Annotated in this window: 128 protein-coding genes, 2 tRNA genes and 4 pseudogenes (1 of these 134 cut by a window edge); 52 read left to right on the top strand and 82 right to left on the bottom strand. The window is 42.7% G+C overall.

The genetic code is table 11. The features are described 5' to 3' along the window. The 15 genes and pseudogenes from ADA42_RS09215 to ADA42_RS09150 all read left to right on the top strand — a co-directional run. A protein-coding gene (locus tag ADA42_RS09215; protein WP_048764820.1) for a DUF3102 domain-containing protein crosses the window boundary here: on the top strand, positions 1 to 752 show its 3' portion. Its footprint begins 136 nt before the window's first position; the window shows 752 of its 888 coding nt (coding positions 137-888); its start codon lies off the left edge, out of view; its stop codon occupies positions 750 to 752. Positions 753 to 754: 2 nt separating this feature from the next. Beyond that, positions 755 to 2497, top strand: coding sequence for a DDE-type integrase/transposase/recombinase (locus ADA42_RS09210; RefSeq protein WP_048764818.1), 1743 nt, complete (start codon positions 755 to 757; stop codon positions 2495 to 2497). A gap of 3 nt (positions 2498 to 2500) precedes the next feature. Next, a pseudogene (locus ADA42_RS09205) lies at positions 2501 to 3685 on the top strand (ExeA family protein). 85 nt (positions 3686 to 3770) lie between these two features. Then, positions 3771 to 3983: a TraR/DksA C4-type zinc finger protein gene (locus tag ADA42_RS09200; RefSeq protein ID WP_048764817.1), complete on the top strand. Its 213-nt coding sequence runs from the start codon at positions 3771 to 3773 to the stop codon at positions 3981 to 3983. Between the two features lie 4 nt (positions 3984 to 3987). After that, complete coding sequence (locus ADA42_RS09195; RefSeq protein WP_048764814.1) at positions 3988 to 4218, top strand: hypothetical protein; 231 nt, start codon at positions 3988 to 3990, stop codon at positions 4216 to 4218. Beyond that, positions 4208 to 4894: a hypothetical protein gene (locus ADA42_RS09190; protein WP_048764813.1), complete on the top strand. Its 687-nt coding sequence runs from the start codon at positions 4208 to 4210 to the stop codon at positions 4892 to 4894. The genes ADA42_RS09195 and ADA42_RS09190 overlap by 11 nt, the downstream gene beginning before the upstream one ends. Then, positions 4891 to 5508, top strand: coding sequence for a DUF3164 family protein (locus tag ADA42_RS09185; protein ID WP_048764811.1), 618 nt, complete (start codon positions 4891 to 4893; stop codon positions 5506 to 5508). The genes ADA42_RS09190 and ADA42_RS09185 overlap by 4 nt, the downstream gene beginning before the upstream one ends. Positions 5509 to 5526: 18 nt before the next feature. Beyond that, positions 5527 to 5799, top strand: a complete 273-nt coding sequence (locus tag ADA42_RS09180; RefSeq protein WP_048764810.1) for an HU family DNA-binding protein — start codon at positions 5527 to 5529, stop codon at positions 5797 to 5799. Then, positions 5800 to 6009, top strand: a complete 210-nt coding sequence (locus ADA42_RS09175; RefSeq protein WP_048764807.1) for a hypothetical protein — start codon at positions 5800 to 5802, stop codon at positions 6007 to 6009. A gap of 86 nt (positions 6010 to 6095) precedes the next feature. Next, positions 6096 to 6296 carry a hypothetical protein gene (locus ADA42_RS18025; protein WP_068534989.1) on the top strand — a complete coding sequence of 67 codons (201 nt, stop codon included), beginning with the start codon at positions 6096 to 6098 and terminating at the stop codon, positions 6294 to 6296. A 2-nt stretch (positions 6297 to 6298) separates the two neighbouring features. Continuing rightward, positions 6299 to 6670 carry a hypothetical protein gene (locus tag ADA42_RS09170; RefSeq protein WP_152682183.1) on the top strand — a complete coding sequence of 124 codons (372 nt, stop codon included), beginning with the start codon at positions 6299 to 6301 and terminating at the stop codon, positions 6668 to 6670. Between the two features lie 51 nt (positions 6671 to 6721). After that, entirely contained in the window at positions 6722 to 7033 is a 312-nt protein-coding gene (locus ADA42_RS09165; protein ID WP_048764802.1) for a DUF7352 domain-containing protein, read from the top strand. Continuing rightward, positions 7030 to 7230 carry a hypothetical protein gene (locus ADA42_RS09160; protein WP_048764799.1) on the top strand — a complete coding sequence of 67 codons (201 nt, stop codon included), beginning with the start codon at positions 7030 to 7032 and terminating at the stop codon, positions 7228 to 7230. Before ADA42_RS09165 ends, ADA42_RS09160 begins: the two co-directional genes overlap by 4 nt. 1 nt (position 7231) lies before the next feature. Then, entirely contained in the window at positions 7232 to 7669 is a 438-nt protein-coding gene (locus tag ADA42_RS09155) for a gp16 family protein (protein ID WP_048764797.1), read from the top strand. Between the two features lie 125 nt (positions 7670 to 7794). Beyond that, positions 7795 to 8247 carry a Mor transcription activator family protein gene (locus ADA42_RS09150; protein ID WP_048764795.1) on the top strand — a complete coding sequence of 151 codons (453 nt, stop codon included), beginning with the start codon at positions 7795 to 7797 and terminating at the stop codon, positions 8245 to 8247. A gap of 132 nt (positions 8248 to 8379) precedes the next feature. On the opposite strand, the pseudogene ADA42_RS09145 reads toward ADA42_RS09150, so the two are convergent. From ADA42_RS09145 to ADA42_RS09115, 7 genes and pseudogenes are all read right to left on the bottom strand, one after another. Continuing rightward, positions 8380 to 9234: pseudogene (locus ADA42_RS09145) on the bottom strand (hypothetical protein); the annotation flags it as partial. Positions 9235 to 9260: 26 nt separating this feature from the next. Continuing rightward, on the bottom strand, positions 9261 to 10664 hold the full coding sequence (locus ADA42_RS09140) for a purine-cytosine permease family protein (RefSeq protein ID WP_025094937.1): 1404 nt from the start codon (positions 10662 to 10664) through the stop codon (positions 9261 to 9263). A 366-nt stretch (positions 10665 to 11030) separates the two neighbouring features. Beyond that, the gene (gene tgnC / locus ADA42_RS09135; RefSeq protein WP_004948560.1) at positions 11031 to 12497 is read right to left on the bottom strand and encodes a (Z)-2-((N-methylformamido)methylene)-5-hydroxybutyrolactone dehydrogenase; all 1467 of its coding nucleotides are present in this window, start codon (positions 12495 to 12497) and stop codon (positions 11031 to 11033) included. After that, complete coding sequence (tgnB, locus tag ADA42_RS09130) at positions 12472 to 13554, bottom strand: flavin-dependent trigonelline monooxygenase oxygenase component (protein WP_004939152.1); 1083 nt, start codon at positions 13552 to 13554, stop codon at positions 12472 to 12474. Before tgnB ends, tgnC begins: the two co-directional genes overlap by 26 nt. 2 nt (positions 13555 to 13556) lie before the next feature. After that, positions 13557 to 14489 (bottom strand): flavin-dependent trigonelline monooxygenase reductase component, encoded by a 933-nt coding sequence (tgnA, locus tag ADA42_RS09125; protein WP_004939155.1) that lies wholly within the window; start codon positions 14487 to 14489, stop codon positions 13557 to 13559. Positions 14490 to 14518: 29 nt separating this feature from the next. Continuing rightward, positions 14519 to 15310 carry a (E)-2-((N-methylformamido)methylene)succinate hydrolase gene (gene tgnD, locus ADA42_RS09120; RefSeq protein ID WP_004939158.1) on the bottom strand — a complete coding sequence of 264 codons (792 nt, stop codon included), beginning with the start codon at positions 15308 to 15310 and terminating at the stop codon, positions 14519 to 14521. After that, positions 15279 to 15881, bottom strand: coding sequence for an amino acid synthesis family protein (locus ADA42_RS09115; RefSeq protein WP_004939161.1), 603 nt, complete (start codon positions 15879 to 15881; stop codon positions 15279 to 15281). The genes tgnD and ADA42_RS09115 overlap by 32 nt, the downstream gene beginning before the upstream one ends. 151 nt (positions 15882 to 16032) lie before the next feature. Between ADA42_RS09115 and ADA42_RS09110 the strand changes: the two genes are divergently transcribed. Together ADA42_RS09110 and ADA42_RS09105 are read left to right on the top strand one after the other, a co-directional pair. After that, entirely contained in the window at positions 16033 to 16707 is a 675-nt protein-coding gene (locus ADA42_RS09110; protein ID WP_228137575.1) for a GntR family transcriptional regulator, read from the top strand. Positions 16708 to 16723: 16 nt separating this feature from the next. Continuing rightward, on the top strand, positions 16724 to 17017 hold the full coding sequence (locus tag ADA42_RS09105; protein WP_048764790.1) for a DUF1330 domain-containing protein: 294 nt from the start codon (positions 16724 to 16726) through the stop codon (positions 17015 to 17017). 125 nt (positions 17018 to 17142) lie between these two features. Here the strand turns inward: ADA42_RS09105 and ADA42_RS09100 are convergent, their stop codons facing one another. The 7 genes from ADA42_RS09100 to ADA42_RS09070 form a co-directional block, all read right to left on the bottom strand. Next, the gene (locus ADA42_RS09100; protein WP_048764788.1) at positions 17143 to 17814 is read right to left on the bottom strand and encodes a sarcosine oxidase subunit gamma; all 672 of its coding nucleotides are present in this window, start codon (positions 17812 to 17814) and stop codon (positions 17143 to 17145) included. 2 nt (positions 17815 to 17816) lie between these two features. After that, entirely contained in the window at positions 17817 to 20738 is a 2922-nt protein-coding gene (locus ADA42_RS18885) for an FAD-dependent oxidoreductase (protein ID WP_048764787.1), read from the bottom strand. Next, entirely contained in the window at positions 20735 to 21061 is a 327-nt protein-coding gene (locus ADA42_RS09090; RefSeq protein ID WP_048764785.1) for a sarcosine oxidase subunit delta, read from the bottom strand. Before ADA42_RS09090 ends, ADA42_RS18885 begins: the two co-directional genes overlap by 4 nt. 12 nt (positions 21062 to 21073) lie before the next feature. Next, the gene (locus tag ADA42_RS09085) at positions 21074 to 22312 is read right to left on the bottom strand and encodes an FAD-dependent oxidoreductase (RefSeq protein WP_004939175.1); all 1239 of its coding nucleotides are present in this window, start codon (positions 22310 to 22312) and stop codon (positions 21074 to 21076) included. A 41-nt stretch (positions 22313 to 22353) separates the two neighbouring features. Next, complete coding sequence (gene folD, locus ADA42_RS09080; RefSeq protein WP_048764784.1) at positions 22354 to 23247, bottom strand: bifunctional methylenetetrahydrofolate dehydrogenase/methenyltetrahydrofolate cyclohydrolase FolD; 894 nt, start codon at positions 23245 to 23247, stop codon at positions 22354 to 22356. Next, on the bottom strand, positions 23244 to 24110 hold the full coding sequence (gene purU / locus ADA42_RS09075) for a formyltetrahydrofolate deformylase (RefSeq protein WP_004939180.1): 867 nt from the start codon (positions 24108 to 24110) through the stop codon (positions 23244 to 23246). Before purU ends, folD begins: the two co-directional genes overlap by 4 nt. 258 nt (positions 24111 to 24368) lie before the next feature. Beyond that, complete coding sequence (locus ADA42_RS09070) at positions 24369 to 24602, bottom strand: hypothetical protein (protein WP_048764781.1); 234 nt, start codon at positions 24600 to 24602, stop codon at positions 24369 to 24371. Positions 24603 to 24962: 360 nt separating this feature from the next. Between ADA42_RS09070 and ADA42_RS09065 the strand changes: the two are divergent. Both ADA42_RS09065 and ADA42_RS09060 read left to right on the top strand, forming a co-directional pair. Continuing rightward, a pseudogene (locus ADA42_RS09065) lies at positions 24963 to 26008 on the top strand (NAD(P)H-dependent flavin oxidoreductase). A 229-nt stretch (positions 26009 to 26237) separates the two neighbouring features. Next, complete coding sequence (locus ADA42_RS09060) at positions 26238 to 27308, top strand: iron-containing redox enzyme family protein (RefSeq protein WP_004948585.1); 1071 nt, start codon at positions 26238 to 26240, stop codon at positions 27306 to 27308. Here ADA42_RS09060 and ADA42_RS09055 read toward each other — a convergent pair. Further along, positions 27292 to 27852: a TetR/AcrR family transcriptional regulator gene (locus ADA42_RS09055; protein WP_004948588.1), complete on the bottom strand. Its 561-nt coding sequence runs from the start codon at positions 27850 to 27852 to the stop codon at positions 27292 to 27294. The two genes, ADA42_RS09060 and ADA42_RS09055, sit on opposite strands and share 17 nt — an antisense overlap. A 274-nt stretch (positions 27853 to 28126) precedes the next feature. Continuing rightward, positions 28127 to 29152 (bottom strand): tRNA dihydrouridine synthase DusB, encoded by a 1026-nt coding sequence (dusB, locus tag ADA42_RS09050; protein ID WP_004939192.1) that lies wholly within the window; start codon positions 29150 to 29152, stop codon positions 28127 to 28129. 81 nt (positions 29153 to 29233) lie between these two features. Between dusB and ADA42_RS09045 the strand changes: the two genes are divergently transcribed. Next, positions 29234 to 30445 carry a DUF1615 domain-containing protein gene (locus ADA42_RS09045; RefSeq protein WP_004939195.1) on the top strand — a complete coding sequence of 404 codons (1212 nt, stop codon included), beginning with the start codon at positions 29234 to 29236 and terminating at the stop codon, positions 30443 to 30445. Next, on the top strand, positions 30412 to 31065 hold the full coding sequence (locus tag ADA42_RS09040; RefSeq protein ID WP_048764777.1) for an HAD family hydrolase: 654 nt from the start codon (positions 30412 to 30414) through the stop codon (positions 31063 to 31065). The genes ADA42_RS09045 and ADA42_RS09040 overlap by 34 nt, the downstream gene beginning before the upstream one ends. 131 nt (positions 31066 to 31196) lie before the next feature. Here ADA42_RS09040 and ADA42_RS09035 read toward each other — a convergent pair whose 3' ends face one another. From ADA42_RS09035 to ADA42_RS08990, 10 genes are all read right to left on the bottom strand, one after another. Further along, a complete protein-coding gene (locus ADA42_RS09035) occupies positions 31197 to 32039 on the bottom strand; it encodes a transporter substrate-binding domain-containing protein (protein ID WP_228137574.1) in 843 nt (280 codons plus the stop codon). Positions 32040 to 32219: 180 nt separating this feature from the next. Continuing rightward, positions 32220 to 33353 (bottom strand): glutamate 5-kinase, encoded by a 1134-nt coding sequence (proB, locus tag ADA42_RS09030; protein ID WP_004939200.1) that lies wholly within the window; start codon positions 33351 to 33353, stop codon positions 32220 to 32222. 18 nt (positions 33354 to 33371) lie between these two features. After that, positions 33372 to 34574 carry an Obg family GTPase CgtA gene (gene cgtA, locus ADA42_RS09025; protein ID WP_004939203.1) on the bottom strand — a complete coding sequence of 401 codons (1203 nt, stop codon included), beginning with the start codon at positions 34572 to 34574 and terminating at the stop codon, positions 33372 to 33374. Positions 34575 to 34722: 148 nt separating this feature from the next. Next, the gene (locus ADA42_RS09020; protein ID WP_048764775.1) at positions 34723 to 35403 is read right to left on the bottom strand and encodes a hypothetical protein; all 681 of its coding nucleotides are present in this window, start codon (positions 35401 to 35403) and stop codon (positions 34723 to 34725) included. Positions 35404 to 35412: 9 nt separating this feature from the next. Then, positions 35413 to 36141 (bottom strand): hypothetical protein, encoded by a 729-nt coding sequence (locus ADA42_RS09015; protein WP_004939207.1) that lies wholly within the window; start codon positions 36139 to 36141, stop codon positions 35413 to 35415. A gap of 151 nt (positions 36142 to 36292) precedes the next feature. Next, on the bottom strand, positions 36293 to 37750 hold the full coding sequence (locus tag ADA42_RS09010; protein ID WP_004939208.1) for a glyceraldehyde-3-phosphate dehydrogenase: 1458 nt from the start codon (positions 37748 to 37750) through the stop codon (positions 36293 to 36295). Between the two features lie 247 nt (positions 37751 to 37997). Continuing rightward, positions 37998 to 38930: an EamA family transporter RarD gene (gene rarD / locus ADA42_RS09005; protein ID WP_048764772.1), complete on the bottom strand. Its 933-nt coding sequence runs from the start codon at positions 38928 to 38930 to the stop codon at positions 37998 to 38000. Positions 38931 to 39043: 113 nt separating this feature from the next. Next, complete coding sequence (locus ADA42_RS09000; RefSeq protein WP_004948608.1) at positions 39044 to 39634, bottom strand: lipocalin family protein; 591 nt, start codon at positions 39632 to 39634, stop codon at positions 39044 to 39046. Between the two features lie 119 nt (positions 39635 to 39753). Next, complete coding sequence (gene uvrB / locus ADA42_RS08995; protein ID WP_004948610.1) at positions 39754 to 41775, bottom strand: excinuclease ABC subunit UvrB; 2022 nt, start codon at positions 41773 to 41775, stop codon at positions 39754 to 39756. 74 nt (positions 41776 to 41849) lie between these two features. Further along, the gene (locus ADA42_RS08990) at positions 41850 to 42542 is read right to left on the bottom strand and encodes an SDR family NAD(P)-dependent oxidoreductase (RefSeq protein ID WP_048764767.1); all 693 of its coding nucleotides are present in this window, start codon (positions 42540 to 42542) and stop codon (positions 41850 to 41852) included. Between the two features lie 216 nt (positions 42543 to 42758). On the opposite strand from ADA42_RS08990, the gene ADA42_RS08985 reads away from it, so the two are divergent. Further along, a complete protein-coding gene (locus tag ADA42_RS08985) occupies positions 42759 to 43574 on the top strand; it encodes an A1S_2505 family phage non-structural protein (protein WP_048764915.1) in 816 nt (271 codons plus the stop codon). Positions 43575 to 43704: 130 nt separating this feature from the next. Beyond that, positions 43705 to 45132: a sensor domain-containing diguanylate cyclase gene (locus ADA42_RS08980; RefSeq protein WP_048764765.1), complete on the top strand. Its 1428-nt coding sequence runs from the start codon at positions 43705 to 43707 to the stop codon at positions 45130 to 45132. A gap of 69 nt (positions 45133 to 45201) precedes the next feature. Here ADA42_RS08980 and ADA42_RS08975 read toward each other — a convergent pair whose 3' ends face one another. Next, complete coding sequence (locus ADA42_RS08975) at positions 45202 to 45384, bottom strand: hypothetical protein (RefSeq protein WP_004939225.1); 183 nt, start codon at positions 45382 to 45384, stop codon at positions 45202 to 45204. A gap of 210 nt (positions 45385 to 45594) precedes the next feature. On the opposite strand from ADA42_RS08975, the gene ADA42_RS08970 reads away from it, so the two are divergent. Continuing rightward, a complete protein-coding gene (locus tag ADA42_RS08970) occupies positions 45595 to 46827 on the top strand; it encodes a pyridoxal phosphate-dependent aminotransferase (protein WP_048764762.1) in 1233 nt (410 codons plus the stop codon). Between the two features lie 166 nt (positions 46828 to 46993). Here ADA42_RS08970 and ADA42_RS08965 read toward each other — a convergent pair whose 3' ends face one another. Next, positions 46994 to 47419 (bottom strand): hypothetical protein, encoded by a 426-nt coding sequence (locus ADA42_RS08965; protein ID WP_004939231.1) that lies wholly within the window; start codon positions 47417 to 47419, stop codon positions 46994 to 46996. Positions 47420 to 47655: 236 nt separating this feature from the next. Here ADA42_RS08965 and ADA42_RS08960 point away from each other — a divergent pair. Then, positions 47656 to 47731, top strand: a tRNA-Asn gene (locus ADA42_RS08960). Positions 47732 to 47738: 7 nt separating this feature from the next. Beyond that, positions 47739 to 47814: transfer RNA gene (locus tag ADA42_RS08955), tRNA-Asn, on the top strand. A 90-nt stretch (positions 47815 to 47904) separates the two neighbouring features. Here the strand turns inward: ADA42_RS08955 and ADA42_RS08950 are convergent. From ADA42_RS08950 to lepA, 9 genes are read right to left on the bottom strand one after another with little or no spacing between them, the layout of a single operon-like run. Continuing rightward, complete coding sequence (locus ADA42_RS08950) at positions 47905 to 48561, bottom strand: tRNA-(ms[2]io[6]A)-hydroxylase (RefSeq protein ID WP_004939234.1); 657 nt, start codon at positions 48559 to 48561, stop codon at positions 47905 to 47907. Between the two features lie 10 nt (positions 48562 to 48571). Beyond that, entirely contained in the window at positions 48572 to 49297 is a 726-nt protein-coding gene (gene pdxJ / locus ADA42_RS08945) for a pyridoxine 5'-phosphate synthase (RefSeq protein ID WP_048764761.1), read from the bottom strand. A 13-nt stretch (positions 49298 to 49310) separates the two neighbouring features. After that, positions 49311 to 50021, bottom strand: coding sequence for a DNA repair protein RecO (recO, locus tag ADA42_RS08940; protein WP_048764759.1), 711 nt, complete (start codon positions 50019 to 50021; stop codon positions 49311 to 49313). 11 nt (positions 50022 to 50032) lie between these two features. After that, complete coding sequence (locus ADA42_RS08935; RefSeq protein WP_004939242.1) at positions 50033 to 50227, bottom strand: NF038104 family lipoprotein; 195 nt, start codon at positions 50225 to 50227, stop codon at positions 50033 to 50035. Between the two features lie 15 nt (positions 50228 to 50242). Then, positions 50243 to 51271, bottom strand: a complete 1029-nt coding sequence (gene era, locus ADA42_RS08930; protein ID WP_171249929.1) for a GTPase Era — start codon at positions 51269 to 51271, stop codon at positions 50243 to 50245. Positions 51272 to 51282: 11 nt separating this feature from the next. Continuing rightward, entirely contained in the window at positions 51283 to 51975 is a 693-nt protein-coding gene (gene rnc, locus ADA42_RS08925) for a ribonuclease III (RefSeq protein WP_004939248.1), read from the bottom strand. Then, positions 51947 to 52321 (bottom strand): DUF4845 domain-containing protein, encoded by a 375-nt coding sequence (locus ADA42_RS08920; RefSeq protein ID WP_004948629.1) that lies wholly within the window; start codon positions 52319 to 52321, stop codon positions 51947 to 51949. The genes rnc and ADA42_RS08920 overlap by 29 nt, the downstream gene beginning before the upstream one ends. 24 nt (positions 52322 to 52345) lie before the next feature. Next, positions 52346 to 53173: a signal peptidase I gene (gene lepB, locus ADA42_RS08915; protein WP_004939254.1), complete on the bottom strand. Its 828-nt coding sequence runs from the start codon at positions 53171 to 53173 to the stop codon at positions 52346 to 52348. A gap of 16 nt (positions 53174 to 53189) precedes the next feature. Then, positions 53190 to 55007, bottom strand: coding sequence for a translation elongation factor 4 (gene lepA, locus ADA42_RS08910; protein ID WP_048764754.1), 1818 nt, complete (start codon positions 55005 to 55007; stop codon positions 53190 to 53192). A gap of 128 nt (positions 55008 to 55135) precedes the next feature. Here lepA and ADA42_RS08905 point away from each other — a divergent pair, with 128 nt between their 5' ends. Beyond that, positions 55136 to 55357, top strand: a complete 222-nt coding sequence (locus ADA42_RS08905; protein WP_048764753.1) for a hypothetical protein — start codon at positions 55136 to 55138, stop codon at positions 55355 to 55357. Positions 55358 to 55378: 21 nt separating this feature from the next. On the opposite strand, the gene ADA42_RS08900 is transcribed toward ADA42_RS08905, so the two are convergent. The 7 genes from ADA42_RS08900 to ADA42_RS08870 all read right to left on the bottom strand — a co-directional run bounded on the left by ADA42_RS08900 (position 55379) and on the right by ADA42_RS08870 (position 62054). Then, on the bottom strand, positions 55379 to 55894 hold the full coding sequence (locus tag ADA42_RS08900) for a glycoside hydrolase family 108 protein (protein ID WP_048764751.1): 516 nt from the start codon (positions 55892 to 55894) through the stop codon (positions 55379 to 55381). Further along, positions 55891 to 56103: a hypothetical protein gene (locus ADA42_RS08895; protein WP_048764750.1), complete on the bottom strand. Its 213-nt coding sequence runs from the start codon at positions 56101 to 56103 to the stop codon at positions 55891 to 55893. The genes ADA42_RS08900 and ADA42_RS08895 overlap by 4 nt, the downstream gene beginning before the upstream one ends. Then, positions 56100 to 56501 carry a hypothetical protein gene (locus ADA42_RS08890; RefSeq protein ID WP_048764749.1) on the bottom strand — a complete coding sequence of 134 codons (402 nt, stop codon included), beginning with the start codon at positions 56499 to 56501 and terminating at the stop codon, positions 56100 to 56102. Before ADA42_RS08890 ends, ADA42_RS08895 begins: the two co-directional genes overlap by 4 nt. Positions 56502 to 56573: 72 nt before the next feature. Then, entirely contained in the window at positions 56574 to 58085 is a 1512-nt protein-coding gene (locus ADA42_RS08885; protein ID WP_048764748.1) for a hypothetical protein, read from the bottom strand. Between the two features lie 2 nt (positions 58086 to 58087). Further along, positions 58088 to 60055 (bottom strand): hypothetical protein, encoded by a 1968-nt coding sequence (locus tag ADA42_RS08880; protein ID WP_048764746.1) that lies wholly within the window; start codon positions 60053 to 60055, stop codon positions 58088 to 58090. An 8-nt stretch (positions 60056 to 60063) separates the two neighbouring features. Next, positions 60064 to 61716 (bottom strand): phage terminase large subunit, encoded by a 1653-nt coding sequence (gene terL, locus ADA42_RS08875; RefSeq protein ID WP_048764745.1) that lies wholly within the window; start codon positions 61714 to 61716, stop codon positions 60064 to 60066. 2 nt (positions 61717 to 61718) lie between these two features. Then, positions 61719 to 62054 carry a hypothetical protein gene (locus ADA42_RS08870; protein WP_048764743.1) on the bottom strand — a complete coding sequence of 112 codons (336 nt, stop codon included), beginning with the start codon at positions 62052 to 62054 and terminating at the stop codon, positions 61719 to 61721. Positions 62055 to 62177: 123 nt separating this feature from the next. Between ADA42_RS08870 and ADA42_RS18580 the strand changes: the two genes are divergently transcribed. Further along, positions 62178 to 62321 (top strand): hypothetical protein, encoded by a 144-nt coding sequence (locus tag ADA42_RS18580; protein ID WP_171249928.1) that lies wholly within the window; start codon positions 62178 to 62180, stop codon positions 62319 to 62321. A gap of 26 nt (positions 62322 to 62347) precedes the next feature. Here ADA42_RS18580 and ADA42_RS08860 read toward each other — a convergent pair whose 3' ends face one another. The 28 genes from ADA42_RS08860 to ADA42_RS08725 form a co-directional block, all read right to left on the bottom strand. Next, positions 62348 to 64891, bottom strand: a complete 2544-nt coding sequence (locus tag ADA42_RS08860; RefSeq protein ID WP_048764914.1) for a phage-like protein — start codon at positions 64889 to 64891, stop codon at positions 62348 to 62350. Between the two features lie 121 nt (positions 64892 to 65012). Beyond that, entirely contained in the window at positions 65013 to 65369 is a 357-nt protein-coding gene (locus ADA42_RS08855) for a hypothetical protein (protein ID WP_048764740.1), read from the bottom strand. 92 nt (positions 65370 to 65461) lie between these two features. Beyond that, entirely contained in the window at positions 65462 to 68350 is a 2889-nt protein-coding gene (locus ADA42_RS08850) for a lytic transglycosylase domain-containing protein (RefSeq protein WP_048764739.1), read from the bottom strand. Beyond that, the gene (locus ADA42_RS08845) at positions 68347 to 70416 is read right to left on the bottom strand and encodes a hypothetical protein (protein WP_048764738.1); all 2070 of its coding nucleotides are present in this window, start codon (positions 70414 to 70416) and stop codon (positions 68347 to 68349) included. The genes ADA42_RS08850 and ADA42_RS08845 overlap by 4 nt, the downstream gene beginning before the upstream one ends. Further along, on the bottom strand, positions 70416 to 70862 hold the full coding sequence (locus tag ADA42_RS08840; protein ID WP_048764735.1) for a hypothetical protein: 447 nt from the start codon (positions 70860 to 70862) through the stop codon (positions 70416 to 70418). The genes ADA42_RS08845 and ADA42_RS08840 overlap by 1 nt, the downstream gene beginning before the upstream one ends. A 2-nt stretch (positions 70863 to 70864) precedes the next feature. Beyond that, on the bottom strand, positions 70865 to 71314 hold the full coding sequence (locus ADA42_RS08835; RefSeq protein WP_048764734.1) for a GNAT family N-acetyltransferase: 450 nt from the start codon (positions 71312 to 71314) through the stop codon (positions 70865 to 70867). 2 nt (positions 71315 to 71316) lie between these two features. Further along, the gene (locus ADA42_RS08830) at positions 71317 to 73386 is read right to left on the bottom strand and encodes a carbohydrate-binding protein (protein ID WP_048764732.1); all 2070 of its coding nucleotides are present in this window, start codon (positions 73384 to 73386) and stop codon (positions 71317 to 71319) included. Further along, positions 73386 to 73949, bottom strand: a complete 564-nt coding sequence (locus ADA42_RS08825) for a hypothetical protein (RefSeq protein ID WP_048764731.1) — start codon at positions 73947 to 73949, stop codon at positions 73386 to 73388. Before ADA42_RS08825 ends, ADA42_RS08830 begins: the two co-directional genes overlap by 1 nt. A gap of 61 nt (positions 73950 to 74010) precedes the next feature. Then, positions 74011 to 74280 carry a hypothetical protein gene (locus ADA42_RS08820; protein ID WP_048764729.1) on the bottom strand — a complete coding sequence of 90 codons (270 nt, stop codon included), beginning with the start codon at positions 74278 to 74280 and terminating at the stop codon, positions 74011 to 74013. Further along, positions 74273 to 75298, bottom strand: a complete 1026-nt coding sequence (locus tag ADA42_RS08815) for a phage head spike fiber domain-containing protein (RefSeq protein WP_048764728.1) — start codon at positions 75296 to 75298, stop codon at positions 74273 to 74275. The genes ADA42_RS08820 and ADA42_RS08815 overlap by 8 nt, the downstream gene beginning before the upstream one ends. Next, positions 75299 to 75526 carry a hypothetical protein gene (locus ADA42_RS08810; protein ID WP_048764726.1) on the bottom strand — a complete coding sequence of 76 codons (228 nt, stop codon included), beginning with the start codon at positions 75524 to 75526 and terminating at the stop codon, positions 75299 to 75301. It abuts the gene before it with no gap. A gap of 60 nt (positions 75527 to 75586) precedes the next feature. Next, on the bottom strand, positions 75587 to 76042 hold the full coding sequence (locus ADA42_RS08805) for a Gp49 family protein (protein ID WP_048764724.1): 456 nt from the start codon (positions 76040 to 76042) through the stop codon (positions 75587 to 75589). Positions 76043 to 76103: 61 nt separating this feature from the next. After that, a complete protein-coding gene (locus tag ADA42_RS08800) occupies positions 76104 to 77009 on the bottom strand; it encodes a phage capsid protein (RefSeq protein WP_048764912.1) in 906 nt (301 codons plus the stop codon). Between the two features lie 21 nt (positions 77010 to 77030). Continuing rightward, the gene (locus ADA42_RS08795; protein WP_048764722.1) at positions 77031 to 77717 is read right to left on the bottom strand and encodes a hypothetical protein; all 687 of its coding nucleotides are present in this window, start codon (positions 77715 to 77717) and stop codon (positions 77031 to 77033) included. After that, positions 77710 to 78039 carry a hypothetical protein gene (locus tag ADA42_RS18370; RefSeq protein ID WP_152682182.1) on the bottom strand — a complete coding sequence of 110 codons (330 nt, stop codon included), beginning with the start codon at positions 78037 to 78039 and terminating at the stop codon, positions 77710 to 77712. Before ADA42_RS18370 ends, ADA42_RS08795 begins: the two co-directional genes overlap by 8 nt. Positions 78040 to 78221: 182 nt before the next feature. Next, positions 78222 to 79856 (bottom strand): portal protein, encoded by a 1635-nt coding sequence (locus tag ADA42_RS08785; RefSeq protein WP_048764719.1) that lies wholly within the window; start codon positions 79854 to 79856, stop codon positions 78222 to 78224. After that, a complete protein-coding gene (locus ADA42_RS08780) occupies positions 79856 to 80044 on the bottom strand; it encodes a hypothetical protein (RefSeq protein WP_048764717.1) in 189 nt (62 codons plus the stop codon). The genes ADA42_RS08785 and ADA42_RS08780 overlap by 1 nt, the downstream gene beginning before the upstream one ends. A gap of 2 nt (positions 80045 to 80046) precedes the next feature. Beyond that, positions 80047 to 80394: a hypothetical protein gene (locus ADA42_RS08775; RefSeq protein ID WP_048764715.1), complete on the bottom strand. Its 348-nt coding sequence runs from the start codon at positions 80392 to 80394 to the stop codon at positions 80047 to 80049. A gap of 66 nt (positions 80395 to 80460) precedes the next feature. Continuing rightward, positions 80461 to 81090, bottom strand: coding sequence for a hypothetical protein (locus ADA42_RS08770; protein WP_048764714.1), 630 nt, complete (start codon positions 81088 to 81090; stop codon positions 80461 to 80463). Between the two features lie 65 nt (positions 81091 to 81155). Further along, positions 81156 to 81563 carry a hypothetical protein gene (locus tag ADA42_RS08765; RefSeq protein WP_048764712.1) on the bottom strand — a complete coding sequence of 136 codons (408 nt, stop codon included), beginning with the start codon at positions 81561 to 81563 and terminating at the stop codon, positions 81156 to 81158. A 175-nt stretch (positions 81564 to 81738) separates the two neighbouring features. Further along, the gene (locus tag ADA42_RS08755) at positions 81739 to 81951 is read right to left on the bottom strand and encodes a hypothetical protein (RefSeq protein WP_048764706.1); all 213 of its coding nucleotides are present in this window, start codon (positions 81949 to 81951) and stop codon (positions 81739 to 81741) included. 8 nt (positions 81952 to 81959) lie between these two features. Further along, on the bottom strand, positions 81960 to 82469 hold the full coding sequence (locus tag ADA42_RS08750; protein WP_048764704.1) for a RusA family crossover junction endodeoxyribonuclease: 510 nt from the start codon (positions 82467 to 82469) through the stop codon (positions 81960 to 81962). Next, positions 82466 to 82633 carry a hypothetical protein gene (locus tag ADA42_RS18575; protein ID WP_171249927.1) on the bottom strand — a complete coding sequence of 56 codons (168 nt, stop codon included), beginning with the start codon at positions 82631 to 82633 and terminating at the stop codon, positions 82466 to 82468. The genes ADA42_RS08750 and ADA42_RS18575 overlap by 4 nt, the downstream gene beginning before the upstream one ends. Further along, positions 82630 to 83685, bottom strand: a complete 1056-nt coding sequence (locus tag ADA42_RS08745; RefSeq protein WP_048764702.1) for a hypothetical protein — start codon at positions 83683 to 83685, stop codon at positions 82630 to 82632. The genes ADA42_RS18575 and ADA42_RS08745 overlap by 4 nt, the downstream gene beginning before the upstream one ends. Positions 83686 to 83698: 13 nt before the next feature. Continuing rightward, positions 83699 to 84406, bottom strand: a complete 708-nt coding sequence (locus ADA42_RS08740) for an adenylosuccinate synthase (protein WP_048764700.1) — start codon at positions 84404 to 84406, stop codon at positions 83699 to 83701. Next, a complete protein-coding gene (locus ADA42_RS08735; RefSeq protein ID WP_048764699.1) occupies positions 84403 to 84669 on the bottom strand; it encodes a hypothetical protein in 267 nt (88 codons plus the stop codon). Before ADA42_RS08735 ends, ADA42_RS08740 begins: the two co-directional genes overlap by 4 nt. A gap of 13 nt (positions 84670 to 84682) precedes the next feature. After that, on the bottom strand, positions 84683 to 85015 hold the full coding sequence (locus ADA42_RS08730) for a hypothetical protein (RefSeq protein ID WP_048764697.1): 333 nt from the start codon (positions 85013 to 85015) through the stop codon (positions 84683 to 84685). A gap of 9 nt (positions 85016 to 85024) precedes the next feature. After that, positions 85025 to 85210, bottom strand: a complete 186-nt coding sequence (locus ADA42_RS08725) for a hypothetical protein (protein WP_048764695.1) — start codon at positions 85208 to 85210, stop codon at positions 85025 to 85027. 102 nt (positions 85211 to 85312) lie between these two features. Here ADA42_RS08725 and ADA42_RS08720 point away from each other — a divergent pair, with 102 nt between their 5' ends. The 9 genes from ADA42_RS08720 (at position 85313) to ADA42_RS08680 (ending at position 90654) form a co-directional block, all read left to right on the top strand. After that, positions 85313 to 85999: a S24 family peptidase gene (locus ADA42_RS08720; protein ID WP_048764692.1), complete on the top strand. Its 687-nt coding sequence runs from the start codon at positions 85313 to 85315 to the stop codon at positions 85997 to 85999. 3 nt (positions 86000 to 86002) lie between these two features. Next, entirely contained in the window at positions 86003 to 86338 is a 336-nt protein-coding gene (locus ADA42_RS08715; RefSeq protein ID WP_048764691.1) for a hypothetical protein, read from the top strand. A 207-nt stretch (positions 86339 to 86545) separates the two neighbouring features. After that, positions 86546 to 86743 (top strand): hypothetical protein, encoded by a 198-nt coding sequence (locus ADA42_RS08710; RefSeq protein WP_048764689.1) that lies wholly within the window; start codon positions 86546 to 86548, stop codon positions 86741 to 86743. A gap of 2 nt (positions 86744 to 86745) precedes the next feature. Further along, a complete protein-coding gene (locus ADA42_RS08705; RefSeq protein ID WP_048764687.1) occupies positions 86746 to 87186 on the top strand; it encodes a hypothetical protein in 441 nt (146 codons plus the stop codon). Beyond that, positions 87183 to 88061 (top strand): PD-(D/E)XK nuclease-like domain-containing protein, encoded by an 879-nt coding sequence (locus ADA42_RS08700; protein WP_048764682.1) that lies wholly within the window; start codon positions 87183 to 87185, stop codon positions 88059 to 88061. The genes ADA42_RS08705 and ADA42_RS08700 overlap by 4 nt, the downstream gene beginning before the upstream one ends. Before the next feature lie 11 nt (positions 88062 to 88072). Further along, complete coding sequence (locus tag ADA42_RS17830; protein WP_053086585.1) at positions 88073 to 89518, top strand: recombinase RecT; 1446 nt, start codon at positions 88073 to 88075, stop codon at positions 89516 to 89518. Positions 89519 to 89592: 74 nt separating this feature from the next. Continuing rightward, positions 89593 to 89844: a hypothetical protein gene (locus tag ADA42_RS08690; protein WP_048764680.1), complete on the top strand. Its 252-nt coding sequence runs from the start codon at positions 89593 to 89595 to the stop codon at positions 89842 to 89844. Further along, entirely contained in the window at positions 89844 to 90389 is a 546-nt protein-coding gene (locus ADA42_RS08685) for a hypothetical protein (RefSeq protein WP_048764677.1), read from the top strand. Before ADA42_RS08690 ends, ADA42_RS08685 begins: the two co-directional genes overlap by 1 nt. Positions 90390 to 90402: 13 nt before the next feature. Beyond that, entirely contained in the window at positions 90403 to 90654 is a 252-nt protein-coding gene (locus ADA42_RS08680) for a hypothetical protein (RefSeq protein WP_048764676.1), read from the top strand. Here the strand turns inward: ADA42_RS08680 and ADA42_RS08675 are convergent. The 3 genes and pseudogenes from ADA42_RS08675 to ADA42_RS08670 form a co-directional block, all read right to left on the bottom strand. Then, positions 90649 to 91866 carry a tyrosine-type recombinase/integrase gene (locus ADA42_RS08675; RefSeq protein ID WP_048764674.1) on the bottom strand — a complete coding sequence of 406 codons (1218 nt, stop codon included), beginning with the start codon at positions 91864 to 91866 and terminating at the stop codon, positions 90649 to 90651. The genes ADA42_RS08680 and ADA42_RS08675 overlap by 6 nt on opposite strands. 205 nt (positions 91867 to 92071) lie before the next feature. After that, positions 92072 to 92143 (bottom strand): annotated as a pseudogene (locus tag ADA42_RS18970) (hypothetical protein); the annotation flags it as partial. A gap of 262 nt (positions 92144 to 92405) precedes the next feature. Then, complete coding sequence (locus ADA42_RS08670) at positions 92406 to 92870, bottom strand: acyl-CoA thioesterase (protein WP_004948632.1); 465 nt, start codon at positions 92868 to 92870, stop codon at positions 92406 to 92408. 124 nt (positions 92871 to 92994) lie between these two features. Between ADA42_RS08670 and ADA42_RS08665 the strand changes: the two genes are divergently transcribed. Next, positions 92995 to 94401 (top strand): glutamine synthetase family protein, encoded by a 1407-nt coding sequence (locus ADA42_RS08665; protein ID WP_414629813.1) that lies wholly within the window; start codon positions 92995 to 92997, stop codon positions 94399 to 94401. Between the two features lie 83 nt (positions 94402 to 94484). Here the strand turns inward: ADA42_RS08665 and ADA42_RS08660 are convergent, their stop codons facing one another. Continuing rightward, positions 94485 to 95867, bottom strand: a complete 1383-nt coding sequence (locus ADA42_RS08660; protein WP_004939266.1) for a Do family serine endopeptidase — start codon at positions 95865 to 95867, stop codon at positions 94485 to 94487. Positions 95868 to 96090: 223 nt separating this feature from the next. On the opposite strand from ADA42_RS08660, the gene nadB reads away from it, so the two are divergent. Next, positions 96091 to 97731: an L-aspartate oxidase gene (nadB, locus tag ADA42_RS08655; protein WP_151752620.1), complete on the top strand. Its 1641-nt coding sequence runs from the start codon at positions 96091 to 96093 to the stop codon at positions 97729 to 97731. A gap of 21 nt (positions 97732 to 97752) precedes the next feature. Here nadB and tmk read toward each other — a convergent pair whose 3' ends face one another. From tmk to pabC, 3 genes are read right to left on the bottom strand one after another with little or no spacing between them, the layout of a single operon-like run. After that, entirely contained in the window at positions 97753 to 98361 is a 609-nt protein-coding gene (tmk, locus tag ADA42_RS08650; protein ID WP_025094968.1) for a dTMP kinase, read from the bottom strand. A gap of 9 nt (positions 98362 to 98370) precedes the next feature. Beyond that, entirely contained in the window at positions 98371 to 99435 is a 1065-nt protein-coding gene (gene mltG / locus ADA42_RS08645) for an endolytic transglycosylase MltG (protein WP_004948639.1), read from the bottom strand. A 1-nt stretch (position 99436) separates the two neighbouring features. Next, on the bottom strand, positions 99437 to 100249 hold the full coding sequence (gene pabC / locus ADA42_RS08640; protein ID WP_004948640.1) for an aminodeoxychorismate lyase: 813 nt from the start codon (positions 100247 to 100249) through the stop codon (positions 99437 to 99439). A 172-nt stretch (positions 100250 to 100421) separates the two neighbouring features. Between pabC and ADA42_RS08635 the strand changes: the two genes are divergently transcribed. The 6 genes from ADA42_RS08635 to ADA42_RS08610 all read left to right on the top strand — a co-directional run bounded on the left by ADA42_RS08635 (position 100422) and on the right by ADA42_RS08610 (position 105894). Beyond that, entirely contained in the window at positions 100422 to 101423 is a 1002-nt protein-coding gene (locus ADA42_RS08635; RefSeq protein ID WP_004948643.1) for a sulfate ABC transporter substrate-binding protein, read from the top strand. A 22-nt stretch (positions 101424 to 101445) separates the two neighbouring features. After that, positions 101446 to 102051, top strand: coding sequence for an alpha/beta hydrolase (locus ADA42_RS08630; protein WP_004948646.1), 606 nt, complete (start codon positions 101446 to 101448; stop codon positions 102049 to 102051). Between the two features lie 74 nt (positions 102052 to 102125). Beyond that, entirely contained in the window at positions 102126 to 102959 is an 834-nt protein-coding gene (cysT, locus tag ADA42_RS08625) for a sulfate ABC transporter permease subunit CysT (protein ID WP_004948650.1), read from the top strand. Next, on the top strand, positions 102956 to 103846 hold the full coding sequence (gene cysW, locus ADA42_RS08620; RefSeq protein ID WP_004948654.1) for a sulfate ABC transporter permease subunit CysW: 891 nt from the start codon (positions 102956 to 102958) through the stop codon (positions 103844 to 103846). The genes cysT and cysW overlap by 4 nt, the downstream gene beginning before the upstream one ends. A 10-nt stretch (positions 103847 to 103856) precedes the next feature. Then, positions 103857 to 104918, top strand: coding sequence for a sulfate/molybdate ABC transporter ATP-binding protein (locus tag ADA42_RS08615; protein WP_004939291.1), 1062 nt, complete (start codon positions 103857 to 103859; stop codon positions 104916 to 104918). A 52-nt stretch (positions 104919 to 104970) separates the two neighbouring features. Continuing rightward, complete coding sequence (locus tag ADA42_RS08610; protein WP_004948656.1) at positions 104971 to 105894, top strand: CysB family HTH-type transcriptional regulator; 924 nt, start codon at positions 104971 to 104973, stop codon at positions 105892 to 105894. Between the two features lie 55 nt (positions 105895 to 105949). Here the strand turns inward: ADA42_RS08610 and carO are convergent, their stop codons facing one another. Then, complete coding sequence (gene carO, locus ADA42_RS08605) at positions 105950 to 106681, bottom strand: ornithine uptake porin CarO (RefSeq protein ID WP_025094973.1); 732 nt, start codon at positions 106679 to 106681, stop codon at positions 105950 to 105952. 302 nt (positions 106682 to 106983) lie between these two features. Between carO and dapD the strand changes: the two genes are divergently transcribed. The 5 genes from dapD (at position 106984) to ADA42_RS08580 (ending at position 110273) form a co-directional block, all read left to right on the top strand. Continuing rightward, positions 106984 to 107805 (top strand): 2,3,4,5-tetrahydropyridine-2,6-dicarboxylate N-succinyltransferase, encoded by an 822-nt coding sequence (dapD, locus tag ADA42_RS08600; protein WP_004939296.1) that lies wholly within the window; start codon positions 106984 to 106986, stop codon positions 107803 to 107805. Between the two features lie 112 nt (positions 107806 to 107917). After that, positions 107918 to 108628 carry a 7-carboxy-7-deazaguanine synthase QueE gene (queE, locus tag ADA42_RS08595; RefSeq protein ID WP_004948660.1) on the top strand — a complete coding sequence of 237 codons (711 nt, stop codon included), beginning with the start codon at positions 107918 to 107920 and terminating at the stop codon, positions 108626 to 108628. A 24-nt stretch (positions 108629 to 108652) separates the two neighbouring features. Beyond that, positions 108653 to 109324, top strand: a complete 672-nt coding sequence (gene queC / locus ADA42_RS08590; protein WP_004939302.1) for a 7-cyano-7-deazaguanine synthase QueC — start codon at positions 108653 to 108655, stop codon at positions 109322 to 109324. Positions 109325 to 109337: 13 nt separating this feature from the next. Beyond that, complete coding sequence (locus ADA42_RS08585) at positions 109338 to 109748, top strand: hypothetical protein (RefSeq protein ID WP_004939305.1); 411 nt, start codon at positions 109338 to 109340, stop codon at positions 109746 to 109748. Between the two features lie 60 nt (positions 109749 to 109808). Beyond that, positions 109809 to 110273, top strand: coding sequence for a peroxiredoxin (locus ADA42_RS08580; RefSeq protein ID WP_004948664.1), 465 nt, complete (start codon positions 109809 to 109811; stop codon positions 110271 to 110273). 46 nt (positions 110274 to 110319) lie between these two features. Here ADA42_RS08580 and ADA42_RS08575 read toward each other — a convergent pair whose 3' ends face one another. Continuing rightward, positions 110320 to 110883, bottom strand: coding sequence for a nicotinate-nicotinamide nucleotide adenylyltransferase (locus tag ADA42_RS08575; protein WP_004948668.1), 564 nt, complete (start codon positions 110881 to 110883; stop codon positions 110320 to 110322). 100 nt (positions 110884 to 110983) lie between these two features. On the opposite strand from ADA42_RS08575, the gene ADA42_RS08570 reads away from it, so the two are divergent. Then, a complete protein-coding gene (locus ADA42_RS08570) occupies positions 110984 to 111784 on the top strand; it encodes an enoyl-CoA hydratase-related protein (RefSeq protein WP_004948671.1) in 801 nt (266 codons plus the stop codon). 116 nt (positions 111785 to 111900) lie between these two features. Continuing rightward, entirely contained in the window at positions 111901 to 112683 is a 783-nt protein-coding gene (locus ADA42_RS08565) for a nitroreductase family protein (RefSeq protein ID WP_004948674.1), read from the top strand. Here ADA42_RS08565 and ADA42_RS08560 read toward each other — a convergent pair. Further along, the coding region (locus ADA42_RS08560) for an NGG1p interacting factor 3 protein, NIF3 (protein ID WP_048764668.1) at positions 112667 to 112975 on the bottom strand (309 nt) is incomplete at its 5' end. The two genes, ADA42_RS08565 and ADA42_RS08560, sit on opposite strands and share 17 nt — an antisense overlap.

The raw sequence follows: 112975 nt of genomic DNA, 5'->3' as shown, positions 1-112975 counted from the left end.
GTACTGTTGAAGCCTGCATGGAATTGGGAAAACGTTTACTTATCATGAAAGAAATGACACCTCATGGTGAGTTTGAAAAGCGCATAGAGATTCTAGGTTTTAGTTCTCGTATGGCTAGAAAATTCATGTCTGCGGTTCTTAAATTTTCAAATCGGAATTCGAGTTCCGTTTTGAATGTCGCTAAAACTCAAACAAAACTTTTAGAGTTGGTTGTACTTGATGATGACGATCTAGATGTTATTGAACAAGGCGGCAGCATTGGAGATGTTAATCTAGATAGTATTGAAACTATGTCTGTACGTGAGCTTAAACAAGCATTACGTGAAGCAAAATCAAGCCTTGAAGCCAAAGAACAGATTATTCACTCCAAGGATAGACGTAACAACGAGTTACTAGAAGAGAATAGCAAGCTAAAAAGTCCTGTAGCAATCAAAAAGCGTGCCGAAAATGAACAACAGGAATTGTCTAAAAAAGCTTTGCAAGAGCTAGATGCAGCCTGTCATACCATGCATAACGATGTTGTGCGTTTTACCAATAACATCAATTCATTACTTGATGCTATCAATGAACATGGTCTTTACGACATACAGGACAAGCTTGAATCATCTGTTGTAGCAGCATTCCAGCAAATTGCGCAAACAAGTGTCGAGCTAGGTATTCAAATTGATTTTGAAAACATGGTGACACCTAGCTGGATGACCGCCGCAACATCACCAGAGTTCATTGAAACCAACGCAGAACTGGAGTCTTAATCATGACGACTCCAAACTTAGCAAAACAGGATTATCTCCGTGAGATTGCAGCCAAACTTGGGGCAGCTAAGTTTGGTGAGAAAGCTGACATCATTAAAACCGCATGTGAAACCTTACAGATCAGTCGTCCACAACTTTATCGCGAGCTAGAAACAGTAGGTTTTAAGTCAGATCGTAAACCGCGTTCTGATAAAGGTAAAACCGTCGTTCCGACTGATGTGGCTGAAATGATCGGCGGTATGGTGCATGTTGCAACCCGTGCCAACGGTAAGAAAACCCTGCCAATTACCACTGCGTTAGACATGCTGATCGCAGACGGTAAAGCACCTGATGTATCAGCAGCAACTATTGCACGAGTGATGAAGCAACAGATGTGCCACCCTAAACAATTGGCTCAACCATCTGCGCACACCCAACAAAAGTCATTGCATCCAAACCACGTCTGGCAAGTCGATGCATCAGTCTGTGTATTGTTTTACCTCCCCAAAGGTGGGATGCAGGTGATGGATGAGAAAAAGTTTTACAAGAACAAACCTGCCAATGTGAAAAAAATCGAAAATTACCGCGTGATTCGTTTTGTCATGACGGATCATTTTAGTGGCTCAATTTATGTTGAATATGTCACTGGCAGTGAAAGTTCTGAAAATCTGATTCAAATTTTCTTAAACGGGATTATTAAGCGATCTGCCCAAGAGCCTATGCATGGTGTGCCTAACATCTTATATGCAGATAAAGGGTGTGCCAACACTAGCGGTTTATTTAAAAATTTACTGCAACGTTTAGATGTGACTTTCATTCCACATGCCACAGGAAATTCACAGGCTAAAGGTCAGGTCGAAAATGGCAACAATATTGTAGAGACACAATTTGAAGGGCGCTTGCGCTTCATGACAATTAGCAGTATTGAGCAACTCAATGAGTCAGCCAAACAATGGCGCACATATTGGAATGAAACCAAGATACACAGTCGTACTAAACGTTCAAGAAATGCAGTTTGGCAAACTATTAAGCCAGAACAGTTACGCATTGCTCCACCACTTGAATTGTGCAGAGAACTAGTCAGCACCATGCCAGAAAGTAAGACCGTGACAGGTAACTTAACGGTCAGCCATTCAATTAAAGGCTACGGTCAACATGATTATGACGTTCGTCATGTACACGGTATTTACCCTAAAGCCAAAATCATGATTGTGGTCAATCCATACCGTGCGCCAGCCATTGATGTCATAACACAGGATGAACATGGCAATGACGTCATTTATACCTGTGATCCTATGCAGACTGACTGGGTCGGCTTTAGAGAAACAGCCGCAGTGATTGGCGAAGAAATCAAGGCAATGCCTCAGAGCAAGATTGATGAGAACCGTAAACGGATCATCAAAAAGGCTTATGACGCAGAGACCTTAGAACAAGTCGACAAAGCGATTGCCAAGAAAAAGCCAGCCTACAACGGTCAATTAAACCCAATGGCAGATATCCAATCAGCCACAGTTCCAACCTATATCAATCGCGCTGGCGAACAGGTAACCACGCCACAACAACGTCGCCAAGTTGCACCACTCAACCTGATTCAGGCAGCAAAGGCTATACGTGGTCATGTCGGCGATCTCTGGACTGCTGACTGTATGACCATTCTTAAAAACACGTACCAAGACGGCAATGTGCCACAAGAAGATATTCCTTTTTGGGTGGAGCGTATTAACGCAGGCCTCAGCAGAACCAAACTTAAAGTGGTCGGAGAGTAATTCATGAGCGCATTAAAACAACTATTGAAACAACACAACGTGGCGCAAAGCTCACTCTGCAAACCACTAGGAGTCAGTACCGCAACAGTCAACTTATATGTCAATCATGGTCAACGACCATAAAAGAACCCTGATCAATTTCAGTCAAAGTTCATTGAGCTTTTACAGCAAAAAGGAATTGCAGCAGATCAAATTCAACAGGCATTAGAAGCTGAATTGCATGCTCGAAACGACCAAGAACCAAACATGCAACCAGCAACTGCCCCATCCGAGGAAGAGCAACTTATGTTACTACGCAAACAAACCCTAACAACAGATGCAAAAAGACAATTCAAGCTATTTAAGAATATTTTTACCGAATCTATTCGTAGCTCAGGGGAATTATTTAATAACAGCGACATCAATTATGTTCGTGAAGCCATGTGGCAAGCCATTAAAGGAAATTCTTCCTTTATTGCTGTTGTGGGTCAATCAGGTGCAGGCAAATCAACTTTACGCCGAGAATCTATAGATCGTATCGAACGTGAGCGTGAATCCACCATCGTCATTGAGCCTTATGTTTTAGCTGCTGAAGATAATGACATTAAAGGCAAAACCCTAAAGGCTGCACATATTGCCGAAGCGATTCTGGCAGCGCTTGCACCAAATACCAATGCTAAACGCTCACCCGAAGCACGCTTTCGCCAAATCCATAACTTGCTTAAAGAGTCGAGTCGTGCTGGACATCATCACGTCATCATCATTGAAGAAGCGCACAGTCTACCCATTCCAACGCTTAAACACCTAAAGCGTTTCTTGGAACTTGAGAACGGTTTTACACCTTTATTAAGCGTCATCTTGATTGGTCAGGACGAGCTTAAAAATAAACTTGCCGAGAATAATCAGGAAGTTCGTGAAGTAGTCCAACGCTGTGAAATTATCACGCTTGAACCATTCACTCAAACCACACTGGTTGACTATTTACAGCATCGTTGCAAAGCCGCAGGCCGCAAGCTTGAAGAGTTTATTGACCAATCAGGCTTAGATGCGATTTGTACCAAGCTCACTCGGAATGTTGGACGCAGCAAACAACAAAACGAAAGTCTTTTATACCCACTTGCCGTTGGCAATCTTCTAACAGGTGCACTCAATGTTGCTGCCGATCTAGGTGTACCCGTGGTGACTGGTGACTTGGTTATGGAGGTGTGAGCCATGACCCTTAGAAATGTACTTATTTTAAATTTTTGGCTGATCTTTGCAGCAGCAATTTTGATCAGCTCAATTGGAGGCTGTCATGGCTGATTTTGCAGATATTGCTGAACAACTCAGCGAAGAACAACGACAACAGTCGCTTGCAAACCGCGCTCAGTTTACAGCGCATAGCTATTTTGAGTGCGAGGACTGCAGCGTCGAAATTCCAGAACAACGTCGCAAGATTGGCGGCGTAACACGCTGCACAGAATGTCAAACCTGCTTTGAATCTCAACGCAGAAATTACAGAGGATAAAGCCATGACGACACAAGAAAAACGCGCTCAGTTTGCCAAGGATTTAGACAAATTAGTTGGTGGTGATTATGTGCTTGTACCCAAAGCTTCTGCTCAATTTTGCGCTGAAAAAACAATTGATCATGTTCATGACAATATCCGTGAGTTTGGTGCAAATAGTGAACTTGAAGCTGAATGGAAGGCGCATGCACATGCTTTGATGACTGCAACAGGTGATACACGCTATGAAAACTAATTGCCCAACCTGCGGAAGTACTAACAGTCTTGATACCTTACTTGCTTTTAGCGAAGCATCAAAGGCATTTGCGGCTGCTGTCAAGTTGCACGGCAAGCTCGGTACACCACTAATTAATTATTTGGGTCTTTTTCGTTCTCAAAACCGTGCTTTGAAATTTGAACGCGCTTTGAATCTATTGAACGAAGTCACGCCTCAGATTCAATCTAAGCAGATTCAATTCAATCGCCAAACTTTTCCTGCACCTGTATCAGCTTGGGTATGGGCTATCAATATCATGCTTGAACGTCGTGATCGTGGTGAATTGGATACGCCTCTCCAAAACCATAACTACTTATATAAGGTTATCACTTCATATAAACCTGATCAGCATGCTGCACCACCAAGTAAAGCTGATACATCAGAACACCCACCCATTGTTACTGAAAAATCACTCTATGAACGTGAGCAAGAACTCAAGGCACATGAGCGTCTTAAAAATGAACCAGCAGCAGTATCAATGGCTGATCTAGTTGCCAAAGCAAATTCAGATAAACCCAAGGTCAACCGTACCTTAAAAGCTATCCCACCCTCACAGGTTTTTGCTCATGTAGCACAAAACCGCAGAGATGGTGAAACCCATAACCAATGTTTTGAACGCCTTTTGGCAGAGCAAGAACAAGGAGCAACACCATGACAGCACAACAGATTCCACATGGCTACTGGGAAAATGCAACAGGTGCATTGGTTCCAGAAGCCAACGTCAAAGAAATTGACAAATTGCGCGACCAAACCGTGCGTACCATCTTCAAAAAAGCTGAAGAGTTACACGATTTCCTGAAAGCTTTTAAAGAGTTAAGTTTTAGCGATATTGCCAACTTTAGCCAGATTTCTGCCGACCAATACGGTGCAAAAATCGGCGGTAACAAAGGCAATCTTACCCTAACGAGCTATGACGGACGTTTAAAAATTCAGCGCAATATTGCTGAGAGAATTAGCTTTAATGAGCAGCTTCAAGCGGCTAAGCAGCTCATTGATGAATGCCTAGAGGAATGGACAGATGGCAGCCGCAATGAAATTAAAGCCCTGATCAACCGTACCTTCAATGTCGACAAAAAAGGAGAAATCAGCACAGCCAAAGTACTAGCCCTTAAAACTATTGAAATCGACCATCCGAAATGGCAATCAGCAATGCAAGCCATTTCAGACAGCATCAACATTATTGGCAGTAAAGCCTATCTACGTTTTTACATCCGCGACGACTCGACTGGTGGTTATTTACCACTATCACTCGACATCGCATCTATTTAATTACAGGAAATCTCAAACATGAATAAGTCAGAACTTATACAACACATTGCAACAACAGCGGGCTTAACCAAAGCACAAGCAACAGTAGCTCTGCAAGCATTTGAAACAGGTGTTATCGACACCCTTGCGAACGGTGGCGAAGTAGCACTTGTTGGCTTCGGTACTTTCAAAGTTTCAGATCGCGCTGCGCGCACTGGCCGCAACCCTAAAACAGGCGAAGAGCTTCAAATTGCTGCGGCAAAAGTACCAACGTTTAAAGCAGGTAAAGCACTTAAAGAGGCGGTGAACTAAATGAAATTCAAAGTTGAAATATCAAAAGTCTACGTTCAGACCCACATTGTTGAAGCAGATGATGTAGATCATGCGCGTGAAATTGCAACTGAAATTTCGGATGGAATGGTAGCTGATCATCGCACCTTTTATGAAGGTAATCGTAATGTCACTCAAGTAGATAATGCAAGTGAAGTGACTTATGAACCTGAACAAGATTATTTGAAATAAGCGAAACACAGGCATCCGCCTTGCGAGGCGATGCCTCTCACTACCAGAGTTGTGATCCAGTACTGACGAGCAGCGAGGGAAATAACATGAGCGAATTTATGAAAAATTTTATAGCAGCAAGAACAGCCATTACAGATAAACATGGCACTGATAAACCAAAAAGATCAATTAGCGATGAGATGGAATGCCCGATTTGTAAAGGTCGACTCGAATATTCAATTAGTTCTCATAACGGACATATTTCTGCTGAATGTAAGACCTCTAAATGTGTGAGTTGGATTGAATGACCATGAATATAGAAACAATAACTTTCACCATATCAGTGATGACAGCCCTGTTGGAAAATGAGGGTGTAGATATCAACTCCGTAAAAATCAACCTCAAAAGTGGTGATTTAAGCGACAACTTGGCAGAAGTCAATCTAATTGATTTGATTAATGCTGCAAAAAAACATTTAGCACATATTTCACAAGATTCTGCACGTTTTGATTTCATCATGGAGAATCGTATTCGAGTTGAAAAGTGGAATACAAATCCTTCCACTCAATACTATTTCGTCATGAACGAAGATGATGAGTCTATTGCTAAGGAGCTGGATGGTCGAGATGCGATTGATGCGGCAATCAAGTTTTTTGAGGAAGAATACAATGATTACTCGTGATGATTTAGACAAATTACCACCCGAAGTGGTTGAAAGTTTGGGAGAGGTTTCATGAGCAAAACTATCTTTAAATATGCTCTAGCACTTCAGGACAATCAGACCATCGAAATGCATGCGGGTTGCAAAGCTTTGTGCATCGATACACAACAAGGTGATCCACAACTTTGGGTGTTATGTGATCCTGAAATGCCAAAAATTAAATACAACATTTTATGTGTTGGTACTGGCCATGAAATCACCAAGCCAGTTGGTCAATATCTTGGAACAATTCAAATCTTTCGAGCAGTACCTCTAGTTTTTCATTTCTTCTCAAGTCTTGCAGATGCTGCACAAGCATTGTCTTTGATTGGAGAACCATCATGATTTTGGCTTTCTTTGCTGTCTTTCTACTTGGATTATTCCAGTGCTTCCAGCAAGCACGTCTGGCTTGGCTCTCGCGCAATGTTGACGGCCTAACCGTTTTTCAACGTCGCTCATACTTACTAAAAGCAGGTTGCTCTGCAAGCCTCGGCTTGCTTGCTCTGATTGGTTTGTATGACGCAACCAAGGGAGTATTTTGATATGAAATTCAATAAAAAAGCCAAACTCATCCAGCTTATTCATATTGGTAAATCACAGCTCGGTCTTGACGACGAGCTTTACCGTGAAATTTTAGAAAGTTGTACAGGCAAAACAAGTTCAAAACAACTTTCGATCCCACAGCTTGAAGCTGTGCTGGATCGCATGAAGCAAATCGGCTTTGTCATCGATTCAAAACCTAAATCTGAAGTTAAAAATCTGGCCAGTGATCCACAGAGCAAATTGATCCGCCACTTGTGGTTACAACTTCATGAAGCAGGCCAAGTCCGTAACAGCAGCGAGAAAGCTTTGGCTAAATTTGTCGAAAATAAAGTCGGTGTCAGCGCACTACAGTTTTTGAGTAGTAAGCATGCAGACTTGATCATTACTCACTTACGCCAGTGGTGCAAACGTTGCGGCATTGAGCGTGTAGAAGTCTAAAAAGTAAAAAGCCCATGACTGCAATCATGAGCTTTTTAGATTCAACCCAACCCGCTAAAGTTAAGAAGAAAAATATCTATACCACGACGTAATAATAACATTTGCTTAAAGTGGGAGCAATCAGCATGGCGTACCAGGTTCACATTGAAGACGCACAAGAAGTACTTGAAGATCAGGAAATTTTAGCGCTTATGCCAAAAAATTGGCGCTTCATCGCAGAATTGATCGGAATTGAAAAAACCCTACGTTTGATCAAAGAATACAAAGGCACTGTATTACACATTCCTTTTGTCATCAAACGTGGCCTAAATGTGGAACATGACATTGCGGGCGTGATTGGTTTAAAAGCGCTTCAGGAGCTTGCTAAGCAGCTTGGTGGACAGCGTATAGAAGTTCCTATGGGCACCATGATCACTTCAAGCATGAAGTTTAAGCTAATACAAAAAGCATTGGCTAAGGGTGAATCTAAGGCAAAGCTGGCACGCAAGTTCGGAATAACACCGCGCTGGATCAGAGAAGCCGCTCGCGCTAAAATCAAACCACTCGAAGAAGACAAAAATCTAGATTTGTTCAAATAAAAAAAGCAGGTTCTAAACCTGCTTAAATTTGAAATCAAATTCTAAAATCTATCCCACTCAATCCCATCTTATCCCACAAAATCCCACAATTATCTCAACACTCTTATATCTTTATATTATTAGGTATCAATAATATTCGCCATCATAAGATCCCATCACCGAATAATCAGGATGTAACGCATCTTTATTGGTGACATCATTTTGGCCGCCAGTGAAGCTTAAGGCTAGATTTTTGTAGTTCAGGCCTGTAAACAATGCCCATGTCTTACGGTTTCCATCTAAACCAGAAGTCTTATTTTCAATATCGGAGTACCAGTAAGAACCACCCACATTCATGCTCATATCAGGTAAGAGTTTAATATCCTGACTTACGCGCGCAATCCACATATTTTTTTCATTTAACGTCGATTGGGTTGGATCACTGGTTTTGACAAAATTTGCAGTATAACGCGCCGAATCACGGCTATCGCCCGTATAGTGCCCACCATCAGTTGCAAAGTAACCTAAATCAATTTTGGTCGAACCGATTTCATGATGATAATTTGCACCCAGATTATGTGCATCTTCCAATCCCATGGTGTTATTAATCCCACCATAGAGTGAGCTTTCCCAAAAACGACCAATACCAAATGGAACAGGCTGTAATCCTAAGGTTAATGTTTGCTTATCAGTAAAACGATATCCTGCATAAGCATCAACCAATGTCGAGAAATCACACAAGGTACTATACTGATAACAACGGTATTCGGCATGACCAAACCATTGAGGCGAATCATAATCTAGCGCCAATTTAGCCGCATTAAACTGGAGTTTATGATCGTTATCCGATCCGTAATTTTTATCCTGATAATTGGCGCGTACATAGCCCGAAATCGTCAGTGCACCCGTATCTGTTTTTGCATCGCCAAACGTGAAGCCTGCAAAGCATGGTAATGCCATTGAGATACTGATCAACCCCACACAACTACTCAAATATTGTCTTTTCATCACTTTTTCCCGCTTTTCATTTTGGCTTAGCATTTTTTGGTCGAGACAGTGTAATCACGCGCTGTTACTTTAGACTGGTTAAATACAAAGTAAACAACAGCGGTTACGATCATGCCTACAATCCATGAGATATCAACGTCTTGTATGACATTGGCCCAGCGCCCTGTGAAAAATGAATTGGTAAGAAATGGAATTTGAACCACAATTCCAACAAAATACGTCACCAGAGTTTTCATGTTGTATTTGCCATACTGACCACCATGTTCATCAAAAATTGAAGCAATGTCGTACTGCATTTTATTGATGTAATAGAAGTCCATCAGGTTAATCACCACCCAAGGCACTAAAATGAAAAGCAAGGCAAAAATAAAGTTAAGAAAGTAGCTGATAAAACTGCTTGATGCCCAAAGTGCCGTACTGGTTGCAAGAATGAGGACAAAAATCGAAAGAATGATTCGTGTCGATTTGGTTGGAATCCATTTACCTGCAAATGTTTGAATTGCGGTAATAAATGAAAGCGAAGCGCCATAAAGATTCATGGCATTGTGACCAATAATATTGCATAAGAACAAAATCATGAGCACCACGCCAAAACCACCCGTGGCAGTTTTCACCGCTTCCATAGCATCATTGATGGTAAATAAACTTACCGCAAGCATACCGAAACAAAATGCCACCACAGTACCAAGAGCTGCACCCAGATAGGTATAAATAAACGGCTTAAAAATCCCAATCTCTTTAGGCAAATAGCGCGAGTAATCCGAGGTATATGGCGAGAAACTGATTTGCCAGATCGCACATACACAGAACATTGCAAACCAGCCTTTTAAATTAAAAGAGCCTTTTGCCAATACATCTGCTGTGACATGTGGAATCATGAGAGCAAAGCCAATCAGCAATGCGCCGCCCATAAACCATGTTCCGATTTTGTTAAATTTATGAATAAAATGATAGCCAATAATCCCGATCAGCGTTGCTGTAATTGCACCAATCACAGTTGCTGTTGGTACCGGAATAGCAGGAATCACGGTATGTAGCGTTTTTCCAGATAAAATAATGTTTGACGTAAAAAAACCCAGATAGATAAAGGTGGTAAAAATGACAACCAGTAAAGCACCATAGCGTCCAAACTGTGCTCGACTTTGAATCATTTGTGGAATACCCACCTGCGGCCCTTGTGCAGAGGTCAGTGCCAAAATGGAGGCACCAAAAAAATGACCGAGAATAATTGCGGTCAATGCACTCATGATATTGAGATGAAATGTTTGCACTGACATCGCACCCGTAATGACAGCTAAAGGTGCAATATTGGTACAAAACCAGAGCGTGAATAAATCTTTCACGTGACCATTACGTTGAGAAGCATCCACATAATCGATACTGTTGCTTTCTATTTCAAACGCTTTGTTTGATGTTGCATTTTGACTCATTTCCTTAGTCTCACTTTTAAGACAACTGACCCAGATGACAATTCCAATCATTCCTGAAAGGAATTTTTTATTCCTTTAATTCAAAGCAATTTTTAGACCATTTTATATACAGATTTTAAAAATTTCTTTGAATGAAAGTGTTCATCTTTACGCTTCCTTTCCAACAGCTAAAAATGGAGATTAAGTTCAATGGGGTTTTCATTGTTTTGTTTTTTAAATATTTTTATTTAAAATAAAACTTAGCCAAACCAATACCAATTTCAGGTTTAGCCTTAGAAAATCCATTTTCTGACATTAATCCCTTTCTTTAATTTACTTGAATAATCAAGTAAATTTACGACATCAAAATCATCCTGATTTGACTCACTACCTCATAACAAAAGGATCATCAATTGGCTGATCTGACATTCGAAGCCAGACAGTTTTTGTGGTGGTGTATTCAAGTGCAGCACTCAAACCACCTTCACGACCGTGGCCTGATAGTCCATAACCACCAAACGGTGCCAGTGGTGAAACAACCCGATAGGTATTGAGCCATACAATCCCCGCACGAATGGCACGGGTCATACGATGCGCCCGATTTAGATTGCTAGTAAACACACCAGACGCCAGCCCGTAAGGCGTACTGTTGGCTTTTTGAATTGCTTCTGCTTCTGTAATGAACGTATCGACCGATAGCACCGGACCGAACAGTTCGGTATGAATACTTTGTGCATCGGGCACGCCAGTACAATCCAGAATTGTCGGCGGATAGTAATACCCCGCTCCTGCGCACACTTGACCACCAGTGATCAGTTTTGCACCTTGTTCAATTGAATGCTGCACCACTTGCTGAATCTTTTCACGTTGCTTGAGCGTGCACAGTGGGCCGTATTCGGTTTGCATATCATCGGGTAAACCCATCTTGATACGTTGTACACGTTCAGATAAACGCTGCAAAAATTCATCTTTGATACTTGCTTCAATCAAAAGACGCGAACCCGCCACGCAGCTTTGGCCTGTTGCAGCAAAAATTGCTGCAATCTGTGCATTTAAGGCACTATTCATATCTGTATCTGCAAATACGATAAACGGAGATTTACCCCCGAGTTCTAGTGAAACCTTTGCCAGATTTTCTGCACTATTTCGGACAATGTGTTTGGCTGTTTCTGGACCACCGGTAAATGCAATATGGGCCACTTTAGGATGTGCACTTAATACAGCACCACATTCTGGACCAAAACCAGTAATTACATTCACCACACCAGCAGGAAAACCAGCCTCATCAATCAATTTAGCAAATTCGAGTAAGGGTGCCGGTGCTTCTTCAGAAGCTTTTAATATAACCGTACAACCTGCCGCAAGCGCTGGTCCGAGTTTAACCGCAGACAAAAACAATTGACTGTTCCACGGTACAATCGCAGCAACCACACCCACTGGCTCACGTACAAGCCATGCCTGCATATCGGGTTTATCGACTGGAATCAAACTGCCTTCGAGTTTATCTGCCAGCCCTGCATAATAGCGATAGTACTCTGCTACGTAAGCAATCTGGCTGGAGGTTTCACGAATAATCTTGCCGGTATCTGTGGTTTCTAAAGCAGCAAGTCGTGGTGCCGCCTGTTCGACCAGGTCGGCAAGTTTATAAAGTAACTTACCGCGCTGAGTGGCCGTCAACCCCGCCCAACTGGCGTTATAAAATGCTTGTTCGGCTGCATCTACCGCACGATTGACTTCATCTGTTCGTGCTTCTGGCATTTTTGCCCAGATTTCACCTGTAGCCGGATTGATGCTGTCAAATTGCGCAGCACCATTCTCAAACTGACCGTTAATATACAGCTGAAATTTTTGCATGACGGCGATCCAGTTTTGATTCAGAAAATGCGGGCATAACTTCATTAATCATACGTTCGAGAGAGGCTTTTTTACGTTCAAAACTCATTCCGGTATCAATCCAGAATGAATACTCGTCGTATCCCATAGCTTCATACGCTTTTAAACGCTCAATCACTTCTTGTGCCTGACCAATGACATTATTTTTACGCATCGCTTCAGGTGTATAAAAAGGATGCGCTGCAATTTCTTCATCTGATAATGGTGCAATCAAACCTTGATTGATTTCACGTTCATTTTTAAACCATGCACCGAAATAGTTGTAGAACACGTTCATCTCATTAGCCGCAAGCTGCGCATCTTCTTCACTATCTGCCACATAAGTATGGCGTAGCAACATGATTTCAGGGCGTGCAATATCCTGAAACTTTTCACAGGCGCTATTGAAATGTCCCATTAACTTTTCGACTTCTTCGTCGCCCTGATGAAGCGGAGTTACCTGTACGTTACAGCCATTTTGTACAGCAAATTCATGACTATTTGGATCACGTGCTGCCACCCAAATTGGAGGATAAGGTTGCTGTAATGGCTGAGGTGCCGATGTGGTTTTCGGAAACTGCCAAAACTCACCGTGATGTTCATAATCCCCTTTCCATAGGTTTTTAACGGCGGGAATCATTTCGCGTAAACGCTGACCAGCACTCCATGCATCCATACCGGGTACCATACGCTCGTATTCAAAAGAGTACGCACCACGGGCAATCCCGATATCCAGACGGCCATTACAAATAATGTCGGTCATAGCCGCTTCGCCAGCCAATTTGATCGGATGCCAAAACGGTGCCACTACGGTACCAGTTCCCAAACGTACATTTTGGGTTTTGTTAGCTAAGTCGGCCAGATTCAAAAACGGATTCGGCGCAATGGTGAAATTCATGGCATGATGCTCACCCGTCCAGATCGCGTGCATACCACCACGGTCGGCAATCTGACACAACTCAATCATTTCATCATAAAGCTGTTTTTGTGTTTGCTGATCCGAGACACGTTCCATGTGTACAAATAGTGAAAAACGCATGGTTAAACTCCCTCTTTAACAATTTGACGAACTGTGCCACTGGTATGATTACCGTAATAAACACCATAGGTTTTCAGATAATTTTCTTTGCGATAACGCATCAGCATGCTTTGTAAAGCACTGTCGACGAACGTAAGTTTTTCAAGGTCATTTAAATCGACAAACTGACCTCTATGCGCAGTCGCTACAGGGGTATTACACAAGAATGCAATGTATTGCTGCTGAGTGGTGATATCGTCATACACAGAATAGATAAAGCTGGGTGATGCCTCTGGCTGATAGGTTGCAAAGATCTTTTCCAAGGCTTTTTCTGCACCGTCTTTTTCGACCATCAAATGCGGCAAGGCCCATTTATGATCGGCTGTCTGTTCGAGCAAGATTTTATTTTCGTGCCCAATCAATGCCATCATCATGACTTTCATGCTTGAAATGACATCTGTAGAGGATTTGGCTGGCGTGAAATAGGCACCGCGATAGTAGCCAAGACCTGCAAAACCCGCCGAAGCAAAATTTTCTACTTTACCAATGAGTATGGCATGGTCACCTGCATCGACCACCTGATAGGTGGTACAGTCGAACCAAGCACTGACGCCGTCAATTAATGGATTTTGATATTCACTTTTTGTCCAAGCTAAATGAGCAAATCGATCATCGCTTGGGCGGGCAAAGGTATTAGATACATCTTTTTGTTCTTCTGCCAAAATATTAATGGCAAAGTGTGATGCATCTGCAAAGTTATGATAATTGCTTGATGTCTTGGCAATGCTGACTAAAAGCAAAGCTGGGTCCAAAGACACCGAAGCAAAAGAGTTTGCGGTAAAACCAAGCGGCGTCCCGTCATCTTTACACGTGGTCACGACCGTCACGCCTGTCATAAATGATCCAAAGGCATCGCGTAGCTCACGTATTTTATTCACTGCATCCATTTCGCTCATTTCAATACTCCTTCAATCTCTGAAACAAATTAGGGGGCTGTTTCCAACCACGCTTGCATCGCTTGATTGACTTTCTCAGGTGCGGTGAGATTCACCATATGCCGTTCGTTTTCAATCACAATTGCAGTGCCATGCTTGGCCTGATTTGCCATTTGTATAGTCATTTCTGCGGTTGAGTTTGGATCATCTGTTCCAGTTAATACCAGTGCTGGACATTGGATATCCGCCCAGCCATCTGCATACACCAAGTCCCCTTGTGCAAAAGCACGATAGGCGGTGGTATATCCAGACATATTCACGTTTTCAAGCCACGATTTAACCCGTTCGGATGCGGTCTTTTCAATTTCGCTTTGGCCAAACCAGCGCTGCAAAGGTGTATCGATATCCAGATGACCTTGTTTGAGCGCTTCGGCTCGCTGAATCACAGCTTCTCGAGCCGCGTCGGTACGCTTATACACACCATTGAGTACTGCCATGCGCTTTACTAGATCTGGTCGGGTCACACTTACACCTGTAGTGATGAGTGACCCCATCGAATGTCCCGCCAGATTGACAGGCCCCAGATTTAATGCACAAATACACTCAATGGCCCAGTCTACAAAATCTTGTAGCTGTGCATCTGCTGCAAGTGCAGTACTCTGACCATGCCCTGGCATATCCAGAGAAACAACATGATAATGCTTTGAAAAATAATCAATTTGTGGATACCATGCCTCGGCCTGCATTCCTACACCGTGAATGAGAACCAGCGGTTCTCCTTCACCTTGCTCAAAATAATGAGCGGTACGATTATTTGACAGCTGCAGGGTTTTTGAGATCATGGCCTAACTCTTCTAAATCTTTATAACGATCACCAATCCGGTGATGTGGGCGACCTGCGGTTGAGGCTGCAATCACCACCACCAGTTCATCTGCAGCGGGTGCATCGGCAATCGCGAATTGAACTGTCAAATAATGTGAACGGCGACCTTCATCATTTTTGTCCATCATCGGCACTAAAATCGGTGCATTTGCTGGGCCACGTGTATTGTTAAATGCCAAATAAGATTTCGCACCCACAGCGCTGCGGTAAGTATTACCAAAGTGCAAGGTATGAATGAGTGCAGAAGCATGTTCGAGTTCACCATCGAGCCCGACAACAGCAGATTTACCAAATGCCTCGACGGCTTCACCAGAACCAACTTCATCAATAATCATCTTGGTTAAATGCTTGCTCAACTCTGGCGCAATGCGACGGATTTCTGGTGCAAGATCTTCGACATATCCCTGTCCAGCCCATGGATTTTTAAGTACCGCAGCAGCAGCCACCATCTTTAATGGTGTTGGCGCTTCTTTGCCACCATCCACATAAATTGTTTCTACGTGCAGTACTGTTTTTCGGATTAGGCTCACGGATTTTCCTCCCTTGTTTTACATCAATATAAAACACAATATTATGGTATACAATAGTACAGACTACTCAAGTACCGTTTTTTTTGCTAATATTGATGCCTATAAATGTAACCAAAAATTACACAAATAAATTTTGAGTGAGTGTATGACTTTGAATCTAAAAATCGAGCATCCCCCTATTACGTTGAGGGAAATGGCACTAACTAATCTGCGTAATGCCATCATTACAGGCTATTTCCCGGCAGGAAAACGTCTGGTTGAGCGAGTATTATGTGAAGAATTAGGCGTGAGCCGCACGGTGGTACGTGAAGCGATTCGTTATTTGGAAGCAGAAGGATTGGTAGAAACCCTACCCAATAAAGGCCCGATTGTATCGGTATTAAACTGGCATGTTGCGCAGCAGATCTATGATATCCGTTTATTACTCGAACAAAGTGCCGTAGTTGACTGTACTAAAAAGCTTGACGAGCAAGGTAGTCAGAAACTTCAAAGCCATCTACAAAAGCTACATGATGCATTTGAAGATGGAAAAATGCAGGATTTACTCAGTGTTTCTAGAGATCTGTATCGTTTTATTTTTGAAATTGCCAATCATGATATTGCTTGGGAAGTAGTTGAACGCCTCAACGGACGAATCAGCCGTTTACGTGCCATGACCATTAATTCACCCCATCGTGCGGTGTCGGGTTATGAACGTATTTGTACGATTGTCGAGGCAATTTTAATAAAAGATGCCGATGCAGCCAAAGCAGCCGTTGCTGCACATTTGCATGAGGCATCGACAATCGCCAAGCAAATTCTTGAAAAACAAATACAGGAACAATAAATCAAAGGGATTAAATATGAGTGCTTACTGGATCGCACATGTCACCATTCATGATATGCAGCAATATCAGGAATATATGAAACTTGCGCCGGCTGCCTTTGAAAAATACGGTGCAAAATTCTTAGCGCGTGGTGGTGAATCTGTTTGTTTAGAAGGACAGGCTTATCAGCGTCATGTCATTATTGAGTTTCCAGATCTGGCGACTGCACAACAATGTTATGACTCAGAAGAATATAAACAGGCGCGTTTAGCGCGTGAAGGATGTGCAGATGTGATGATTAGCTTCGTAGAAGGCTTGCCAACAAGCTAAGACAAAACCCAAATACTCCTTAAAAAAAGGACAAATATATTGGGCAGATATTTGTCCCAAAACGAGTCGATCGCGTTCATCATTTTAATGGGGAAGTGATGAACGCTTGCAATGATCTTCCCGCATTACAATAACACATTGATTCCATATATTTTTCCATCAAATTCCTGTATCGCATCTTGCAAAACACCCCACAAGTAGAGTGCTGCCGCACGATCACACAGAATATTAAACTTATGCGTATTTGGATCACTAACATTTACCACTATTGCATTGATTCGTGCGACGGATGTCTGTGCAATCTGCCCCACCTGAAATACATCAAGTCGCATATCCACAGCACATAACTTTGCCATGAGCTCGGCTACAGGCGCGCCAGATAACTGAATCCATGCATGGCTATCTTGGCGTGGCAGTAAATAATTGGCACACTCATCCATTTGCCAACCTTGCTCCAACTGGCTCACGCGCTCACCAAAATCCTGAAGCGACCCAAGTACACAATATTCAGTCAAGGATAAACGTAGTACCCAGCATCCATCTTCTTGCTGTATGGCCTGATTCGGTTGCTGTGGTAATTGAAATCCATAACTGCTCAAGTAGGCAGCGGCATCTTGTCCTCTAAACCCTACACGGGATAGATTGGTTAAATCTACAATACTGCACTGGGCTATCGTTTTTTCATCGGAAAAAGATTGGTCCTGAAGAAAGCGTTTTCCCAAACCAAAGCTTTGATATGCAACTTGAGATCCACCTATTTCAATAGGACTACGTTCTGCCTGATAAAGTGACTGCATGGTTAAATCTCCTGACGGTGATTTTCTGGATCATAAAATGGCGCTTTCACCACAGTGGCATGCACCATTGCGCCCTTCTCAACACGAATTGGAAATTGCTGTCCAACTTCACTTTGCCCAATTCCGACATACGCCATTCCAATAATTTTATCGAGCGTAGGTGAATATTCACATGAGGTGATATTTCCAGAAATATTCTCACCCTCAAGCACAATATGTCCTTCTAAGGGTTTTTCCTGCGATTTATCGAGTACAAATGACACCAATTTACGCTTTAAAGGTTGTTGCTCAAGGATTGCAATTGAACGCTTGCCCACAAACCAAGGCTTGTTTCTGGCAACGGCCCATCCTAGATCAACCTCCTGAGGATGAGTCATGCCATCGGTATCCTGACTAATGATGATATGACCTTTTTCCAGACGTAACAGACGCTGGCTTTCTACGCCAAATGGCTTGATATCAAATGCCTGACCAGCCTGCATGAGGTGATTCCACATAAACTCGCCATAGCGTGCCGGAAAGTGAATTTCATAGCCTAACTCGCCTACAAAGCCAACTCGCAAGATACGTACAGGAATGCCCTGTATATGTCCTTCCCTTACACCTAAATATGGAAACGCTGTATTTGACAAATCAATATCGTGACACACTTTTTGCATCACGGCACGTGACTGTGGGCCTGCGATATTCACCGCGGCTAACGCGGTGGTCACATTGGTAATGTCTAGATTCAAACGCCACTGTGCATTCCATTTCAGCATTTGTTGATAGATACGATCGACACCACTTGTAGTGGCGGTCACATAAAAGTGATGCTCACTCAAGCGCGCTGCAACACCGTCATCAATCACTACTCCGTGCTCATTCGACATCACGGCATAGCGGGTTTTCCCCACTGGCAACTTTGTAAAGCCAAAGGTATAAAGCCGATTGATGAATTCAGCGCTATCTGGTCCACGAATTTCAAGCCCGCCGAGCGTAGAAACGTCAATCATGCCCACTTGATTGCGTACATGCTTCACTTCATTTTCAATATGTTGTAATCGGTGTGCCGCATCACCATAAAAGGCTGGTCGTTGCCAATTTCCTGCCGGCATCATGGTGGCGCCTGCTTCAAGGTGTTGCGCATGCATCGGAGTTTGGCGATACGGATCAAAACTACGCCCTGCGACATGTGCCAGTTTTTCCACAGTAAATGGAGGTCGGGCTGTGGTCACCCCTGTTTCACTTACACTGCGCTGAGTCGACTTAGCGACCAAACGAGCTGTGGACAGTGCTGAATGACGACCTTGCGATGGCCCCATGCCAACCGTTGAAAAGCGCTTCACCAACTGGATATCGCGGTAACCACTTTTGGTGGCATTGACGATATCTCGAATTTGTAAATCTTCATCAAAATCGACAAACTCTTTGCCTTTAGGATGGGCAAAAATCGGCCAAGGAAAATTGACTGGATTGTTTTTTAATACAGTATTTGAAGGCCATTGAATATTAAGCGGCTGTCCTAAAGCATACTGTGCAGCCAGTGTGCCCGTATATTTTGCATGCTCCACCACCTGCTCAATGGCATGTATACCCTCGACTGAGCCTGTGACATGTAAGCCTTGAGGCAAGCCTGAAAGATGAAACTCGGCTTTTTGATCGTTATAACTCAGCTTTCCACCTGCTTGGCAGAGCAGTTGGTACACGGGCATGTATCCAGAAGACATACACAGTACGTCGCAATCCAGTTTTTTTATCTCTTGAGCGACTTGACCTTCAGATACGATCTTTCGGATATCAACACCATGAACGCGATGCATGGTTTTGTCATGCAACGCTTCAAATACGGTACTGCCCAGATAACAGGCCACATTTTTGGCTTTGACCGCACCATAGGCGGCTTTATTACGTGGAACTTCACGCAAGTCGACCACCGCAACCACGTCTATACCTGCTTCAAGCATGTCCAGTGCTGCCAAATAACCATCATCATGACCAGTTAAAATCACAACTTTTTGGCCAGGTTTAACTGCGTATAATTTAATAAGACGTTGTACTGCGCTGGTCAGAATCACACCTGGCAAATCATTATTTCTAAAGATTACAGGTTGATCAAAGCTACCGCTGGCTACAATGCATTGCTTGGCGCGCACTTTATACATGCGCTTGCCTTGAATCACAGGTAAATAATGGTCGGTAAACCACGCATTACATACTGCCTGCGTCATGACTTGAATGTTGGCATGTGCAGTGACGGCGTTTACCAGTTGCTCACGTAGCTGATCGGCCACCACTCCTTCAACATCAAAGCGTGCATAATTCAGGCTGCCACCCAACAATTTCTCTTGCTCGACTAAAAGTACCTTGGCGCCTTGCTCTGCAGCAGACAATGCCGCCTGCAAACCTGCTGGCCCACCACCGACCACGACTACATCGTGAAACAGATAGGCTTTGTCGTAGTATTCTGGTTCAAAGTTTAAATCCAGAACACCCAAACCTGCTTTTTTACGAATGAATGGTTCCCAGAGTTTCCACACGCCCTTAGGTTTGTAAAATGCACGGTAGTAAAAGCCAACAGGCATAAATTTAGAAAACTTACCTAAAAAGGCATTAGAATCCTTCAATAAAGAGCCTGAAAAGTTTTGTCCAGCGGCACGTAATTGCGGTTGAATGTCTGTAGTATCTGCCAAAACATTCGCTTCTTCTGGAAGCTGAATCAAGGTATTGGCATCTTGTCCAGCCATGGTCAATGGTGCACGTGGACGATGATATTTAAAAGAGCGCGACATAACCCAGCGCTGATTGGCAATTAAGGCGCTGGCAATGCTATCCCCTGCAAAGCCTTGATATTTTTGATGATCAAATTCAAACGCTACGACTTGGGTACGATCGATCATACGACCGTACGGATGCGGAAGCCGTTGTAAAGCAAGATTACTCATGTCAAAGACTCCTTCATAGGTGTAGCAGATGCGCTAGTTTTGACTGCAGAAAATTCAACACGTCGATCAAAGATTTCTTTAGGATCAAAAGTTCTTAAAATTTCATCGGTCACGGTATGTCTTTGTGCAATGAACCAGTAACTGCTCGGGGTATGCATCCACCACTCCAAAACCACGCCTGCAATATTGTCAGTATTGAATACATAATCTGCCCACTCCAGATCACTACACGTATTCTGATCCGGTATTTCTTTAAACTCACCACCGTAGGTAAATTCGCTGATATTTCGTGGCCCATTTAAAGGACAATGCATAATTTTCATTTCATGTTCTCCTTAATGGCTCGCCGCAGTCGCGCCCATTTCGTTGACTTGTTGAAAACGACTAAAACGTGACAGCTCAAATGGCTTGATCAGGTCGGGGGTACGCCCTGTTGCGACCAGCTCTGCCATGGTTTTGCCGCAAATAGGCGTCGATTTGAAACCCCAAGTCCCCCAACCTGCATCCAGATAGTAATTGTCATACGGCGATTTCCCCATGATCGGACTATAGTCTGGGGTCATATCCGTGATTCCCGCCCATTGACGCATGAGCTTGACATTGGCCATAAACGGAAACATTTCAATCGCATGGGCAAGCAGGCTTTCTTTTAAATCTAGGGTGGAGCGCGTGTTGTACAACGGATACGGGTCTGATCCCCCACCAAATACAATTTCTCCCCGACTGGTTTGCTGCACATAACAATGCAGCGCGGAAGAACTTACCAGCGGATTGATAAATGGCTTAAAAGGTTGTGAAACCATGGCCTGTAAAGGATAGGTATGAATCGGCGCGCGGATCTTGAGCTTATTCATTAAGATTGAAGACGCACCCGCAATGGCCTGAACCACACAGCCACATTGCACCATACCGCGATTGGTTTTCACTGCCGTGACCTGATTGCCTTGCACCACAAAATCTTGTACTTCGGTAAGCTGATGAATTTCAACACCGCGTTTCGCAGCTTCTTTGGCATATCCCCACGCGACAGCATCATGACGCGCTGTCGCACCGTCGATATGCCACAACCCAGCCAATACAGGTAAATGTGCGGGATCTAGATTGAGACATGGCACCAGCTCCTTAATTTGCTTTCGATCAATCATTTCAGTGCGCCCCCCAAAATGCTTATTGACTTCTGCACGCTGACGAAATGCTCGAACTGTCGAATCTGTATGCGCCAAGGTTAATTGACCACGCTCGGAGTACATAATGTTGAAATCAAATTCATTTGATAGATTTTTAAACATCCGAACCGACTCGGCATAAAACTTCACACCGTCTGAAGTCAGATAATTGGAACGAATCACTGCCGTATTACGTGCCGTATTACCGCCGCCCAAATATGATTTTTCCAGTACCGCAACATTACTGATGCCGTGATATTTCGATAAATAGTAGGCAATCGCCAAACCATGTCCACCTCCACCAATAATCACAACGTCATAATGAGACTTAAGTTCCTTAGGGGGTGGCAAATCCACTTCCACAGGATACTCATCACTTAATCCATACTTCAGCAGACTCAAAGGCATGGTGTATTTCTCCGCGGCGTGTCATAACGCCTTTTCATCATTTATATTTGTGGATGCTGCAAACGTACTGCCTGCAAGGTGTTTTTCATCAAATACGCAATGGTCATTGGGCCTACACCACCAGGCACAGGGGTAATCGCACTGACCATCGGCAAGGTATCTTCAAAATCGACATCACCCACCAAGCGTGTTTTTTCATGTGTCATAATTCGATTAATGCCCACATCAATCACCACGGCATCGGCTTTTAGATACGATGCATTAACCATATTGGCTTTGCCCACAGCCGCCACTACAATGTCAGCCTGCTGACAGACCTGCTCAATGTTGCGGGTTTTGGAATGAACAACCGTGACCGTACAGCTTTCGCGGAGCAATAATGCTGCCATCGGTTTGCCTACAATGTTGGAGCGCCCAATTACAACCGCATGTAAACCACTTAAATCATCACCTAAGCTATCTTTAAGTAAACGAATACAGCCCGTCGGTGTACATGGTGTTAAAACATCACGTCCTTGACTTAAGCCCCCCACATTTTCACTATGAAAACCATCCACATCTTTTAGAGGGTGAATGCGTTCAAGCACGCGAGTTTCATTGATTTGTTTAGGTAAAGGTAACTGCACTAAAATGCCATGCACACTAGCATCCGCATTTAAACGATCAATCTGGTCAAGTAATTCCTGTTCATTCAGGTCAGCATCAAAGCGAAATTCCAATGAACGAATCCCAACAAATGCTGCTTTTTGAACTTTATTACGTACATACACTTGGCTTGCTGGATCTTCCCCAACCAGTACAACGGCCAGACATGGCTCAACACCCTGAGCCGTATAACGCTCAACTTCTGACTTGACTTCATCAAGTACGCTTTGCGCAATGGCTTTACCATCAATGATTTTGGGACTGTGCTGTTTTACTAAGACAAGACTCATTTGAACACCACCGTACGGTCATCATTCATAAAAACGCGATGCTCGACAAAATATTTTACGGCTTTAGAAAGTGCGACGGTTTCAGTATCGCGTCCAACAGAGACCAAATCATTTGGCATATACGCATGGTCAACACGTTGTACTTCCTGCTCAATAATCGGACCTTCATCTAAATCACTGGTGACAAAATGTGCAGTTGCGCCGATCAGCTTGACGCCTCGTTCAAAGGCTTGATGGTACGGCCGAGCACCCTTAAAACCCGGTAAGAATGAATGATGAATATTAATTGCACGTCCAGATAATTGAGTACATAAGCTATTGGATAAGATCTGCATGTAGCGCGCTAAAATGACCAATTCAGTTTTGGTTTCATCGACAATTTTTAATAGTTCTTGTTCTTGCTGCTGTTTAGTTTCTTTGGTCACTGGCAAATAAATGAAGCGAATCCCTTCACGCTCGGCGATGGCACGCAAGTCCAGATGATTGGAAACAATGGCAGTAATGTGAAAATCCAGCTCACCTTTATGATGGCGATATAACAAATTCAACAAGCAGTGATCAAACTTACTCACCATGATCAACACTTTCATCGGATTTTTCTTTTCGTAAAAATCTGCCTTCATTGCAAATTTCATTGTGACATCTGCAAACTTTTCTTTGAGTAATGCCAAATCTCCTTGCCCTTCGTTAAAACGAAATACAATACGGCTAAAAAAACGTCCTGTAATTTCATCGTCATATTGTGCCATCTCGCTAATGTAGCAATTATTTCCAGCTAAACAATTCGACACAGCAGCCACAATACCCGAGGCAGCAGGACAAGAGATTTTTAGAACATACTGATCGACAAGATCGTTGGCCATGATGTTTCCCCAATTAACAGATTCGAGACACTTAACGATGTAATCAATGCAATCGGCAAACATCGGTAAGTTTACTATCAGGAAATTAAGTTTCCTTTCGGTAATTTATATAAGAAAATAAATCTCTCGTCTAGTGAATTCGAAAATTTTTTTACTGTGGGGAATATTTTTTATATATGATTATCAATTACTTATAAATATACAGACGTGCAAAAACATGGATAATCCCGATTTGGACTATCCACATAAAGCGTGGAATTAGCACAACACTTCGACGGTATGAAATTGTTTGAGTTGCAATAATGAGTCGAACGGATTGTCAGACTGGCATAATTGATTTAACTGATCATGAAATTGATGCACAAATACGTGATTACAATTGATAATCCAGCCTTTCACACATGATGTTTCAGTATTTTCCATATACAGTTCACAGGTCGTTTGACCAATCAAACGTATATTCTTGATTCTGAATCCACTGTCGATTTTCATGTCTTCATCTCCTGCAAAGTTGTCAGTTATTTTTTTAGAGCAAAGAACATGCCATGAATAAATTATTTAAATTTTCAATATTTTAGAGTTTTAAAAGTTTTATTATTCTTAATAAGAATTTTTTATGCATCATTTGAGTACAAAATAATGTAGTTTATGTCATGTTTTGATGCATAACATAACCAGCATCATTTTAAACCTGTCATCATGATCTTTCTCATTTTATTGAATAGTATTTCAAGTGCTGAAACTGCTTTATCTTTCACAAAAATTTATTTAACGTAGAATAATAATTCATCTCATAAATATGCTGCATGAATCATTGCAAGCTTTTGAACCATCGCATAAGGATAAAAAAGGATGTCATTATTATCGCTGCTCAAGATTAAACATCCCATCTTACTTGCACCGATGGCGGGAGTTTCGACCCCCGAACTTGCAGCAGAGGTTTCAAATGCAGGTGGTTTAGGCGCTTTAGGCTTAGGTGCCAGCTCACTGGATGATGCAAAAAAGCAAATCGAACATACACAGACACTGACCGATCAACCTTTTCAACTTAACTTTTTTTGCCATACGCCACAAGCACTTAATGCTGAGCATGCGCGTGCATGGATTGATTTTTTAAGCCCGGAATTTTCTCGTTTTAATGCCACGCCGCCATCCACCTTAAACCGTATCTATCCTAGTTTTTTAGAAAATGACGACTTTTTAGAATTGGTCTTGGCTACTGCGCCCAAAGCAGTGAGCTTTCATTTTGGCCTTCCCCATGCCTATCAAATTCAGGCCTTAAAAGTGGCGGGNCGGGTATTGTCACACTGGTTAGTGCAACCAATCTGGCAGAAGCAAAAGCCATTGAGGCTGCGGGGATCGACATCATCATTGCGCAAGGGATTGAAGCAGGTGGACATCGGGGTATTTTTAATCCCACTATTGATGCAGCCATTAATACAGCCGATCTGGTTCAACTGATTCACCAGCATTGTCAATGTCCAGTTATTGCCGCAGGTGGAATCATGACGGGTCAGCAAGCGAAACACATGATGCGACTGGGCGCGGCTGCGGTACAACTTGGTACGGCATTTGTTCAATGTAAAACTTCAAACGCCAATGCGGCATACCGACAAGCACTTCGACAGCATCCACTCACGCAAATTACTGCCAGTATTTCAGGACGCCCTGCTCGCGGTATTATCAATCGCTGGCATACTGAATGTGATCATCCTCAGCGTCCAAATGTACCGGCTTATCCATATACGTATGATCTGGCCAAACAATTGCATCAACTGGCGGCTACACACGGACATCATGAATACGGTGCATTTTGGGCTGGCAGTCATGTTGCGCAAATCCGTGAGTTAGAAGCCACCGATCTGATCAATCAAATTTTACTAGAAATGTGCAGTTAATTTTTTTAGAGCCTATATCAAAATAGTCTCTATAAGTTTATTTATTTCAATTGCTTATTTTTAATAAAAATCATCTTTCTTTATATTTAGCGTCAGTTTTTTAAGTTTATTTTTTAAGTTTTTGGCTGTTTTTAATAGCCATATTTGAATTGAATTCCTGTATATTCTGTTGCGGTTTAGGGCACGCTCACGTGTCAAACCGTTTAATAAATAATGTATTGGTAGAATTATGGAAAAGCTTTTAACACCAGCAGAATCTTCAGCCGCGTTGTCCATCACGGATGTTGCTTGTTTATTGAAATATCCAGTGCATATTAGTCTTCAGCATATGATTCAATGCACCGAACTGAATCAATTTCTCCAATCAGATCCCGATTTTGAACAAGATTTTCTAAAGTTAGTTGAATCTACGCTTGAAAGAGCCTTTGTTGCGAAAGATGATCAAGCCGCCTACGAAATTCACTCATCACTTTACCAATTGTATAATCTGCAAATCTCAGACCCGCTTTCTTCAGAAGCACTGAATCAGCATCAGCCATTTTTTTATGCACTACGCAACACCATTGAAGAATACTGGTTAAACCATTTAAATCTGGATTCGATTTATCAGCTAGACCATTCAGCTGGTGATATTTCAGACACAATTATGCAGCTATGCGAGAGCAAGAATTTATCGGCTCATCCCTTGTTTGATTTTCTGGCTCATGAGGCTACCGATCGTCAGCTGTATGCTTTTTTCCATAGTGACTATGAGCTGAATATCCGCTTCTTCGATTTGCTCATTTTGACACTTTTAAATTCGCCTGCAACTGCACGGATGGAAATGATCAAAAATCTTTGGGACGAATCTGGTAAAGGCGACCGCAAAGAAACGCACGTCAACATGTTTAATGACTTGATGGAGCATTTCAATCTGGATAATAAAGCGTCATTTCCTGCGCATGATTCTTGGCAAAAAATGGCAGGCTATAACCTATTTATGCTGGCATCCTTAAACAGAAAGCATTATTACCTTTTACTCGGCATTATGGCTGCGACCGAAATTATCGATCCACAGTCTTACCTTAAAGTTCAAGTCGCATGCCAGCGTCATGGCTTAACTGAATGGTTGTATCGTTACTACTCTGAACATTCTGAGATCGACATCGAACATTCTCAAGGCTGGCTCAATTACGTCATCGCGCCGATCTTAAAAGAGCGTGATGTCAGCCGCGATATTTTACTTGGTGTGGTCTATCGCTTGAAAACCTGTCAGGAATACTACGACAGCCTACTCAAGTATGTTAAGTCTGTTGGATAAGGCGTTTTGCTGCGTTCCAAGCATCTAGGGCCGCATGACGATTGCCAATAATCTGGGCCGAAAGTGTAGCGCCATCGAGCAACATCATCATGATCGGTGCTACATTTTTTGCCTGAGTATCATCCATGAGTTCACTTAAAATCTGTTCGATCTTGTGAATTAACTGCTCTTTTTGCTGTGTAGCAACTCTATTGATTTCATTGGTTTTACTGGGGAACTCATTAATTGCTTTAGCAAATAAACAGCCCGTAAAGTTCTTTGCGGTAAACCATTCATTGTGCCAATCAAATACCAGCTCAAGCTTTTGAATGGGTGGAAGTTCATTCGGAATCAACTGACTCAGTGATTCCCGGCAAGCACGGTCACGTTCTTTAAGCACTTCCAAAATGAGATTTTCTTTGGAGAAAAAATACTTATATAACGTATTTTTTGAGATATCGGCATCTCTGATGATCCAATCCACCCCAACTGCATGGTATCCAAACGAGCTAAAGAGATCCGTCGCGACCTGCATGATCCGTGATCGTTTTAAGTTTCTTTGCATCTTTAATCCGTTAACAGAATTCTTAAGGAGCGTTATATCGATTTTTATGAATATTAGCACACTACACTGAAATGAGTGGATCAAATTTATTCAAACTGTTCATTTTTAACTGCTTTTATACAATCTTTTCTCATGATGTATATTTAAGAACCAGTATATCTTTAGACTGATATTTTTATTTAAAGATCAACTATATACCCATTATCATTCGAGTGATTTTTTGGAATTATGATAAAATGGCCACGATTCATGACCATTTTCTCATTAGAAGAAATTAACTAACCTCTAATAAATTAACTTGCTCGGTCTGAACATCACTCATACGTTCTCCCTGAGCCAACAATGCATCAAAATAGGCTTCAACGACCTGCGCTTGTTGTAATGTGCTATCGACTTGATACATATTTTGACGAAACTCATTGCTCGAACGTAAGCCTTTGGTGTACCACGCAATATGTTTACGCGCGATTCGACATCCAGAGTATTCACCGTAAAATGCATATAGCTCAGCAAGATGCCCCAACAATACTTCTTTCACCTCTAAAATAGTCGGTGCATCTAAATGTGTACCCGTAGCTAAATAATGAGAAATTTCTCTAAAAATCCAGGGGCGCCCCTGTGCCGCACGTCCAATCATAATGGCATCTGCACCAGTATAATCGAGAACATATTTGGCTTTTTCTGGGCTATCAATATCCCCATTGGCAATCACGGGAATTTTAAGGCGTGATTTCACTTCCTTAATCAGTTCGTAACGCGCAGTATTTAAATACATGTCTTCACGTGTGCGGCCATGCAACGCCAAGGCCGCAATACCTGATTGTTCGGCTTGATTGGCCACGCGCAAAATATTTTCTTGACCATTTAAAAAACCAAGCCGTGTTTTAAGTGTTACAGGCACATCAACGGCCGCAACTACAGCGTCTAAAATACGCGCCACCAGATCTTCGTCTTGTAAAAGTGCTGAACCGGCAAGCTTGTTACAGACTTTTTTTGCGGGACATCCCATATTGATATCGACAATTTGAGCACCGTTAGCCACCTGATAACGTGCTGCCTCGGCCAGTTGCTCTGGGTCAGAACCCGCAATTTGTGCCGAAATTGGAGCCAGTTCACCGTCAAAGTTTGCACGATAAAGACTTTTTTTCGTCATTCTCAAGGTCTTATCGGCCGTCATCATTTCGCTTACGGCATGACCGGCGCCAAAGTATTTGCACAGTGTACGAAACGGACGATCCGTTACTCCGGCCATAGGGGCAACGATTAAATTATTTGACAGTTGATAAGACCCAATATACATATATATTCATACATTTTACGATCAACATAGTATACTTCATCCGCTTTTTTGACTCATCCTTTTTCAAGGTGTTTTGCTTGCATGAACGATTCAACTCTTTCTGGTGGTTTGCTTAAAACGTTGTCTGTTGCACTTTTAGGGCTAACAATGGCAGGGTGCAGTGATAGTTCATGGTGGTCAAGCAATGATGAACCCGAACTCAAAGCCGAACAGATTAAAAAACTGATTCCATCACGTGTACATGACCGTCAATCGTGGGCCAATGACATTGATGAAATCATGCAAAAACTTAGTATTGCCAAAACCAAAGATAACGTCTGCACCGTCATTGCGGTGGTCGATCAGGAGTCAAATTTTGTGGCAAACCCTGTGGTGGCTGGCTTAGGAGAAAAGTCGGTTCGAGAAGTCAGCACCCGTTTAAACGAGAAATTTGAAGATAAGCTGGGCAAAACCATAGGCGGGCCAGTGGCTGGTTATTTTGAAGATGTTCTCAAAAACCAACCGTCTAAAGAAGACAATTACATGAGTCAAATGCGCAAAGTACGCACAGAACAAGATCTAGATGTGCTGTATCGAGAAATGTTTGACTATATGGCTGGCCATTATCATGTGAGCGCTATTACTGGTGCGGCTAAACTTGTCGGTCAGGATATTGCAGAAAAGATGAATCCGATTACCACACTGGGTTCTATGCAGGTCAATATCGTTTATGCCAAAGAGCACAAGCGTGTGAAACTGCAAAGTGTCAATGATTTACGCGATGATTTATATACTCAATATGGCGGGCTGTATTATGGCATTCATCGCCTAATGCTTTATAAGGCAGATTACAGTAAGCCGCTTTATCGATTTGCAGATTACAACTCTGGTATGTATTCGAGCCGCAATGCGTCTGTTCAGGACATGATCAACAAGCTCAGCGGTGAGCAGCTTACCGAAGATGGAGACATGTTGCTTTACAGCAAGGATGGTTCCGTTTTGGGGACCAAGAGTAGCTCGGAAAAAGCCCTGATCAAACTGTTTACTCAAAACAATATTCTGATTACGCCTAACCAGATTCGTACAGATTTAAAACTTGAAAAAACTCAAAGTTTTGAGCAATCACCGACATATATTGCTATTATTAAATTGTACGAGAAACAAACGGGCAAAGATGCCCCTTACGCCATCATGCCGCAGGTCGTCATTTCTGGGCCAAAGCTCAGTCGTGATTACAATACAAATTGGTATGCCACACGTGTAAACGGAAGATATCAGACATGCATGCAACGCGCGAAACGGATCAAACTGTAAATCTTGCACTTTTTGATTTTGATGGCACTTTATGCACAAGAGACAGTTTTACGCATTTTATTTTTTATGCCTTGTCTAAACGCCATATTGTGCGTCAGGGCATTAAAATTTTGCCTTGGATTCAGGCATATTATTTAAAGCTTTACCCTGCCCCGTCCATGCGGATCAAACTATTCGACAGCATGTTTCGTGATACTCCGTTGCCCCCCATTCAGCAACTCGCAAAAGAATATGCGCAGCAATTGATGAATCATCTTGATCCGAAACTATACGCTCAGCTCAAACAACATCAGTTGCGTGGCGATAAAGTGGTGATCGTCTCGGCTTCAATAGACTTATATCTCAAACCATTGGCTGATCTACTCGATGTTGAACTGATTTGTACTGAAGTCGATATCCGTAATCAAATCATCACTGGCACGTATACCACACCCGACTGTAGTTCTGGGCAAAAAAAGCAGCGTGTTTTAAGGCAGTATAATTTAGACCATTTTGAACTGGTTTATGCTTATGGCAATAGCCATGAAGATTTAGAGATGATGTCGTTAGCCGATGCCAGCTATATGGTTGGCGAAGATCAAACATTACCTCACATTGAGCAACTTAAGAAATTTGCTTAATTGTTATATCTGGCACAACTTCATGCTTATAGATACCAAACGTCAAGGTTATCGCGTGATCACCCTTTAGATTAAATACATCGGCACGCATTTAAAAAAGGCAGTATAAACTGCCTTTTTTATCATTTTAATTATTGTGTTGAGCTACCTAACCATGTCTTGAGAATGGTGTCGTATTCACCTGTTTCTTTCGACAAATGCAACCATTGATCGACATATGCTTTCCAGATGACATCACCCAGTGGAAGTACATACGCTTTTTCACCATATTGCATCGGCTGGGTCGGATTCACCGCACACAACGCAGGATAATGCTTTTTCTGATAAAGTGCTTCAGAGGCTTCTGTGATCATCACATCAGCTTTTTTATCTATCAATTGCTGAAAAATACCCAAATTATCATCTGAAAGAATCAACTGAGTTATTGGCAAAAACTTACGTGCAAATGCCTCATTGGTACCACCTGCAGGTTCAATCACGCGAATATTGGGCTTATTAATGGCCTCAATTGTTTGATATTTTTTAGTATCTGCACAACGTACTAACGGAATTTTGCCATCCACATCTATACGATTCGTAAAAAATACTTTTTGCTGACGCGGTAGAGTTACAGAAATCCCCCCAACTGCGATATCACATTTACCAGCAACCACATCCGGAATAATACTCTTCCAAGTTGATTGCACATATTGTGTCTTCACACCCAAGCTTTTTGCCAAAGACTCAGCCATAGTGATATCAATACCTTCATAATGACCATCACTTTTTAAATGGCTATATGGCTGGTAATCCCCTGTGGTACAAACATTAAGTACGCCAGCATTGATAACCCGATGCAGTATCGAAGCTGAATGCTCTGACATTGAGGAATGTACGGGTGCTGTGGCAAATACACCACCTGAAACCATACTTAATAGTAAATAAAACCATTGTTTTTTTAACAAATTTTTTCGTAATGAGTGAATCACTTTCATACCGTTCCTATAAAAAATTTTTGAAGTTATTCTTAGCAATTTTTACGCCAGCCGACATCATCCTGATGACAGCTCCATTTGATGCTATGCAAAGAAGATCATCTTGTCTATTGAATTGGTATGCTTTAAAAGTAAAAAAGCCCAGACATTCATTCTGGGCTTTTTTGTTCACATTGGATCTTAATAAATCGCCATATGATTGCGATGAATCATTTCAAGTGATCGAGCTTCACCCAATACCTGATAGACTTTATCTGAAGCGAGACCTTTGATGATCTCAGCCGAACGTGAACTAAAATTCACTCGCCCAACCGCAATTCGCTGCCCCAATTGATCAACACACTCAACCACATCACCACGATTAAAATGGCCTTCAACCGCTTTAACGCCTACAGGCAATAAACTACGATGACGCTGTTTAATCGCATCGACGGCACCATCATCAATGACTAAACGACCAGCCGTTTGCAAATGTGCGGCAAGCCACTGCTGATGCGCAGTCATACGATCTTTATCGGTACTAAAGAGCGTTCCGAGCATTTCACCCGCCATTAAGCGAGACAAAACACGGTCACTTTCACCGCTGGCAATCAATGTTGGACAACCAGACTTCGCGGCTAAGCGTGCTGCACGTACCTTAGTCACCATACCGCCGCGGCCTAAAACACCACCACCACCGGCCATTTCAAACAAACGATCGTCGAGTGCATTGACGATGGTGAGCAGTTTTGCTTCTGGATTATTGCGTGGGTCGGAGTCAAACATCCCTTGCTGATCGGTCAAAATAATCAGCAAATCAGCATGTACTTGGCCCGCCACCATCGCTGCCAGCGTATCGTTGTCGCCAAAACGAATTTCATCGGTCGAAACAGTGTCATTTTCATTGATCACCGGAATCACACGCCACTCAATCAGGTTTTGCAAAGCATCACATGAATTGAGATAACGTCGACGATCTGCCAGATCATCATGGGTCAGCAAGACTTGAGCCGTCTGAATCGAGTGCTTATCGAGCACACTCGACCACGTGTGAATCAAGCCCATTTGACCAATGGCCGCACAGGCTTGAAGACTGGGTAGATCGGTGGGTCGGCTCGAAAGCTTCATGCGAACCATACCTTCTGCAACCGCACCAGACGACACCAATATAATTTCGTGTCCGGCAGTGTGTAGATCGGCAATTTGAGTTGCCCAATGCGAAATTGCATCTAGATCTAGACCTTGTCCGTTGGCGGTAAGAAGAGATGATCCGATTTTAACAACGATACGTTTACACGCCTTGAGCTGTCGTTGCCCATCGATCACTTCAATCATTTTTCCCTCGAGTTCGTCTTAACGAACGTAAATCACTTCTACTTCGTCATCATCGTCGTCAAAATCATCACCCTGACCTGCTTCACGCTGTGCTTTACGCATGGCTCGGTATGCTTCTTTTGCTGCGATCGTTTGTTCACGTGTTTCAGCTTCAAGCTGTTCACGGAATGCTTTTACTTGTCGTGCGTATTCTGGATCTTCAGCTTCAAGTTCGCGCTGCTGTTCAATCTGATCCATCAAATAGTACACCACTTCTTTGGTGCCTTCTAAGAGTAAGCCTGAGGTACGAAACACCGGGCCAGTCCACTCTAGCTCATCCAAGATATGTTTACACCATTCTTCGCGGCTGGCTTCTTCAATCTGATCGAGTTTGTTGAGTACCAGTACAACAGGAAGCTGAGCCAGCGTCGGAGAGAATTTTTTCAATTCACCAATGATCGCTTTGGCATTGTGTACCGGATCAGAACCATCAATTGGTTGAACATCCACAATGTGCAACAAAATACGTGTACGTGCCAGATGTTTCAAGAAACGAATACCAAGACCTGCACCTTCCGCAGCGCCTTCGATCAATCCCGGAATATCGGCCATCACAAATGAACGATGTCGGTCGGCATCGACCACACCTAGGTTCGGTACCATCGTCGTAAACGGATAGTCTGCAACTTTTGGTTTCGCCGCACTCACTGCACGAATAAACGTCGATTTACCTGCATTTGGCATACCGAGCAAACCAACATCTGCAAGTACTTTCAGCTCAAGACGGATCTCACGAAATTCGCCTTTAATCCCTGTGGTGAATTTACGTGGTGAACGGTTAGTCGATGACTTAAAGTGTGTGTTTCCTAAGCCGCCATCACCACCGCCAGCCACCAAAACACGCTGACCATCTTCAACCAAATCGCCAATAATATCGCCAGAATCGACATCCACAATGGTGGTGCCTACTGGTACTTTTAATACAACATCTTCGCCACCACGGCCTGTACAGTTTGCGCCGGCGCCATTTTTACCACGTTCTGCACGGAATTTACGGGTATAACGGTAGTCAACCAGTGTACCGGTGTCGTCATCGGCCTGAATATAGACGCTCCCGCCTCGACCACCGTCACCCCCATCTGGACCACCAAAAGGTACAAATTTTTCACGGCGAAAACTGGCCACGCCATTGCCACCGTCGCCAGCCTCTACGGTAATGACTGCTTCATCAACAAAGCGCATTTGCCAATCCTCTAAAATCTCTAAAACCGCCTATTCTGCCATATTTTAAAGGATTTCTCGAATATAAAATCAGTTATTTCACCTGTACGCGAGAAAGCCGATGCAGAGGCTTGCTGTATATGCAGAACAACATCTTCATTTGAGCCGTTTAGGGGTGTATATTTCGTAGTGGTAACTGGATGTGCATATCCAGATTGGCCTGTGTTTCTCTTACCTCGTTATACATAATGGCATTAAATGTCGCGACTTTTCGCATGGTCATCGGATCATCAATATTCAAAGTCGGTTTAAACTGATGTTTCACAGCCAGATTGATTGGTTCGTCAAACTCAAAATACACCGGACCATTAAATACAATTTTGATGGGCACCTGATAAGTACGATTCAAACGAAATGGCACATCCAGCCGAATCGGAATATTCATTTTTAGCGGAAATTTAGGTAACAGCTGATTTTGGTAAATCAGATCTGTCGTGCTCTCGACCGGCATCTGTTCATCAATTTTTATAGTGGTTAAATAATCCACACTCACAGAAACAGGTGTTTCTACTTCAAAGGCCAACTGAGCCAGATATTTGCCTTTAAGGGGCAAGGAAAGCTGTCGGTTAATGTGGATATCGGTATTAAGCTTCCCCATAGAATGGGTTTCCAAATGGTTGCCTACCTCGATGCGTGTAGGCAAATACTCCGATAATTGCACCTGTGCATGCTGCGCTGAAACATACATGGAAGCCTGAATGTTGAGGTAAAGCCAAAATAGCAATGCCACAAGACCAACCACCGCAACAAAGCTCAGTAATGTGCGTTTCAATGTTCCGAATAACCACATAGTCACCCCCTATTGCACGCCCGACTGGACAGCAGTTGAGGGAGCAGCAACGGGTTGTTTCTTTAGCGTCACGCTAGACAGCGGAATTTTTAATTCGCCTTTCTGAATTTTGATAGGCAAGGTATTCTTCACTTCCACGCTTGCTGCAAGTGCAGTTTTGATTGGTACATTTAAATGCCCATCGACTGGAATATTGGTTTTCAAGGTCGTGTTGAGCGGTATATTTAAGTTTTCTTGAAGCACTGTTCGCACAGGCGCATCAAATTTTAGATGGACGTTTTGATCAAGTGGCACTTGAATGTCTAAAGGTACGTCTAGGTTAATGGGAATGGTGCCTTTAATCGGCAGCGTGATATCACGTCCGAGTACTCTGACCTGTACTTTGGTATCAATCGGTAAATCCTGACGAACCTTGAGCACTTCTTTTACCGGAATAATGGTTTTAATCGGCACCTGATTATCAAAGTACACCCGCGGCGTCAGCGTTTGAGTGAGTGGGATATTCAGGTTTTCGTGTATAGGAATAGTGGCATTGACGCGTCCGCTCACATCCACATTCAAGGCATCCTGAATTTTAACTTTGGCTTGAAGTGGTTCTTGTAAATCAATATTCACGGCCTGATTTTCAAGCGGGATATACACATTAAAATGTTTAAATACCCAGATACCAATCGTAACACCGACAATACTGGCCAGCACAATAAACACCAGCCCTCCGAGCAATTTCTTGACCTGCAACGTACTTTCCTTTTGCAACTTTTTTATTTTACTTGGCTTTCAGCTTGGTAATCACTCACCAATATCCAGCTTGGTTTCCAATTTAACTGTCATTACATCATACATAAAAAAGCCCAGTCGAAACTGAGCTTTTTATATTTTTTAAACTGGCTTATGCCACGCTAAGTGCAGGCACTTTCGGATAGTTTACGCCACACATTTTTTCTGCAATACGAAGTACCTGACAGCTATAGCCAACTTCGTTGTCGTACCATACATATGCTGTCAAATGTGTACCTGATGTAATGGTTGCTTGCGCATCAAATACACCTGCTGTACGAGAGCCGATAAAGTCGCTTGAAACTACTTCAGTCGAATTGGTATACCCGATTTGACCTTGAAGGTTTGAGTTGATTGAAATTTGACGAATATATTCATTCACTTCATCACGATCAACTTCTTTCTCAAGCGTTAGATTCAAAATCGCCAACGAAACGTTTGGTGTTGGTACACGTACCGAGTTACCTGTGAGTTTACCTTTCAGTGCAGGTAATGCTTTGGCCACCGCTTTTGCAGCACCAGTTTCGGTAATCACCATGTTTAGTGTTGCAGCACGGCCACGACGGTCTGCCTTGTGATAGTTATCGATGAGATTTTGGTCATTGGTAAATGAGTGAACAGTTTCCACGTGGCCATTTAAAATCTTGTATTTATCATCGATTACTTTAAGTACACCAGTGATGGCATTCGTTGTACAGCTTGCAGCAGAAATGATTTTATCTTCATCTAAAATGTCGGCTTGGTTTACACCAAATACCACATTTTTCATGTCGCCTTTACCTGGTGCAGTCAATACTACACGTGCAACACCTGGGCACTTCAAATGTTGGCTCAAGCCATCAAGATCACGCCATTTACCAGTGTTGTCGATCAAAAGCGCATTGTCGATACCATAAGCAGTGTAGTCTACTTCTGCTGGACTCGATGCATAAATCACTTTGATGAACTTACCGTTTGCAATAATTGCTTCGTTTTCTTCATCAATTGAAATCGTACCGTCGAATGAACCGTGAATTGAATCACGACGTAGCAAAGATGCACGTTTTGCCAAGTCGCCATCAGATGATTTACGAACCACAATGGCTTTTAAGCTTAAACCGCGACCCAAACCAGATTGGCTGATAATCAAACGCGCCAAAATACGACCGATACGACCAAAACCGTAGAGAACGACATCTTTTGGCTCTTCAGAGGCTGCATTGCCTTTGATTGATTCAACAGCTTGCGCAACAAAAGCGTCGACATCGCCGCCCTGCTGTTTGTAGGCCACTGCCAGCTTACCAATATCCACTTCGGCAGAACCAATATTGTCAAGTTTTGCCAAGGCTTCCAAAATTGGGAAAGTATTAACAACAGAAAGCTCGACATCGACAACACGTGTACGACGATGTGATTTCAATATCTGGATGACAGAGCGGTTAATTAAAGAACGGCCATAAACAGAAACAACGATATTTTTTTCGCGATACAACTTGCCAATCAAAGCGATCATATGTTCCGCGATTTCTTCGCGATTTGTCCAACGTCCTTGATGTTCAGCATGCAGTGCGATGATAGTCTCTTTGCTCACAGATACGTCCTCTAATTAATGTTATCTAGGCGTGAATTTCAAAACGCGATAATTGTAAATCAAAAGGCGCCAAGATTAAATCGGGCGCCAGCGCTTACACCTATATTTTTTCATATAATTACTATAAATTTATAAAATGATTAAAAATATTTTTTAAAATTTATTTATAATATTTCGTGACGAAATTATTAAACGTCAAAATATGCTTAGAAAACAAGCATTATTCATTAAAAGCTTCATTTCTTGTTCAATTTTCATCCTGCCTCTTTTCATATTGAGCGACATTACGTTTCAGCATACGCGTGTTGCGTTGCTGTCGCCATAAATGCAATGCACCTTCTACCACCAATAACAGCACAGCCACCCAAATTGGGATATAAGTCCACCAGTCTTCTGGGTTGATTGTTTCTCCAATCATGAGCGAAGCAAGCGCCAGTAAAATTGGCTCTAAATAGCTAAGCAATCCAAACAATACCATGGGTAAAAAGCGGCTCGCCAAAATATAACTTCCAAGTCCAATGGCACTGAATAACCCAAGCCCAGTCACCACCAAAAGTAAATTTAATATGCTCCATCCGTCAGGTACGGTGCCCAAATACGACACATAATAAAATGCAACCGGTAAGCTGAGGACGATATCCCACCAGAAGCCACCTAAATGATCAGTTTTAAGTTTGCGTCGTAAAAAGAAATACGCAGCATAACCAAAGGCGACCAATAAGGTTTCCCATGCGATGGTGCCTTGTTGCCAAATTTCATGTGCAACGCCAAGTATCGCAAGAGCAACTGCCGCTTGCTGAAACTTAGAGAGTTTTTCCTTGTAAAAAAGACTGCCCACCAATACTAAAACCAAGGGCAGTAGAAAATAACCGAGCGATACCTGCAATCCCCGACCATTCATTGGCCCCCACATAAATAGCCAAAGCTGGATCGACACTAAAAGAGATGAAAGCAAGAGATACAGTAGAAAAATGGGTTGTAGTTTTATTTTTTCATAAATCTGTTTAATGAAATGTAAATCCCCGATTAACCACATAAATAAGGTTAAAAAAGGCAAGGTTGAAATCATGCGCCAACCAAAAGTTTGCTCTGCGTTTATTCCGGTCAAAAGCTGGCTATAAAAGTACAACACCCCAAACGTAACCGATGCCAAAACCGACAGCGCAATCCCCTGAAGCATATCTCCCCCCGCTTGACCAAGTAATCAAAAAGACGTTGTACAATACTGAATTTAAACATCTAATAAAAGAAAAACCACGCTAGGCATGGTTTTTCTTTTCATCTATGTAGCGCTTATTGGGCCATATGCTGTGGCCGAATAATGTCATTGAGTTCATAACCCAAGCTTTTCGCGTAGGCCAGATAGTCATTTACGACGTCTTCTGAGGGATGAGGTGTCCGCGATAAAATCCACATATATTTGCGAGATGGCTCACCCACCAAAACGGTTTGATAGTGTTCGTCCAGCTTTAAAATCCAGTAGTCGCCGCGTGCAACAGGTACCCATCGTACTATTTCTGGTAAAAAACTTACTTTCAATTTAGAATTATACGGAGGATTAACCACAAAGGCCTCGCCAAGCGACTGATGGCGCTGACCATCACTGCCCATACATTGGTTATCGACTGTAATATTACCGTTTTCATTTAAAGTATAGGTTGCGGTGATATTTTTGACGCATTTATTTTCAAAATACATGGGCTTACGAACCACTTCGTACCAAACCCCCAAGTATTTGTCTAACTCTACACGCTCCACAGGCGCGAGTGGTTTATTGTGTGCGTAAGCCATGGTTGCAACCGCTAATCCTGTCAATACGGCGCCACCCAATGCAATCTTTGCTAAACGCCAGCCCCCTTGTGGGATATTTTTATACAATGGCATTCAAGTTCCCTCAAATATTAGCTCATCATGATAGTTTGCAACGGATTGTTCATTAGAGTAGCGCTTTTTTTTGAAATTAATGTAGAGATATGTAGCACTTAGCTCTACATTCATTGATATTACTGGATCATTTGCGCTTTAAGTCGCAAGATTTCATCACGGATACGAGCGGCTTGCTCAAACTGCAACTCTTTGGAAGCTTTGAGCATTTCTTTTTCAAGCTTGGCCAGATGTTTCGCTAACAGTTTAGGATCTGCCAAGATATGTCGCTCATCTGCACTCAGTGCTTTCGCCTGAGCAGATTCAGACAGCTCTATCTCGTCTTCATTAAAGACTTCGCCTGTATCAATCTCTTTGATTTTCTGACGCACCGCACTACGTGGTGTAATGCCATGCTGTTCATTAAACTCAATTTGCTTGGTACGACGACGCTCAGTTTCATCAATGGCTTTTTGCATTGAATCCGTCATCTTGTCGGCATATAAGATGGCTTTACCTTTAATATTTCGCGCTGCACGCCCAATGGTCTGAATTAAAGAACGCTCAGAGCGTAAAAAGCCTTCTTTATCTGCGTCTAAAATTGCGACCAAAGACACCTCAGGCATATCGAGCCCTTCACGCAGCAAGTTAATACCCACCAGCACATCATATACACCAGTACGCAGCTCATGAATAATTTTCACCCGCTCTACAGTGTCAATGTCTGAGTGTAGATAGGCCACCTTAATACCATATTCTTTTAAGTAAGACGTGAGATCTTCTGCCATACGTTTGGTCAGTGTGGTGATTAACACGCGCTCATCAATCTCTTTACGCAGGTTGATTTCGGAAAGTACGTCATCGACCTGTGTGAGTACTGGTCGAATTTCGATTTCCGGGTCAATCAAACCAGTTGGACGCACCACCTGCTCCACAATCTGCTCAGACTTTTCTAGCTCATACTTGGCTGGTGTCGCGCTGACAAAAATTGTCGACGGAACAATTCGCTCCCACTCTTCAAATTTCATCGGTCGGTTGTCCAGTGCGCTTGGCAAACGAAAACCGTAATTCACCAGATTTTCTTTACGAGAGCGGTCACCTTTGTACATGGCGCCAATTTGCGGTACGGTCACATGTGACTCATCAATAATCAGTAAGGCATCATCTGGAATATAATCAAACAATGTTGGCGGTGCTTCGCCTGCCGGGCGCCCAGAAAGATGCCGTGAGTAGTTTTCAATACCGTTGGTGTATCCAAGCTGCTGCATCATTTCCAAATCATAGCGAGTACGCTGATCAATGCGCTGTGCTTCAAGCAACTTGTCATGGTCTTTAAAGAATTTCAGTTGTTCTTTCAGTTCATCTTTGATCGTACCGATGGCGCGGGTGAGATTATCTTTAGGCGTAACATAATGGCTTTTTGGATAAATTGTCACGCGGGGTACTTTACGCTGCATTTTACCTGTGAGCGGATCGAACCAGCGAATTGAATCGACTTCATCATCAAACAGCTCGATGCGAATCGCGAACTGATCGGATTCGGCAGGAAACACATCCAGAATTTCACCGCGAATACGGTAGGTACCTCGTAAAAATTCCAGCTCATTCCGGGTATATTGCATCTCGACCAGACGGCGAATCAAATCGTCACGATTGACACGATCGCCTTGCACCACATGCAAGAGCATTTTCATATACGCTTCAGGGTCACCCAAACCATAAATGGCCGAAACCGAGGCCACAATAATTGCGTCGCGTCGCTCTAAAAGTGCACGCGTAGCCGACAAACGCATCTGGTCGATGTGGTCGTTAATCGCGGCATCTTTTTCAATAAAAGTATCCGACGAAGGCACATATGCTTCTGGTTGATAGTAATCGTAGTAACTTACAAAGTATTCAACCGAATTATTCGGGAAAAAGGCCTTGAATTCACCATAAAGCTGAGCAGCCAGCGTTTTATTGTGAGCCATAATGATGGTCGGACGCTGTGTTTGCGCGATCACATTGGCCATGGTATAGGTTTTACCCGAACCCGTAACCCCAAGTAATAGCTGGTTACGATAGCCGCGCTCAATGCCATTGACCAACTTTTCAATCGCTTGAGGCTGATCACCTGCGGGTTGGAAACTTGTCACTAAATCAAAAGGCTGGTTGTCGTTCACTGGCACGCTCAAAAATAAGGGGTCATACAAACTATTAGGGCAAACTGAAACTTTTCAAGCCCGATGACTGGTCGTTAGTAGGCAATTACAGTGCCGTCCCAATTTAATAATTTACCCAGCTCTGCCTGACCAAAATGATCCATAACATCGATCAAACGCGTAGCAGTCTGCTCTGCACTGTACAATCGATCTGGTGAAATATTTTTATGAAAAGGTTTAGACAGCTCAGAATTCGTGGTTCCCGGGTGTAAGCTCGCCACATAAATTTCAGGCGATTTACGCCCCCACTCAATGCTCAGGTTTTTAATAAACATATTCAAAGCGGTTTTGCTCATGCGATAGCTGTACCAGCCACCCAATGCATTGTCATCCAGACTGCCCACCTTAGCCGATAAAGATAGCCATTTGAGTGAAGAGGTTTTGGTCAAAACAGGAGCCAAGGCTTGTGCAAGATGTATATGCGTGAGCACATTTTTTGAAAAAGATTCAAACACCCAGTCATCCTGAATCTGGCTGAGCATTTTTTCTGGCATATGGGTGTCATCGTGCAACATACCTGCACAGCAAAAAACGCGGGTCGGTTGAATTGAAGCAAGAAAAGTCTGTACTGCCGAAATATTCGAGGCATCGGATAAGTCGATCTGTAAATTATGCTGCCCCAAATCCGAACGGCTAATGGTGTAAACTGGTTCGTCTGAACGCGCTCTTAGCGCTGCAACCAATGCATTTCCAATGCCTGTAGAGGCGCCTGCGACAAGTATGCTCATGATCTTCTCTTTATAATGATTTTCTACAGATTCAGCATAAAAAAATGCGTGTGAATTTTATGTCATGAAAAAATAATCTTGCTATTCTTGATCTGTTTCACTCAAAATCATGTCACGCTACTACGCCCTGTAAAATAAAAAAGCGCACTATTTTTTGCTTGATTTGTGACTGAATCAATTGCACCATGAACTTATTACAGCAAGAATAAGATCATGATGAGCTTTCAATACCACGACGAAACAATTGTGACTGAGCTACCAGAAAATACCGTATTTGTATTTGGTAGCAACATGGCTGGGCAACATACGCATGGTGCTGCACGTATCGCCGCACAGCATTTTGGTGCTGTAAAAGGTGTAGGACGTGGCTGGGCGGGCCAAAGCTTCGCGATTCCTACCTTAAATGAACACCAACAACAAATGCCGCTTTCACAGATTGCGCACTATATCCATGATTTTAAAATTTATGCTCAAAATCACAGCAAAATGACGTATTTTTTAACGGCACTCGGCTGCGGGATAGCAGGCTACAAAGTATCGGAAATCGCGCCACTATTTCGTGGTATGAGCAGCAATATTATCTTTCCAGAATCATTTAAACCGTATATCGAAGAGAACGCGGTTTCACTGTTTCCAAATCTCACCTCGCGTATGGTGCAAGCATTTATTACCGATGAGGTGATTTTTTACTTCGATCATGGCAGTGAATCCTTCGAGGATGCACTACAAAAAACATCATTAAGTGATACCGAGAAAGCCATTGCATTAATTGTCTTAAATGAAGATTTATACCCACGAGATCGTTACGGACGTGGTCGTGAACACGAGCTAAAAGACATTCTTGGAAAATTAAACGGTAAAATCTTTAATTTTCATGGCAATACCGAAGGCGCCATGATTTTTATCAGCGTGATTGTTGCATTGATGGAACTATATGACATTGATGAACAGGATTTCGTCAAACTCTGGCGTAACGAAATCGAAATTGTTCATCCGGCAAACCGAGGCCAAGCCATCAGCGAAACCACTTAAAGGTCATTTTAAGCAGTAAAAAAAAGATGACCTAACTGGATGTTTTTTTTAGCCAGCCTTATTTTTTGTTTAAAAACACAAGGCTTATGATTATACTGCTGAAAAAATAGCCCTTGAAAGTTGAGCCACCATGCCTACGCTAGATTCTTCAATTTTTGATCTTGCACCTATTCCAATGTGGCTCGAAGATTACAGCGGGATCAAAATTCAGTTTGATGAGTGGCGTGATCAAGGAATCCAAGATTTACGAACTTTTCTTCGTGAAGATCTCGAACGTGTTCGACAATGCGCACATAAAATCAAGCTGATTCGTGTCAATCAAAAAACCTTACAACTTTTTGAAGCAGCATCGTTTGAGCAGCTTTGCGACAATCTGGCGGTTATTTTTCAGCAAGACATGCTCGATTCACATTTGAATGAATTGGTCGATTTATGGGAAGGTAAAACGCTATTTTCAAGTATGGCCGTCAACTACACGCTCAGTGGTCGGCGCTTGGATATACAATTGCACGGTACCATTTTACCGGGCTATGAAAATTCATTTGCGCGTGTACTGGTCACTACTGAAGATGTCACCCAAGTTCACCATGCACGCCGCTTAGAAGAAAAAAATCGTCGACTGGCCGAATCTCGTTTTCACTATTCACCGGCCTCGTTATGGGTTGAAGATTTCAGTCGTGTCAAATTCCGGCTTGATCAGCTCAGACAGCTGGGAATAGATGACTTTAGAACCTTTATTGATGTCCATCCCGAGTTTGTCAATCAATGTGTGGAAGACATCCTGATTTTAGATGTCAATCAAGCGACCCTCGATTTATTTCAAGCACCCGATAAAGCAACACTGCTTAAAAATACGCATAAAATATTTGCAAAAGAAATGCTCAGCACCTTTCGTGAACAGCTTATCGAGTTATGGAAAGGCAATATTCATCATCAGCGAGAAGCAATTAATTATGCACTCGATGGGAGTATTCGCAATGTATTACTGCAATTTACCGTGTTTCCGGGTTATGAGCACAACTGGGGCATTGTGCAGGTCGCCTTAACCGATATTACAGCACGCAAAAAGGCAGAAAATTACCTTGAGTATTTAGGTAAACACGATGTGCTGACCAAACTTCATAACCGCTCGTTTTATAGCGAAGAAATTCATCGCTTAGAACGAAGTATGGTGCGCCCTATCTCATGTATTTTTTTAGACATGAACGGGCTTAAAGCTATCAATGATTATCATGGTCATGATGCGGGAGATGATGTACTCAGGCGTGTGGGTCAGATCTTAACGCAATCGATTCAGCAAACTCCATATACGGCGTCTAGAATTGGCGGCGATGAATTTGTAATTTTAATGCATGGAGCAGACGAAACGGCGGTCAGCGTGATGCTACAAACCATTGATGCCCTACTCACTTTGGATAATCAGTTTTATTCGAGTCAGCCGATCAGTATTTCTATGGGATATGCCACAACACGCGAACATGAAACGATGGAAAGCATGTTAAAGCGCGCAGATGCCGAGATGTATACAAAGAAAAAAATGCATCATGATCGCGTTTAAACCATTTTATCTCATACAAAAAAGCCCCTACAATTTTGCAGGGGCTTTTTAATTGTTTGATGACGCTGCTTAGCGTTTTCCCATCGAACGACGTGTTCCGCGCGGTGGCATCCAGGTGCGGTCTGCATACTGCTCAGGTTTCGGACGCACATAATTGTGTGCGACATCCTCTTCGTTTTGATCTGCTGGATTTGCAATTGGAAAAGGTAACTTAACCAAAGCTTTTTTGGCTTTTGGCTTGGCTTGACTCATGTTCTGTACTCAAGTTTTCTTGAACAACGCATATATTAAATGATTTTGCTTCAGGATGCTTTTAAAAATCGTAAATGATGATGATCAAGCTGAATTTACAGGTGTCTCTGAATGTTTTTTTATTTTTGTTTTGATAATAAAACACGAACTGAGGTTTTTGGGCTAAGATAGTGTGCTTTTATTTTTTATCCCACAAGAAGGAATATTGCCGTGGACGTACGTCTGTCTGATCGTGTAAATGCCATCAAGCCGTCCCCTACTTTGGCCGTTACGAACAAAGCAGCAGAACTCAAAGCTGCAGGAAAAAACGTGATTGGTTTAGGTGCAGGTGAACCAGATTTCGATACCCCGCAACACATCAAAGATGCTGCGATTGAAGCAATTCACAATGGCTTCACCAAATATACCGCAGTAGATGGTACGCCAGGCTTAAAAAAAGCAATTATTGCAAAATTCAAGCGTGACAATAATCTAGATTATCAAGCAAACCAGATTTTGGTTTCATGTGGTGGCAAACAATCGTTCTTCAATTTGGCACTTGCGTTGCTTAATAAAGGTGATGAAGTAATCATCCCAGCACCATTTTGGGTGAGCTACCCAGATATGGTGATTATTGCCGAAGGTACGCCAGTCATCGTGAAGTGCGGTGAAGAGCAACGCTTTAAAATTACCCCAGAGCAGCTTGAAGCAGCCATTACTCCAAATACACGCTTATTGGTATTGAACAGCCCATCAAATCCGACAGGTATGATTTACACCAAAGCAGAGCTTGAAGCACTTGCCGATGTACTTCGTCAGCACCCACAAGTATATATTGCATCTGACGATATGTATGAACCGATTCGTTGGGAAGATGAATTTTACAACATCGCGACTGTGGCACCCGATTTATACGACCGTACCATTGTATTAAATGGTGTTTCAAAAGCGTATGCCATGACTGGCTGGCGCATTGGCTATGCAGCGGGTCCTGCAAAAATCATTGGCGCAATGAAGAAGATTCAGTCGCAATCGACTTCTAACCCAACCTCAATTTCACAAGTTGCAGCAGAAGCAGCACTAAATGGCCCTCAAGATGTGTTAGAGCCAATGATTGAAGCGTTCAAACGTCGTCATGATTTGGTTGTAAACGGCTTAAATGCCATTCATGGTATTTCTTGCCTGCCTGCGGATGGTGCATTTTATGCCTATGCCAACATTCGCCCATTGATTCGTGCCAAAGGCCTCAAATCGTGCACCGAGTTTTCTGAGTGGTTATTAGAAGAAACTGGTGTTGCAGTTGTACCTGGTGATGCATTCGGTCTTGGTGGCTTTATGCGTATCTCATACGCTACCGCAGATGAAGTATTGGTTGATGCATTAGCCCGTATTAAAAAAGCGGCAGAATCCATTGACGGTATCGATGCAGCCATTGCATCAATTCAAGCTGAAAAAACAGCTTAACTGTTTGAGTTCCCGATTTATAAAAAAAGCCTGTCTTCGGATAGGCTTTTTTTATGGCTGAATCGTTCATTATTTTTCACTTTTTATATTTTTATTTTTGCACAGCTATTTATACGTTTAAATACACTGCATCCCGCTCATCATATAGCTTTATACAGCATTTTGCTTAGCTATAACGCTTAGGGCGTGATAGTGTTAAATAATGACAATAATACGGAAAGGTATGATCAATCTCGATCTGTTTTACCTGCTGATCTTGTGTGCTCCATGCATAGGCATAAGCAGGAGAAAATAAACCGCTACGCTCAATGGAAAACAAAAATAATGAGTTATCCCAGCTTTCAGACGCACGTTCCCACAAGTGATCCGCTGAATCATGTAGCAATTTAACCTGATGCTCAGTCCATTTATCGCCAAACCAGAGTTGCAATAAATCGCCTAAATAGATTTTTTCTTGACTAAAAACGGCAAAATGAATGTGCGCGTCGGTGACATTTTGATAATACTGCTGAGGATCGCGAATAATGTCGAGATAGTTTTTTTGATAGAAAGCGAAATCAGAAAAGATTTGTTCAATTTGAAGAGTCGGCATGATATAGCCCTCCGGTTTAGCCATTTAGTGCTGGCAAGTTGGTTAAATCCACACTGTTCAGATGACCATCTGAACGTTCTCTTATATAAAACATAACAGTGATTTTCGTGCCGTGCAAGCAAAATTGATAATTTGAGCCAGTTTGCTCAAATAAGAAACATACACACTAAAAATGAAACAAAGATGACAAATTTGGCTTGACCCCTGTCAAAATCTCCTTATAATCGCATTCAGATTCTCCCATAGCTCAGTCGGTAGAGCGACGGACTGTTAATCCGCAGGTCCCTGGTTCGAGCCCAGGTTGGAGAGCCAAAACTAATCTCCCATAGCTCAGTCGGTAGAGCGACGGACTGTTAATCCGCAGGTCCCTGGTTCGAGCCCAGGTGGGAGAGCCAAATATCAAAAAGCCCGCAGTATTAAAGCGGGCTTTTTTTTGCCTAAAAATTGCTATAAAAAAACCTCTTATACAAAGAGGTTTTTTTATTTTAAGCAGCCTGTGCTTCTGGTACGCCACTATGAAAACGAAACACTTTATCTGCTGAGAGAATGAGGTTTTTTTCTACTTCACGAATTTGCACAATGCGCTGTTGAATATCCTCTTCAGGGTTCTTCATTTTTGCCGTTTGTGCAACCTCTAAAGCCAGTGCCAGATAGTCCTCAAAATGCCGAGATTCAGACTTGAGTAGATATCGGTAGTAACGCCCTAATTCGTCATCGACATGCGGTGCCAAGGCATGAAAACGCTCACACGAACGCGCTTCAACAAAAGCACCAATGATTAAAACATCAATGAGTGCTTCTGGCTCATAGGTTCTAATTTGTTTGCGAAGTTCACCCGCATAGCGCCCTGCACTGACCGCCTTCCATTCCTGCCCACGTTTTTTCATCAACTCGAGCACTTGCTCGTAGTGCAACATTTCTTCACGCACCAGTTGCGCCAGCTTCACCTGTAAATCTGTAAAAAAACTGTAGCGGAACATCAAATTCATGGCTGTTCCTGCTGCTTTTTTTTCACAATTGGCGTGATCTTGCATTAATAATTCAAGATTATTGAGCGCTTCGTTCAACCATGCTTGAGGTGTTTGACACCCCAAGAATTCAATTACAGGTTGCATCAGTTCATCATAGTTTGGACTTGACATCTTGACTCACTTATCCTGCCGCTTGAATCGCAGCCTTCATTTGCTTTACAGCTTGCTCAAGTCCAACAAAGACACTATCTGCAATAATCGAATGACCAATATTCAATTCATGAATCTGCGGGATCGCAGCGATCGGAGTAATGTTCTCTAAATTCAGGCCATGCCCTGCATTTACTACCAGCCCTTTGCTTGCAGCATATTCAGCGCCACGTACAATCCGCTCTAGCTCGGCACGCTGTTGTTGCTCACTGCTTGCATCGGCATAGGCGCCTGTATGCAGTTCAATCGTCGGCGCACCACAGGCAATGGCAGCATCAATCTGGGCAACATCGGCATCGATAAATAACGACACATCACACCCTATGGCAGTTAATTCAGCTGTCGCTGCTTTCACTTTTTCAAAATTCCCCAGAACATCTAGCCCACCTTCTGTGGTGACTTCCTGACGTCGCTCTGGAACAAAGCAAACATGTTGAGGTTGAATTTCCTTGGCAAATGCAATCATTTCATCTGTCACTGCAAGCTCAAGGTTCATACGTGTTTTAAGCACTGGACGCATACGACGTACGTCGTCATCTTGAATATGACGGCGGTCTTCACGCAAATGCAGTGTAATGCCCTCGGCACCTGCTTGCTCACACACCAGTGCAGCCTGTACAGGATCTGGATAAACGGTTCCTCTGGCCTGTCTCAAAGTTGCGACATGATCGATATTGACGCCAAGCAAAGCAGCCATACAAACATCCTATTTATGAACGAGATTGAGTATTTTGAATCCACAAATGGCGACTTTTTAATGGTCGGTCTCCCAAAAGGGACGTAATCATCTGACGGTATAGTTTACCTAATAATTGTAATTGGTCGGGAGAAAATTCGTTCCCGATTTGATAATTCTGCATGCAGCCAATCAATTGTCCAGACAAGGTCGACTGGGTGTGCTGTAAAACAGGCATAAAGCCTTCTGTAGACTGAAACTGATAGTGCGCTAACGGATTAATCGGTTGCTGGTTGGCATCGATTTCAAAATCGATGGCATAGCCCAGCTCTTGCAATAACACATGCTCAAACTGCCGTAAAATCTGTTTCAGGTAATGACTCGGTGCCTGTTGTTGATGTAAATGTTGTAATTGCAGCAATGTGTGCTGATAGTGCCGGAAAGTTTCTGGCATAGGCTCTTCTAGCGGGCATAAACGCAGTAAAACTTCGTTGAGATAAAATCCGGCAAAAAATGCATCGCCCTGAAAGAAAACCGGAAAGTTTAAAATTTCGAGCTTGGTAAAATTTTTTAAGTCACCTTTGCCTATGGCTTGCAAGGTAAGAGGCTGATACTGCGGAGGAGGATTTTGCCGAAGAATACCATCGATACGACCGTATTCTTCGCTAAACAAATGCACGATATGACTTTTTTCACGATAACGCCGGTGATGAATCAGATAACCATGAAGGACTTGGTTTCGCATAAAAACGCAAACTAATCCTTCTTGGCTGAGTCTTTATCGTCATCCCCATCGGGAATCACGGCACCCACCACCGCAGCAGTACCTTTAACCACCCCTTTAGTGGTTTTGTAGGCCACCTTGACAGGAACAGTCACAATCTTGGTAATACAGCCTTGAAGCATCAACACGCAACCCAGCAGAACAACACAGCGAATCATGACTGTCATCGACATTACTCTTGTTTAAATATCACTATAGCCCAAGCTTTTCAGCGCACGCTCATCATCAGACCAGCCACCTTTGACTTTCACCCAAAGCGTGAGCATGATTTTTTGTTCAAACATTTTTTCCATGTCTGTACGTGCTTCCATACCAATCCGTTTGAGTTTAGCGCCTTTGTCACCAATCACAATGGCTTTTTGTCCAGCACGCTCAACAAAAATAGTCGCATCGATATAGGTACAAGCAGGCTTCATACGGCCAGTCTTTTCACTTATCGTCGGTTCTTCGGTTTTAAATGATTCAATCTGTACCGTCAAATCGTATGGCAATTCTTCACCAAGCTGACGCATGATTTTTTCGCGAATAATTTCGCTGGCCAAGAAACGCTCTGAACGGTCGGTCACTTGATCGAAAGAATACAATGGCGGTTGAAACGGCAGGTATTTTTCAATGATGTCACGCAAATGATCTAGATTTGCACCACGAAGCGCAGAAACAGGAATAATTTCTGCAAAGTTCATGAGCTTTGCGCGCTCTTGAATGAGAGGCAGCAAGCTGCGTTTTTCTTCTACGGTATCAATTTTGTTGATCACCATAATGACCGGCATATCTGCGTTTTTGAGCTTTTCAAGCACAAGATCGTCATTTTGAGTCCATTTGTGACCATCGACCACAAATAGCACCAAGTTCACGTCACGCAGTGCAGAGTGCGCTGCACGATTCATCATCTTGTTGATCGCACGCACTTCTTTTTTATGCATACCCGGCGTATCGACATACACCGCTTGAGATTTTTCGCGTGAATCGATTCCCACAATTTTATGACGTGTGGTTTGCGGTTTACGTGAAGTAATCGAAAGTTTTTGACCCAACAAATGGTTCATTAATGTGGATTTACCCACATTTGGACGCCCAACAATTGCAACAAAGCCGCTACGGAAGTCGGAAGGTATCTCGACACCGGCGGAACTAAAAAATTGATCAATCAGATTTGGGGATTGATTTTCATCATTATCATGTGAATCTGGATTGATTTGATCAGAATGCATCGACATGCAAATTACTGCTCCAATAACTTTAAAATTTCTGCCGCAGCTGCTTGCTCAGCAAAACGGCGGCTCGAGCCCTCACCTAAAACATTTGGTAGCCCGGCTACCACACATTCTACTTTAAAGTGCTGGTGAGGGGCATCCCCTTGAATATCCACAACCTCGTAAACAGGGAGAGGTTTTTTACGTGCTTGTAAATACTCTTGTAAACGCGACTTCGGATCTTTTAACTGATCTGTCGGTTCGATATGATCCAGATAGGGTACATACCAGTTTAAAACAATTTTGTTTAACAAATTTAAATCGGCGCTATCGACATAAATTGCACCGATAATCGCTTCGACCGTATCGGCCAGAATTGATTCGCGATGATGTCCACCCGATTTTAATTCACCTGTGCTTAAAATTAAACAGCGACTCAGTTTCAAATCATTTGCGATTTTACCAAGCGCTTCTTGACGCACCAAGGTCGCACGCATGCGCGTTAAGCGACCTTCATTTTCATGCGGGTAAGTCTGATACAAATAATTGGCAATGATCATACCCAACAGCGAGTCGCCCAAAAATTCAAGGCGCTCGTAGTTGTACTTGTGACTAACAGATCGATGCGTGAGTGCAAGCTGAAGTAATTCCAACTGCTTAAACTCGTATCCGATCCGACTCTGTAATCTTGGATCACTGAGCTTGGACTGCGTTTTGTTCAAAATTTTTCTCAAATTTTATAACTAAATCAATATTAAACAAGAACGGTCTTCTTACTTCATATTGTTTGCTAACGCGTAAACCACCTTTGTTCGTTACCTTTGCAATCTCGTTAAATCGAACGTCACGTACACTGTTCATGTCTAAACGCTGATTCATCTGGGTCACAAATTTATCGACCGCGATATTGCGAGGAGATTCACGCATTAAGGCGTCGATCTGGTTATTGATGATTCGATCATCCCAATAAGCCGGAGCAACTGCCACTGCTGCTTTAAGTACTAAAGCAAAGACAATAATCCCCAAAAAAACACCTAAATACGAAGCACCCCATTGAGACTTGCGCATTTGTTGTTGTCCTAATTTCTAATTTTAGTCAATTGTACCATTTCGGTTGAAGGATGGAATCTTAAAGCCAGGTTCTTTATGCATCCAAATATAGAATGCACGCCCAGTCAGATTCTCTTCAGGTACAAATCCCCAAAAGCGACTATCTGCACTCTGATCACGGTTATCGCCCATGGCAAAGTAATGCCCTTTTGGTACCGTAACTTCCCAGTACATTCCGTCTTCAGCGGCATATTTACCGTTGTCGATGTAATTGATAAACGGCGCTTGGCGTGCAATGTTGACCCCTTCAAGCTCACGCATGGTAAAGGTATGCTCACCCAAGGTCTCTTTATGATAAATCGAGGTTGGAGTGTCTAAACTGTCTTTTTCACGACTAAACTGAGTCGCAACTTTAGGTACTTTCTGACCATTAATGCTTAACTGACCATGATCATAGACAATATGATCGCCCGGCAGACCAACCACACGCTTGATGTAGCTGATGGTCGGTTGTGGTGGATAACGAAATACAATCACATCACCGCGTTTTGGCTCACCTACATCAAGAATTTTGGTGTTTACGATCGGAAGACGAACGCCATAGTCGTATTTATTGACCAGAATAAAGTCGCCAGTTTCAAGGGTAGGCACCATTGAATCAGACGGAATATTAAACGGTTCAATAATAAACGAGCGAAGCACTAAAACCACGGCCAGCACTGGCCAGAAGTCGTACGCCCAAGTAATGATAAAATTTTCGCTTCCCCGTCCTTTGGTTACACGTTGCTTAAACACCAACTTGTCGAGAAGCCACACCAAGAAAAAAATGAGCGTGACAGGAACGAGAATTAAATTAAAATCAAAATCCATGGGCGAGTCCTAAAGGTTATCTCTCTACTTTTAATACAGCTAGAAACGCTTCTTGTGGGATTTCAACACTTCCCACCTGCTTCATACGTTTCTTACCTTCTTTTTGTTTCGCAAGCAATTTCTTCTTACGCGAAACGTCACCACCATAACACTTCGCCAATACATTCTTACGCATGGCTTTTACGGTTGAGCGCGCAATAATTTGAGCACCAATGGCCGCTTGAATTGCCACGTCAAACATCTGACGAGGAATCAAGTCTTTCATTTTTTCAACCAGTGCAATACCACGGTGACGCGCATCCTGACGGTGACAGATCATGGCCAGTGCATCGACCTTTTCACTATTAATTAACACGTCTACCTTAACCAGAGATGAACTTTCAAAACGGACAAAGTTGTAATCGAGTGATGCGAAACCACGTGAGCAAGATTTTAAGCGGTCGAAAAAGTCCATGACCACTTCAGCCATTGGAATTTCGAACGTCACCGACACTTGGTTGCCCAAGAATTTCATGTCTTTTTGTACACCACGGCGCTCAATACATAGCGTCATGACATTACCAAGATATTCTTGAGGCACCAGAATATGACATTCTGCAATCGGTTCGCGAAGGTCTTCTACCGTGCTGGCATCTGGCATTTTAGACGGACTGTCGATATAAATCGTATCGCCTTTTTTGGTCAGTGCTTCATACACTACGGTTGGTGCAGAGCTGATCAGGTCTAAATCGTATTCACGCTCAAGTCGCTCTTGTACGATTTCCATGTGCAGCATGCCCAAGAAACCACAGCGGAAACCAAATCCAAGCGCATCAGAACTTTCAGGCTCGAAAAATAATGCCGAGTCATTAATTTGAAGTTTCTGCAACGCTTCACGGAACGGTTCAAAATCGCTTGAATCGATTGGAAATAATCCCGCATAGACCTGTGGTTTAACCTTTTTAAACCCTGGCAAAGTTTTAACTTCTGGCGTTGCGGAAAGTGTGATGGTATCGCCTACTGGCGCACCAAAAATGTCTTTAATCCCCGCAATTACAAAGCCTACTTCACCTGCTTCGAGCATGTCAGTTTCGGTATGTTTTGGATTGAATACACCTACAGAGGTGACTGGATGCACCTGACCGGTCGACTTAACCAGCATTTTGTCGCCCTTACGGATACGACCTTGCTTGATACGTACTAAGGAAACAACGCCTAAGTAGTTGTCAAACCATGAATCGATAATCAGTGCTTGCAGTGGCGCATCACGATCACCTTCTGGTGCTGGAATCACATCGACCAAGCGCTCAAGCACACCTTCAACCCCAAGACCAGTTTTTGCTGAACAAGTCGGTGCTTCAGTGGCTTCAATACCAATAATTTCTTCAATTTCGTGAATAACGCGTTCTGGCTCGGCCTGTGGCAAATCAATCTTATTGAGAATCGGTAAAACTTCTAAGCCCTGCTCAATTGCGGTATAGCAGTTGGCAACAGATTGCGCCTCAACACCTTGTGCTGCATCGACCACCAAAAGTGCGCCTTCACACGCTGCAAGTGAACGTGACACTTCGTATGAAAAGTCGACGTGTCCTGGTGTATCAATAAAGTTGAGTTGATATTCTTGTCCATTCGGATGCGTGTAATACAAGGTTACCGATGCCGCTTTAATGGTAATTCCACGTTCCCGCTCAAGTTCCATTGAATCCAATACCTGAGCTTGCATTTCACGATCTTGCAAGCCACCGCACATTTGAATAAAACGGTCAGCAAGTGTCGATTTGCCGTGATCGATGTGTGCAATGATCGAGAAGTTACGTATGTTCTTGATATCAACTGATTTTTTAGCTGCCGCCATAGATTACTCTAAAAACATGTACACAATTATGTACTCTAATCAAAAAGTACTTACAACGTGCAAAAAAAGGGAAAATTAAATTTGCGCACAGTATATGATTAAAGTGAGCAAAAGCAAAGGAATTGATTATGTCACGCTATTACATTAAAAAGGGTGACTTATATCTGCACGTTGGCACTGTCACATACGAAGAATACCAAGATTATTCTGACATAGATGCAATGCACATGACCCAATACAGATTTTTAAAGCAAAAAGATGGTGCTAAAAACTTTCTTAGTAGAGATGAAGCTGACACGTATATATTAAAGCGCAAGATACGTGGGGCTGAAGCTGTAAGAGAACAATAAAGCGGCCTGTGCCGCTTTAATTCAATTGTCTTGAGCTGCATAAATTAGATTTTCGGCTACTCGATTTGTCCATCCTTTTCCGTAGCGATCCCATGTACTTAATGATGTGTAAAACTTCAGGCGCTCTGCGGCTAACCTAAGAAGAACATCATTTACTTCCATAATCTTTACTGCTGAAATAGTTTTAGGGCCGATAATTCCATCATCTGGCACGCCAGCAACTTGCTGAAGCTCCTTAACCGCACGTGACTTCCCTGCGTTAATAGCAAAATCCCAAAGTTGATAGACAATTGCTGGATGCAATTGATCTGCGCCCAACTTATCCCACCAGTCACGCTTGTAGATTTCTTTTGCCTCAACAACGGTGATGTTTTTTATATCAAGTTTAGGATAAGTATTAGCAGCTAGACCAAACTTTGTACCTTTTAGCAACCCTACCCCTACCTTACCACCTGTCCAGTTGCCCGGATCATTTCGATCATTTGAGTAACCACCCTCATGACCTATTAATCTTTGAAAAGCTATTTCGAAGTTCATTTTTCATCACCTTTTTTCTTTTCAGATTCACTACTGCCGAAGTAAAAGCCGCACGCAGTTGTCATAGCACCAGCGATAAAACCCAAAGCCGTGTTAATGAGGTTGCTGTTTTCGCGTGGCATGTCTATAAAGAACAATGAAACAATCAGAACAAACATTAATGCCACCAATGAGAAGGCTAGATACGCCCGAGTATTGTCATTGTTCATTTTTTAAAGTCCCTTTCTATTTGCGATATACGCGCGTTTGCTGCATTTGCATCAGTATCGATGCGCAAAAGTTTTGATGTATGGATTGATGTTTCTTGCTTAAGCTCAATGATCGATGATCCAAGCCAGCCAGCTATGCCAATTAATGCGCCAGTTAATGCACCACTGATCCAGCGGACTACATTTAGGCCACCGTCTACAGTGCTGGATTTGTTTTCCAAATGGCGTACCTTTTCATCTAAACGTTCAATCTCGCGGGCATTATCTCGGCCTTGATCTAGAATATTTTTTAACTGTTCGGATAAGCGCACTTGATTTTCAGAAACAGTTTTAAGACCCTCTGATACTTGATCTATTTTCTTTTCAAATCGCACGCCGTAAGATTCTTGTTCAGACATAAAGCACCCATTATTTTGGCATTAAAAAAGCCCTAAGCTATTAAAGCAAAGGGCTTATAATGGTTTGCTGTGTTAAGCAGCGCCTATTCCAATATGTTTGGTCAAATCTAGAATGTACTGTTTTTTCGATGGTGCAGAACCATTAAAAATTCCAAAATTCACATTGTATTGATTGTTGATTAAATTCGCCTGACCGAACGAACCACTGTTAGATACACCTGTGAACATACTATTTTGTATTTTTACAGTTTTTGTTGGATCTTGTCCTTGACCCTCGCCGCCTGCCCAACGAATATCTAGCCCTAGATTCATATTTGAAGTTAAAAACAAACATTGATCGATATCGATTACATTGAGCAAATTGTTTTGATTGTCAAATGCACCGCGTATATAGCTTGCGCCGCCAAACAAATTATAATTACCGGATGACTGTGTTCTGATTACAGTATTGTTTTTAAATTTCATACCGTAAACAAAGCCCTGAAGCTGCACTATGCCGCGCTCATAACCGTCGTTGTAAGAAATACAGTTTTCTACAGTGTTGTAACCACCACCAAATCTACGAGTAAAAAACCAGTCGTAATCTGAACCTGTAAAATCTGACGGTTTAGGTTTACCCCATGATGACGTTAGAACAAAGCCACCGCAATTTCCGACCGAATAACAATTTTTAATTAAGTTATTCCAGCAGTATTCATCAAAATCAAAAGCTTGCTTATCGCGAATAGAGCCGACCGATCCGACGACTTCACTTTCTTCGATTAAACATTTATTGCATGAGTAGAACCAAAGTGCTGCTGTCCACACATCTTTTAAGAAGCACTGATTACCCATATTGTAATAGCAACGTGTGATGCGACTTGTCCATTCGTCAACGCCAACTAAAGGATCAAGATTTGATGCACAGCCATTTAAAATTGCACCGTCTGCAGAACAGTTAATAAATCCGCAATCTTCAATTACAACACCTTTGCCGCGTTTGTTGTCGCCGACATTTGATGTATCTGAGAGCGTTGCAGCGTTGCCCATCGCGTTGATCCCGGCTGTGCAGTTGTAAGTAATACAACGCTTAGCACCGAATTTATGCCCTTCTTGTAAATCGCTATCCCAACATTTCATGGAAACTGCAAAGACTTTTTGAGTTGACTTGCTCCACGGTGCAGTAATAAATCTACAATCTTCGAGCCATACATTTGCGATCTTGTTTGTGTCTTTTGCTTCAAGTGTAATATCGACTTTTCCAGAGTTACAAACTGCACTTACATGCTTAAACTGAATATCTTTGATTGTAGTTTGATTAATTTTACCGCCGATGTGTGTTGTATCTGCGGTATTAATTAAGTCAAAAAAGTCGCCGTTCCGTTTATCATCAACAAAAATAAAGCTTTGTTGAGAGCTATTGTTGATGAACTGGGACCACGGATAAATCGTCTCATTGATCATCTCATATTGACCGCCGATCAAATGCAGCGTAAACGGTTGAGCAACTGCCGATTTCAAAAATGAGGATAGCTTTTTGAATGGATTGCTCTTTGATCCATCACCATAGTTTGTGTTTCGAGTATCAACGTAATAGTGATTCATGATCAGCTCCAGTTCTCAGCATAAAACACATCAACCCATGCATTATTTGGTAAATCGATTAGATTGCCCTGTGTGCGAGTAATCACATTGGTTGTTGTATTAAGTTGATATTTAATTTCATTGATATAAATCACTGCTTCAGTGCCAGATATTGATGCAATTGCGACTTGATTACCGTCTTGATCAGATGGTTGACGAATGCGCATAGCGCCATACCACAAGCCCGGTATGTTAAAAAGCCTATAAGTTCCAACCGCGATTCTTTGAACATATATGTTTGTGGTCGAAGGTAGATTGGTTGTGCCAAACCCAATCCACTTGTAGTTCCCCACTGTTATTTCCCTAAAGACTTCTGAAGGGTTATTGCTATGCGCAACACGTATGTGTGCATCGCACATTACAACAGCACCGTCTGATGCAATACCAGAGTTATAGCTGTTAAGCGATACGCCGCGTTTAAGCTCAATCAGTCCAGTGGGTGAAGAGAAAGTTAATTTTCTTGGACTAATGAAGTTTTCTCTCACATTATTCATGTGATTAAGACGAACCATGCCCATATAGTTGTGCGGCACAATTAGATAAATGGACAAAATATTATTGTTTAAAACAACACCGACGCGCAAAGTTGTCACATTTATACGATCACCGATTGGCCCTGACGAGATGACTTTGATAAAGTCCCCCCACTTGTCTGCTGTATATGCTGAAGCATTCGCCCAATCGATTGATTGATAATTACTAACTGAAATTGTTGTTTCAGATGCGACGCGCTCACGATCCCAGCTGCCCGCGACTGTTGCACTAAACTGAACGTCATAAATTAAACTTCCCGCATTTATATCGACTAGTTTGATGTACTTGCTTAACGTGTTATCAGTGTTCTTCGGTAGCTTGATTGATTGTGCATAGAAGCTGCGCAACGTTAAAAGTGCTGTTTGATCTTCGGTTTCTCGAAGAAATTCATCAAATCCTACAGCAGCATTTGTACCCTTCATAACAGGCGTGAGATTATCGTTTTCATCATAACCCATGACTATTGAAGGAGAATGATTGAAATCCTCAAAACCATCCGAAGGTAGCATAAGCTGTTTAAAGGGCTCGCCTTTCCCGGAATGATAAGCTTGCATTGTTGTCACATAAGGTACTGTAACACTCTGCGCCAGCGGCATTCCATCTCGTTCAACATCTACAGAAAGAACCCCGTTTACTTTTGATTTAATTGTTGTTTTACTGAGCTTCCCAAAGCTAAAACTAGATTCGTAGTAGCTATCTAATTTTGCACCTATTTGATTATTGATCTCTTGTTGTGATTGCCCTGATTCATCAATCATGAATTCAGCTTTATTAAAAGATACTTGCCAAGCGTTCTGAGAAGTTTTGTATTCAAAAGTACCAATATTTTTTACATAGACGGTTCTACCGTCCCATACACTCAAAGCTTCCAATTCATCAACAGTGGAAACTGTTGTAATGGCCAAAGCACTTACAGCACCGTTTTTAATGGCCTCTTGAAGCATTGCATTGGTGTTCTGTTCAAGATTACCTAGCTTATTAAAAAAATCATCCCGTGTTTCTTCATTGAGTGAGTTCACATATGCGGACAGATTTTTAATATCGGTATCCGTGAGCCAGTTAGTTACGCCAAGCTCTTGAAGTTTAAGCCAGATTTTATCGAAATCATTGTTTACTGGTTGTGGCCGTAGTGAGTTATTGTAGGTCTGGTAATCTGTATCTCGTACAAGCGGTGTATCCCGCTGAAGAATGATTTTAGATTGTGTAATAGGTGCAATAGCAAATACAACGGAACCCGTATTTGTATTCAAAGACCAGTTATTCAGCGCTGGAATATCAATATCATTCACTTTAACAATGAGATGATCGGCATCGTCGCAATCAAATTCAAGCGGAAAAATTTTAGTCGTGCCGTTGCCGATATATTCTTTATACGGCGTCTGGTTTGCTACTGCCATATCATCACCTAATCATTAAAATCTAAGGTGGCTTCTACGACTCCACCGTCTGTCCTCCAATTAGGCCGCTCATTAGATTCCGTTGTTCTGTGTATTTTGCCGACGCGCTCAGGTGAATCAGTGACAGCACGCGCAAGTGAGTCGAGATGATCATCTTCTTGATCTGATAGAGCTGGGTTAAATTGCTGCATTTGCTTGTACTGTTTTGATGTGTTTTCACCATCTTCGGTGTCAACCACAGACACATGCACCCAAAGCATGCCAGAGATTAGAGGCCCTTCTAAGCCCTCTAAGATGCGCTTGTTCTTGGCTTGGGTAGAATGCTGCTCAGTCACACCACAACGAATACGGCGTTTCTTTAATGCACCTTTTAATGCTGCTGGTGCAAAGTTACCAATACCGTTTGTCTCGATGGTGACTTTTGGAATATTAAACTCTTCAATCAAGTCACAGAGTTGCCAAACCTGACCACCCATAATGTTGCCCTGTTCATCTGTCTTAACAACTTCGCCAGTCAGCTCAATCGATCGATGCCAATACTTATTACCAAGGTCGTCATGCAGCACTAATTCAACTGCTGAAACGTCAGATTTGGTTTTGCCAGAACTTGGGTCCCATGAGCATGTAACGCCCACAATTTGACGTTCGCCCAGCGTCATGCGCCATGTGCCATTTGCACGAGTTAAAACTGGCTCGCAGTCATACGGAATCATTTTATCTGGGTTCAATCTCACATCCCCCACAGGTTTAGCATGTAACTGATACTGTGAATCCCACTCGTTTAGCGTTCGGCATTTACGGCGACGCTTTTGCATTTCTTTAGGCGTAAAGCGTTCTGGCCATAGTGCTTCGCTATAGATATCGATCAGTGAGTGAGATTCATCAAATGTGATGAAGTAGCCCGTACCCTTTTGTACGACCTGATAGTCTTGGTTTTCAACAAGAAGTTTTGATCTGCGGCCAATGCCACTAAAAATATAGACTGGCTTAAAATCAACAGCGGCTTGAATGACTTGCTCAATGCGTTTTTCTTTTTCAAACATTCGAAAGACAAGGCACTTGGCATCTGGATTGAGCATAATTTCTGAATACAGTGAGTCATGCGTATGCGGTGTACCAACATAAAGCTCTTGACCACCGGGTATCAAAATAAAAGTTTGTTCACCAAGTCGATAGCGTAGCTTTTCACGTGCTTCAGGTGTACCGATGTTGCCCGGCACCTCAACGTCATCATTCTGGATTTCATTTGCACGTGAACCAGTTACATTCGACATGATACCGCGTGCATGAATAGATCCATGACGCACATCATTTGAACCAGTAACCCACCATTTCTGTGTTTCGCCACGTTCTTTTTTAATATTGAAAAGCTGGCACAATGGGTGCCGCTCAAGTACTTGCTCAGTACCACGACTGACTTTGTAGGCATCTGGATCAGTAGCACCTTGATGTAAAATCAAATGGTTTGGATTGTTGTACAGCTTCCAAGCGTTATAAATATCAAGAATGGTTGATTTGCCGTGGCCACGCGGCATCATCAATAAACCGAGTGAGCCGTAATCTTCCAGAAAGTCACAGACGTCTAGATGAAAATCAGGCACCACCCAGTTTAATGTTTCAGCATAAACCAGATAGAACGCAGCAAAACCAACCTGAATCATGATTAACTCGGGCGCTGTTTGCGCGCTTCAAGTTTCTTGGCAACATCCTCTAAAAGCTTTGCTGCCTGCATTTCTGGTGTAATCTTTCTATCGTTCGGATCACCCACAGCAAGCTCATCATCATTCAAGATACGCTTAAGTTTTTCCATGCATGTAAGAGCCTCTTTAGCGCCCTTATACAGCCAAACTTTATCGCCGCGTCCTTCTTTATCAAAGATATCTTTACCATAAGCTTCTGTCATTAAATCGACTGTGTCCGTTGCAGCCATTTCAAGGCATAGTTCCAACTTCTCTTTGGTTTCAGGTTTTAAGTGACCGACTTTCTTTTCTTTAGACATAAAAATCCCCCTGTATAAGTGACTTATAAGGGGGATACTCATAGGATTTGTTGGGTAAATAACTTTGCATAAAATCTGCTTTGCTATATATTAATTTCTCAATAACAAAAACGTAGGGAAAAAATGAAAACACTAATTCTGGCAATTCTAGTTGCTTTACCAATTGGATCAACCTTTGCAGGGTCATGCGATCATAGCTGGGAAAAGGCTAAAGATGGCTCATCATGTGGAGATCGTGCAGCTGATAGACGAGCAGGCGGTCGATAATAAAAAGGCGCATTAAGCGCCTTTTTTCATTTAACTACTTTCTCAACATCTGGCGCTCTTGTATCTTCAAAACTTAAATCATTCCAATTAAAGTCACCTAAATAGCGACTACGGTCTAATTTCTTCTCGGCTTTACGTAAGGCTTTCTCACGATAACCTGGTGCAATTGTATCTTGAATATTATCAAAAACCATTCGATTAATCACGGCTTTGGTGTACCACAAGTTTTGGGCCGGTATTTTGCCTTTGGCAAATTTGAATGCTTCATTGCCAAAATTGGTGTCTCGGCCCTCATTGTACTGGGTTAGGTTGCCGACAGTTAAACCCAGCAATGTAGTGAAATCCCCGCCTAATGGCCCTGCGACAAAAGAATTGGCATCACGGCCAGAAGTATCCACACCAGCCGCTAAGATGTCACCCAACACAGGTAAGCCACCGCCAGCGACAACAGAACGCAAAAAGAATGATCCTGTTTTTTTAGGATCGTCACTGTCCCACATCGTCTGAGGATCATTGCCATTGATCAATTCGCGTAACTGAACAACCAAGCCACCGAGCAGTGTCATAGTCACAAATAGCGGTACACCATAAGCAGCCTTACCTTTTAAGCCGTCTTGTGAGAATGTACGGCTTCCCTGACGCATCATGAATGCAGCAGAGAATGATTTAAACTGAGTGATCCCTTTGAAAATCTCACCTGTAATGGTTCCCTTGGCTCCCACCTGTAACCATGTACGTTCGCGTAATCCCGCCTCAATCACAGCCATGCCCTGCTCATCCATCAAGTGCGCTTGAAGCTGTGAGGCAACTTCATCTTTTACACGTTTTGGGTCACCATAGGCTGTAAGCTGATTATCTGGAATTTCATAAATCGAACGTGCGGACATAAGCTGATTGCCTTTGCGGTCAACAACTGGTTCGGCAAGCTGGAATATTTTCCAAGCACGCTCATCTAATCCAGTGCCAGACAATAATTCACGATCCATTGCGTCGAGCTGATCCCATGATTTTGTGCGGCTAAGTGTGCCGTACTTGTTCATAAGCATTTTCGTAAATCCGACTTTTGAAGCAGATGTAAGCGCATTCAATCCAGATACACGTAATACCTGAGTCGCTAAAGCACTGGATATACGAGCCAATTTTTCAGACTTACCATGTGTTGCGGTGAGGCCATCGTCAGACCAGCGGGCAATAGAGCCTAGCATTTCTTCTGTGGCCAATCCTAAGCTGTGTGCAAGCTCTCGATCTGCTTTGTTAGCTGGGTTTAATTGGCTGACCAGTTCACCAAATGTCTGACGGTAAGATAAGCCGTGTACGTGTGCTGTTTTTGCAATGGTTGCCTGATCTGCGATAGAAGCAATTGTGGTACCACCAAGTAAAGACGCTACATTAAGCGATCTGTAAGCCAACCCAAGATTTGCTAAAACTTCAGATTGCGGTGTAATGCCGCCGCTAAACTCGTCAAACATAACCTGTGCGCGTTTGCGAGATTTTTCCGTGGTACCGTGGTCAATACCTTTGGACCAATCTTTATTTTCTGCCGCATCCATTAAAATCTTTAAAGCGGTTTTTGGGTTACTTCCTAAATTTTCGACCATGGCAATGTCTTTGGATAGGCCATTGATATGTGCCTCTACAAGATCCACAAATTGCATGCCGCCAAATTCGTTTTGATATTCAAGCCAAGCATTCGCATCTTTAAAATGCAGTACACGGCTTTCAGCGTTGCGATTAGTCACTTTAGATGTGCCGCCGCCTGCACGTTGACGACCAACTTCAATTTTGTTTGCGCCATCACTAGATAATGTGTCATAGGTATATTCAAGCAACGAGCGTATTTCTTGCTGGCTGTAGTAATCGCCGTTTTCTTTTACATATTGCCGGGTATCAATCAGCGATTCAGCGCGACTAACCCAAGCATCTTTACCCGCTTTGGCAATCTTGGCCAAGTTATGAGTCTGTGGCATCCCCCAATTGTCTAGCTTTCCAATATCACCGCCATTTCGATTAAAACGTTCTCGCATGGTTTCAAACACATCGCCCATTTTGTCGCTGATTTTTTTAGCCAGTGGGTCGCCTGTGCTATCGCCAAAACGCTCACGCACAATCTTTTGAACCAATTCTGCATCGGTAAATATGCCCGCTGCACCTTTTACATTTGTATAAAAATCTACAAGATCACCGCGATAAATTGCAGCTATGGCACGTGCTTTGGAGTTAATAGATTGAATGCCTGACATATCACCGTGCGCCGCCACCATTCGATCTACCACCTCCATTGATGTAAGCCGGTCATGATCTAATGCAGCTAGGTTCTTGGATTGAGTAAGAATATCCTGAAAAGCAATTTTATTTTTACGTGCAAGCTGCTCTTGTATATCGATTGCCACTTGCTTTGATGCTTCGGTCAGTCTTTCAGCATCCGATAAATTACGCCATTTCTGTACGTCACGGCGGGCCATGTTGCGCATTGTCTCATTGATACGCGCTTCAATATTGGCGGCTTCTTGCGCTGAGAGTGATTGCTTGCCAAGTGCCTGTGCTACGGCTTGTTTGCATTGATCTTTCATGGCCATAAAAAAATGCTCAAATAGTTTTAGCTATCTGAGCATTTAGTTTGTTGGGGTTTGTTGGGTAAAAGATTTACCTTAAGCGATACAGGAATTCCTGTATCGCTCCGTTATTCAGGTTTTACTTGCTTACCTTTTTTGCATCTTCTAACTTTTCAATAACTTGATTATGTAGCTTAAGCCAAAGTTTTTCAAATGCGTTAATGTCTTCAAGATCACCAACATAACCTTGCATATCTTGAAGTATGATATCTACCGCTTTTTCATGACCTGTTATAATATTAAGATCATTATTGTATATAGCGACTTGAAAATCATCTTGTGTTTGAATTTCCAAATCTTCATTTGCCATAAAATATACTTCACAAGATTTTAAACTTTCTTTAATAGAATTATCTATATCTCTGTTGTATAGGTATTCAACTCTTTTATCTATTTCTTCTTCAATACATTTATTAATCTTCGTAAAATCGATCATTTTAACACCCTATTAAATACCCATTAAGAAGTGTGGCGGTCGCATGGGTGTGCGATGTTCAGGAGCTACCCTAGCCACAAGTTAAGTATACATTAACCAAACTGCAAAGCACAGTTTAAAGCTGTTTGCGCTGCAAGTGTATCAAGATCAGCCTGTTTCGCTTCTGCTTCCAAATCTGCAAGATACTCGCGCATCGTCGTTGTATATTCCTCTGGCTGGCCATCGGCACCAGTTCGACTACGTGAAACAGGCATATCAGGATTAGAATAAATCACATCAAGCGCGGCTTTGCCTTCTGGTGTGTCACCAAATAAACTGCCTTGTCGCGGGTCGCCCATGCGCTCAACGGCCTGAATCTCATCTGCAATGGATTGACTAATCGCCTTTGCACTCTTGCTGTTTTGATCAAAGACCTCAAGAAATCGTCTTGCTCCATCACTAAGCCCATCGTCAATAAGTTGGTTTTGGTTGAGATAATCACGTACTGGTAAATCATTGGCTTTCAAGTCAGATAGCTTCTGAGCAGCTTGTGCCAAGTCTTGAGCAATCGTGTTTTCAAAGCGACCGCCCTGTTTCACTAAATCATTAAGCTGTGCAAGATGTGGCGCATTTCGCAACAATGCATTCAATACATTTTTGGATGTATCGTCTAGGTTTTCTGACAAGCGTGCGATTAGGTTCGGATCATCATAAGCCCGCTGTGCAATGGCAGATTCAATCCGTTTTTTCCCATCCTGTGACAAACGACCATCACTTGTGATGACTGCACCACGTTCAGACTGCGGCAACTGGTCTACAAAGCCACGGATAAAATCCATTGAGCTATCGATATTGAGTGAGCCGTCACTATTTGTTTTGAGCATAGACGCATCGGGTAGACGGTCTGCATCTGTGCGCGCACGCTCAGACGCGCTCATTTGCGCTACATCGGATTCATTGGCAAGTCTGGCGAACTCTACACGATTCACATCACTTAAGCGTGTACGCACTAAAACAGGCTGATTTACGCCTGATATATCCATGCCTCTTTCATTCGCCCAATTCTGTACATATTCACGGTATGCATCTGATCGGCCATTTTCGTATGCTTTACCAATCGCCAATGTTCGGCCATTACCTGATTCGACTACATTGTCGAGGCCAATAATTGGTGCACCATTGGACAACATTGGAGATTCGCCGAGCCACTCAGGTTTTAAATCTGCGGCCATGTCCTCAACCTGTTGACGTGATGCTTCGCGTGTCCGGTCACGTGGTTGTAGCTCTGCTGGATAAGCAGGATTAATACCGTATAACTGGTCATTCGATGCAATCAGATCATTTAAATCTTTAATCTCATAAGAGAAGTTATAGCTTGAGCCATCCATTCCCATAGCTGTACTGGTATCACCATAACGCGCACTTAACTGGTTCCACTTGCCACGCCATTTATTGATCGCCTCGCCTGCGGTCATGCCAGCCATGCCGTTGTTTTTCACAATCGCATTGGCATTTTTTGGATCATAAGAACGTACCACATCGATTAAAGGCGAATTCGGATCAGCTTTTAAAACTTTGGTTGCTCCCGCTGGGCCAAGTAAGTGCCCTAAATACTGCTCACTCCCTACAGGATCACGGCCTAGCTGTTTGGCCATGTAGGTATTGGTTTCCTTGATGTGCTTAAGGCCAATACGGATTTGCTCGTTTAGATCAGCTCGATTACCACCGCCTAAGCGTTTCCAAGATGAGTCGATGACTTGAAAAATACCATTAGCAGACGATGTGCTATTTTGTGCATCTGCATTAAATTTCCCACCTGTTTCAATGTGTGAAATAGTGAGAGCAACACCCGGATCAATGCCCGACTGTTGAGCCTTTAAAGCCAGTTGTTTAGCAGATGCAGGCAAGGCACTGTTAGCAAAATCTATGCTTTGCTTTTTGGCTTCACCTTTGACCGAAGTTGGCACATTCACAGTCTGGCCATTTAGAATTTGGGCTGTGGCTGTATCCAAGTTTCGATAGTGATTATTGATTTCTACAGGGCTATCGGTGAGAACTGGAAGTGTTGTATCTTCAAATTCCATTTCATTGCGTACAAGCGTTTCGTGTATTGCATCTTGACGCGTTTCTAACTGATCTGCATTGAGTTGATTGATTTCTGTATCAACTGCTTGATCAAGATTAGACGAGCGACTACGGAAATATCTTGCACCACCGAACATGAGCGCATTTAGCGCAATATCTGTTGCTAGAGTTTCACCTGTCACAGTGTAGCGTTGAGCTGCCTTGTTGTAATCTTGAGATTTTAAAATTTCTCCACTTACTGCCTGTACACCTGAGCCAACTGCAACACCGCCACCAATCGACAAAGCCGCATCTTTGAGCAGCCCACCTGTGCCACGAAAGCCATACGAGATAGGTAAGGCAGTTGCAACGGCATCACCAATGGCATTTAAGCCAGCCACACCGATCGCTGTGTTTGTATCCACACCGTCATGCTTTAGTTCTTGGTATTTAAAACTGCCTGTCGATGTTCCAACCGTTGCGGCTGCACCGGGAAGACCGCCCACCAAAGCACCTAAACCCGCTCTTGTAATGAAGTCCGTTATACCAAAAGCAATATTGCCTACTGTTCCTGTATTTTGAAAATCTTCTAACTGGTGAACTTCATAAATCAGTTTGTTAGAACGCTCGGTATTTTTATCTTGATGGAAATCTTTAAATGATTTTTCATTTACGTTTAATGGCCCATCCAAGCCGCCGTTTTTGACATCATCAATACTGTATTCAACATGATCTAAAACACGATTAATGGGTTGTGTGACCGTGTCATAAGTTTTAACCAGACCAGCGACCGCACCACGAAACGGCGCTGAAACAGCGCCATCGAATAAAGCGGGTTCAGACTTCTGGCGTGTGTCTTTTCCTGTAACCCCTTTCTCATTAAGCGTGTCTATTTGCTGTTGTTCATCACTTGTGACACCTGATAACCAGTTACTCATTTTGTGACCCCTTGCAAACGAATACGCCATTCATGACCTTTAACAACGAGCTGATTACCACGCTCATTGAGTAGGTCATACATAAGCTCACCTTGCGGCGTAGTTTTTTTTGATCGAGACAAGCGAAAGTTTTGCAGCTCATTGACTGGTATGCCTGTTTGCTGTGAGATGGTTTTATAGCCAGATTGTATTTTTGCCTCAAAAGTTGAATCAGCCATGCCGTAAGGCTTTGAGACTTTCCAATCACCGATTTTATTGTTGTTGTAGTCTTTGAAATTACCGTCTTGGCTATAGGTTCCACCCGTTGCCAGTGACAATGCCGTATCACCAATATCTTTTTTGTATTCGTCGGCGTCCTTGTGTTGCTGCCCGCGCGCTTCAGTGAGATACGCATAAATTGACTGAAAGGCTGCATAAGTCATGTTGGCCGTTTCACCTGACACAGACTGCCCGACATACTCATTAAATTTTTGCTTAAGCACATCATCCTTAGGCTGAATCATTTGCTTATTTTTAAGCGCCTGTTTGCCCGCGACAATCGCCGTTGCAACATCAAGCCCAGCATCCGAACGAAAGTTATTCATACGTGCCACGCCTGCCATTGTGTACGCCTGATCACCATTGCTTAACTGACCAATTGCAGCGCCCCAAATACGATCCCCGCCTTTAATGCCACGGCTTTGACTAATCAAGTTACTGATCAAATCAATCTTTTGATTCGGTGTGGCCTCTTCCCATGATTTTTTTGCGTCTGAAAGTACTTCATTCGGGATAGGCTTAATCGTCGCATTCGAATCAACATTACGCTGAGCCACCTGATAAGAACCAATGGTGACAAGGTTTTGCGTAAATTGAGCGGGGTTAACTTTCATATCCAGCGCATTGACTTCAGGCAATTGAATACCCTTCTCGCGCAATGCCTGAGTCGGATTTTCTTTATTGGTTTTTAGTTTGGCATCGTAAATACTTTGATATGTACTCAAGATTTTATTGTCTTCTACTGGATCGGCGCTCGATGATTCTTTCTGTTTAACCTTGCGCTGATTGATCTCGGCCAATTGTTGATTGGTCGATAGCTTTGAAAATCGAATAAAGTCAGACGATTGTTTTTTATAAAACTCATACTCGCCTTCAAGCGCTGTACCCTTCACCGCTGTTTCAACATTGTTTTGATAACTTAAGTCAAGGTTCTGGCCAGTGAGTACATTTTGTTTAAAATCATTCAGCACTTTTTCAGCTTCATTGAGCCGTTTATTCTCATTGACCTGTTGTTTTTGCTGAAGCGTAGCGATCTTGCTGGCAATCTCGGTACGATACTTTTGTACTACGCTGCCATCCAAATACTTTTTATCTTTAAGGTTGGCCGCTGTTGTCTCTAATGCACTGATATCATTTGATGAAATCGCATTGGTGATGTCGTTATTGACTTCGATCATGTCGCGTGTAGTTTCGTACTTTAGCATCATTTTTTCTTTTTCTGCCTGTCCTAACGGCAGTGAAGAAAGGTTCTGCAGTAAGTAGTTTTTACCCTCATCACGATTCATTCGGGTTGATACATCAAAATAACGCTCACCCAAAACAGCGCCTTTTTGCTCATCGGCTCGAAGTTGTAGCGGCACAAAAGCGGATCGTTGTCGATTGACGTTTGAATCCCAATATCGTTGTAAATCTTGCTGAGCGTGTCCGGGTAAATCTGTTTTTAACTGATTGAAACGCTCACTAGACCATGTGTTTAGTTCTTCATCTGCCTGTTTTGCATTAATTTCACCATTGCCGACACGGTTTTTAATCTCGCTCACTTTGTCGCTAAAGTCGCCTGTCAATGTTTCATCAAGCTTAAGCTGTCCTTCTTTGGCCTGTAGCTGATTGTTGTACAGCTCTAAATTCTTGGCTGATACTTCTTGTTGACGCTGTTGCTCGTCCTGCTTTTGTGCAAGCTGACTGGTTGTGTTTGAGATGTTTTGCAATGCCCCAGCAAGCATTTGGCCGCTTTGATCTTGCGGCATTTGAATACGTTGCACTTGGGGCATGGCATTACCAAAATTGCCTACTGGGATTTTAGCCATTACTTCCAGCCTCTTGATGAATTAAGCCCTGCTGAGGCCATGTTTAATGCCGTGGTTGCTGCTGCCATATTCGCTTGATTGCGATATGTTTTTGCTTCGGCTCGTAAACGTTGCGATGAGTTGAATCCTGAGATTTCAGCCATTGCCGCATCGTATTGCCCGCCTTGCTCGATCTTGTCATTGATCGTAACTGCGGTACCATCGCCTACGCTCAAGCCATTTTCTGCGGCTGCTGCACGTGCGCTTGATTGTTGTTTGGCCACGTTGTCACGAATGCGCGCTGCTTCAACTCGTCCCGCGCCTTGTGCGGCCTCTGCATCTGCTTTGGCTTGCTTTGCTTGTGTTCGATTCGTTGTATATGCTGAGTAGCCCGCGAGTGCTGTAGATGCAACCGATGTTGCCATTGCGACTTGGGCTAATAGCGGGAGTGCTGCGACTGCTGCCATGTTTAAATCTCCTTTTCCAGAAACACACCAACTTTCGAAAACCCAAGAGATTCATACATCTTGATCGTGTGTTCAGTATTTACCATAATGCTTGTACCGCACTGTACTCGATTGGCGCCAACTTCTTTGGCCCAGAATTCAAAGCACTGAGCCAATGCACGTGCAATGCCTTGACCGCGTTCATCCGGGCTAACATAGACCACATAATCAAAAGCAATCTTGTAGTCAGACTGCCAATCCGTGGCCACACCACCAACGAATCCCCCCAGGATAACGCCGTTCTTTTCAGCCAAGAAAATGACGCCACCACCGTTGATAACATGATCAAAATGCGCCGCTGCTTTTTCGGGAATAAAGCCACGGACGCGGTAGATTGGAGATTCTTTTGCGAATAACTGGCCCATCTTTACCAGTGTGGGAATGTCATCATTGGTGGCTACACGTAATTCCATGATTATCTCTCATTGATCGATAGTTGCATGGCTACAGCTTGCAAGTGAAAAGGAAGAGGTTTGTTGTGTGTTATCACAATTGGTACCGAATGCAAGTCCGTCCAATCTCCACCCTCGATCAAGTGATACCCTGTACGTGGTGCTTGTGAATCCATCGGGGTATCATCAAATTCAAATAGTTCTAATAGTTCGCCGTTCAGCTCAGGTGCCAGCGTCTTGTTAAAAAAGAAAGATGTACGGTCTATTTTTGCTTTAAATAGCAAGGTCGATGATGGGTTCTGGCTTAATTCAGGTGGGAACAATACCGCTTCACTATGAATCGTTTGGCCAAAATTGATCGATTGACCAGACATTCCTTGAAAATTCATTTCCGTTTCAGAATCAACAAAATCAATAAAGTAAATCGACTCGCCATTTTTTTGATTGACAGACAAGTCGCTCAAATAAGCAAATCCTGATTTACTTAATGTATTGCTTGCAAGTGTGACTGTGCGCTGAGAGTCCATAAACGCATCAAAAGAGACTTGTTCTAAGCAAGTGGTACCATTGCGGCTAACCAACATGAAACACAGGTCTGAGCCTAAACCAGTGGGCACAGAACACATGCTTTTCACGATCCCACCAAAATCCTGATTGGCCCATGCAATTACTTCTTGGTCACGGTTGAATGTGATCGATGCCACTTGGCCATCGCCTAAGACGCACCACACAATGCTCTCTGGTTCCTGTTGATAACAGATTTCATTGATCCCGCCGTGCAGCTCACCAATGTGTGACGATAACGCGCTAATCTCTGGTGATACTAATCCGTCCACTTCATAGCGATATGACAATGCACGTAAGCGCTCACCGCCACGCTGAATAAACAGAATCTCGTTGCCGACACGGCAAGGACGAGTAAGCGGATAGCAGCCGTAAGCTGTATGCTCGTTGATGTTTACCGTTGTTGGAGTTAAAGCCCCGTCACTTGTGACCATGTACTCACCACCAGACGTTAGGCACACTACACCGCGCTGTGCTTCCAAGAATAGAATGCTGTTGGCCAGACCAGATGCAGACACTACGCTAAACGCGTCGCCGTCTTCAGTCGTTTCAAGAAAATTACCGTTGCCACCCACGGCGCTAAACCAGATTTTATTTGGTGCTTTTTTTGTATTGGCCAGCACTAAACGCTGTTTGAAGTACGTGCAGCACTTCGGGTAACCGTCTGTGCTATTAAACGCTGGTGGTAGTATGGTCCATGCCCGCTCAATCGCTTTCACATCCGATTCAAGCTTTACAAGAATCTCGCCATTAACTTGATTCACACTTACAAATTGAGTGATCCGAATAATACCGCCGTTCACATCAATAAATTTACCCACATCACTGGCCGTAAATCCGCTTGAGTCGCTTGATACTTCACCCCAATATATCGGTGATGTGTCTGGTTGACGCCCATCATTATCTCTTAAAGCTTGATACAAACGACTGTTGTACGAAATGACATCACCAGTTAAATAGGTTGTTGTCAGTACCCAAGCGCTGATCCCATCCAATGCAAATGAGATAATAGATCCAACATCTTTACCACTTGGCTTTCCCTTACGAAATGGACTACGTGCGCCCTCGGCATCGGTCGGCGTGTTGGTGTATATGAATTGCGAAAATTCCCAATTTGTGAAGTCTGTCGAGCAACGAAAGCGTTGTACAGGCACATCACTATGCGTGAAAAACATCTCATAGCGATATTGTACAAATTGCACTTCCTGAATCTGCTGGGCGGTGTACGGCGTGGCAATCGATGCAACGACAAGCTTAAGACGTGGGTCAAAAATCTGTATAAGCTGAGGTTTTAAAATCAGCATGTATGCTTTGTTTGAGTTCACAACAAACGGGATCAGGCGTACTGCATCCTGATTTTGCTCAATGAAATACGTGCCCGGTCTTTTACGAATACCGCCCTCTACCAATGGAATTACATTTTTTAGTTTTTTTGCACCATTACCGTACTGTTGAATATCTGTACGTGTATAGAGTGTTGGAGCTAACTCACCAGCACTAAAATTATTCTTGATGACATACTGTTTCATTAGTAGCGCACTCCCCATAAACGAGGCTCATAGTTTGCTGCAAAGTCTTGAGACGGTCTTTCTTGGCCATTAATTGCCCGCGCCTGTTTCAGCATGTTTTGTAATTTTTGCCATGCACTATCGCCTTCGGCACTGCTACCAGTGATTGGTTTTGCAAGCTTATTGACCAAATATAGCGCCATGCACTCACTAAAAAGTGAGTCCCACACATCTTCGTTTTGCTCATCACGTACATAGACAAGATTGATCAGATTTGTATTGGCTAGAATATGACGGCCCTCGATCTCATACTCGATCTGACCTGTGTCAATGATGCGAAGAAAGTCTTTAGGCAAGGGAAATGCATGCTGATAACCAAAAGTTGGATAGGTGGCAACTGGAGCCAATTGTTCACGGCTTTTCGCAAATGACCACGGATGCATACGTAGCAGTGCTTTACGTGTCTGGTCATAGATTGCAGCACATCGCCGTGCATTCTCCGTGTTTTCTTCAAAAGATATGATTGATTTGGCCCCAATCATGCCAAGCGCCTGATTGCAAACTGATACATTTGTAGTTGTCATAGTGAAAAACCCGCTCAATTTTGATTATATTGAGCGGGTCTAAAGTCTGATTTATTGTGTATTAAGCAAATGTAACTTGAGGCTCTGAAGGATTCACAACAAGCTCAGGATCAAATGCAATTTCATAACGTGAAATCACATTGACGTGATAGCCATCTTTAGCGATTGACTCATAGATAACTTCACCATCGTCACCGGTCTGATCTGTAGCAACTGAATCAAATAGCGTTCCAATCTCATCAACTGCAACGTTTATCACATCGTGCTTTAAATTAGCGATGATTGAATCAGCGTGCGCTTTATCAGCAAAGCGTAAGTAATATCTATGCATTTGCTTTCTCCTGCGCTGTCAAAGTTCGGTTGTAAACCGCTATGTTTTGTAGCCAGATACCGACTGCAACACTGTTGGTGAGGGTTGGATTAGTTGCATTTGTGAGATCGATCCAAGTTGATTCTGTTGCATCAGTGTCTTGGCGCTTGTAAGTCAGCTTGATAGAGCCTGTATAGTTTGAGATGTTAAGTTGCAAGTTGTCTTGTGCGCGTGTTACTTGTGCACTTGTTGTTTTAATAAATGAACTGGCATAAGGTAAATTTTCTAATTGCACCCAATAAATATCGTTGTATACAGCGCCACTGTTGTTTGTACCAACAAAAGATGGCAAACCGGCATGCGCAGTATTTACATTTAAAGTGTATTTAACTCTGGCAATTCCGTTTTCAATTACACCGAAAGCATTAGAAATAGTGTAGTTTGCAGCCGATCCAGTAGTCCAAGATCCATTATTTAAATGGTATCCCTCGCTACCTACCACTCCGAAACCACATTTAATATTTCCAGATGTACCTAGTGAGGCTCGAAAAGATATTGTTAATACATCACCCACTGAAATAGCCTTGGCGGGTAATATTGCTCTTGAAAAATTCGTGCCTGTTGAGGTCCCGCTTATCCGAGCGCCACTGACCCCTGCAAAATTTGTAGATGCAGCGGCTAAAGTTGTATTGGATGCACTATTTACAGTCCAACTTGCTAATTGATCACCAGTAGAGTTTCTTTGTAGATTTGTACTTTGCTTCTCAAGCAATAGCCCTTGATTAGCCCAGCTTGATCCATTGTAAGCATAGTCAAATCGTGCAGTATCAGCCGCAACATCAACAAGCGTACCTGTATTATCAAACCGTGTTGCAGTCGATAAGCGTGTCAGAGTCAACCAGCTTGGCATACTTGGTGACGAGACGAAGTTTTGCTGATTGATGATGACCGGCTTACTGATCAGCCCACCGACCATCGCCGTATTACCAGACCAGAATTTTGCACCGCCTGCGATGCGTGTATGTTTGCCTTTAATCATTTAGGTCACCGTGACATCGCCGACATATTGCTGCTCTGCCCATGCCCAGATTGGGCCTTTACCTTCGATATAAACATCCTGATCAACAACATAGAAACTCAGGTCTGTCGGTGCAGCGGTTGAAGCCACCCATCGAAATTTATAACGAGTACTTTGAATTCGAACACCTGTAGAACCGTCTGTGACCTGTTTCGGTGTTGTGGTTAGCGTAACTTTGGTGGTTGGCATAAGAAAAACCCCTATCATTTTTTTCATCATGACAGGGGTTTTGGTAGGGTTTATTGTGTGTTAGTTAGGACTTTTTAAACATTTTCCTTGATCAGAAAAGCAATTAACACAAGGGCGCTCATCTGAACAATGCTTTGCTGTATATAGTTTTTCTTTGAGCAGATAACCTTCAAGTTGCCAAATTTTATTACGTGCATTTTCACGCGCAATTTTTCGGCCAATTTCAGCATTGAAGTTTTCAGGACTTGCACACGCTGATTCACCTGTGACAGTAAAACCGTTTTTCAGGATCAAAATACAAAAAGTTAAAGTTTCTGCTGGCGCTAATAAATCAACACCTTCTTTGTACTTTGAAATAATAAGACCAGTCGAACTGTTCATAGCAGCATTAATTGCGTCATAACCAGTAATATAGATTTCTGAAACAATTTGATTATCGATATGATCAGGCGTTAAACGTGGCGCATTTAAACCTTTTTCTTGGATTTCATTTTCAATTTCTTTTTCATTAGACATGACGTTCACCAATAATTTGAGAATAAAAAAACCCACCACCCGAAGGTGATGGGAACAGGGTTTAAGCTGAACGTGAGTAGTCGATTGCAACCACTTTCACTTCGTTGGCACGGCCTGCACCGAAAGAGTGAACACCACCAACCTGCTTAATGTTTTTCAAATCTGGACGAGTTGAAATATCAAAGCCAGTAATATCGGCATCACCAAAGTGAACCGCCGTACCTGCATACATTGCTGTACGTGCTTCGGCTGCACCACCCGCACCATTGTTAACCTTTTCGTATGGAATCCATTCCACACCAAGCCATTTAGTACCTACTCGACCTTCCTGAAGCATCTCTACTTTAAGATAATCTGCGTTGGTCAAAGTGGTGTCATTAAGGAACACTTCCATCATGTCAGCCGTGTAGAGCATATAAAGATTTTCACCGCGCTGCTCATCACATTCATTTTTACGGAACAATGATTTAGCTTTAATGATCTTCTGCTTCAATGTGCCAAAGTTATTCAAAATGATTTGACTTGACGGCAAATTGACAACCGAAATACTTTCTACGCCTGCATCATTAACAGTTTTACGGGTTATACCACCCAGCATCGCCTGATAAATAATGTCATCTGTTTTACGATTTCGGGCACTAATTAGATTTTTCATATAGTTATCTGACGGATTAGCCTTCAACTTTGGTAAGTCACGTGACTCAATCGGGATAAATAGATCAAAATCTGACATCAATGCAGTACGAACGCCAGCGTCAGGGATAGTAAGCACTGTGGCACCAAAACGCGCACCAGATGCCTGCATTTCGACTTGGCCCATGTCATTGATTGTGAAAGATGCACCTTGTATTTTGCCTTTATTCACAACCGTTTTAAGCAGTCGCGATTCATTTTGCATTGCGGCAACTTCGTACGAGTCATGATACTGCTGTACAAACGCTGCCGTGATTCGATTTTCATTAACCATTGGCATGATTCAATGCTCCCATTATTTATATTGCTTCTGGTAGTAGCTTTGAACTTCGGCATAAACGCGTTTGTGATCCGCATGACTCTCGTTCAGGTAAGCTTCCGACTGCATTAATGATTGAATATCTTGTCCACCGCTTTGCTGTGTATTAGAGGGTGGTCTATCTTCTTGAAGTTGCTGGCCAAAGTACGCGGCCATTTTCAAAACAAGCGGATTATTACCAAACTCAGGGCTATTCACTTCTTCGGCTGTCAAAATGCCGTTCTGAATTGCATGCTGTGCCGCTGCATGAGCAAAACCGAAGTTCTGATCTGTATCGCCCTGCCAAACTTCCTTCATCGCCGTGACACATGCCTCCGTATCAAGTGCAGCATTGCCCTGTAAAAGCTGTGGAATGAATTGGTTGTATTCACCCATGAAGAAGTTCAACGTTTTGCTGTCTATTCCTGCATCACGCGCACGCTCAAGAAATTCCTGATTTTCTGGAATGGCCTTAAACTCTGCAAAATCAAAGCCTTCTACGTCCACCTCATAGCCATCGATAGATTCAGGCGCGCCAGTGGTTTGTTGCTCTTGACCGCCTTCGCCACCTTGACCGCCAGCATCCTGAATTTCACCCTGATGACCACCACCTAATGCAGAAGTTTGGGTTTGTGTTTGGGCTTGCTCTTGGTTGTTTTCTGTTTGAGTAGTTTGATCAGTCATTGTCTTGTTCCTCATAATTTGGGTTATTTGCGGTATTAATGTTGTTTACGATGAAATTGATAACGCCCTGTGCGCCCAAGTTGTAGCTGGTCTGACGCTCGCCACCCTTGTCATCTGGTACAAAAGCGTCCTTACAAAAAACCATGGTTAAATGCTCAAGCACGCGCTGGCCGTTTGCATCTAAATCAAAGACAATTCGATAGGTTTCAGGGGTTGCACGTTTGACTCTACGTGTGCGAACAAACGTGCCTTGTTCTTCGGGCTGCTCTGGATCAGCTTTAGGCAATGGGCGCTCAGAAAGTTCTTGTTTCAGATCAATCACTATTTGCTCTAAAACTTCCGCACGTTCCCACTGCTCAAATCTTTTCGCCTCAAGCTCACTTATCTGATCTAGTGATTCACACCAGCGTGATTCGTATCTCTTGTAAATTTGGTAATAATGAAAAAAACCAAAGCTTGAGATAATGAAAAGAATTATCAGAACAGAAATAACTATGGTTAAAATCACTGCATCACCTCACTTGATAACTGGTTGCCCATACCTTTCATTAAATTGTCGGCTCCTTTCTCAAGCATTGCGGCTTGTTGCTGTTGTGCTGCCTGTTCTTCCTGTGCTTTCTGGCGAGCCTGTCTAAGCTGTACAACTTCATCCGATGTACGCATGATCGTTTGTGGTACACCCCGTCCTGTGCCTGTAATCACAGCCACGGCATCAAAATCGATATTGTCCAAAATGGTCGGCTCTACTGTTGCCATCTGGCCAACGCTTGCAATGAATTGCTCTGTTGCAATCACCTCGGTCATACGCTGTGCCAATGCAAAGGGTGAAACAAACTTGAATGACAGGTTACGGCCCCAAAGCTCTTGCGGTGGCTGTCCTAATGCACCAGCACGCAAAGCAAGGCCAAAACAGCGATCTAGAATAGAAATGAGATACTCGACTTGTAAGCGCCCGTACATCGGCCCTAGCATTTGACGAATGAGTTCAACACGTGTGTGAATCTCGGTTGCTGTCATCTGCTGTGTACCGACTGGCGGCAATTGATCTGCCATAAGCTTTTTACGGATACTGCCTTGCAAGTTGGTAAGCAGAAATTCAGATATTTGAAAGCTGGTACCATCGTCTAGGCGCTTCATCGAATCAACACTATGCGCAATGATCACTTTACGTGGACCAATGCGCACAGTATGCGGATTCAGTACGCCGTCATCCTCTGCAATCCACATGCCGCCAATCTGTAAATCTGCTGCACGTACGGTGTTCTTCATCAATTCATTGGCTGTCTTCGCATCTGGCAAAGCGACTGACATTTGTCCAACGCCATAAACCGAATTGGGCAAACGTCTTAAGCGTGGTACAGCACATGGGAACTCATGAAAACCTGACTCTTTCATGATCTGACTGTTTGCTGTATCGATGTGATATGAGCCAAAAGGCATAGCCGTGTTGATCTGGCCAGCACCGATTTGTTTACGTGGTTCAATCACATGCAGAATCTTGTATCGCGTATCTGGTGCGCTTCTTGCCATCTGTACAACTTGATAATGACAGTTAGCCTCGCCGTACTCACTAAGCATTGCTTCTGCTGTCATCTCATGTTCACGATAAATCGTATCGATCTGGCCATCGGCACGGGTTGAAGCAACAAAACAATTACCCGGATGCCACGACTCAAACACATAGCCACCGCCTGCTTTACGATCGATGTCTATATACAGAACGCCCCAGCCTGCTGTAACGATATCTGTAACGGTTTCATAGCTTTCACTGTCAAAGTTTGCAGCATGAATATTGCGATAAATGAACTGACACACATCTTCAAGCCAGCGTTCACCTTCGGTTAATTCTGATAGATCATCGATGCCATCTGGCTGTGCTTTAAACCAAATCGCATTGGCTGGTGTTACACCGCTCATAATCATCGATGTAAGTACTTGCACTGAATCTGCTGCTGTTGAGTCGTACAGATCAGCGCGCTCGTTCTCACGCTGACCCTTGTTGTCAGTAGTTGAACTAAAATTCTGCTGACGCTCAGGCGCGCCGAACTTGTAGCATTCAGACCAGTGCGACTCATACATAGCCCGCTCAAGTCTCAATTGACCCAAGCGACGGCAAAACTTTTGAGCGTCTTTATTCATTAGCCACCGCCTAACTTGGTTTTTGTTGTCACTGCTGCGCTATCAGTACCCAATGCCGAACCTAAAGCACTGGTATTATTTGATGTGCGACGCTGTGCTTTTTTCGCATTGGTTTCAGTAACAGCCTTTTGAGCTGCTGCCGCTGCATCTGCTTCTGGATCTTGTCGAACGACTTTTCCACCACACATGATTAAGCTCCTCGCGTCCAGCCTTTATCGCTTAGATAAGGACTGCCATCGGTAGGCACTGCATCTGCTTTAGCCGCCTCGGTTGGTTTAGTGGTACCAGCACGGCGTAACTGGCCTTCAAGCGCTTTGTTCTTGGCTTCTGTGTCGGCTAGTAGTTGCTCTAATTCAGCTACACGTGCAGCATGATCGACTGCCGCTTCTGACTCTTTAGAATCAGCCGCCGTTTGCTCTGGTGTGGTGGTGTCTGCTGGCTGCTGCTCAACAGTTTTTGTGACTTCCGGTGTCTTTACGTCTTCGACCGTTGGTTCTGACGTTGTAGCTGCACCGGGTGTTTTGACTGTACGTGCCATAAAAAAACCCTACTCAAGTGAATAGGGTTAGTGTTCGTTGGGCTGTGTTCAGGTTTGCTGTGTGATTTAATTAAGAATTGTCATCAAGGAAAGGCAGCGTTCAAAAATATCATTAAAGTTGTTTGATTGATTAATAAGGCCACCCATAGGGTTACCAGTTTCTCTTGATAAAATACGATAAGAATATTTATTGAGTGACTTAAGCTTATCTCTTTCTTTCAAAATATCCTGATTTTCTTTTTCCAACTGTTTTAATTTCATTGCATCAAGTTCAGTATGCTTTAAATTTTTAAGTAGTTCATGAGGTCTGTAATTACCAACACTTTCAAACATCATTTCAATACGCATTCTGTCTTGCGATTTACCCCTAATCAACCTCATCTCTATTTTTATGTTTTTTTCTTCTAAATTGCCTGCATGTACAGTGAAAGTTATTTCAATCTCTGTGCCCTTTATTTGAATAATAATATTTTTGTTGGGTGCTACATCTCTATTATTTTCAATTTCAAATTTTTCACCCTCTGAAAATATTGCTTCAACTTCGTCAAAGAATATATCAATTAATTTATTTCTAGCTTCAGTTAAAGCCAGTGAATAACTACTTAATGCCTTCTCGTAACTACTTTTAACTTGATCAGCTCGACCGGAAATGTCTAAATCTTTTTTTCCTATTTCAATCAGTTCATCTAAGTTCATACATGCCCCTCATCAGTAAATTTATGAAACATTGAATCTAAACTAACAGTCGAAATATTAATAGATCAACTGTTGTCTAATTGCTCTAGTACATCATCCAGCAAGTCTAAAAAGTCTTGCTGGCCAATCTTGTACTTATACGAAAGCTCCTCACCAACGCGTGGGTATCGATCTACACCCGTCTCGATATGCCATAGCGTTATGAATGCATCGCCGTTGTCATAGTTCGGGATTCCACCCCTTGCCCACTCGCTCACTGTAGACGCACCACTGATCGGCAACACGTGTGCAATCGTCTCATGTGTCCAGCCCAATCGGCACAGGTCTAGGATCATTCTGTTGAAGTCTGGACGCTTGTAGGCACGGCGTTTTAGCACGAATTCCTTTGTCTTCTTTTTCATTTCACGATTAACGAAACGCGCGCGCGCGCGAGGGTCATTCGTTTCTGTTATCAAATCACTTAAACTTGTCATAGCCATGTTCCTCGCGACAAATAAACAAATGGCAAAAGAAGAACAAAAAGGGTGGTAAGAAAATAAAGTGAAGCTCTAATATTTTTATCTTCAAAACCATATTTGATCGCCTTGCCAAGCAATACAACCAAAATAAGGACCCAAATCGAAATTGCTAATGTGATTAGGATGATCTTCATACTTCACCGCCTTTGATTCGCTTAATTTTGTTCCATTTGTTTTTTGACTTAGCTACATTGTTTGTTACCACCTCGAATCCGCAATCTGGACACATAACAGCAGACTCAGTTTCATTGCCATCTTCATAGCATTCATCACACTCACACTCAGGACATGGTAAAAGTGCTTGCATGTATTCAGCATCGTTATACTTTTGTTTTTTACTCATTTCCCACCTCAAATTTCCCAAACAACAATTTTGACTAAACCACCCTTCACATACTCACCACGGCGTGCAATCAGAACATCGAATTGCTCATCATCAAGACAAAACTGACACTTAACTAAACTGTCGATAGTTGCTTTCAAGTAGTTATCGATATCCCTTGTTTTACGGTCTGGAAAATAGAAAGTTACATCCATTTTCAGACGCATATCTGTATTCAAGCTTGGTACAACAGAACGAACGTAATTATGAAAATCCTGTGCTTTTTGGCTTAAGTGCCATTTCTTACCGCGTGTGACGCTCCAATATTTATTTACTGATGGCGGTGTCATCCAAATTTCTGTATCTAAAATCAGCTTTTCCTCACCTGTGCTATTTGGCTTTGGTTTGAGTTTTAAGCGTGTTTTAACTTGTTGACGTACCTTTGCATCATTTTCACTTTTTAATCGCACTCTGCTCAATTCAGCGCGGTTTCTGTGGGATTTTAAGTGCGCTTCTAGTACTTCCTCGCTCCATCTCATGAATTTACCCCTATTTCTCGTTTGTTATGTAAAAACGCTTGATTCACTGGCCCAACGTATCTGCACCAACCAAATGTCTTGCGCCAGAAAAACCAATTGCCTTGCCAGTTGCTCCAAAACGTGCCGTCAGTTTCGATGTGAGTGGTGCTCTTAGGTGCTTTCATGCGAAGTCCTCCAAGTTGCCTATGAAGCCAACATCACGAAGATATGAAGCGAGTGAAGATAGGTTTTTAGGATCACGTAGTTTTGCTGCAATCCGGGATTCAAATGATTTTTGAGTCTCACCAACGTTTGCGTACATCGAAGCAAATTCGCTGTGGTTGCAAAGCTTTGAAGCAAAGTAATCAATCTGGCTGTTGCTCAGTTTCTTACTGTTACCCGCTGGTGCTTTGGCTGTGCTTTTGGTTTTAGCCTTAGGCGCATTGAGTTTTTGCAGACGGTAAACCCAATTGTTCATCCACGCCTGTGCTGAGCGTTTGCTTTGAGCCACTGACCACTGAGCAAAGTTTTTTAACTCACTCAAAATCTGATCTTTGGCCATGTCTGGATTTTCAGATTGAGCCTGTGCTGTAAAATCATCTTGAACTTTGTATATTTTCGATAGCTCGATCAGGCTGTAGAGATTTTTGTCTGCTCGGTGATATTCGACTGAGCTGGAAAAAATATCCTTCTCGGATTTATCCACAGGCAATTTCTTTTTTTTATTTTCTAATAAATTCTTATTATCTATTGTGAGTACAGTTACAGGACTAGTTTCGGTCTCACTAGTGGACTGATCTTGGTCTTGCTGTGAGACTGGTCTTGTAATGAGACTAGTCTTATTAGTGAACCGATCTACTAAAGAAATGTCATTTAAACGGTATTTTTTAACGCCTTGCTTGCCATCTTCAATTACTGTAATGACACCTAACTTGATGAGTTCTTGTAAAGCATTTGAGACTGTAGTACGCCCCATTTTCCTTGATCCCTCAAGCTCTCCACCCTGCAATTGAGAGTAGCTCACAAAATCAGATTCTTTGTTGTGTCCATTAATGCGGTTTTCGAGTTCCGCATAGACGTTTCTAGCCGCATCACTTAAGAACGGCCAGACCTCTTTTCGATATAAACGGCTAGACATTACATAGCCGTTTTCAAACTTATCGCTATACATGCTTTTTCTAGCCTCTTTAATTTCATCCTGAGGCTTAGGGAAATGAATCAACGCTGCTGTGTTCATGATTCAGCCCCTCTCAAGAATTCTGCAAAACAACTTGATCTAATTCAGATCGGATTCTTTTGCTTTGAAATTTAGCCATGTTCAGCTCTCTTTCTAGACTTCGAATCTGTTGTTCTTTTTGCTCAAGTTGGGTTTTTAAACGCATGTTTTGACGCTGCATATAAAGCAATTCTTCAGGGTCTTGAAGTCGAGCTAAAGCCATGGTCAAAAGGTTTAATTCGTTTTGATAATTTCGCTGTTCAAAAGCAAATGTTTTGAAATTTTCTTGAACTTGGCCATGATCCAGATGGGATTTATTTTTTTTCGACCATTCGCAAAAATATTTAATTTTCGGTGCAGACAATACCCCTGCAACTACTTTACAAATACCGCCTTCACTCACGTAAATTAACCCCCATTTATTAGGGAGTTCCTCAGGCTTAATTAATCCAGTAGGACAGATGTAATACCGATATTTTCCTACACCAGTCTCGGGGTTAATACGATGCGGCTTAGATCGATCAGCAAGAAAATCCGATCTACTCATTTTAGCTTCGAGTAGAAATGTACCCATGCCATGATTATTAATTCCGTGCCGAATGCCGAAAACGTCTGGATTTTCTCCATAGCAAGCCGCTTCGATAATTGCAAAATGACAACCATGACCATTGGAAGATTCACAACGCTTTAAAAAACGCGCTCCAATCTCGCAAAGTTTTCTGTGATTAAGAGATGATTTCATGACACCTCCCCAATTGCCTGCTCGGTTGCAGTGAGACGGCGTTTTGCATTGATTTCGGCTGTGGTAGCGTGGCGAATATCAGTATTGAATGCTGGACCAAACTGACCTGTTGCCAAAACCCTTACGCGGTACATATCTGGCGTGTACATATAGTTGACAATTTCAAGCAACACGTCGGTTGTTCCCTCTATATTCAGTACAACCAAATCACCTACTTGAAAGTCATGATTGCCTTGGTTCTGTTGTTCTGTTAAATTCTTCATGCTAAATCCTCGTTTACTTTTCGGAGTGAACGGCAAAAAAGTCCTTCTGCTGTAACAGTTGGGCTTTTTTTGTGCCTGTTGGTTTTGGATTTACATCGCGGATAGGTGGCGAAGGGAGTAATTCAAAATTAGAAGTGTTCTTTGTATCTTCGGTAAACGTGGTCAGATCGATAGGCATTTGGAGACAATTAAGCATCTCCTCCACTTCGAAGATTATGTCCATGGCAGCATTACGCATCAGCTCTGATGAGCCGTTAAGCTTTCTTGAACGAGCAATACGCTCTAACTTGATTTTCATTTCTTCAGTACATTTAAAAGTGATGCTCGCCGTCAGTTTCTCTGTCATGAGCGCACCTCAACCACTGAGCTTGTTTCTGTCAGCTTTGACCTTTCCTTCAGTCATTACTTCAAACATGGCCTGTGTACGTGGAGGGATCCCCTTTCTCCAATAAGCAATAACTGATCTATCACGCTCAAGAATGCGTGCTAATTCAGCATCATTTTTGGCTTCATAGAATTTTTTTAGATCATCGACGGTCATGTTTAGTTTCCTAGTCCTATTTGTTTAGTTTATTGAACTACAAGTTTAGGAAAAGGTCAATTTTTTTGTTTAGTATATTAAACACGTAAGGGGTATTTTTTTATGCAATCAACATCAGACAGAATTATTCAAAAAATGCGTGAACATGGTTTGCAGCATAAAGACTTGGTTGCTGCTACAGGTGCAAGTAAAGGCACTGTTACTAATTGGATTAGTGGAACAAATAACCCCACAGGTGAAAGACTTATCGCACTGTGTAAGCTATTAAAAACTTCAACTGGTTGGTTGCTCACTGGTGCTGAGGCAGATTTACAGCCAGTATCAAGTTGGGATAGTGACACCCCTTTAGATGACGATGAAATAGAGATTCCATTCTTTAAAGACTTTTCATTTGCCTGTGGTTCAGGCTCTATAAACGATGCTATTGCCAATGAAAAGCGCAAGTTACGGATGTCTAAATCTACTTTGCGCAATCTTTCAATAAGTAAAGATAATGCAGTTGCAGCAACGGTTTACGGTGATTCGATGTCACCAACTATTCGAGATGGCGATACAATTCATATCGATTTAGGCAGAAAAACAATTAAAGACGGAAAGATTTTTGCCGTATGTATGGGCAATCTATTTTACTGCAAACGCTTGTATAACTTGCCATTCGGTGGAATTCGAATAGTTTCTGACAATTCTGAGGAATATCCTGAAATGCAATTAACTGCCGACCAGGTAAAAGAACAAGACTTTCAAATTATTGGATGGATCTGGCAGATATCTTCTTTAGAAAAATGGTGAGTTATGAAAATCATTAATATATTAGTAGCTTATTTCTTATATTTTTTTTCACCTAAAACCCTTATGAAAAGATCATTCATAGGAACTTTACTTCATTTTAATATTAGATTACCGATGGCTGCCAATAATGAAATAGTAAATTATTTATTTGATATATATGTAAAAAATAAAAAAATAGATAAAGTTATGAAGACTGGCGGCATTACAACCAATATGGAGAGAATGTCTGACTTGATTCAATACGAAGCATTTTTTATAAATGATTTGTATAATTCAAACTATACAAATACTACAGGACACGAGAAAGTCTTAGGAATTCTAAAGAAATATAATCTTTAGAATGATTTACAAATATTACCCACCTAGCGTGGGTTTTTTTATACCTAAAAATAAAAAGTTCAGCAATCTAAAGCATAAGTTCATTTTACTAAACAAAACTATTGACACTATTTGTTCAGTTTACTAAACTAAATCCGAACCCAATAAAAAAAGTCCCTTACTTTCGACGGACAGGGACTTCTTTACTCGATGAGGAGCAAACGGATTATGAGACAGAGAACAATTGAAAGTCAAACCACCCGCCCATGTAGCAAACAGCCACGACCAAGCGATTACGAAGTTCGCCTACGCGAACAGCTTTGGGTCAACTTCATTGACACGCTAAAACTCTTCGGATTTTTAGGCGCTGGTTTAGTTGTTTATATGGCGATAGTTGCAGCAGTTCAATGGTTTTGGGGGAATTGAATATGTCAAATCGAATCTTCAGTTACAGCGGTGATGACAATTGGTCATCTTATGAAACACCAAATAAAGCATTAAAAGACATGTTTGATGAAGGTGATCTTGAAGTTGGAAACACATTTTTAACTGGAATTAGCAGAAAGCCAGAGCCATTTCAATTCATGCCTGATGCAGATGAAATTCTTGAGAATTATGAAAACCGTATTTTTGATGAGCATGATTGGAGTTATGCCGAAGGTAATACAGGTGCAGATGGTTTAAGTGATTCAGCAAAAAAAGAATTGAATGATTTCTTAGAATCTTGGGCAAATAAGAACCTAGCTATCTCGTTTTATGAAATTGAACACGACGAGACAGTAACAGTAACTCAAGAAATGATCGATGCATTTCATAAGAATGAGCCAATCCCTTTACCTGAGTTTCAGTATAAGGAGCCATCACAGTGAACTCACTAATCGAAATCTCGACCACGTCACTGATTGAGCGCATGAGTAATGATGAATATCACGCTTGCCCAGAGTTCAGCTCAAGTCAATTGAAGGATATTTTGCGTTCAAGTGCGCATTTCCATTCAAACAATATTCTGAAAGAAAACGAGCGTGAGACGAAAAAGCACCTCGATTTCGGCACACTGGCACACACGCTGTTTTTAGAGCCTGAGCAATTCGAAAATGAGTTTGTGATAGGCCCTAAATTTGACCGTCGCACGAAAGCAGGTAAGGAAGAAGCTGCCGCATGGGAAGCAGCAAACCAAGGCAAGATCATCATTGATGAAGACATGCTGCAAGGTGCAAAGCGTATAGCGAACAACCTACGCGGCTTAAGCTCTTATCAGTTGATGCATGACCATCACGGTATGGCTGAGGCAAGCATCTTCTTCACTGATCCAGTGTATGGCCTAAACCTGCGCGTGCGTCCTGACTATCACATTGTGCCGTGTGAAGCATTACCAAATGGCCTGCTGTTGGATGTGAAAACCTCAACAGATGCACGCCCTTTTAAGTTCATGCGTTCATGTGCTGATTTTGGCTACGACATTTCAGCAGCTATGTACCGCGAAGGCTTTCAACAACATTACGGTACCGCCGAAAAACCTGAGTTTATTTTTCTGGTTGCGGAAAGCTCTGCCCCGTTCAACGTCAAGCAATACCGAGCGTCTGACATGTTTTTAAGTATCGGTGAGAGACGTTACAACAAAGCAAAAGAGCTGCTCGCCGAGTCGCTACTAATCGATGAGTGGGATGGTTACTCAACCGAGCTTGAGGACATCTCTTTACCGCAATACATGCTCAACCAAGCAATCGAAAACGAATTTAATTAATAGGAATTTCTATGAACTCTCAATTACAAAACAATCGCCCTGTTAGCCCTGTTGCTTCTTTTAATGCTTTTATGCAGAAGCACAAATCACAGCTAGAACTGGCATTACCAAAGCACTTAAATGCTGATCGTATGGTGCGCTTGTCGCTTACTGCATTTAGTCAGACGCCAGCATTGCAAGAATGTGACCCTAAAACGATTTTTGCCAGCATCATTATTGCTTCACAACTAGGGTTAGAGATTGGTGTGAATGGACAAGGTTATCTTGTTCCATACAAAAAGAAATGTACTTTTATTCCCGGTTGGAAAGGTCTGGTTGATTTAGCGAACCGTGGTGGCCGTTGCACTGTATGGACAGGTGCAGTTTATGAAGGTGATGAATTTGATTACATGCTAGGTGATGCACCTTACTGCCGCCATAAACCATGTGGCGAATTTGATGAAGCTAAATTAACGCATGTATATGCGATCGGTCGTGTTAAAGATTCTGAAATGGCTGTAATTGAAGTATGGCCAGTACAAAAAGTACGTGCACATTTCAAAAAGGTTGTTGTTCCAGCACTTCAGCCAAATCACTACAGTAAGAAGTATTTCGAAGCTTATGCAAAAAAAGTGGCATTACTTCAATTGCTTAAATACATGCCGCAATCTGTAGAAATGGCTAATGCTATGGATGTTTCACATGCTGCTGAATCTGGTAAAGGCGTAACGATCGATGGTGATTTTGTGACAGTGGATAATAGCCAAACTGAGGAAGAGGAAACGGCTGTTCAAGTAAATACACTTGAAGAAAATAACTCACAAAATCTACAGGCTGAGCAAGAAGATCATTATGCACCGACATTTGCGCAAATTAAACGTGGTGTATTAACAGCAAAAACCATCCCACACTTGGAAGTAATGGAAGAGCAAGCGATGGATCATGCTGATAAAGAAGAGCGCAAACAGCTAATGAGTCTGGTAAAAGCTCAACGTCAAAAAATGGAGGGCACATCTGTAAAAAAGACTGATGATGTACAGCATGAACCTGATCCAGTTGCAGAACAAGAAGTGCAAAAGGTTAACACTTCGCGCTCACCAGAGTTAAAAAAACAGTACTCCGTCAAGCTGACGAATGCCAAGACTTTTAAAGAACTGTCTCAGATCAGCTTTGAAATCAAGCAAGACTTAGGTTTAACAGACGCGCACCGATCTTATCTAAACAGCTATGAGCAACAGCGCCAAGCTGATCTGACCAAGAAAGAAGCGAAAAAGGTTGATGAAGATATGTTTGCCGATGTTGTAGACGCTGAACTCTCTTATGTCGATGCAGTGGTTTTACGGATCCAGAATGCGGCGACCATGGATGACATCAATGCGGAGTACGCAGACCCGGCAATTGAGGAACTTTCCGATGCTGACCGCAAGCGCATCGATGATGCCGCATCAAAGCGTGAAGACGAACTATTTAAAATGTAATTAATGCGCAGAACTTTGCTCATAATTCTGAATTTATGACGGTTATGAGCAAAATTATTCTCAAGTGAATCGAAATGAACGAATGGCAAATACTTCGCAAGCGATATCCAAGCACTCGAAGTTATAAGAATCGAAAGGCACTATCACCATCAAAACTTGAAGAGTTTCAAAATTATTTGGTGGACATTGGTGCAGATGTATACAGCTACACAGAACAGAACGAGATTTTAAGATTCAGATTAAAAGGCGTACTAGGTATCTGGTACACATCAGGATCAGGAAATCTATTAATGCATGATTTATCTGAAAAATTTAAGGTGACGTGATGGAATTTAAAAAAGAGTTTCAAATCAAGTACAGTCATTTAAAAGCAGCCTTCTTGTTTGCCGCAAAAAATGACGTTCGGTTTTATCTGGTAGGTGTTCTGGTTAAAGCCGGAATGATTGCAGCAACCAATGGACATACATTGTTAATTTGTGAATCACCAGATGTGCCAGACGTTGAAATTATTATCCCGCGTGATGCGATTGATTCACTCATTAAAAAAATTGGATCACTTCCAAAAACAGAACTTTTAAACGTGCGCCAGATTGATGATGAATATTGGCTGATCGACTACCAGATGAGAATGTTCGAATTTTTCCGTCCAGTAGATGGCAAGTTTCCTGACATTAAAAGAGTGGATATTCAAAAACCCACTGAGCCGCCTAAAGAGTTTGTTCAGTTTAATCTTGACTATATCCAGTTGTTTACAAAGGCGGCAAAGGTTTTGGGTATCACCTATCCATACTTTTACCCAACTGGTGCGCACAGCTCGGCTTACGTCGAAATGACAGATGATGTTCACGGCGTTTTGATGCCGCTTAGATAAATAGGAGGTTGATGTGGCTAAATTTGAAAACATGACAATTCAAGAGGCGCTAAAATCCTCACCAGTAATTCGTACAAGTGACCTTGTAGAAATTTTCGGATGCTCTACACGTACCCTATGCCGCTGGCAAGATCAGAAGTATTATGCAAACCCAATGCCGCGCCCGTTTTCGGGCGGGCGTGGTGTAGATTACAGCTATGATTCAAGTAAATTGGTTGAGTGGTACAACACTTGGCCATTACAAAAAAAGGCGCTAGCATCATAGCGCCTCATTCTTCCAGATCAATTCCAAACGATCCACCCATTTGCTATACGCTTCATGCTGTTCACTCAAATAACTATACTTATCATAAGTGCCCCATACTTTCGGTAAAGCATGGCCAAGCATAATTTCACAAACGTGTGGCTGTGCAATTGTAGACATATTGGTACGCATCGTACGTCTCAAGTCATGCACGGACCAGTGATCCATCTCAATATCTTTATGCTTCTTAAGCCAAGTAAAAATATTATTAGGCATCGTTAAGTGAGATGATTCACCCAGCGGCCCATTGGAACCATCTGCAGTAAACAAATATTCAGAACCCTGAGACATCTCCATAGCTTTTAAAATGTAAGGCTTAATGTTTTTAGTGATTGGCCTCAAGATTGGCGCTTTTGATATGCGACCGGTCTTGTGATTCTCGGCTGGAATCGTCCACACATTAGAGTCAAAATCGAAATGTACCTTCTTTGCCTGCTTAAGTTCTCCAACACGACAGCCGTAAATCAGCAGCAGCTTTAGGAACAGTTTATTTTTATAGGCCATCCGGGAGTGATCAACGGCGTAGTATGAAAGATAAATTTCATGATCTGTTAAAGCGCGCTCTTTTTGATTCTTAGAGATTCTAAGATCATGCTTAGCAGATACATTAGAAAGCGGATCAGTTTGCACTAGCCCCCTCTTTTGGCCCCATTTTAAGCACTGTTTCGCGTTGATCAGAATGCGCGCTGAAATGGTCGGGGTTTTTCTGGCATTTTCTTCTAAAAGATTGAGCCATTGGTAAGCTGTGATGTTGTCACAGTTCTGTGCACCAATTTCGGGTAATACATAAATTTCAAATGATCTTAAAATGTCGTGGTGGCTTTGCTTATTTGGCTTACAAAAACGCTCGTACCATTCATAGAATAATTTCTCAAAAGTGTATGCATCCTGAACACTTCTTAATTCTTTTAGTTTGACTTGCTTTGGATCATAGCCGCGCTCGAGTTCTGCCTTGAGTCGATCTGCTTCTGTTCTGGCATTCTTCAGCGACAAGTTGGGATAACTACCCAAGTCTATTCGTTGCTGCTTTCCCTTGTATCGGTACCTGAGCTGAAAAATGATTTTGCCTTTCGGTGTTATGCGCACACCCATAGCATCACGGTCTGTAAATTCTTCTAGTTTTTCCCGGTCTTTTCCAAGCTGTGCCTTGAGCCAAGTCTCTGATAGTGCCATTAATCACCTGTGTACATATTTTTAAGACGAGATATGCCAAATCCATTCTTATGTACTCAATTGTGTACATAAATGGCGCTTCTTTATGTGTCTGCTAATGTCGCATTGTGTCTTAATGTGTGCAATAAAAAAAGCCCTGATTAAGGGCTTTCTTTAGTTTTGCGTCTTGCTGTGTCGTGCTAGTGTTTCTAGTGTCTTTAACTCAATGATTGATGTGTGCAATGATCGAGAAGTTACGAATATTTTTGATATCAACGGATTTTTTAGCCGATGCCATAGATTACTCTGAAAAAAAGTACACCTTAAAGCGCAATACTGAACATAGCATGCAAGGTGTAAAAAGGACTGTCCTGAATTGCTGCACAGTATAAGCAACCAGACACCAAAAATATAGTGCGATCCGGCGCATTTCACAAAGTAATCGAAATGGGTTAAGAGCGTTGCATTTTGAGCCACGCCTCCCTTATTCACTTAAACCGCTGTTCTATGACATCTCTTTAACATGCATTGATATCCCATCAGATCAATCAATCGCGCAGTTATGGAGACGCATGAACTGCGTAACACATCGTAAAGTCGATCGGATTAATGTCCTTCGATAAAGGCTGATACGCTTGAGTAAACGTCGGAGACATGCGTTTAGGTCGGCCTGAACTCATCTCGATGCAGGCCCATTTGGTTTTCGCTACAAATAAGATTGTCTGATCTTTAGGGCGATAAAATACGTACTGGCGTGATAGGTACAAACTATCGAGTGCATCTAACCATGTGCGTAAAATTAGTTCATCTCCTTCAAACGCGGCCTTACGATACTGGACATGATGCTCCACCGCCACCATGGCATGATTAAGCTGTTGATACTGTTTTAATCCAAGCCCCAGTGCATTGACATGCTTACTGGCCACATCTTGCATCCACTGCACATAAACTACATTGTTCACATGACCCAGTTGATCAATGTGTTCAGCGCTCACCGTCAGAGCCAAATCAAAAATTGCACTCATCTTTTGTCCGTTATTGTCATTGAAAAAGTTACGCAGAATTTACGTTACATCTTGCTGTGCTTCATCTACGCTTTTGAGCACGATACAAAGATAGGTTTAAAACATGAGTAGCCTGATCGTTTCAATGTCAAAGCAAACCCCACGTCGCTTTTCAGTGAGCTCATTGCCCATTGACCTTGAAGCGCCTACCACCGCACATTCTAAAAATAACAGCTCTGCGTTTTTGCAGGAAGTCGAAGAATACCTGAAACGCTATCCAAATACACAACATATTGATGTATGCCTGCACGATCTCAATGGTCATATTCGGGGCAAACGCATCGATATCAACAGCCTGCGACAACTCGATAAAGGCTGCTATTTCCCCCTATCGGTCTATGCCATGAATCTACATGGAAAAGTCAATGAAGAGACGGGTTTAGGTAAATATATTGGCGAGCCAGACCGATTATGCCGTCCTATTTTAGGGAGTTTAAAACCCGCAGCGATTCAACCTGAATTCAATGCTCAGGTGTATGTTTCAATGCAAGATGACACGCTAATAGACTGTCCCTATGAACCTCGGAATGTGCTCAAGAAAATTGTCAATCAGCTACATGCTGAGCAGTATTATCCAGTGATGTCGGCCGAGCTTGAGTTTTATTTGTTTGATATCACCGCCAGCTCACGTGATGCCCTGCTCAGTAATCAAAGCTTTGATATGGACATGCCTGAACGAGATTTACAGGTGCTGCAAGAAATTGAACGAATTGCGAAATTACAGTCGATTCCCATTACAGGCCTTGTCGCAGAATCTGCCATGAGCCAATACGAGATCAATATTCTGCATCGTCCTGATATTCTGACCTTGTGTGATCAGATCATGTCGTTAAAACGTATTGTTAAGCAGGTCGCCAAACAATTTCATATGCAGGCCTGTTTCTTGGCAAAACCCGATTTGCATCAGGCTGGAAGTGGCATGCATTTTCATCTGAGTGTCTGCGATTCAAATTTGCAAAATCGCTTTCGTACCTCTTCGCCAGATCAACCCTGCAATGCATTACAACAAGCCATTAGTGGACTGGTCGATTTAATGCCTGCTTCCATGGCAATTTTAGCACCCAACATCAATTCTTATCGTCGTTTTCAACCCGGCCAGCATGTGCCTATGGAAGCCAACTGGAATATCAATAACCGCAATGTGGCCATCCGCATTCCCTGTGCAGATGCAGAGAATCAACGGCTCGAATATCGAGTAGCTGGTGCAGACTGTAATCCCTATTTAACCGTAGCGGTGATTTTAACGGGAATTTTACATGGTATAGAGCACTCACTGGAAATGCCTAAACCTTCCCACCAAATCAAGCAGCTTCATGAACATATTTTTTTACCTCAGCAGCAACTAGATGCACTTGATCGGTTTAAAAATAATACAACACTCCAGCACTATCTAGGTCGAGAGTTTTGCGAGCTCTGGCACACCTTAAAGTACGCCGAACATCAACACGTTTATCAGCAAATCACCAGTGCCGAAAAAGCATGGGACTTATAATAATAACAACACGTTTAAAACAACAAAAAGCCAGAAGCAGATGCTTCTGGCTTCAAATTAAGTACGTTTTAACATTGTGCCGATTAGTTAATACGTAAACCCAACATGGCGCGTTGCCCTTGACGAATCAGTGAAATGCGAGCAACCGAATTTTTAGGAAGCGCAGCAACCGCTCTGGCAAACTCGCTGGTATTGTTAATTCGAGTTGAATTGATTTGAACAATCACATCCCCAGGCATTAAGTTTGAGCGCGAAGCCAAACCGCCACGGGTCACATCCTGCACAAAAATACCGCCCGAAATATCCAGACGCGCTTGTTCATCGGTGGTTAGGTTACGAATTGCCATACCCAATACCGGCCCGTTTTGTGCAGCCGCTTTTTCAGAAGTTGCAGGTGTATCGTCTGGTGCTGTGGTGAGCGTAGCCGAAACATTCATTGGCTTACCGTCTCGAAGGATTTCCAATTGAATCACCTGTTTCGGCATGGTTCGATTCAGATAATTCAGTAGCTCAGAAGTGCGTGAAATCGGGTTGCCATTATATTTCATAATAATGTCCCCTGCCTTTAAACCAACCTTGGCCGCAGGTGAACCCGGTGTAACCTGATTAATCAGCGAGCCCTCAGGTTTTGGTAAGTTGTAGGCATCGGCAAGATTCCGGTCAATATCTTGTAGCATTACACCCAAATACGAACGTGTGACTTTGCCCTTGGTTTTTAATTGCTGTGCAACGTCCATCGCCACATCAATTGGAATGGAGAACGACAACCCCATATAACCGCCTGTACCGCTGAAAATTCGGGAATTAACCCCGACCACCTCACCTTGCTGATTAAATAATGGGCCGCCCGAGTTGCCCGGATTTAATGCTACATCGGTCTGGATAAAGGGCACTGAGGTTTCGCCCACCATATTGCGTGATTTTGCACTGACAATCCCCGCAGATGCCGAATAATCAAAACCAAACGGCGAGCCAATCGCTAAAACAGGCTGTCCTACTTTCAGCTGATCGACATTACCAATTTTTAATGCAGGAAAATTCGCACCATCAACTTTCAATAAAGCCACATCGGTACGTTCATCACTTCCGACCACTTTGGCATCAATTTCACGACGATCATTTAACGTGATGGTAATGCGTGATGCATCCTCAACCACATGATGATTGGTGAGCAAGTAGCCATCCTTGCTGATAAAAAATGCACTGCCGTATCCCGTTTTTTCTTGCGGTGCCTGCTGCTGTGGAATAATGACCTGATTTCCAAAAAAACGGCGTAGGATTTCAGGAACTTGCTGCTGTAATAGCTCCTCTTGCGTCATTTTCTTGACAACACTGACACTGACCACCGCCGGACTGACTTGCTCGACCAGATTGGAAAAGTCCACAGGTGCTGCTGCATTTACCTGTGCAGCTGCCACGGTAAACGTCACCGCATACAATCCTTTTTTTAAATAACTATTACGCATCACAAATTACACCTACACAATTCGCTTCAATCGTTTTGTTTTTATCACAAGATTTTTAGACATTTCGTAATAATATGTTTAATTAGTGGTGGCAAAACAAGACCTTAGTTTTCCGTTACAAAATTGAAATATGATTGAAATTTTTATTCACCTCAAACCGGTCGAAGTCTTGCCTTTTTTGCAAAAAAGCGTTGTTATTATCAGACTTTTTTAAAATTAGCTGATGGACATGTCTAATTTAAATTCTACGCATCAGTTTGATGTGATTATTGTGGGCAGTGGCGGAGCCGGCTTAAGTCTCGCACTCTCACTTCCGAGCCATTTCAATATTGCGATTTTGGCCAAATCTTCTCTCACTGAAGCCAGCACATTTTATGCGCAAGGCGGCGTAGCTGCTGTACTCGATAAAACCGACTCTATTCAACAACACATCGACGACACTATGGTTGCTGGTGCGCACCTGTGTGAATTAGATGCGGTCAAGCAAACCGTGGAAGGCGGACGTCCATCCGTTGATTTCTTATTAAAACAAGGGGTTGAGTTTACTCTCGATGAAGATGCACAGCTTCACCTGACCCGTGAAGGTGGACACTCGCAGCGTCGTATTATTCATGCAGCCGATGCAACCGGAAAGGCCATTTCGACCACATTGGTGCAGCGTGCACAAGAGGCACCCAATCTCACAATTTTTGAAAATTTCGTCGCCATTGATGTGATTAGTCTGCATAAGCTTGGACACGCAGATCAACCCAATCGTGCAGTAGGTTTATACGCACTTGAAGAAGCAACAGATCAAATCCATACATTTTTGGCGCCTTTTACCGCATTGGCTTGCGGTGGTGCCATGAAGGCTTATCTGTATACGTCTAACCCGGATATTGCAACAGGTGACGGGATTGCGATGGCCTATCGTGCAGGTTGCAGGGTTGCCAATATGGAATTCAACCAGTTTCATCCCACCTGTTTATATCATCCACAAGCACGCTCATTTCTGATTACTGAAGCCATGCGCGGTGAAGGTGCCTACTTACGTTTACCCGATGGTGAACGTTTTATGCTTCGGTTTGATTCACGTGCAGAATTGGCGCCACGCGACGTTGTGGCGCGTGCGATCGATTTTGAGATTAAACGACTTGGCATTCGTCACGTCTGGCTCGATATTACCCATAAGCCGGCAGCATTTATTCAGGAGCATTTTCCTACCCTGTATGCGCGCTTACTGGAACTGGGCATCGATATTACCACGGACATGATTCCAGTCGTACCGGCTGCACATTATACCTGTGGGGGTGTGGTGGTCGACGAAAACAGTCAGACCGATCTTGAAGGGCTATATGCAATTGGTGAAACATCGTACACCGGATTGCATGGTGCAAACCGTATGGCCAGTAATTCATTGCTTGAATGCTTTGTTTATGGGATGGGCGCAGCATCTGATATTGAGCGAAAATTTACTCAACCGTTTGATTTTCCAGATGTGCCTGCATGGGACGACTCACAAGTGACCAATGCCGATGAAGATGTGGTGATTTTACAAAACTGGGATGAGCTACGTTCAACCATGTGGAATTATGTGGGGATTGTCAGAACAACCAAGCGTCTACAGCGTGCACTGCATCGCATCGAAATGCTTAAAAGTGAAATTACCGAATATTATCAAGATTACCGCGTCAGCAAGAATTTGATTGAACTACGGAATTTGGTATTGGTGTCCGAGATGATTGTACGCTGTGCCATGCAGCGCAAAGAATCACGCGGCTTACATTACACACTGGACTATCCAGAGCTTGGCTCAGAACTTCGAAAAACGGTGCTCACTCCACCTCATTTTGAAGTGGAGCAACCGCTCGTCAATCTGGCATAAAGGCCTAGCACGAATCTAAAGTCAGATTCGTGCTTCTAAATGCTCGAGCGCAGCTTCAAATACTCGATCTGGCGATTGTGTCGCATCCAGACGCTTGACGCGTTCTGGATATTGCAGGCTCAACTCTTCATAGCCTGCACGAACACGACTAAAAAAAGTCATTTTTTCTTGTTCAAAACGATCCAGCTCTCCACGCTCGCGCGCACGCGACATCCCCAGCTCAATCGGTGCATCTAACCAGAAAGTCAGCTCAGGCATACAATTGACAAAGGTTTGATTCAAAATCGAAAGTTTGTCTTTACTTAAACCACGGCCAGCACATTGATAAGCATAGCTGGCATCGGTAAAACGATCGCTCAGAACCAGTTTCCCCTGTTTCAATGCAGGCTGAATGACTTCTTGAATATGCTGCGCACGCGCCGCGTACATTAGCAATAGTTCAGTGTCTGAACTCATACTTTCGCTATGATTAACAGCAAGCAGTAAACTGCGAATCTGTTCTGCAAGCGGTGTCCCTCCGGGTTCACGGGTAAGTACCACCTGCTGACCGGCTGCCTCAAAATATTCGTACAGCTTACGAATGAGCGTGGTTTTTCCTACACCTTCCGTGCCTTCAAAACTAATAAACATTCAAATACCTTAATTTTTCGATCTTAACACGGACAAATACTGTTGAACCGCTTGATTGTGCTCCTGCAAAGTCGCACTAAATTTATGCCCGCCGTTGCCAGTAGCAACAAAATAAATATTGTCAGAATTGTCTGGATGCATGGCAGCCTCAATGGCTTTTTTACCTGGCAATGCAATTGGGGTTGGGGGTAATCCGGCCATGGTATATGTGTTATAGGCAGTGGGTGTACGCAAATCCTGACGGGTAATATTGCCGGTATAGCGCTCACCCATACCGTAAATAACAGTCGGATCTGTTTGCAATCGCATACCCAATTTTTGACGACGTACAAACACGCCCGAAACTTGACGTAGCTCTGAATCCAAACTGGTTTCTTTTTCAATAATCGAGGCCATAATCAACGCCTCATATTTATTTTTATACGGCAGACCCGGTGCTCGCTTTTGCCACGCCTCATCTAAGGTTTTCATTTGATAGCGATACAAATCGGTCAGGATTTTTTTATCCGACTCACCTTTGGCAAAAAAATAGGTGTTTGGTGCAAATAGTCCTTCAGGATGATCGTACGGAATATCCAGAGCCTTCAACATTTCTTGTTGCGGTAAATTGACCACGCTTTTTTCAACCAAAGGATCTTTTTTGAGAATCTCGACCAACTGTTTAAAAGTGGTACCTTCAATCACCAAAATACGATTCATTTGCGCATTATCGGCGTTTGAGAGCATTGCCAGAACTTGTCGAATACTCATGCCCTGCTGAATTTCATACACGCCTGCTTTTAAACTGTCATGAATAAAAAACTTTTGATAAATTTTCAAAACGATTGGCAAGCTGACTTTTTCATCACGACCCAGACGGTCGATAAATCGCGTGTAGGTATCACCGGGAGCAATCGACAGCATTTGTTTTTTACCTTCGATTGGGTAGGCACGAAACAAATTACTCCATAGCACCCAAAACATGGCCACTAAGATGATCAATAGTACCCATGTGAAACGATGTTTTTTCCACCCTGAAGAAGGCAGTTTTTGCGATGTGTTTTTAGATTTCGGCTTTGTGGGCTGCTTCGACATATCAATCAATCTGATTCAGTTTAAGAGTGTGGAAAAGTGTCAAACATGCCTCGGTACTTAAAGATCGCGAATGCATCCGCGAGGCAATGGTCATCGGATGAAGCGTATTACAAAAAAATAGCGCCTGAACCTGATCGAGTTCATCGAGATGAATCTGACGTTCAAGAATATCGATACCGGCCTGTTGGGCCCGATCTAAAATTTCAGTTCGCATTAAACCGCGAACGCCATTATAGCGAAGTTCGGGCGTAATCCATGCGTTATTTAAGTAAATAAAGCAGTTACTGCTTACGCCTTCAACAATATTCCCGTTTAAATCTGCCACCAGTGCTTCTGCCCAGCCGTACTGATCTGCCTGCTGCTTGAGCAAGACTTGTTCGAGTCGATTGAGCGTCTTGATACCGACCATATCTGGCATGGTCAATCCGATACGGCGTGGTAACAGACCAACCTCTACATACTGCGGTGCGGTGTCACTATAGGTTTGCGGATAGAAAAATACATATAGATCCGCATTGTGATCTGGAACGCTATAGCCTCGTGGGCCTTCACCCCGACTGATCAAAAGTTTCAGCGTTCCGGTAAGCGCTATCTCCTGATAAGTCAGTTGCTTGAGGCTTTGCTCAATTAGCTTTAAATCAACATTTAATCCCAATTGCTGGCAGGCATAGTTCAAGCGCTCATAATGTCGATTGACCAGTTGAATCTGCCCTTTCACAATGCGTGCTGTCGAAAAACACCCATCCCCATATTGAAATGCGCGATCCTGTAAAGCAACAGACGCAACGGGTTGAGCATTTTTAAAGCACCACATAGGCAATTTCTCTATTTTTAGGCAGCTTAGTGTAAAACCGAACCATAAAAATGATGCATTTTCTTATTTCTTTTTTATTCATATGAAATTCATTTTTTATTATTTTTTATGGATAGTAACTCATTGTACTCTCCTTTTTAGATTTAGAACTAACCTATTTAAGGATATGAATATGCGATTTGCACAGTTAAAAATTGGGGTACTGGCTGCATTAATCTCCGTTTCTTCATTTGCAGCAAAAGACTTTTTAAACGTGTCTTATGACCCAACACGTGAACTCTACGAAAACTTCAATAAAGAGTTTGGCGCGTACTGGAAACAACGTACTGGTCAAGAGATTAACTTTAAACAATCACATGGAGGTTCTGGCAAACAAGCACGTGCCGTGATTGATGGGTTGCAAGCCGATGTGGTTACCCTTGCTTTGGCTGCCGATATCGATGAAATTGCCGATAAAGCAAAACTACTACCACCCGATTGGCAAAAGAAATTTCCAAATAACTCAACACCATATACCTCAACGATTGTATTTCTAGTCCGTAAAGGTAACCCAAAAGGTATTAAAGACTGGAGCGACATTACCAAGCCCGGTGTCGAAATTATTACGCCAAATCCAAAAACCTCAGGTGGTGCACGCTGGAACTACCTAGCGGCATGGGCATGGGCAAAACATAAATATGGCTCAGATGCCAAAGCACGCGATTTTGTGCGCCAAATTTACAAACAGACCAAAGTGCTTGATTCAGGTGCTCGTGGTGCGACCACAACCTTTGCTGAGCGCGGTATTGGCGATGTGTTATTGGCATGGGAAAACGAAGCTTATCTGGCGGTACGTGAACAACCCGGCAAGTTTGAAATTATTACGCCTTCGCTTTCAATTTTAGCTGAACCACCTGTGGCAATTGTAGAAAAGAATGTTCAAAAAGATGGCAACGAAAACCTAGCGAAAGCTTATCTAAACTTCTTGTATTCACCAAAAGGCCAAGATATCGCGGCGAAAAACTTTTATCGCCCCCGTGATCAAAATATTTTGAAACGCTATAGCGGCACCTTTAAGCCACTCAAACTGGTCACGATTGATCAAGAGTTTGGCGGCTGGAAAAAAGTACAAAAGGCACACTTTAGTAATGGTGGCGTCTTTGACCAAATTGTTAAAGAAAATAGCGCAAAATAATTGAGCATTCAGGAGCATGACGATGATTCATACAGTAATTGTTCCGGGTGTTGGTGGTAGTGAACAACATCATTGGCAGTCATGGTTACAACGTCAACTGCAGTCATGCTCACGTGTCGAACAAGCCGATTGGCATCGACCTATACTTTCTGAATGGGTAGAACAACTGGCGAAGCATGTACGCTCAATTCATGGACCAGTACAGCTGGTGGCGCATAGTTTTGGCTGTTTAACCAGTTTGGCGGCTTTGAAAGAGCATCCAGATCTGACGCACAAGATCAAGCATTTGACCTTGGTTGCACCCGCGAATCCAGCGCGTTTTGGAGATGCGGGATTCGCCAGAGACAGCACCAACAATTATTTAGCCTATTTTGAATCACTTAGACCAATCGTTCGAACACAGTTGCTGATGAGTGAAAATGATCCGTGGCTACATGTGCAAGATGCACAGCATCTTGCACACTGCTGGAAGTTAAAGGCCGTCAGCCTAGGCCACGTTGGTCATATCAATGTGGCTTCGGGTTTCGGTCCTTTTCCAGAAATATTTGACTACATTCTCCCAGAAAAACAGCGTACTGGATCTATACGTGCGCGTTACAGCAATCGATTTTTTGGCTTTGCACTGTAAATCAATGTTGGGATTAAGATTTTTTATTTTTCGTTTGCTTGATTGAGCAAACCTGCTCTTTTTCAGGAGTTACCATGTCGCAGCGATCCCGAGTGCTGCCAGGGTTTGGTCTTTCACTGGGCTTTACCCTTGCATATTTATCTTTAATCGTGCTTATTCCATTATCTGCCGTTTTTATCAAATCTCTGGGTGTGGGATGGGATGGACTCTGGGAGATCCTGAGTTCAGAGCGCATTCTTAAATCTTTGCAACTCAGTTTTACGACTGCCATGATTGCCGCGCTCATTAATGTAGTGTTTGGCTTGCTTCTGGCATGGTGCTTGGTGCGCTATAGCTTTCCGGGTAAACGTATTGTCGATGCGTTGGTGGATTTACCATTTGCCTTACCTACTGCGGTTGCAGGTATTGCCCTCACCTCGCTATACGCTTCGACTGGCTGGGTGGGTCAGTATCTTGAGCTGCTTGGTATTAAGGTTGCGTATACACCGATTGGCATTACCCTCGCTTTGGTGTTCATTGGATTACCTTTTGTAGTACGTACTGTGCAGCCGGTTTTAAGCGATATCGAAACCGAACTTGAGGAAGCTGCATCGGCTCTGGGTGCCAACCGTTTTCAAATTATCACCAAAATTATTTTGCCCATTTTATTTCCAGCCTTACTCACCGGTTTTGCCTTAGCATTTGCACGTGGCGTGGGAGAATATGGTTCAGTGATTTTTATTGCCGGCAACCAACCTTTTAAAACAGAAATCGCACCACTAATGATTATCTCCAGACTCGAAGAATATGACTATGAGGCTGCAACCACAATTGCGGTCGTGATGCTGGTGATTTCCTTTGTGATCTTGTTTGCGATCAATCTTTTACAAGCATGGGCGAGCCGCCGTACCGGGAGAACAGTCAAATGAGCTTAGTCACCGATAGCCATTTACTGGCAGAAAAGCTTCAAAGCCGTGATGCCACACGCGAGCCCAAGTGGGTTCGTTATACGCTGCTGAGTATTGCGTTACTGTTCTTTTTAAGCTGCCTGATTCTGCCCCTTATTTTGGTCTTTGTAGAAGCATTTCGACAAGGTGTCGAGGTATATATCAATTCACTGATTAATCCAGACACTTTATCGGCAGTCAAGCTAACCTTGCTTACGGCAGCAATTGCGGTACCACTCAATGTCATCTTTGGTGTGGCAGCAGCATGGGCCGTGGCAAAATTTCAATTTGCCGGAAAATCGATACTCACGACCTTAATCGATTTACCGTTTTCAGTTTCACCTGTAATTGCAGGTTTGATGCTGGTCTTGATCTTTGGCATGCAAGGCTGGTTCGGGCCATGGTTTATGGATCATGACATCAAGGTATTGTATGCCGTACCTGCGATTGTATTGGCTACTGTTTTTATTACCGTACCTTTTGTGGCACGTGAGCTGATTCCTTTAATGGAAGCGCAAGGCACTGAAGAAGAAGAAGCGGCGATGGTTTTGGGTGCATCGGGCTGGCAGACCTTTTGGAAAGTGACCTTACCCAACATCAAATGGGGCTTAATTTACGGTGTGATCTTGTGTAATGCACGCGCGATGGGTGAGTTTGGTGCAGTTTCTGTGGTTTCAGGACATATCCGCGGTGAAACCAATACTTTGCCACTGCATGTCGAGATTTTATACAACGAATACACCTTTAGTGCCGCTTTTGCCGTGTCTTCACTGTTGGCGCTGCTGGCGATTGTGACCCTGATTTTAAAAACATGGGTGGAAGTGCGTCAGGAAAAACAAAACAAACAACATGATTCAACTTCATCTTGAGGAATGACAAATGAGTATTCAAGTTAAAAATATTGAAAAACATTTTGGTGCATTCCATGCATTAAAAAATATTTCATTAGACTTTCCAGAAGGTGAACTGGTGGCATTGTTAGGACCATCAGGCTGCGGAAAAACAACGCTTTTACGTATCATTGCCGGACTAGAATCGGCAGATGGCGGACAAGTGTTGCTTGAAGGCACCGATGCCACCGATATTCATGTGCGTGAGCGTCAAGTGGGATTCGTATTTCAACATTATGCGCTGTTTCGCCACATGTCCGTATTTGACAATATTGCCTTCGGTTTACGTGTACGCTCACGGCGGACGCGCCCATCGGAAGCAGAGATTAAAAAGCGCGTAACACGTTTACTGGATCTGGTTCAACTCGGTTTTTTAGCCGATCGCTACCCTTCTCAACTTTCGGGTGGTCAGCGCCAGCGTATTGCATTGGCCCGTGCACTGGCAGTTGAACCGCGCGTGCTACTGCTTGACGAACCATTTGGTGCGCTGGATGCCAAAGTGCGTAAGGAATTGCGACGCTGGTTACGGACACTGCATGACGAGCTACATATTACCTCGATTTTTGTGACACACGATCAAGAAGAGGCGCTTGAAGTTGCCGATCAGATTATTGTGATGAATAAAGGGAATGTCGAGCAAATTGGTTCACCACGTGAAGTATACGAAAAGCCAGCTACTCCGTTTGTTTTCGACTTTTTAGGACAAGCCAATCGCTTTGATGGACATTATTATGAAAACATCATTCAATTGGGCGATGACAAAATTATTTTACCGAATGCCTCGCAAACACCTCATGGTAAAGTGATAGCATTTGCTCGACCAAATGAACTACATATTCATGCACAACCAACAGATAACACCATTCAAGCTACCTTTTTAAGAGAAGTCTGGATTGCTGGAAAAGTCGTTGCTGAATTACAAGATCGTAATGGCAGACTGATCGAAATTGCCCTGACACCCGATGAAGCACGCCTTCATCAATTTAGACCGAACCAAACGGTTTGGATCAGTGTGTCTCAACTTCATCTTTTTGAAGAACGGGTTGCTTAGAATTAAAAAATGGGGGCAAGTCCCCCATTCTCGTTGAGAGGATCAAGAGAACATGAATTTTCAACAATTACGCATTATTCGGGAAACCGTGCGTCAGAATTTTAATCTGACCGAAGCTTCTGCTGCACTTTACACTTCACAATCAGGTGTCAGTAAGCATATTAAAGATTTAGAAGATGAGTTGGGTGTACAACTTTTTGTTCGCAAAGGAAAACGATTGTTAGGTTTGACAGAACCCGGCCAATCCTTGCTTGGCATTGTTGAACGTATGTTGGTCGATGCAGAAAATATTAAACGTCTGGCCGATGACTTTAACAAAGTTGATGAAGGCACCTTGACTATTGCCACCACGCACACACAAGCTCGTTATGTGCTGCCTCCGATTGTCAATCAATTTAAGAAACTGTTTCCAAAGGTACATTTAATCTTGCAACAGGCCAGCCCAACCGAAATCTCAGAAATGTTGTTGCTTGGTGAAGCGGACATCGGTATTGCCACCGAATCTTTGACCACGGAAGATAATCTGGCCAGCGTCCCTTACTATCAATGGGAACACAGCATTATCACGCCGCAAAATCATCCGCTTGCCAAAGAAACCGACATTACACTTGAGAAGCTCGCAAATTTTCCAATCATCACCTATCACGGCGGCTTTACTGGGCGTTCAAAAATCGACAAAGCCTTTGAAGATGCCGGCATTGATGTCGATATCGTCATGTCTGCACTCGACGCCGATGTCATTAAAACCTATGTAGAACTCGGAATGGGTGTGGGAATTGTGAATGACGTGGCCTACGATAAAGAACGAGACTATCGCTTGAGCCAACTCAAAACCGGAATTTTTGGCTTAAATACAACATGGATCGCGGTTCGTAAAGGACACTTACTTCGTGGTTACGGCTACGAGTTTATTTCTTTATGCTCACCAGAAGCGGACATTAAGCAGCTTAAAAAAGTGGCTTACCCAGACGAGTAAAATCAAATTTATAAAACAAAAAAACGGGATTTCTCCCGTTTTTTTGTTCAAACAATTACCAGTTGTAGCTTACGCCCACTTTACCAACAGGTAACCACTTGTATTTGTCATCGTTACGGATTTTATTTTCTTCAGCCGCCAAATCACGATCAAAATCTGCACCGTTCACATTAACGAATGTACCGTTTGCGTCAAGATTTACACGTGGATTACCTGCATAATAAGCACCGATTTCCCCAAAAACGCCCCAGTTTTTAGTCAACTTAGGTGAGAAACCAAGTCCAACGTACGGTGCGATATCGTTTTTATAATCTAGCTTACCGCGAACTTCACCATTAAAGTTATAGTTATTACCATTTACTTTAATTGTTCCGTCAGTTGAGCGCTTACTTAAATCGTAATCGTTATCTAGGTATGCTGCACCTGCCGCAACATATACAGCTTGAGCCCAACGGTTCTGGCTTGCACCCCAAGGACGAATTTCTGCATTCAGGTAAACGTTGTTGTTATTCATATCAACATCGTATTTAGTACCGTTCACAGATAAATCATCGCGCCATGAAATATCGCCACCATTATAACCAAGTGCTAGACCCACATACGGGTTTGCTTGCCAAAGCAAAGCACCACCGTAACCCGTTGTGCCTACTTCAGCACGAACACCTACAGGAATGAGCTGCTGCGCGTCAAATGCATAACGGTCATGTACCACAGCATCATCAGCTGATGCAACGCCTGCTACAGCGCTAAGTGCACCTGCTAATGCGAATACTTTTAATACTTTCATTTTCGTCTCCTCAAAAAGAGTAAAGGCTTGTTCTAATAAATCTGATTTCTTTTGGTAAGCCCATAGTAGATGAAATTGTGATTTGTTTTTATACAAAATTTGCTTATTTTCTGTTAATTTTTGATACAAGTTGGCCTTTTAGCTTGTTTTTTAATCAATTTTTATTGAATTTAAATATAATTACTGCTGCAAAAACGCAATGTCTAAATTTTGATTGTTTTTTAATCACGGCAATCATTCAACCCAAGATTCTTTGGCCGTTTTCGTGTAGAATCTTTAAAATTTTTTTTGGAAGGACGTCCATGTCTGAGCTTTCAACGATCATTGAGCAAGCGTTTGAAAATCGTGCCAACTTTACCGCTGCTGATTGCCCTACAGAAATTCGTGAAGCAGTTGAACACGTTATTGCTGGTTTAGACAACGGCACTTTACGTGTTGCTGAAAAAATTGATGGTGAATGGATTGTTCACCAGTGGGTTAAAAAAGCGGTTTTATTATCGTTCAAACTTAACGACAACAAACCTGTTGAATCTGGCGATTTAGCGTTTTACGATAAAGTAGACACTAAATTTGCAGGCTGGACTGAAGCGCAGTTTAAAGAAGCTGGTGTTCGTGTTGTTCCTCCTGCTGTTGCACGCCGTGGTAGCTTCCAAGCAAAAAATGTTGTGTTGATGCCATCTTATGTCAACATTGGTGCTTACGTTGATGAAAACACCATGGTTGATACTTGGGCCACTGTAGGTTCATGTGCTCAGATCGGTAAAAATGTTCACTTGTCTGGCGGTGTAGGTATTGGTGGTGTACTTGAACCACTTCAAGCCAATCCAACAATTATTGAAGATAACTGCTTTATTGGCGCGCGTTCTGAAATTGTTGAAGGTGTAATCGTAGAAGAAGGTTCTGTCATTTCAATGGGCGTATATATTGGTCAGTCGACTCGTATTTACGACCGTGAAACTGGTGAAATTCATTACGGCCGTGTACCTGCGGGTTCAGTAGTTGTACCGGGCAGCTTACCGTCTAAAGACGGCAAGTACAGTCTGTATGCTGCAATTATTGTGAAAAAAGTAGATGCGCAAACACGCTCGAAAACCAGTTTGAACGATTTGCTTCGCGCTGAGTAATTCTCACAGATTAGCGAAATATTGATGCTCTTCGGAGCCTGATTCGCTTCTCGTCTCTACGGTCAATGCTGATCGTAGAGATTTTTGTTTTTCAACTCTTGGTAATGCTGTAATGACTTCTTTACGTTCTACGACAATTCCAGTGACGGACCCGGCTGCGGGACTACGCATAACGGAAATTTTCTACTCTTTACAAGGGGAAGCCAATACTGCGGGTTTACCAACAGTTTTTATCCGCTTAACGGGTTGCCCTTTACGCTGCACATATTGTGATACCACTTATTCATTTGAAGGTGGGCAACGACTTTCAATTGATGAAATCATAGAAACTGCACGTGCCTACAAAACGCCTTATATTTGTGTGACAGGTGGCGAGCCACTGGCTCAACCCAATTGTCAAGTGTTATTAACGCGTCTGTGTGATTTAGGTTTTGACGTTTCACTGGAAACCAGTGGTGCACTCGATGTTTCAATGGTCGATGCTCGGGTATCAAAAGTGCTTGATCTCAAGACGCCAACCTCTGGTGAAGAGAAGCGTAACCTGATGAGCAATCTTGATCATTTGACTCCTCACGATCAGATCAAATTTGTGATTTGTAATCGTGAAGATTATGAATGGTCCAAACTTCAGGTTGAACAATTTCAACTTGAGAAAAAAGTGAGTACCGTATGGTTCTCGCCTGCTTTTGCCGTTGAGAAAAATGCAGCCAAACTGCCTCAACTGGCTCGTGATTTAGCAGAGTGGATTCTAAACGACCATCTCCCCGTGCGGTTTCAGTTACAGCTCCATAAAATTTTATGGAACGATGAAACGGGTCGTTAATTTAATTTGATTGGAGAATGATATATGCGCCCTCGTGCCATTGTTTTATTGTCAGGCGGCTTAGACTCAACAACCTGTTTAGCTTGGGCACAAGCGCGCTATGAATGCATGGCCTTAAGCTTTATGTATGGTCAACGTTCATCTACAGAGCTAGATGCAGCTAAAGCACTGACTCAACGCGCTGGCGTTGAACATCGCGTGATCAATATCGATTTAGGTAATTTGGGTGGCTCTGCCCTTACCGATCACAACATTGATGTTCCAGAACAACAACAAGATGGTATTCCGGTGACGTATGTACCGGCTCGTAACACAATTTTTCTCTCGTATGCGCTTGCTGCAGCAGAAGTTTTTGGCGCTGAGGCTATTGTTATTGGCGTAAATGCAGTAGATTATTCTGGATACCCAGATTGTCGCCCAGAATATATCGAAGCGTTTACAAATATGGCACGCTTGGCAACAAAAGCGGGTGTAGAAGGAAAACCTCTTACATTTGAAACACCTTTGTTACATTTATCCAAAGCGAATATTATACGTCTTGGTATTGAACATGGCGTAGACTATAGTCAAACAGTTTCTTGCTATCAGGCTGATACGCAAGGCCGTGCTTGTGGTAAATGTGATAGCTGCCGCTTACGTAAAGAAGGTTTTATTGAAGCTGGCGTCGCAGATCCAACACGCTACATACCGCAATAATAAGGTACTATTTATGAAATTTTTGAATACCAAACTTTTACTTTCTTCTGTAATGGCATCTGCAGCTTTGTTTGCATCTGTAACTCATGCAGACGACAACAAACTTCAGCAAGCCTACAAAAGCACAAACGTAAAAGGTGCTTTGATCAATCTGTGTAAAGAAGAAACTGCTAAAGGTAATAAACTGAACAGCGCAGAAGTAAGCAAATATTGTTCATGTGCAGTAGAAGCAGACGGCAGAATGACCAATGCACAAAAATGGGAAATTCAAAGCGCGATTAATGCTAAGAAAAGCCCAAGCACATTGGCTTTCGTACAACAGCAAAACAAAAGCCTTCAAACTTGCTTAGGCCCTCAGTTGACTTCAAAACTTAAAACTTTAAGTGAAGAAGCAATGAAAGCCGCACCAGCAGCGAAAAACTAAGTTCATTTTAAAATGACATTACAAGCCACATTATGTGGCTTGTTTTTTATGGAGAGAACAATGAGTAACGTAGAAATTCAATTACCGGATCAAGTGTTTGCTACTACAACGGGTGAAATTAATTTATCTGATTTAGATAACGAATGGTTGGTGATCTATTTTTACCCAAAAGACTCCACCCCGGGTTGTACAACACAAGCAGTCGGCTTTTCTTGCTTGAAAGATCAGTTTGATGCTCTGAATGTTAAAATTGTTGGTGTATCACGTGACTCGGTGAAATCACATCAAAACTTTACAGCAAAGCAAGCACTCACCATCGATTTGATCAGCGATAAAGAAGAAGTGTTGTGTAAGCATTTTGACGTGATCAAAGAAAAAAATATGTACGGTAAAATGGTGATGGGGATTGAACGCTCAACCTTTATTTTTCACAATAAAAAATTAGTCAAAAGCTATCGTAAAGTGAAAGCAGCTGGGCATGCAGAACAGGTGCTTGAGGATATTCAGGCGCTTCAAGCCAACTAATCTAGTCCAATAGACTTCGCTTAGAGCGAAGTCTATTGTCAACATATTAAAGATTTGAACTGTCGTGATAAGAAAATTTGTGCTGTAACTCTCGATAGGTATCAGTTTTTTGAAAAGCCTTCAAAAATGCAATGGTGCCTTGTGGAAAAGCAGACTCATCAATGCAACCCTCATAGAACGCTTCACGCAGCGGCGTGGCCGACATAGACTGCTTTAGGCTGTCCAGTTCCACCATGTGCCACTCTGGAAACAACTTTAAGTAGTAGGATGACTCATCCTTAAAATGGCCAATTAAACCAATCTTACTTGTGGATGGAGCCAGCGCATAAACACTAGATTTAACTTGCTCAACCCACTTTTTATCGTCATAGACATCAATAATGGGCGCAAACAAAATACGTGTTTGCTGTTCGGGTGTAAAATTTGACAAGATCATGTCTTGTCGCTCTGCCGCCAGAAACGGATTTTTAATATTTCGCTCTGCCTGAGCCGACCCCAAAGCAATAATCACTTGTCGACTCTGCTGTAATGCAATTTGAATCGTTTCAAGATGAGCCAAATGAAAAGGCTGAAAACGCCCAATAAAAACAAGGTAATCAAACGTATACATATATCAACTTAACTTCAATGAACTCATCAGTTGCTTTTTTCAAGCAGTTTTAAGACATAATGAGCCGCATAGCCTTTTATAAATAACCAAGGATAGTACGATGACACTACAATGTATTCAACAACCTCATCAACATTTACAAGCAAATTTAGAAAATGGGGTGCTTACCTTAGCGCTTAATCGTGCAGAAGCAAAAAATGCACTTTATGGCGAATTATATCTTTGGCTGGCAAAAGCGCTCGATGATGCTGATGCATCGTCTGAGGTTCGAGTGGTTGTGTTACGTGGTGTTGATGCAGATTTTTCGGCTGGCAATGACATGAAAGACTTTATGTCATTTATTCAAAAACCGCATGAAGGCAAAGCTGGCGATCAGCCGCCTTTTGTCTTGTTAAAATCGGCTGCGCGCTTTTCAAAGCCACTTATTATTGCAGTTCGCGGTGTCGCCATTGGTATTGGAGTGACCATTTTGCTACATGCAGATATTGTTTACGCCGACAATACGGCGTTGTTCCAGATTCCATTTGTCAGCCTAGGATTGTCACCTGAAGGGGCTGCAAGCCGTCTGTTGGTGCAACAAGCAGGATATCATCGTGCGGCAGAATTACTGTTTACTGCACAAAAATTTAATGCCGAAAAAGCGCTACAAGCCAGTTTGATCAACCAGATTTCAGAAGATGTCTATACATTAGCAAACAAAACGGCTCAACAATTATCTGCCCTTCCTTTGGCTTCCATCAAGCAGTCTAAAGCCCTCATGAAGCAAGACCTATCTGAGATTATCGACTGCATTGACAAAGAAGCCGAAATTTTTATGCAACGTGTACAATCGGTAGAAATGAAAGAAGCGGTGCAAGCTTTTATGCAAAAACGCCAACCTGATTTTTCACAGTTTGCCTAATTATTATACTTCAATACAATCAATCACTTAATCATCAGTTTTGTGATACATTTTTTTAACATCACAAAATTGATGCAGTGATATGCTCATTTTATTGTCTCGCTTAAGTAAAGATCATGACCACGACTTCTCACGATTCAGCAACCTCAGATTCAACTGAAAAAAAACGCTATTATGAGCCTGCACCTCAAGATATCGATGTTGATAACTTTCGTAAAGTGCTTGAAAGCAGACGCTCGGTACGCAAATTTACCGATAAAGCCATTCCTACTGAGGTCTTAGATGCCTGTCTGGATTTGGCCCTACTGGCACCAAATTCGTCAAACCTTCAGCCATGGACATTTTATGTAGTGCAAAATCCAGCCAAGAAAAAGCAGCTGGTTAAGGCTTGCTTAGGGCAATTGGCTGCAAAAACAGCGTCAGAACTGATCGTCTGTGTTGCGCGTACCGATCGTGTTGATGAAATGGCCAAGAAAAATATTTCTGAATTTCCATTTAATGAACCGCCTAAAATGGTTAAACAGTATTACCGTTTTATTCCGTTCAACTACAAAACCGGCTATTTCAACGCACTGGGAAATTTAAAAAAAGTGGCTTTTAAAGTGGCCAGAACACTGGATCGCCAGCTGCCTGTGACGGCATTTAATCCAGCCGATGCAAAGCTTTGGGCTGCAAAGAGTACCGCACTGGCCTGTGAAAATCTGGTCTTGGCATTACGAGCCTATGGATTTGATAGCTGCATGATGGAAGGCTTTGACGAGCCAATGGTACATAAGCTGCTTAAACTCAATGACGAGCAATTTCCCATTATGGTCATTGCAGCGGGTGAACGTGCCACAGATGGTGTGTTTTATCCACAGTACCGATTTGATCGTGAGCTGTTTATTCAGAAAATCTGATTGAATCAATATCTACCATTTGAATAAATTCAAATGCGGGTTCTTCATACGGATGACTTGCACTTAAGGCCAAGGCAACTGCTTTGGCCTTTTGTTCAGATACAATCGTTTCCACACGCCATTCTTCAAGTTGCTCTAGAGCGTCTAGTTGCCCTAAAAAAGGTTGAGCATTTTTAACTGCTTTAAATTGTCCAATACCTTTTACTTGCCAAGCACACTGCTCATAATGACCAACACCGCCTGCCCCGGCGGCAAAAATTGCAGCTTTGGTCGATTCCAGATGAGATTCAGG

Origin of the sequence: Acinetobacter sp. 243_ASPC (assembly GCF_001054715.1) — a bacterium.
In the GTDB taxonomy this organism is placed as follows: Bacteria; Pseudomonadota; Gammaproteobacteria; order Pseudomonadales; family Moraxellaceae; genus Acinetobacter; species Acinetobacter soli.
The sequence above is the reverse complement of the archived record's forward strand: the minus strand, read 5'-3'. Positions and strand labels throughout refer to the sequence as shown.

What these genes read in the sequence shown, in the direction of transcription:
- ADA42_RS09210 (WP_048764818.1), top strand. Translation starts at nt 755, where the DNA reads ATGACGACTCCAAACTTAGCAAAACAGGATTATCTCCGTGAGATTGCA.
- ADA42_RS09200 (WP_048764817.1), top strand. Translation starts at nt 3,771, where the DNA reads ATGGCTGATTTTGCAGATATTGCTGAACAACTCAGCGAAGAACAACGA.
- ADA42_RS09195 (WP_048764814.1), top strand. Translation starts at nt 3,988, where the DNA reads ATGACGACACAAGAAAAACGCGCTCAGTTTGCCAAGGATTTAGACAAA.
- ADA42_RS09190 (WP_048764813.1), top strand. Translation starts at nt 4,208, where the DNA reads ATGAAAACTAATTGCCCAACCTGCGGAAGTACTAACAGTCTTGATACC.
- ADA42_RS09185 (WP_048764811.1), top strand. Translation starts at nt 4,891, where the DNA reads ATGACAGCACAACAGATTCCACATGGCTACTGGGAAAATGCAACAGGT.
- ADA42_RS09180 (WP_048764810.1), top strand. Translation starts at nt 5,527, where the DNA reads ATGAATAAGTCAGAACTTATACAACACATTGCAACAACAGCGGGCTTA.
- ADA42_RS09175 (WP_048764807.1), top strand. Translation starts at nt 5,800, where the DNA reads ATGAAATTCAAAGTTGAAATATCAAAAGTCTACGTTCAGACCCACATT.
- ADA42_RS18025 (WP_068534989.1), top strand. Translation starts at nt 6,096, where the DNA reads ATGAGCGAATTTATGAAAAATTTTATAGCAGCAAGAACAGCCATTACA.
- ADA42_RS09170 (WP_152682183.1), top strand. Translation starts at nt 6,299, where the DNA reads ATGAATATAGAAACAATAACTTTCACCATATCAGTGATGACAGCCCTG.
- ADA42_RS09165 (WP_048764802.1), top strand. Translation starts at nt 6,722, where the DNA reads ATGAGCAAAACTATCTTTAAATATGCTCTAGCACTTCAGGACAATCAG.
- ADA42_RS09160 (WP_048764799.1), top strand. Translation starts at nt 7,030, where the DNA reads ATGATTTTGGCTTTCTTTGCTGTCTTTCTACTTGGATTATTCCAGTGC.
- ADA42_RS09155 (WP_048764797.1), top strand. Translation starts at nt 7,232, where the DNA reads ATGAAATTCAATAAAAAAGCCAAACTCATCCAGCTTATTCATATTGGT.
- ADA42_RS09150 (WP_048764795.1), top strand. Translation starts at nt 7,795, where the DNA reads ATGGCGTACCAGGTTCACATTGAAGACGCACAAGAAGTACTTGAAGAT.
- ADA42_RS09140 (WP_025094937.1), bottom strand. Translation starts at nt 10,664, where the DNA reads ATGAGTCAAAATGCAACATCAAACAAAGCGTTTGAAATAGAAAGCAAC.
- tgnC (WP_004948560.1), bottom strand. Translation starts at nt 12,497, where the DNA reads ATGCAAAAATTTCAGCTGTATATTAACGGTCAGTTTGAGAATGGTGCT.
- tgnB (WP_004939152.1), bottom strand. Translation starts at nt 13,554, where the DNA reads ATGCGTTTTTCACTATTTGTACACATGGAACGTGTCTCGGATCAGCAA.
- tgnA (WP_004939155.1), bottom strand. Translation starts at nt 14,489, where the DNA reads ATGAGCGAAATGGATGCAGTGAATAAAATACGTGAGCTACGCGATGCC.
- tgnD (WP_004939158.1), bottom strand. Translation starts at nt 15,310, where the DNA reads ATGATCTCAAAAACCCTGCAGCTGTCAAATAATCGTACCGCTCATTAT.
- ADA42_RS09105 (WP_048764790.1), top strand. Translation starts at nt 16,724, where the DNA reads ATGAGTGCTTACTGGATCGCACATGTCACCATTCATGATATGCAGCAA.
- ADA42_RS09100 (WP_048764788.1), bottom strand. Translation starts at nt 17,814, where the DNA reads ATGCAGTCACTTTATCAGGCAGAACGTAGTCCTATTGAAATAGGTGGA.
- ADA42_RS18885 (WP_048764787.1), bottom strand. Translation starts at nt 20,738, where the DNA reads ATGAGTAATCTTGCTTTACAACGGCTTCCGCATCCGTACGGTCGTATG.
- ADA42_RS09090 (WP_048764785.1), bottom strand. Translation starts at nt 21,061, where the DNA reads ATGAAAATTATGCATTGTCCTTTAAATGGGCCACGAAATATCAGCGAA.
- ADA42_RS09085 (WP_004939175.1), bottom strand. Translation starts at nt 22,312, where the DNA reads ATGCCTTTGAGTCTGCTGAAGTATGGATTAAGTGATGAGTATCCTGTG.
- folD (WP_048764784.1), bottom strand. Translation starts at nt 23,247, where the DNA reads ATGAGTCTTGTCTTAGTAAAACAGCACAGTCCCAAAATCATTGATGGT.
- purU (WP_004939180.1), bottom strand. Translation starts at nt 24,110, where the DNA reads ATGGCCAACGATCTTGTCGATCAGTATGTTCTAAAAATCTCTTGTCCT.
- ADA42_RS09070 (WP_048764781.1), bottom strand. Translation starts at nt 24,602, where the DNA reads ATGAAAATCGACAGTGGATTCAGAATCAAGAATATACGTTTGATTGGT.
- ADA42_RS09060 (WP_004948585.1), top strand. Translation starts at nt 26,238, where the DNA reads ATGGAAAAGCTTTTAACACCAGCAGAATCTTCAGCCGCGTTGTCCATC.
- ADA42_RS09055 (WP_004948588.1), bottom strand. Translation starts at nt 27,852, where the DNA reads ATGCAAAGAAACTTAAAACGATCACGGATCATGCAGGTCGCGACGGAT.
- dusB (WP_004939192.1), bottom strand. Translation starts at nt 29,152, where the DNA reads ATGTATATTGGGTCTTATCAACTGTCAAATAATTTAATCGTTGCCCCT.
- ADA42_RS09045 (WP_004939195.1), top strand. Translation starts at nt 29,234, where the DNA reads ATGAACGATTCAACTCTTTCTGGTGGTTTGCTTAAAACGTTGTCTGTT.
- ADA42_RS09040 (WP_048764777.1), top strand. Translation starts at nt 30,412, where the DNA reads ATGCATGCAACGCGCGAAACGGATCAAACTGTAAATCTTGCACTTTTT.
- ADA42_RS09035 (WP_228137574.1), bottom strand. Translation starts at nt 32,039, where the DNA reads ATGAAAGTGATTCACTCATTACGAAAAAATTTGTTAAAAAAACAATGG.
- proB (WP_004939200.1), bottom strand. Translation starts at nt 33,353, where the DNA reads ATGATTGAAGTGATCGATGGGCAACGACAGCTCAAGGCGTGTAAACGT.
- cgtA (WP_004939203.1), bottom strand. Translation starts at nt 34,574, where the DNA reads ATGCGCTTTGTTGATGAAGCAGTCATTACCGTAGAGGCTGGCGACGGT.
- ADA42_RS09020 (WP_048764775.1), bottom strand. Translation starts at nt 35,403, where the DNA reads ATGTGGTTATTCGGAACATTGAAACGCACATTACTGAGCTTTGTTGCG.
- rarD (WP_048764772.1), bottom strand. Translation starts at nt 38,930, where the DNA reads ATGCTTCAGGGGATTGCGCTGTCGGTTTTGGCATCGGTTACGTTTGGG.
- ADA42_RS09000 (WP_004948608.1), bottom strand. Translation starts at nt 39,634, where the DNA reads ATGCCATTGTATAAAAATATCCCACAAGGGGGCTGGCGTTTAGCAAAG.
- ADA42_RS08990 (WP_048764767.1), bottom strand. Translation starts at nt 42,542, where the DNA reads ATGAGCATACTTGTCGCAGGCGCCTCTACAGGCATTGGAAATGCATTG.
- ADA42_RS08985 (WP_048764915.1), top strand. Translation starts at nt 42,759, where the DNA reads ATGAGCTTTCAATACCACGACGAAACAATTGTGACTGAGCTACCAGAA.
- ADA42_RS08980 (WP_048764765.1), top strand. Translation starts at nt 43,705, where the DNA reads ATGCCTACGCTAGATTCTTCAATTTTTGATCTTGCACCTATTCCAATG.
- ADA42_RS08975 (WP_004939225.1), bottom strand. Translation starts at nt 45,384, where the DNA reads ATGAGTCAAGCCAAGCCAAAAGCCAAAAAAGCTTTGGTTAAGTTACCT.
- ADA42_RS08965 (WP_004939231.1), bottom strand. Translation starts at nt 47,419, where the DNA reads ATGCCGACTCTTCAAATTGAACAAATCTTTTCTGATTTCGCTTTCTAT.
- ADA42_RS08950 (WP_004939234.1), bottom strand. Translation starts at nt 48,561, where the DNA reads ATGTCAAGTCCAAACTATGATGAACTGATGCAACCTGTAATTGAATTC.
- pdxJ (WP_048764761.1), bottom strand. Translation starts at nt 49,297, where the DNA reads ATGGCTGCTTTGCTTGGCGTCAATATCGATCATGTCGCAACTTTGAGA.
- recO (WP_048764759.1), bottom strand. Translation starts at nt 50,021, where the DNA reads ATGCGAAACCAAGTCCTTCATGGTTATCTGATTCATCACCGGCGTTAT.
- ADA42_RS08935 (WP_004939242.1), bottom strand. Translation starts at nt 50,227, where the DNA reads ATGACAGTCATGATTCGCTGTGTTGTTCTGCTGGGTTGCGTGTTGATG.
- era (WP_171249929.1), bottom strand. Translation starts at nt 51,271, where the DNA reads ATGCATTCTGATCAAATCAATCCAGATTCACATGATAATGATGAAAAT.
- ADA42_RS08920 (WP_004948629.1), bottom strand. Translation starts at nt 52,321, where the DNA reads ATGCGCAAGTCTCAATGGGGTGCTTCGTATTTAGGTGTTTTTTTGGGG.
- lepB (WP_004939254.1), bottom strand. Translation starts at nt 53,173, where the DNA reads ATGGATTTTGATTTTAATTTAATTCTCGTTCCTGTCACGCTCATTTTT.
- lepA (WP_048764754.1), bottom strand. Translation starts at nt 55,007, where the DNA reads ATGGCGGCAGCTAAAAAATCAGTTGATATCAAGAACATACGTAACTTC.
- ADA42_RS08905 (WP_048764753.1), top strand. Translation starts at nt 55,136, where the DNA reads ATGTCACGCTATTACATTAAAAAGGGTGACTTATATCTGCACGTTGGC.
- ADA42_RS08900 (WP_048764751.1), bottom strand. Translation starts at nt 55,894, where the DNA reads ATGAACTTCGAAATAGCTTTTCAAAGATTAATAGGTCATGAGGGTGGT.
- ADA42_RS08895 (WP_048764750.1), bottom strand. Translation starts at nt 56,103, where the DNA reads ATGAACAATGACAATACTCGGGCGTATCTAGCCTTCTCATTGGTGGCA.
- ADA42_RS08890 (WP_048764749.1), bottom strand. Translation starts at nt 56,501, where the DNA reads ATGTCTGAACAAGAATCTTACGGCGTGCGATTTGAAAAGAAAATAGAT.
- ADA42_RS08885 (WP_048764748.1), bottom strand. Translation starts at nt 58,085, where the DNA reads ATGAATCACTATTACGTTGATACTCGAAACACAAACTATGGTGATGGA.
- ADA42_RS08880 (WP_048764746.1), bottom strand. Translation starts at nt 60,055, where the DNA reads ATGGCAGTAGCAAACCAGACGCCGTATAAAGAATATATCGGCAACGGC.
- terL (WP_048764745.1), bottom strand. Translation starts at nt 61,716, where the DNA reads ATGATTCAGGTTGGTTTTGCTGCGTTCTATCTGGTTTATGCTGAAACA.
- ADA42_RS08870 (WP_048764743.1), bottom strand. Translation starts at nt 62,054, where the DNA reads ATGTCTAAAGAAAAGAAAGTCGGTCACTTAAAACCTGAAACCAAAGAG.
- ADA42_RS18580 (WP_171249928.1), top strand. Translation starts at nt 62,178, where the DNA reads ATGAAAACACTAATTCTGGCAATTCTAGTTGCTTTACCAATTGGATCA.
- ADA42_RS08860 (WP_048764914.1), bottom strand. Translation starts at nt 64,891, where the DNA reads ATGAAAGATCAATGCAAACAAGCCGTAGCACAGGCACTTGGCAAGCAA.
- ADA42_RS08855 (WP_048764740.1), bottom strand. Translation starts at nt 65,369, where the DNA reads ATGATCGATTTTACGAAGATTAATAAATGTATTGAAGAAGAAATAGAT.
- ADA42_RS08850 (WP_048764739.1), bottom strand. Translation starts at nt 68,350, where the DNA reads ATGAGTAACTGGTTATCAGGTGTCACAAGTGATGAACAACAGCAAATA.
- ADA42_RS08845 (WP_048764738.1), bottom strand. Translation starts at nt 70,416, where the DNA reads ATGGCTAAAATCCCAGTAGGCAATTTTGGTAATGCCATGCCCCAAGTG.
- ADA42_RS08840 (WP_048764735.1), bottom strand. Translation starts at nt 70,862, where the DNA reads ATGGCAGCAGTCGCAGCACTCCCGCTATTAGCCCAAGTCGCAATGGCA.
- ADA42_RS08835 (WP_048764734.1), bottom strand. Translation starts at nt 71,314, where the DNA reads ATGGAATTACGTGTAGCCACCAATGATGACATTCCCACACTGGTAAAG.
- ADA42_RS08830 (WP_048764732.1), bottom strand. Translation starts at nt 73,386, where the DNA reads ATGAAACAGTATGTCATCAAGAATAATTTTAGTGCTGGTGAGTTAGCT.
- ADA42_RS08825 (WP_048764731.1), bottom strand. Translation starts at nt 73,949, where the DNA reads ATGACAACTACAAATGTATCAGTTTGCAATCAGGCGCTTGGCATGATT.
- ADA42_RS08820 (WP_048764729.1), bottom strand. Translation starts at nt 74,280, where the DNA reads ATGCATAGATATTACTTACGCTTTGCTGATAAAGCGCACGCTGATTCA.
- ADA42_RS08815 (WP_048764728.1), bottom strand. Translation starts at nt 75,298, where the DNA reads ATGATTAAAGGCAAACATACACGCATCGCAGGCGGTGCAAAATTCTGG.
- ADA42_RS08810 (WP_048764726.1), bottom strand. Translation starts at nt 75,526, where the DNA reads ATGCCAACCACCAAAGTTACGCTAACCACAACACCGAAACAGGTCACA.
- ADA42_RS08805 (WP_048764724.1), bottom strand. Translation starts at nt 76,042, where the DNA reads ATGTCTAATGAAAAAGAAATTGAAAATGAAATCCAAGAAAAAGGTTTA.
- ADA42_RS08800 (WP_048764912.1), bottom strand. Translation starts at nt 77,009, where the DNA reads ATGGTTAATGAAAATCGAATCACGGCAGCGTTTGTACAGCAGTATCAT.
- ADA42_RS08795 (WP_048764722.1), bottom strand. Translation starts at nt 77,717, where the DNA reads ATGACTGATCAAACTACTCAAACAGAAAACAACCAAGAGCAAGCCCAA.
- ADA42_RS08785 (WP_048764719.1), bottom strand. Translation starts at nt 79,856, where the DNA reads ATGAATAAAGACGCTCAAAAGTTTTGCCGTCGCTTGGGTCAATTGAGA.
- ADA42_RS08780 (WP_048764717.1), bottom strand. Translation starts at nt 80,044, where the DNA reads ATGTGTGGTGGAAAAGTCGTTCGACAAGATCCAGAAGCAGATGCAGCG.
- ADA42_RS08775 (WP_048764715.1), bottom strand. Translation starts at nt 80,394, where the DNA reads ATGGCACGTACAGTCAAAACACCCGGTGCAGCTACAACGTCAGAACCA.
- ADA42_RS08770 (WP_048764714.1), bottom strand. Translation starts at nt 81,090, where the DNA reads ATGAACTTAGATGAACTGATTGAAATAGGAAAAAAAGATTTAGACATT.
- ADA42_RS08765 (WP_048764712.1), bottom strand. Translation starts at nt 81,563, where the DNA reads ATGACAAGTTTAAGTGATTTGATAACAGAAACGAATGACCCTCGCGCG.
- ADA42_RS08755 (WP_048764706.1), bottom strand. Translation starts at nt 81,951, where the DNA reads ATGAGTAAAAAACAAAAGTATAACGATGCTGAATACATGCAAGCACTT.
- ADA42_RS08750 (WP_048764704.1), bottom strand. Translation starts at nt 82,469, where the DNA reads ATGAGATGGAGCGAGGAAGTACTAGAAGCGCACTTAAAATCCCACAGA.
- ADA42_RS18575 (WP_171249927.1), bottom strand. Translation starts at nt 82,633, where the DNA reads ATGAAAGCACCTAAGAGCACCACTCACATCGAAACTGACGGCACGTTT.
- ADA42_RS08745 (WP_048764702.1), bottom strand. Translation starts at nt 83,685, where the DNA reads ATGAACACAGCAGCGTTGATTCATTTCCCTAAGCCTCAGGATGAAATT.
- ADA42_RS08740 (WP_048764700.1), bottom strand. Translation starts at nt 84,406, where the DNA reads ATGAAATCATCTCTTAATCACAGAAAACTTTGCGAGATTGGAGCGCGT.
- ADA42_RS08735 (WP_048764699.1), bottom strand. Translation starts at nt 84,669, where the DNA reads ATGAAGAATTTAACAGAACAACAGAACCAAGGCAATCATGACTTTCAA.
- ADA42_RS08730 (WP_048764697.1), bottom strand. Translation starts at nt 85,015, where the DNA reads ATGACAGAGAAACTGACGGCGAGCATCACTTTTAAATGTACTGAAGAA.
- ADA42_RS08725 (WP_048764695.1), bottom strand. Translation starts at nt 85,210, where the DNA reads ATGACCGTCGATGATCTAAAAAAATTCTATGAAGCCAAAAATGATGCT.
- ADA42_RS08720 (WP_048764692.1), top strand. Translation starts at nt 85,313, where the DNA reads ATGCAATCAACATCAGACAGAATTATTCAAAAAATGCGTGAACATGGT.
- ADA42_RS08715 (WP_048764691.1), top strand. Translation starts at nt 86,003, where the DNA reads ATGAAAATCATTAATATATTAGTAGCTTATTTCTTATATTTTTTTTCA.
- ADA42_RS08710 (WP_048764689.1), top strand. Translation starts at nt 86,546, where the DNA reads ATGAGACAGAGAACAATTGAAAGTCAAACCACCCGCCCATGTAGCAAA.
- ADA42_RS08705 (WP_048764687.1), top strand. Translation starts at nt 86,746, where the DNA reads ATGTCAAATCGAATCTTCAGTTACAGCGGTGATGACAATTGGTCATCT.
- ADA42_RS17830 (WP_053086585.1), top strand. Translation starts at nt 88,073, where the DNA reads ATGAACTCTCAATTACAAAACAATCGCCCTGTTAGCCCTGTTGCTTCT.
- ADA42_RS08690 (WP_048764680.1), top strand. Translation starts at nt 89,593, where the DNA reads ATGAACGAATGGCAAATACTTCGCAAGCGATATCCAAGCACTCGAAGT.
- ADA42_RS08685 (WP_048764677.1), top strand. Translation starts at nt 89,844, where the DNA reads ATGGAATTTAAAAAAGAGTTTCAAATCAAGTACAGTCATTTAAAAGCA.
- ADA42_RS08675 (WP_048764674.1), bottom strand. Translation starts at nt 91,866, where the DNA reads ATGGCACTATCAGAGACTTGGCTCAAGGCACAGCTTGGAAAAGACCGG.
- ADA42_RS08670 (WP_004948632.1), bottom strand. Translation starts at nt 92,870, where the DNA reads ATGAGTGCAATTTTTGATTTGGCTCTGACGGTGAGCGCTGAACACATT.
- ADA42_RS08665 (WP_414629813.1), top strand. Translation starts at nt 92,995, where the DNA reads ATGTCAAAGCAAACCCCACGTCGCTTTTCAGTGAGCTCATTGCCCATT.
- ADA42_RS08660 (WP_004939266.1), bottom strand. Translation starts at nt 95,867, where the DNA reads ATGCGTAATAGTTATTTAAAAAAAGGATTGTATGCGGTGACGTTTACC.
- nadB (WP_151752620.1), top strand. Translation starts at nt 96,091, where the DNA reads ATGGACATGTCTAATTTAAATTCTACGCATCAGTTTGATGTGATTATT.
- tmk (WP_025094968.1), bottom strand. Translation starts at nt 98,361, where the DNA reads ATGTTTATTAGTTTTGAAGGCACGGAAGGTGTAGGAAAAACCACGCTC.
- mltG (WP_004948639.1), bottom strand. Translation starts at nt 99,435, where the DNA reads ATGTCGAAGCAGCCCACAAAGCCGAAATCTAAAAACACATCGCAAAAA.
- pabC (WP_004948640.1), bottom strand. Translation starts at nt 100,249, where the DNA reads ATGTGGTGCTTTAAAAATGCTCAACCCGTTGCGTCTGTTGCTTTACAG.
- ADA42_RS08635 (WP_004948643.1), top strand. Translation starts at nt 100,422, where the DNA reads ATGCGATTTGCACAGTTAAAAATTGGGGTACTGGCTGCATTAATCTCC.
- ADA42_RS08630 (WP_004948646.1), top strand. Translation starts at nt 101,446, where the DNA reads ATGATTCATACAGTAATTGTTCCGGGTGTTGGTGGTAGTGAACAACAT.
- cysT (WP_004948650.1), top strand. Translation starts at nt 102,126, where the DNA reads ATGTCGCAGCGATCCCGAGTGCTGCCAGGGTTTGGTCTTTCACTGGGC.
- cysW (WP_004948654.1), top strand. Translation starts at nt 102,956, where the DNA reads ATGAGCTTAGTCACCGATAGCCATTTACTGGCAGAAAAGCTTCAAAGC.
- ADA42_RS08615 (WP_004939291.1), top strand. Translation starts at nt 103,857, where the DNA reads ATGAGTATTCAAGTTAAAAATATTGAAAAACATTTTGGTGCATTCCAT.
- ADA42_RS08610 (WP_004948656.1), top strand. Translation starts at nt 104,971, where the DNA reads ATGAATTTTCAACAATTACGCATTATTCGGGAAACCGTGCGTCAGAAT.
- carO (WP_025094973.1), bottom strand. Translation starts at nt 106,681, where the DNA reads ATGAAAGTATTAAAAGTATTCGCATTAGCAGGTGCACTTAGCGCTGTA.
- dapD (WP_004939296.1), top strand. Translation starts at nt 106,984, where the DNA reads ATGTCTGAGCTTTCAACGATCATTGAGCAAGCGTTTGAAAATCGTGCC.
- queE (WP_004948660.1), top strand. Translation starts at nt 107,918, where the DNA reads ATGACTTCTTTACGTTCTACGACAATTCCAGTGACGGACCCGGCTGCG.
- queC (WP_004939302.1), top strand. Translation starts at nt 108,653, where the DNA reads ATGCGCCCTCGTGCCATTGTTTTATTGTCAGGCGGCTTAGACTCAACA.
- ADA42_RS08585 (WP_004939305.1), top strand. Translation starts at nt 109,338, where the DNA reads ATGAAATTTTTGAATACCAAACTTTTACTTTCTTCTGTAATGGCATCT.
- ADA42_RS08580 (WP_004948664.1), top strand. Translation starts at nt 109,809, where the DNA reads ATGAGTAACGTAGAAATTCAATTACCGGATCAAGTGTTTGCTACTACA.
- ADA42_RS08575 (WP_004948668.1), bottom strand. Translation starts at nt 110,883, where the DNA reads ATGTATACGTTTGATTACCTTGTTTTTATTGGGCGTTTTCAGCCTTTT.
- ADA42_RS08570 (WP_004948671.1), top strand. Translation starts at nt 110,984, where the DNA reads ATGACACTACAATGTATTCAACAACCTCATCAACATTTACAAGCAAAT.
- ADA42_RS08565 (WP_004948674.1), top strand. Translation starts at nt 111,901, where the DNA reads ATGACCACGACTTCTCACGATTCAGCAACCTCAGATTCAACTGAAAAA.